General features: G+C 56.7%; 109 protein-coding genes and 2 pseudogenes (2 of these 111 only partly in view). 62 read left to right on the top strand and 49 right to left on the bottom strand.

Annotated features, from left to right (window positions below; all coding sequences use genetic code 11):
- On the top strand, positions 1 to 463 hold the 3' portion of the coding sequence (locus RUE5091_RS04770; protein WP_058280725.1) for an EamA family transporter. The gene continues 377 nt to the left of window position 1, outside the view; the window shows 463 of its 840 coding nt (coding positions 378–840); its start codon lies beyond the left edge, outside the window; the stop codon is at positions 461 to 463.
- A 64-nt stretch (positions 464 to 527) separates the two neighbouring features.
- Positions 528 to 1298, top strand: a complete 771-nt coding sequence (locus tag RUE5091_RS04765) for an alpha/beta hydrolase (protein ID WP_058280724.1) — start codon at positions 528 to 530, stop codon at positions 1296 to 1298.
- A gap of 18 nt (positions 1299 to 1316) precedes the next feature.
- Here the strand turns inward: RUE5091_RS04765 and RUE5091_RS04760 are convergent, their stop codons facing one another.
- The 5 genes from RUE5091_RS04760 to RUE5091_RS04745 form a co-directional block, all read right to left on the bottom strand.
- The gene (locus tag RUE5091_RS04760; RefSeq protein ID WP_058280723.1) at positions 1317 to 1598 is read right to left on the bottom strand and encodes a hypothetical protein; all 282 of its coding nucleotides are present in this window, start codon (positions 1596 to 1598) and stop codon (positions 1317 to 1319) included.
- Positions 1599 to 1935: 337 nt separating this feature from the next.
- Complete coding sequence (locus tag RUE5091_RS23045; protein ID WP_131726272.1) at positions 1936 to 2613, bottom strand: DUF2971 domain-containing protein; 678 nt, start codon at positions 2611 to 2613, stop codon at positions 1936 to 1938.
- A gap of 106 nt (positions 2614 to 2719) precedes the next feature.
- Positions 2720 to 3787: a serine hydrolase domain-containing protein gene (locus RUE5091_RS04755; RefSeq protein ID WP_058280722.1), complete on the bottom strand. Its 1068-nt coding sequence runs from the start codon at positions 3785 to 3787 to the stop codon at positions 2720 to 2722.
- Between the two features lie 67 nt (positions 3788 to 3854).
- The gene (parE, locus tag RUE5091_RS04750; protein ID WP_058280721.1) at positions 3855 to 5813 is read right to left on the bottom strand and encodes a DNA topoisomerase IV subunit B; all 1959 of its coding nucleotides are present in this window, start codon (positions 5811 to 5813) and stop codon (positions 3855 to 3857) included.
- Between the two features lie 128 nt (positions 5814 to 5941).
- Positions 5942 to 6775 (bottom strand): class I SAM-dependent methyltransferase, encoded by an 834-nt coding sequence (locus RUE5091_RS04745; protein WP_165590751.1) that lies wholly within the window; start codon positions 6773 to 6775, stop codon positions 5942 to 5944.
- A 135-nt stretch (positions 6776 to 6910) separates the two neighbouring features.
- Here RUE5091_RS04745 and RUE5091_RS04740 point away from each other — a divergent pair, with 135 nt between their 5' ends.
- From RUE5091_RS04740 to RUE5091_RS04730, 3 genes are all read left to right on the top strand, one after another.
- Complete coding sequence (locus RUE5091_RS04740; protein WP_058280719.1) at positions 6911 to 7519, top strand: peroxidase-related enzyme; 609 nt, start codon at positions 6911 to 6913, stop codon at positions 7517 to 7519.
- A 135-nt stretch (positions 7520 to 7654) separates the two neighbouring features.
- Positions 7655 to 8578: a polyphosphate kinase 2 gene (gene ppk2, locus RUE5091_RS04735; protein WP_058280718.1), complete on the top strand. Its 924-nt coding sequence runs from the start codon at positions 7655 to 7657 to the stop codon at positions 8576 to 8578.
- A 106-nt stretch (positions 8579 to 8684) separates the two neighbouring features.
- Positions 8685 to 10037, top strand: a complete 1353-nt coding sequence (locus tag RUE5091_RS04730; RefSeq protein WP_243470712.1) for an MATE family efflux transporter — start codon at positions 8685 to 8687, stop codon at positions 10035 to 10037.
- 6 nt (positions 10038 to 10043) lie between these two features.
- Here RUE5091_RS04730 and RUE5091_RS04725 read toward each other — a convergent pair whose 3' ends face one another.
- Together RUE5091_RS04725 and RUE5091_RS04720 are read right to left on the bottom strand one after the other, a co-directional pair.
- Entirely contained in the window at positions 10044 to 10445 is a 402-nt protein-coding gene (locus RUE5091_RS04725; protein ID WP_058280717.1) for a hypothetical protein, read from the bottom strand.
- 13 nt (positions 10446 to 10458) lie between these two features.
- The gene (locus RUE5091_RS04720) at positions 10459 to 11661 is read right to left on the bottom strand and encodes a pyridoxal phosphate-dependent aminotransferase (RefSeq protein ID WP_058280769.1); all 1203 of its coding nucleotides are present in this window, start codon (positions 11659 to 11661) and stop codon (positions 10459 to 10461) included.
- A 90-nt stretch (positions 11662 to 11751) separates the two neighbouring features.
- Between RUE5091_RS04720 and RUE5091_RS04715 the strand changes: the two genes are divergently transcribed.
- From RUE5091_RS04715 to RUE5091_RS04705, 3 genes are all read left to right on the top strand, one after another.
- The gene (locus RUE5091_RS04715; RefSeq protein ID WP_058280716.1) at positions 11752 to 12144 is read left to right on the top strand and encodes a helix-turn-helix domain-containing protein; all 393 of its coding nucleotides are present in this window, start codon (positions 11752 to 11754) and stop codon (positions 12142 to 12144) included.
- A complete protein-coding gene (locus RUE5091_RS04710; RefSeq protein ID WP_058280715.1) occupies positions 12141 to 12398 on the top strand; it encodes a succinate dehydrogenase assembly factor 2 in 258 nt (85 codons plus the stop codon). The genes RUE5091_RS04715 and RUE5091_RS04710 overlap by 4 nt, the downstream gene beginning before the upstream one ends.
- Before the next feature lie 77 nt (positions 12399 to 12475).
- A complete protein-coding gene (locus tag RUE5091_RS04705; RefSeq protein ID WP_370731918.1) occupies positions 12476 to 12973 on the top strand; it encodes a MarR family winged helix-turn-helix transcriptional regulator in 498 nt (165 codons plus the stop codon).
- Here the strand turns inward: RUE5091_RS04705 and RUE5091_RS04700 are convergent, their stop codons facing one another.
- From RUE5091_RS04700 to RUE5091_RS04690, 3 genes are read right to left on the bottom strand one after another with little or no spacing between them, the layout of a single operon-like run.
- Complete coding sequence (locus tag RUE5091_RS04700) at positions 12974 to 13696, bottom strand: DUF1194 domain-containing protein (RefSeq protein WP_058280714.1); 723 nt, start codon at positions 13694 to 13696, stop codon at positions 12974 to 12976. It abuts the gene before it with no gap.
- A complete protein-coding gene (locus RUE5091_RS04695) occupies positions 13693 to 14397 on the bottom strand; it encodes a DUF1194 domain-containing protein (RefSeq protein ID WP_058280713.1) in 705 nt (234 codons plus the stop codon). The genes RUE5091_RS04700 and RUE5091_RS04695 overlap by 4 nt, the downstream gene beginning before the upstream one ends.
- Positions 14394 to 14822 carry a VOC family protein gene (locus RUE5091_RS04690; RefSeq protein WP_058280712.1) on the bottom strand — a complete coding sequence of 143 codons (429 nt, stop codon included), beginning with the start codon at positions 14820 to 14822 and terminating at the stop codon, positions 14394 to 14396. Before RUE5091_RS04690 ends, RUE5091_RS04695 begins: the two co-directional genes overlap by 4 nt.
- A 175-nt stretch (positions 14823 to 14997) precedes the next feature.
- Between RUE5091_RS04690 and thyX the strand changes: the two genes are divergently transcribed.
- Positions 14998 to 15909 carry an FAD-dependent thymidylate synthase gene (thyX, locus tag RUE5091_RS04685; protein WP_058280711.1) on the top strand — a complete coding sequence of 304 codons (912 nt, stop codon included), beginning with the start codon at positions 14998 to 15000 and terminating at the stop codon, positions 15907 to 15909.
- Between the two features lie 158 nt (positions 15910 to 16067).
- On the opposite strand, the gene RUE5091_RS04680 is transcribed toward thyX, so the two are convergent.
- Positions 16068 to 16274, bottom strand: a complete 207-nt coding sequence (locus RUE5091_RS04680; RefSeq protein ID WP_010439113.1) for a cold-shock protein — start codon at positions 16272 to 16274, stop codon at positions 16068 to 16070.
- A gap of 215 nt (positions 16275 to 16489) precedes the next feature.
- Here RUE5091_RS04680 and RUE5091_RS04675 point away from each other — a divergent pair, with 215 nt between their 5' ends.
- Positions 16490 to 16807, top strand: coding sequence for an ArsC/Spx/MgsR family protein (locus RUE5091_RS04675; protein ID WP_058280710.1), 318 nt, complete (start codon positions 16490 to 16492; stop codon positions 16805 to 16807).
- Positions 16808 to 16848: 41 nt separating this feature from the next.
- Positions 16849 to 17217, top strand: coding sequence for a hypothetical protein (locus RUE5091_RS04670; protein ID WP_058280709.1), 369 nt, complete (start codon positions 16849 to 16851; stop codon positions 17215 to 17217).
- A gap of 1 nt (position 17218) precedes the next feature.
- Here the strand turns inward: RUE5091_RS04670 and RUE5091_RS04665 are convergent, their stop codons facing one another.
- The 5 genes from RUE5091_RS04665 to thrS all read right to left on the bottom strand — a co-directional run bounded on the left by RUE5091_RS04665 (position 17219) and on the right by thrS (position 21912).
- Positions 17219 to 17746: a DoxX family protein gene (locus RUE5091_RS04665; RefSeq protein WP_058280708.1), complete on the bottom strand. Its 528-nt coding sequence runs from the start codon at positions 17744 to 17746 to the stop codon at positions 17219 to 17221.
- Complete coding sequence (locus RUE5091_RS04660; RefSeq protein ID WP_058280707.1) at positions 17743 to 18504, bottom strand: HvfC/BufC family peptide modification chaperone; 762 nt, start codon at positions 18502 to 18504, stop codon at positions 17743 to 17745. Before RUE5091_RS04660 ends, RUE5091_RS04665 begins: the two co-directional genes overlap by 4 nt.
- Positions 18501 to 19358, bottom strand: coding sequence for an MNIO family bufferin maturase (gene bufB, locus RUE5091_RS04655; RefSeq protein WP_058280706.1), 858 nt, complete (start codon positions 19356 to 19358; stop codon positions 18501 to 18503). The genes RUE5091_RS04660 and bufB overlap by 4 nt, the downstream gene beginning before the upstream one ends.
- Positions 19359 to 19428: 70 nt before the next feature.
- The gene (locus RUE5091_RS04650; protein ID WP_058280705.1) at positions 19429 to 19731 is read right to left on the bottom strand and encodes a BufA1 family periplasmic bufferin-type metallophore; all 303 of its coding nucleotides are present in this window, start codon (positions 19729 to 19731) and stop codon (positions 19429 to 19431) included.
- Between the two features lie 222 nt (positions 19732 to 19953).
- The gene (gene thrS, locus RUE5091_RS04645; protein WP_058280704.1) at positions 19954 to 21912 is read right to left on the bottom strand and encodes a threonine--tRNA ligase; all 1959 of its coding nucleotides are present in this window, start codon (positions 21910 to 21912) and stop codon (positions 19954 to 19956) included.
- 194 nt (positions 21913 to 22106) lie between these two features.
- Between thrS and RUE5091_RS04640 the strand changes: the two genes are divergently transcribed.
- The 4 genes from RUE5091_RS04640 to RUE5091_RS04625 all read left to right on the top strand — a co-directional run bounded on the left by RUE5091_RS04640 (position 22107) and on the right by RUE5091_RS04625 (position 25285).
- Positions 22107 to 22856, top strand: a complete 750-nt coding sequence (locus RUE5091_RS04640) for an alpha/beta hydrolase (RefSeq protein ID WP_058280767.1) — start codon at positions 22107 to 22109, stop codon at positions 22854 to 22856.
- On the top strand, positions 22856 to 23848 hold the full coding sequence (locus tag RUE5091_RS04635; RefSeq protein WP_058280703.1) for an alpha/beta hydrolase: 993 nt from the start codon (positions 22856 to 22858) through the stop codon (positions 23846 to 23848). Before RUE5091_RS04640 ends, RUE5091_RS04635 begins: the two co-directional genes overlap by 1 nt.
- Positions 23849 to 23868: 20 nt before the next feature.
- A complete protein-coding gene (locus RUE5091_RS04630) occupies positions 23869 to 24483 on the top strand; it encodes a hypothetical protein (RefSeq protein ID WP_058280766.1) in 615 nt (204 codons plus the stop codon).
- A gap of 85 nt (positions 24484 to 24568) precedes the next feature.
- Positions 24569 to 25285: an alpha/beta fold hydrolase gene (locus RUE5091_RS04625; protein ID WP_058280702.1), complete on the top strand. Its 717-nt coding sequence runs from the start codon at positions 24569 to 24571 to the stop codon at positions 25283 to 25285.
- Here the strand turns inward: RUE5091_RS04625 and RUE5091_RS04620 are convergent.
- Both RUE5091_RS04620 and phaZ read right to left on the bottom strand, forming a co-directional pair.
- Complete coding sequence (locus tag RUE5091_RS04620; protein ID WP_058280701.1) at positions 25276 to 25860, bottom strand: DUF6151 family protein; 585 nt, start codon at positions 25858 to 25860, stop codon at positions 25276 to 25278. The two genes, RUE5091_RS04625 and RUE5091_RS04620, sit on opposite strands and share 10 nt — an antisense overlap.
- A 4-nt stretch (positions 25861 to 25864) precedes the next feature.
- Entirely contained in the window at positions 25865 to 27136 is a 1272-nt protein-coding gene (gene phaZ / locus RUE5091_RS04615; RefSeq protein WP_058280700.1) for a polyhydroxyalkanoate depolymerase, read from the bottom strand.
- Positions 27137 to 27248: 112 nt separating this feature from the next.
- On the opposite strand from phaZ, the gene RUE5091_RS04610 reads away from it, so the two are divergent.
- From RUE5091_RS04610 to RUE5091_RS04595, 4 genes are all read left to right on the top strand, one after another.
- Positions 27249 to 29051: a PHA/PHB synthase family protein gene (locus tag RUE5091_RS04610; RefSeq protein WP_058280699.1), complete on the top strand. Its 1803-nt coding sequence runs from the start codon at positions 27249 to 27251 to the stop codon at positions 29049 to 29051.
- Between the two features lie 132 nt (positions 29052 to 29183).
- Positions 29184 to 29630, top strand: coding sequence for a phasin family protein (locus tag RUE5091_RS04605; RefSeq protein WP_058280698.1), 447 nt, complete (start codon positions 29184 to 29186; stop codon positions 29628 to 29630).
- Between the two features lie 135 nt (positions 29631 to 29765).
- Positions 29766 to 30320 (top strand): polyhydroxyalkanoate synthesis repressor PhaR, encoded by a 555-nt coding sequence (phaR, locus tag RUE5091_RS04600; RefSeq protein WP_058280697.1) that lies wholly within the window; start codon positions 29766 to 29768, stop codon positions 30318 to 30320.
- An 11-nt stretch (positions 30321 to 30331) separates the two neighbouring features.
- Positions 30332 to 31090 (top strand): trypsin-like serine peptidase, encoded by a 759-nt coding sequence (locus tag RUE5091_RS04595; protein ID WP_058280696.1) that lies wholly within the window; start codon positions 30332 to 30334, stop codon positions 31088 to 31090.
- Between the two features lie 6 nt (positions 31091 to 31096).
- Here the strand turns inward: RUE5091_RS04595 and RUE5091_RS04590 are convergent, their stop codons facing one another.
- From RUE5091_RS04590 to RUE5091_RS04555, 7 genes and pseudogenes are all read right to left on the bottom strand, one after another.
- Positions 31097 to 32311 carry a DegT/DnrJ/EryC1/StrS family aminotransferase gene (locus RUE5091_RS04590; protein ID WP_058280695.1) on the bottom strand — a complete coding sequence of 405 codons (1215 nt, stop codon included), beginning with the start codon at positions 32309 to 32311 and terminating at the stop codon, positions 31097 to 31099.
- An 831-nt stretch (positions 32312 to 33142) separates the two neighbouring features.
- A pseudogene (locus tag RUE5091_RS04580) lies at positions 33143 to 34386 on the bottom strand (NAD(P)/FAD-dependent oxidoreductase).
- Positions 34346 to 35322 (bottom strand): annotated as a pseudogene (locus RUE5091_RS04575) (glutamine synthetase family protein); the annotation flags it as partial. The pseudogenes RUE5091_RS04575 and RUE5091_RS04580, both read right to left, overlap by 41 nt.
- A gap of 44 nt (positions 35323 to 35366) precedes the next feature.
- The gene (locus RUE5091_RS04570; RefSeq protein WP_058280693.1) at positions 35367 to 36047 is read right to left on the bottom strand and encodes a type 1 glutamine amidotransferase; all 681 of its coding nucleotides are present in this window, start codon (positions 36045 to 36047) and stop codon (positions 35367 to 35369) included.
- A gap of 58 nt (positions 36048 to 36105) precedes the next feature.
- Positions 36106 to 37425, bottom strand: coding sequence for a glutamine synthetase family protein (locus RUE5091_RS04565; protein WP_058280765.1), 1320 nt, complete (start codon positions 37423 to 37425; stop codon positions 36106 to 36108).
- A 136-nt stretch (positions 37426 to 37561) separates the two neighbouring features.
- The gene (locus RUE5091_RS04560; protein WP_058280692.1) at positions 37562 to 39748 is read right to left on the bottom strand and encodes a xanthine dehydrogenase family protein molybdopterin-binding subunit; all 2187 of its coding nucleotides are present in this window, start codon (positions 39746 to 39748) and stop codon (positions 37562 to 37564) included.
- A gap of 3 nt (positions 39749 to 39751) precedes the next feature.
- Positions 39752 to 40216: a (2Fe-2S)-binding protein gene (locus RUE5091_RS04555; protein ID WP_058280691.1), complete on the bottom strand. Its 465-nt coding sequence runs from the start codon at positions 40214 to 40216 to the stop codon at positions 39752 to 39754.
- Between the two features lie 139 nt (positions 40217 to 40355).
- Between RUE5091_RS04555 and RUE5091_RS04550 the strand changes: the two genes are divergently transcribed.
- The gene (locus RUE5091_RS04550; RefSeq protein WP_058280690.1) at positions 40356 to 40958 is read left to right on the top strand and encodes a TetR/AcrR family transcriptional regulator; all 603 of its coding nucleotides are present in this window, start codon (positions 40356 to 40358) and stop codon (positions 40956 to 40958) included.
- Between the two features lie 421 nt (positions 40959 to 41379).
- On the opposite strand, the gene RUE5091_RS04545 is transcribed toward RUE5091_RS04550, so the two are convergent.
- The 5 genes from RUE5091_RS04545 to RUE5091_RS04525 form a co-directional block, all read right to left on the bottom strand.
- Positions 41380 to 41796: a hypothetical protein gene (locus tag RUE5091_RS04545; RefSeq protein ID WP_058280689.1), complete on the bottom strand. Its 417-nt coding sequence runs from the start codon at positions 41794 to 41796 to the stop codon at positions 41380 to 41382.
- A gap of 103 nt (positions 41797 to 41899) precedes the next feature.
- On the bottom strand, positions 41900 to 42277 hold the full coding sequence (locus RUE5091_RS04540) for a hypothetical protein (protein ID WP_058280688.1): 378 nt from the start codon (positions 42275 to 42277) through the stop codon (positions 41900 to 41902).
- Positions 42278 to 42455: 178 nt separating this feature from the next.
- Complete coding sequence (locus RUE5091_RS04535) at positions 42456 to 43838, bottom strand: site-specific integrase (protein WP_058280687.1); 1383 nt, start codon at positions 43836 to 43838, stop codon at positions 42456 to 42458.
- Positions 43835 to 45598, bottom strand: a complete 1764-nt coding sequence (locus RUE5091_RS04530; protein WP_058280686.1) for a site-specific integrase — start codon at positions 45596 to 45598, stop codon at positions 43835 to 43837. Before RUE5091_RS04530 ends, RUE5091_RS04535 begins: the two co-directional genes overlap by 4 nt.
- 286 nt (positions 45599 to 45884) lie before the next feature.
- Complete coding sequence (locus RUE5091_RS04525) at positions 45885 to 46424, bottom strand: hypothetical protein (protein WP_131726271.1); 540 nt, start codon at positions 46422 to 46424, stop codon at positions 45885 to 45887.
- A gap of 244 nt (positions 46425 to 46668) precedes the next feature.
- Between RUE5091_RS04525 and RUE5091_RS04520 the strand changes: the two genes are divergently transcribed.
- The 4 genes from RUE5091_RS04520 to RUE5091_RS04505 are packed head-to-tail and all read left to right on the top strand — an operon-like array spanning position 46669 to position 53724.
- Positions 46669 to 48129, top strand: a complete 1461-nt coding sequence (locus tag RUE5091_RS04520) for a hypothetical protein (RefSeq protein WP_058280684.1) — start codon at positions 46669 to 46671, stop codon at positions 48127 to 48129.
- Positions 48126 to 49202 carry an OmpA family protein gene (locus tag RUE5091_RS04515; protein ID WP_058280683.1) on the top strand — a complete coding sequence of 359 codons (1077 nt, stop codon included), beginning with the start codon at positions 48126 to 48128 and terminating at the stop codon, positions 49200 to 49202. Before RUE5091_RS04520 ends, RUE5091_RS04515 begins: the two co-directional genes overlap by 4 nt.
- Positions 49199 to 50509, top strand: a complete 1311-nt coding sequence (locus RUE5091_RS04510) for an EH signature domain-containing protein (protein WP_058280682.1) — start codon at positions 49199 to 49201, stop codon at positions 50507 to 50509. The genes RUE5091_RS04515 and RUE5091_RS04510 overlap by 4 nt, the downstream gene beginning before the upstream one ends.
- Complete coding sequence (locus tag RUE5091_RS04505; RefSeq protein WP_058280681.1) at positions 50509 to 53724, top strand: DEAD/DEAH box helicase; 3216 nt, start codon at positions 50509 to 50511, stop codon at positions 53722 to 53724. The genes RUE5091_RS04510 and RUE5091_RS04505 overlap by 1 nt, the downstream gene beginning before the upstream one ends.
- Positions 53725 to 53820: 96 nt before the next feature.
- Here RUE5091_RS04505 and RUE5091_RS04500 read toward each other — a convergent pair whose 3' ends face one another.
- Positions 53821 to 55386 carry a DUF3987 domain-containing protein gene (locus tag RUE5091_RS04500; RefSeq protein ID WP_058280680.1) on the bottom strand — a complete coding sequence of 522 codons (1566 nt, stop codon included), beginning with the start codon at positions 55384 to 55386 and terminating at the stop codon, positions 53821 to 53823.
- A 332-nt stretch (positions 55387 to 55718) separates the two neighbouring features.
- On the opposite strand from RUE5091_RS04500, the gene RUE5091_RS04495 reads away from it, so the two are divergent.
- The 6 genes from RUE5091_RS04495 (at position 55719) to RUE5091_RS04470 (ending at position 63896) form a co-directional block, all read left to right on the top strand.
- Positions 55719 to 57239 carry a type I restriction-modification system subunit M gene (locus tag RUE5091_RS04495; RefSeq protein WP_058280679.1) on the top strand — a complete coding sequence of 507 codons (1521 nt, stop codon included), beginning with the start codon at positions 55719 to 55721 and terminating at the stop codon, positions 57237 to 57239.
- A complete protein-coding gene (locus RUE5091_RS04490) occupies positions 57236 to 58504 on the top strand; it encodes a restriction endonuclease subunit S (protein WP_058280678.1) in 1269 nt (422 codons plus the stop codon). Before RUE5091_RS04495 ends, RUE5091_RS04490 begins: the two co-directional genes overlap by 4 nt.
- Positions 58504 to 59247, top strand: a complete 744-nt coding sequence (locus RUE5091_RS04485) for a DUF6615 family protein (protein WP_131726270.1) — start codon at positions 58504 to 58506, stop codon at positions 59245 to 59247. The genes RUE5091_RS04490 and RUE5091_RS04485 overlap by 1 nt, the downstream gene beginning before the upstream one ends.
- Positions 59247 to 60383, top strand: coding sequence for a DUF4268 domain-containing protein (locus RUE5091_RS04480; protein WP_058280676.1), 1137 nt, complete (start codon positions 59247 to 59249; stop codon positions 60381 to 60383). Before RUE5091_RS04485 ends, RUE5091_RS04480 begins: the two co-directional genes overlap by 1 nt.
- Positions 60383 to 63466: a type I restriction endonuclease subunit R gene (locus RUE5091_RS04475; RefSeq protein WP_058280675.1), complete on the top strand. Its 3084-nt coding sequence runs from the start codon at positions 60383 to 60385 to the stop codon at positions 63464 to 63466. The genes RUE5091_RS04480 and RUE5091_RS04475 overlap by 1 nt, the downstream gene beginning before the upstream one ends.
- Positions 63467 to 63650: 184 nt before the next feature.
- Positions 63651 to 63896 (top strand): hypothetical protein, encoded by a 246-nt coding sequence (locus RUE5091_RS04470; protein ID WP_058280674.1) that lies wholly within the window; start codon positions 63651 to 63653, stop codon positions 63894 to 63896.
- Between the two features lie 254 nt (positions 63897 to 64150).
- Here the strand turns inward: RUE5091_RS04470 and RUE5091_RS04465 are convergent, their stop codons facing one another.
- A complete protein-coding gene (locus RUE5091_RS04465) occupies positions 64151 to 64435 on the bottom strand; it encodes a pyocin activator PrtN family protein (RefSeq protein WP_051371952.1) in 285 nt (94 codons plus the stop codon).
- A 109-nt stretch (positions 64436 to 64544) separates the two neighbouring features.
- On the bottom strand, positions 64545 to 65807 hold the full coding sequence (locus tag RUE5091_RS04460; RefSeq protein ID WP_243470711.1) for a tyrosine-type recombinase/integrase: 1263 nt from the start codon (positions 65805 to 65807) through the stop codon (positions 64545 to 64547).
- A gap of 277 nt (positions 65808 to 66084) precedes the next feature.
- Here RUE5091_RS04460 and dusA point away from each other — a divergent pair, with 277 nt between their 5' ends.
- From dusA to RUE5091_RS04440, 4 genes are read left to right on the top strand one after another with little or no spacing between them, the layout of a single operon-like run.
- A complete protein-coding gene (gene dusA, locus RUE5091_RS04455) occupies positions 66085 to 67080 on the top strand; it encodes a tRNA dihydrouridine(20/20a) synthase DusA (RefSeq protein ID WP_082643542.1) in 996 nt (331 codons plus the stop codon).
- A 39-nt stretch (positions 67081 to 67119) separates the two neighbouring features.
- Positions 67120 to 67944 (top strand): sulfite exporter TauE/SafE family protein, encoded by an 825-nt coding sequence (locus RUE5091_RS04450; RefSeq protein WP_058280673.1) that lies wholly within the window; start codon positions 67120 to 67122, stop codon positions 67942 to 67944.
- Positions 67941 to 68723: a hypothetical protein gene (locus tag RUE5091_RS04445; RefSeq protein WP_058280672.1), complete on the top strand. Its 783-nt coding sequence runs from the start codon at positions 67941 to 67943 to the stop codon at positions 68721 to 68723. Before RUE5091_RS04450 ends, RUE5091_RS04445 begins: the two co-directional genes overlap by 4 nt.
- Positions 68724 to 68757: 34 nt before the next feature.
- On the top strand, positions 68758 to 69486 hold the full coding sequence (locus tag RUE5091_RS04440) for a SpoIIAA family protein (RefSeq protein WP_058280671.1): 729 nt from the start codon (positions 68758 to 68760) through the stop codon (positions 69484 to 69486).
- A gap of 249 nt (positions 69487 to 69735) precedes the next feature.
- Here the strand turns inward: RUE5091_RS04440 and RUE5091_RS04435 are convergent, their stop codons facing one another.
- From RUE5091_RS04435 to ccmI, 3 genes are read right to left on the bottom strand one after another with little or no spacing between them, the layout of a single operon-like run.
- The gene (locus tag RUE5091_RS04435) at positions 69736 to 69969 is read right to left on the bottom strand and encodes a DUF1289 domain-containing protein (protein ID WP_058280670.1); all 234 of its coding nucleotides are present in this window, start codon (positions 69967 to 69969) and stop codon (positions 69736 to 69738) included.
- Between the two features lie 18 nt (positions 69970 to 69987).
- The gene (ruvX, locus tag RUE5091_RS04430) at positions 69988 to 70452 is read right to left on the bottom strand and encodes a Holliday junction resolvase RuvX (protein WP_058280669.1); all 465 of its coding nucleotides are present in this window, start codon (positions 70450 to 70452) and stop codon (positions 69988 to 69990) included.
- The gene (gene ccmI / locus RUE5091_RS04425) at positions 70449 to 71669 is read right to left on the bottom strand and encodes a c-type cytochrome biogenesis protein CcmI (RefSeq protein WP_058280668.1); all 1221 of its coding nucleotides are present in this window, start codon (positions 71667 to 71669) and stop codon (positions 70449 to 70451) included. The genes ruvX and ccmI overlap by 4 nt, the downstream gene beginning before the upstream one ends.
- 195 nt (positions 71670 to 71864) lie before the next feature.
- Between ccmI and RUE5091_RS04420 the strand changes: the two genes are divergently transcribed.
- From RUE5091_RS04420 to RUE5091_RS04400, 5 genes are all read left to right on the top strand, one after another.
- On the top strand, positions 71865 to 73109 hold the full coding sequence (locus RUE5091_RS04420; RefSeq protein WP_058280762.1) for a sarcosine oxidase subunit beta family protein: 1245 nt from the start codon (positions 71865 to 71867) through the stop codon (positions 73107 to 73109).
- A 76-nt stretch (positions 73110 to 73185) separates the two neighbouring features.
- A complete protein-coding gene (locus tag RUE5091_RS04415) occupies positions 73186 to 73515 on the top strand; it encodes a sarcosine oxidase subunit delta (protein ID WP_058280761.1) in 330 nt (109 codons plus the stop codon).
- 43 nt (positions 73516 to 73558) lie between these two features.
- Positions 73559 to 76573 carry a sarcosine oxidase subunit alpha family protein gene (locus tag RUE5091_RS04410; RefSeq protein WP_058280667.1) on the top strand — a complete coding sequence of 1005 codons (3015 nt, stop codon included), beginning with the start codon at positions 73559 to 73561 and terminating at the stop codon, positions 76571 to 76573.
- Positions 76566 to 77132, top strand: a complete 567-nt coding sequence (locus tag RUE5091_RS04405; RefSeq protein ID WP_058280666.1) for a sarcosine oxidase subunit gamma — start codon at positions 76566 to 76568, stop codon at positions 77130 to 77132. Before RUE5091_RS04410 ends, RUE5091_RS04405 begins: the two co-directional genes overlap by 8 nt.
- A gap of 203 nt (positions 77133 to 77335) precedes the next feature.
- The gene (locus RUE5091_RS04400) at positions 77336 to 77764 is read left to right on the top strand and encodes a hypothetical protein (RefSeq protein WP_058280665.1); all 429 of its coding nucleotides are present in this window, start codon (positions 77336 to 77338) and stop codon (positions 77762 to 77764) included.
- Positions 77765 to 77849: 85 nt separating this feature from the next.
- Here the strand turns inward: RUE5091_RS04400 and RUE5091_RS04395 are convergent, their stop codons facing one another.
- Both RUE5091_RS04395 and RUE5091_RS04390 read right to left on the bottom strand, forming a co-directional pair.
- The gene (locus tag RUE5091_RS04395; RefSeq protein ID WP_058280664.1) at positions 77850 to 78068 is read right to left on the bottom strand and encodes a hypothetical protein; all 219 of its coding nucleotides are present in this window, start codon (positions 78066 to 78068) and stop codon (positions 77850 to 77852) included.
- A 63-nt stretch (positions 78069 to 78131) separates the two neighbouring features.
- On the bottom strand, positions 78132 to 78893 hold the full coding sequence (locus RUE5091_RS04390) for an FkbM family methyltransferase (protein WP_058280663.1): 762 nt from the start codon (positions 78891 to 78893) through the stop codon (positions 78132 to 78134).
- Between the two features lie 101 nt (positions 78894 to 78994).
- On the opposite strand from RUE5091_RS04390, the gene RUE5091_RS04385 reads away from it, so the two are divergent.
- The 3 genes from RUE5091_RS04385 (at position 78995) to RUE5091_RS04375 (ending at position 81132) form a co-directional block, all read left to right on the top strand.
- The gene (locus tag RUE5091_RS04385; protein WP_058280662.1) at positions 78995 to 79594 is read left to right on the top strand and encodes a superoxide dismutase; all 600 of its coding nucleotides are present in this window, start codon (positions 78995 to 78997) and stop codon (positions 79592 to 79594) included.
- 3 nt (positions 79595 to 79597) lie between these two features.
- Positions 79598 to 80476, top strand: a complete 879-nt coding sequence (locus RUE5091_RS04380) for a metallophosphoesterase (protein WP_058280661.1) — start codon at positions 79598 to 79600, stop codon at positions 80474 to 80476.
- 206 nt (positions 80477 to 80682) lie between these two features.
- Complete coding sequence (locus RUE5091_RS04375; RefSeq protein WP_058280660.1) at positions 80683 to 81132, top strand: host attachment family protein; 450 nt, start codon at positions 80683 to 80685, stop codon at positions 81130 to 81132.
- A 44-nt stretch (positions 81133 to 81176) separates the two neighbouring features.
- Here the strand turns inward: RUE5091_RS04375 and RUE5091_RS04370 are convergent, their stop codons facing one another.
- Positions 81177 to 81728 (bottom strand): LOG family protein, encoded by a 552-nt coding sequence (locus RUE5091_RS04370; RefSeq protein WP_058280659.1) that lies wholly within the window; start codon positions 81726 to 81728, stop codon positions 81177 to 81179.
- Between the two features lie 126 nt (positions 81729 to 81854).
- Between RUE5091_RS04370 and RUE5091_RS04365 the strand changes: the two genes are divergently transcribed.
- From RUE5091_RS04365 to RUE5091_RS04350, 4 genes are all read left to right on the top strand, one after another.
- Positions 81855 to 83258, top strand: a complete 1404-nt coding sequence (locus RUE5091_RS04365) for a LysM peptidoglycan-binding domain-containing protein (RefSeq protein ID WP_058280658.1) — start codon at positions 81855 to 81857, stop codon at positions 83256 to 83258.
- Between the two features lie 79 nt (positions 83259 to 83337).
- Positions 83338 to 85143, top strand: a complete 1806-nt coding sequence (locus RUE5091_RS04360; RefSeq protein ID WP_058280657.1) for an ABCB family ABC transporter ATP-binding protein/permease — start codon at positions 83338 to 83340, stop codon at positions 85141 to 85143.
- Positions 85144 to 85193: 50 nt separating this feature from the next.
- Positions 85194 to 85598 carry a DUF2147 domain-containing protein gene (locus tag RUE5091_RS04355; protein WP_058280656.1) on the top strand — a complete coding sequence of 135 codons (405 nt, stop codon included), beginning with the start codon at positions 85194 to 85196 and terminating at the stop codon, positions 85596 to 85598.
- 153 nt (positions 85599 to 85751) lie between these two features.
- Positions 85752 to 86075, top strand: a complete 324-nt coding sequence (locus RUE5091_RS04350; RefSeq protein ID WP_058280760.1) for a hypothetical protein — start codon at positions 85752 to 85754, stop codon at positions 86073 to 86075.
- Positions 86076 to 86121: 46 nt separating this feature from the next.
- Here RUE5091_RS04350 and RUE5091_RS04345 read toward each other — a convergent pair whose 3' ends face one another.
- Positions 86122 to 89907, bottom strand: coding sequence for an efflux RND transporter permease subunit (locus tag RUE5091_RS04345; protein WP_058280655.1), 3786 nt, complete (start codon positions 89905 to 89907; stop codon positions 86122 to 86124).
- Complete coding sequence (locus RUE5091_RS04340; protein ID WP_058280654.1) at positions 89904 to 91136, bottom strand: efflux RND transporter periplasmic adaptor subunit; 1233 nt, start codon at positions 91134 to 91136, stop codon at positions 89904 to 89906. The genes RUE5091_RS04345 and RUE5091_RS04340 overlap by 4 nt, the downstream gene beginning before the upstream one ends.
- 224 nt (positions 91137 to 91360) lie before the next feature.
- Between RUE5091_RS04340 and RUE5091_RS04335 the strand changes: the two genes are divergently transcribed.
- The 5 genes from RUE5091_RS04335 (at position 91361) to RUE5091_RS04315 (ending at position 96733) form a co-directional block, all read left to right on the top strand.
- Positions 91361 to 92032: a tetratricopeptide repeat protein gene (locus tag RUE5091_RS04335; protein WP_058280653.1), complete on the top strand. Its 672-nt coding sequence runs from the start codon at positions 91361 to 91363 to the stop codon at positions 92030 to 92032.
- Positions 92033 to 92071: 39 nt separating this feature from the next.
- On the top strand, positions 92072 to 93394 hold the full coding sequence (locus RUE5091_RS04330; RefSeq protein WP_058280652.1) for a PQQ-like beta-propeller repeat protein: 1323 nt from the start codon (positions 92072 to 92074) through the stop codon (positions 93392 to 93394).
- Between the two features lie 48 nt (positions 93395 to 93442).
- Positions 93443 to 94906, top strand: coding sequence for a ribosome biogenesis GTPase Der (der, locus tag RUE5091_RS04325; protein ID WP_058280651.1), 1464 nt, complete (start codon positions 93443 to 93445; stop codon positions 94904 to 94906).
- Positions 94907 to 95071: 165 nt separating this feature from the next.
- Positions 95072 to 96058, top strand: a complete 987-nt coding sequence (locus tag RUE5091_RS04320; RefSeq protein WP_058280650.1) for a fatty acid desaturase — start codon at positions 95072 to 95074, stop codon at positions 96056 to 96058.
- A gap of 93 nt (positions 96059 to 96151) precedes the next feature.
- Positions 96152 to 96733 carry a helix-hairpin-helix domain-containing protein gene (locus tag RUE5091_RS04315; protein ID WP_058280649.1) on the top strand — a complete coding sequence of 194 codons (582 nt, stop codon included), beginning with the start codon at positions 96152 to 96154 and terminating at the stop codon, positions 96731 to 96733.
- Between the two features lie 58 nt (positions 96734 to 96791).
- On the opposite strand, the gene serS is transcribed toward RUE5091_RS04315, so the two are convergent.
- Positions 96792 to 98084 carry a serine--tRNA ligase gene (gene serS, locus RUE5091_RS04310; RefSeq protein ID WP_058280648.1) on the bottom strand — a complete coding sequence of 431 codons (1293 nt, stop codon included), beginning with the start codon at positions 98082 to 98084 and terminating at the stop codon, positions 96792 to 96794.
- A 71-nt stretch (positions 98085 to 98155) separates the two neighbouring features.
- Entirely contained in the window at positions 98156 to 99820 is a 1665-nt protein-coding gene (locus RUE5091_RS04305; protein WP_058280647.1) for a mechanosensitive ion channel family protein, read from the bottom strand.
- Positions 99821 to 100021: 201 nt separating this feature from the next.
- Here RUE5091_RS04305 and yajC point away from each other — a divergent pair, with 201 nt between their 5' ends.
- From yajC to RUE5091_RS04255, 10 genes are all read left to right on the top strand, one after another.
- Complete coding sequence (gene yajC / locus RUE5091_RS04300; RefSeq protein WP_058280646.1) at positions 100022 to 100309, top strand: preprotein translocase subunit YajC; 288 nt, start codon at positions 100022 to 100024, stop codon at positions 100307 to 100309.
- Between the two features lie 33 nt (positions 100310 to 100342).
- Positions 100343 to 102004, top strand: a complete 1662-nt coding sequence (gene secD, locus RUE5091_RS04295; RefSeq protein ID WP_058280645.1) for a protein translocase subunit SecD — start codon at positions 100343 to 100345, stop codon at positions 102002 to 102004.
- 1 nt (position 102005) lies between these two features.
- Complete coding sequence (gene secF / locus RUE5091_RS04290; protein WP_058280644.1) at positions 102006 to 102974, top strand: protein translocase subunit SecF; 969 nt, start codon at positions 102006 to 102008, stop codon at positions 102972 to 102974.
- Positions 102955 to 103713 carry a TSUP family transporter gene (locus RUE5091_RS04285; RefSeq protein ID WP_058280643.1) on the top strand — a complete coding sequence of 253 codons (759 nt, stop codon included), beginning with the start codon at positions 102955 to 102957 and terminating at the stop codon, positions 103711 to 103713. The genes secF and RUE5091_RS04285 overlap by 20 nt, the downstream gene beginning before the upstream one ends.
- 9 nt (positions 103714 to 103722) lie before the next feature.
- Positions 103723 to 104076 (top strand): Mth938-like domain-containing protein, encoded by a 354-nt coding sequence (locus tag RUE5091_RS04280; RefSeq protein WP_058280642.1) that lies wholly within the window; start codon positions 103723 to 103725, stop codon positions 104074 to 104076.
- Between the two features lie 66 nt (positions 104077 to 104142).
- The gene (gene ccmA / locus RUE5091_RS04275) at positions 104143 to 104757 is read left to right on the top strand and encodes a heme ABC exporter ATP-binding protein CcmA (RefSeq protein ID WP_058280641.1); all 615 of its coding nucleotides are present in this window, start codon (positions 104143 to 104145) and stop codon (positions 104755 to 104757) included.
- Entirely contained in the window at positions 104754 to 105410 is a 657-nt protein-coding gene (ccmB, locus tag RUE5091_RS04270) for a heme exporter protein CcmB (RefSeq protein WP_058280640.1), read from the top strand. The genes ccmA and ccmB overlap by 4 nt, the downstream gene beginning before the upstream one ends.
- 61 nt (positions 105411 to 105471) lie before the next feature.
- Positions 105472 to 106245 carry a heme ABC transporter permease gene (locus tag RUE5091_RS04265; RefSeq protein WP_058280639.1) on the top strand — a complete coding sequence of 258 codons (774 nt, stop codon included), beginning with the start codon at positions 105472 to 105474 and terminating at the stop codon, positions 106243 to 106245.
- The gene (ccmD, locus tag RUE5091_RS04260; protein ID WP_207383715.1) at positions 106242 to 106400 is read left to right on the top strand and encodes a heme exporter protein CcmD; all 159 of its coding nucleotides are present in this window, start codon (positions 106242 to 106244) and stop codon (positions 106398 to 106400) included. The genes RUE5091_RS04265 and ccmD overlap by 4 nt, the downstream gene beginning before the upstream one ends.
- Positions 106393 to 106932 carry a DsbE family thiol:disulfide interchange protein gene (locus tag RUE5091_RS04255; protein WP_058280638.1) on the top strand — a complete coding sequence of 180 codons (540 nt, stop codon included), beginning with the start codon at positions 106393 to 106395 and terminating at the stop codon, positions 106930 to 106932. The genes ccmD and RUE5091_RS04255 overlap by 8 nt, the downstream gene beginning before the upstream one ends.
- Positions 106933 to 107006: 74 nt before the next feature.
- Here RUE5091_RS04255 and acnA read toward each other — a convergent pair whose 3' ends face one another.
- Complete coding sequence (gene acnA, locus RUE5091_RS04250) at positions 107007 to 109697, bottom strand: aconitate hydratase AcnA (RefSeq protein WP_058280637.1); 2691 nt, start codon at positions 109695 to 109697, stop codon at positions 107007 to 107009.
- A 219-nt stretch (positions 109698 to 109916) separates the two neighbouring features.
- Here acnA and RUE5091_RS04245 point away from each other — a divergent pair, with 219 nt between their 5' ends.
- Complete coding sequence (locus tag RUE5091_RS04245; RefSeq protein ID WP_058280636.1) at positions 109917 to 110618, top strand: DUF1223 domain-containing protein; 702 nt, start codon at positions 109917 to 109919, stop codon at positions 110616 to 110618.
- On the opposite strand, the gene RUE5091_RS04240 is transcribed toward RUE5091_RS04245, so the two are convergent.
- The 5 genes from RUE5091_RS04240 to purB all read right to left on the bottom strand — a co-directional run.
- Entirely contained in the window at positions 110619 to 111542 is a 924-nt protein-coding gene (locus RUE5091_RS04240; RefSeq protein WP_058280635.1) for a lysophospholipid acyltransferase family protein, read from the bottom strand.
- Positions 111543 to 111639: 97 nt separating this feature from the next.
- On the bottom strand, positions 111640 to 112683 hold the full coding sequence (locus tag RUE5091_RS04235; protein WP_243470710.1) for a flagellar motor switch protein FliG: 1044 nt from the start codon (positions 112681 to 112683) through the stop codon (positions 111640 to 111642).
- Between the two features lie 116 nt (positions 112684 to 112799).
- Positions 112800 to 113345, bottom strand: coding sequence for a tetratricopeptide repeat protein (locus RUE5091_RS04230; RefSeq protein ID WP_058280634.1), 546 nt, complete (start codon positions 113343 to 113345; stop codon positions 112800 to 112802).
- Between the two features lie 105 nt (positions 113346 to 113450).
- On the bottom strand, positions 113451 to 113603 hold the full coding sequence (locus RUE5091_RS23225; protein ID WP_165590750.1) for a chitin-binding domain-containing protein: 153 nt from the start codon (positions 113601 to 113603) through the stop codon (positions 113451 to 113453).
- Positions 113604 to 113725: 122 nt separating this feature from the next.
- Positions 113726 to 114123: the 3' end of an adenylosuccinate lyase gene (gene purB, locus RUE5091_RS04225; protein ID WP_058280633.1), read on the bottom strand. 907 nt of this gene lie beyond the right edge of the window; the window shows 398 of its 1305 coding nt (coding positions 908–1305); the start codon falls outside the window, past its right edge; it ends in the stop codon at positions 113726 to 113728.

The following is a 114123-nucleotide window of genomic DNA, read 5'->3' as shown; positions in this document are numbered from 1 at the left end:
TATCCAGCTCAGCAGTTGGAAGGCATTGCGGTCGGGTGTAGGGCGTTGGGCCCTTGGATTTGCACTGGGCACGGGTTTCTGCATCTCGATATATTCGGTTGTAGACGGTATCGGCGTGCGCTTGTCCGGCAATACCCTAAGTTACTGGGCCTGGGGTGCGTTTCTGCATCTGTTTATCGCCGGTTTTGTCGGTATCCGGCGAAGGAAATCTCTGGCTGAACTTCCTGCCAAAGTGTGGGTGATCGGTATTCTGGGCGGGCTTGTTTCGATGACAGCGTATGGTCTGGTGCTCTATGCTAAGAACTTCGCACCGCTGGGCGCGGTATCAGCCCTGCGGGAAACCTCGGTCATTTTCGCCGCACTCATCGGGTTTGTTTTCCTGAAGGAGGGCAACTGGATGCGGCGGCTTGGTGCTGCGGTTCTTATGGCCTTTGGTGTCGCGCTGATCGGTCTTGCCGTCTGATACGCAACCTTGCTGATGGTGCCTATGATCTCTCATAGTGATCAGAGATAAGGGAGACGTTTTCGTGACCAAAGAGATTGTTCTGATCCACGGGGCCTTTGCCGGGCCGTGGTGCATGGAGGATTACGCAGAGTTGTTCCGCGCTAAGGGCTGGACGGTTCACACCCCCGCGCTGCGCTATCACGGTGGGGACCCCAAGGTCGAACCCGATCCGCGCCTGACGGACACCAGCGTGATGGACTATGTCAACGATATCGCAGACTTCGTGCAGGGGTTGGACAGTAAGCCGGTTCTGCTGGGGCACGCCATCGCCGGCGTGGTGGCGCAGCAGGTGGCCTCACGCGGGTTGGCCAGCGCCATCGTCCTGATCAACCCGAACGCACCGTGGGGCACCTTGCCTGAAACCGACGATGAACGCGCCATCCCCCGTGCGTTGATGGAGGGCGGGGCGTTCTGGAAACAGCCCATGCGGGTCGAGTTCGACCTGATGGCCCCCTTCGCGCTGAACAAAATGCCCGAGGCGCAGCAGCACGCAGTGTTCGACCGTTTGGGCGCTGAAAGCGGGCGGGTGATGTTTGAGATGTTTTTCTGGATGTTCGACGATCACCACGCGATGAAGGTTGATATCGACAAGGTCGACTGCCCGGTGCTGGTCGTCTCAGGCACCGAGGATCGAGCCGTGAACCCCAACACATGCCGCGCCTTGGCCAAGCTGTACGGAGACCGCGCCACCTTTTTGCCCGTCGAGAACCACGCGCATTTCCTGTTTATGGAGCCCGGCTGGGAACGGCCCGCCGCGCAGATCGCGGACTGGCTGGACGGGAAGGTGGGCTAGCGCGCCCAACTTATGGGTTCAGTTATTGGTCGAGAACGTACTCTGCGGTTTCCATTTCAGGGTACCATCGCTTTCGCGGTGACAGCGCAGCAGGCGCTCCTGAATCGTGCTGACCGTCTGAGTGACCGTGTTGTCGCCGACCAGCAGAACAAAAGCGTCCTGCGAATAGGCCATGCCGTTATAATAACAGAACCGCGTCTCGGCCCCGTCCGGAATGGGGGATGCTGTGCTCAAGGTCTGCTGCGCACTCGCTTGGCTGGCCAGCAGCGCAAAGGCCAGCCCAAGGGTTAGTGTTTTCATGTCGTCCTCCCGTTCGAAAATCTGTTCGTCAAATTGGGTCTTGGACGCTCGGAACCTCAAATGTCGTTCTTGAATGACGGTTTGAGAGTAAGTGTGAACGAGATCAACGGGTTAGGCAAGGGGTGTGTTTGTGGGACGCTTGTGGGGAGATCCTGCACCATCCACCCAATGCATTGTGCAAGGCATCACGCACACGCCCAACCCGCCCCTTTGGGCGGGCGGGTTCTGCGCCAGCCTACGGTCTGGACATGATGTTTGGTCGATTTCGTTTATGAGAAATACACCTAAATTTTTTCAAACATTTCAAATGATGAATGCAAATAGCATTCTTCGTTTGCTATTTCTGTAGTTTTTGGGATCTTTGTTTAACGATTTTAAAGTCGCGAAATGACGCTCTAGCGGTGCTTATTTCAACGCCATCATAGCCATTCAGTGCTTTTTGGAATTGAGAGGCAGTTAAATGCGATCTCGCACCGATGATAATTTCTCTAAGCCTTAGCCCATCGTTAAATGACTCGAAGAACAAATTTGCTCCTCGAGCCTTCAATTTCTTCTGATGGCACGTCAACTCGACGTAGCCTCTCCACTCATTTTCATATTGCCAATGTTTGCTTTTTGTCTTTTGAGAAAAATCCAGCAAAGTTTTCAGCTCGGCATCGTTTTCAAGAGCCCGCCGGTCGAAATTGACAAAACTATCGACATAATCAATTGGAACAACACCGCCCAAAACATCAAATCCGAAGCAAACACCTAAGTGATTGCTAGCGTAATGACCCCACATCGTTGGGTGATTCCACTCACTGCTAAGTGAGATAAAACCATGGCCCTGCGAAAACTGATCGATGGTATCACGCCATGCTTTTCGTATGTCTCGATTGTTACCGAAATCAAACGGCGTCATCTCGAATATATCATTCACTTCGTTGGGGAATGATAACTTCAATTGACGCCTTGCAACGATTTCTAGAGCAAAGTTTGGTCCCGTGTAATAGTAGAGACGTTTTGTTTCATTCAAACATCCAACTCCTCCACAAACCGCGCGTTCTCTTGAATGTATTGAAACCGCAGTTCGGACTTATTGTTCATTAGGTGCATGATCTTCAACGTGGTCAATCCTGACCTCACCTATTCAATTTATTAATTCTATACAATGCGTTATGCAGCGACGTAAACGCCTCACTGGGCTCAGCAGGAGAGGCGTTGAACAGGATGGCGACGGTCTCTCCGTCCGAAAACTGGAAGACAGCTGTAAACAAGCCCCGGACGCCGCCCCAGTGGGTCAGGTGCTGGCCGTTTTCTTCCGGCCACACATGCCAGCCCGACGCGTAGAAATCACTTTTGTCGTCCTCTAGGGCCGTCGTCTCGAAAACAGGTTGCGGGGTCGAGGCGAAAGTCCAGATTGCCTCGGCTGTGCCAATTGCCCCTCCGGCGATGCCGAGCCCCAAAATCCAGTTCTGAACCTCGTCAGAAAGCAGAACGCGGGTCCAGCCGTCGCTGCCGTATAACCAATTCGCCCCGGCAGGCCCCTCGAGATAAACGTCGGCGACCTGTTGCAGGCCGTCTTCGATGTCCGATCCAAGGGCACTGGTCAGCAGGTCGGTCAGAAGACAGAAGCCGACATTCGAGTACGCGGTCCTGGTGCCCGGCGCGTGATCCAACGGCATGGTTTGCCAAACGGTTTGGGCCACTTCGGCGCAGCTGGCCGACCAATCCAGGCCAAGCCGTTCGGGCGCAAAGATCGGATCGAAAGTGATATCTTTGTCGAACCCGCCGGTATGCGCCAAAAGCTGCCGCGCCGTTATCTGTGCAGCTTGCGGATCATGGGGTGGGGGCAACTCGGCAAGTTCGGCTATTAGCCGGTTCAGATCGATCTGGCCGCGTTTCTCGGCCTCGATCAAAGCTCGGGCAGCAATGGGTTTGGTGAGAGAGGCCAGGCGAAACGGCTGGTCCGGCGTCATGGGCGTGTTCAGTATCGGGTCAGACACGCCGAAAGGTACAATCTTGGGATCTGCACCCAAAGGGCCATAAGCCAGAACGGCCCCGGGAATATTATGACTCTGCAGAAAAGATTCGACGATGTCTTCGACAGTGGCTGGTTCACGGCTGCGTTCCACGAACATCACAATCACACCCGCAAGAACAAGAATACCTGCTGACCAGCGAAGCCTTGCCTTACGTGATCGGAACATTTGACCTCTGCGCTGATTGAAGAACTACAATATCGCTGTCTCGATGAACTTTTTGCGTTCAGCCGTCTTAAACGTCCAGTTCTTCAACAAAACGCGCGTTCTCTTGAATGTACTGGAAGCGCAGTTCGGGTTTTTTACCCATCAGGCGCTCGACCAGATCGCCTGTCTCGCCGGGTTCGTCCTCATCAATGGTGACGCGGATCAGTTTGCGGGACGCAGGGTCCATCGTGGTCTCTTTCAAGTCCTTGGCGTCCATCTCGCCCAGACCCTTGAAGCGCGAGACGTCGATTTTGCCCTTGCCGCCCAGACCTTTCTCTAGCCACTTGTCGCGTTCGGCTTCGTCCAGGCAATAGACGCGTTTGGCACCTTGGGTCAGTCGGTAGAGCGGCGGGCAGGCCAGGTACAGGTGGCCCGCGTCGATCATCGGGCGCATCTGGGTGAAGAAGAACGTCATCAGCAGCGCGGCGATATGCGCCCCGTCCACATCCGCGTCGGTCATGATGATGATCTTGTCGTAACGCAGGTCGTCAACGTTGAATTTGGTGCCTAGGCCCACACCCAATGCCTGTGTCAGGTCGTTGATCTCGGCATTGGTGCCCAGCTTGGAACTGGCCGCGCCCAGCACGTTTAGGATCTTGCCGCGCAGGGGCAGCAGGGCCTGTGTTTTGCGGTTGCGGCCCATCTTGGCGGAGCCACCGGCCGAGTCACCCTCGACGATGAATAATTCCGTGCCGTCGCGTGTTGAACTAGAGCAGTCCACCAGCTTGCCGGGAAGACGAAGTTTCTTAGTGGCGGACTTGCGTTGTGTTTCCTTCTCGGCCCGTCGGCGCAGGCGTTCCTCAGACCGCAGGATGAGGAAGTCCAGAATGGCGCCGGCGGATTTCGTGTCCGCGGCCAGCCAGTTGTCAAAATGGTCGCGGACCGAATTTTCGACCAGTCGCTGCGCCTCGACCGTGGCCAGACGGTCTTTGGTCTGACCGACGAATTCGGGTTCGCTGATGAAACACGATACTAGGGCGCAGCCACCGGTGATCAGGTCGTCACGAGTGATCTGCGCAGCCTTTTTGTTGTTGATCAACTCTCCATAAGCTTTGATTCCTTTCAGAACCGCAGCCCAGAATCCCGCCACATGGGTGCCACCTTCAGGCGTGGGGACGGTGTTACAATAGGACTGGATGAACCCGTCGCGCGACGGCGTCCAGTTGATGGCCCATTCGACCTTGCCGGGGGTGCCGAACTTCTCGTTAAAATCCACGGTTCCGGCAAATGGCTGCTCGGCATAGGTGGACGAGCCGTTCATCGTTTCCTTCAGGTAATCGGACAGGCCACCGGGGAAGTGGAAAGTCGCCTCGGTCGGGGTTTCCCCGTCGTCGATGGCGGATTTCCAACGGATTTCAACGCCCGAGAACAGGTAGGCCTTCGAACGGATGGATTTGAACAGTCGTGCCGGTTTGAATTTGTGATGGCCGAAGATCTCGACATCGGCGTGGAAAGTCACTGTGGTGCCGCGCCGGTTGGGGGCTGCGCCGACCTTTTCCACCGGGCCCAACGGGATACCGCGCGAGAAACGCTGTTCAAACAGCGTCTTGTCCCTCGCCACTTGCACGACCATCGAATCCGACAGCGCATTGACTACCGACGCCCCCACACCGTGCAGACCGCCCGAGGTCTGGTACGCCTTACCCGAAAATTTACCGCCCGCGTGCAGGGTGCAAAGGATCACCTCCAACGCCGATTTGTCGGGGAATTTGGGGTGCGGGTCGATCGGAATACCGCGCCCATTGTCGCGCACGGTCAGGGCGTAGTCTGCGTGCAATTCGACCTCGATCCGGTTGGCATGACCTGCCACTGCCTCGTCCATCGAGTTGTCGAGGATTTCGGCCACCATATGGTGCAGTGCACGCTCATCAGTGCCTCCGATATACATACCGGGGCGTTTTCGGACCGGTTCCAGACCTTCCAGGACCTCAATCGAAGAGGCGTCGTAGGTGGTGGTCGCACTGGGCGTCAACAGATCGTCGGGCATCGGGGCTGCTCTTGTTTTTGGGTTAGGCCCATTATGGCAGGTGATGTGGTCGGGGGGAAGAGGGGCGCGAGGTGTTGTGGATGTTTGGTTGCAATCTTGGTGGGTGACCCCCATGCACGAAGCCGAAGTTATTCCGGTTTTTCTGCCGTCAAGCGTACCCCGCCGATCCGCCTTTGCTTCACGTCGCTGACAAATTGCGCGTACATTTTTAGGAACGTATCGCCCTTGGATGGATTGCCGGCGCGCTCGGCCTCGGCATCCAGTGTTTGATACATGCTGAGCCGACGCGCCAGAATTTCACCCCAGGAGGCCGTTACATCGCCCGCCGAGACAACCATAAACCCCGCTTTTTCCAGCTGGGTTTCGTATTCGGGGATGCTCAGCAGGGACTGGCAGGCAAAACGTTGGTGGTACAGCTCCATCTCATCGGCGGGCAGGGGCGTGTGCATTACCCAGTCCGTAAAAGCAAATCGGCTGCCGGGGCGTAGAACGCGGAACACTTCGGATAGGGCTTTGATCTTGTCGGGGATATGCAGAAAAGATTCCTGACTGACGGCGGCATCGAATTGCGCACTGTCAAACGGCATGTCCATCGCGCTGCCCAGAATCGGGTGAACCTGATCCTGCAGTCCGACAAGGGCGTTCAGTTCCTTAGCGCCGTCAACGCGGTTGGGGCTGATATCAAGGCCGGTGACGTCAACGTCGCGTTCTGTGGCGTACCACCGCGCTGGCCCGCAAAGCCCGGCACACACATCCAGAACACGGTCGCCGGATTTCATCCGGGCCTTGTCCGCCAGCCGGGCGTTGGCATTCAAACCGTCATAGTGATCCTGATCATAGGGGTAGAGCTCTTGCGGAGTTACATCCTTCAGCGATCCGCGTATGCCTGTCAGCTTTGTTAGTATATGCGGCGCGGAAATTGGGTGGTTGGCATAGAACTCGGTAACAGTTTTCTCCGCCATTTCCATAAGAAGCTCCTTTACTTGCGCTGTGACAACTTAGCCTGACATGGTGGGGTGATCCAGTTTCGTATCAAAAAGACACAAAGGCGAAATTGGTTATGTGACGACACGATAGGACAAAAGGACAAGGACCCTATGAGCTGGATTAAGACTGTTCCCTTTGACGAAGCGACGGGCAAGCTGAGGAAACTGTACGAGCGTGTCACCGGGCCGGATAACAACGTGGACAACATCATGATGGCGCATTCTTTGCGACCCCATTCGATGGAAGGCCATATGGCACTTTACAAGAACGTCCTGCATCACTCGGCCAATAAAGTCCCGAAATGGTTTCTTGAGGTGCTGGGGGTTTGGGTTAGTTCCCTGAACCAATGCAGCTATTGTGTCGAGCATCACTTTAGCGGGTTGCAACGGTTGCTGGGGGACACAGATCGGGGCGATGCCATCCGCGCCGCGATTGAGGCCAGCACACCGAAAGCCGCACCGCTGGACAACGCCCAGATCGCTGCCATGTGTTATGCGCGCAAGCTGACCGAAGCGCCTGCGGAAATGGTTCAGGCTGATGTTCGCGCCCTGCAGGATGCCGGGTGGGACGATGGCGAGATTCTCGAGATCAATCAGGTCTGCGCATATTTCTCATATGCGAATAGAACGGTTCTTGGACTTGGATGCTCGACCACAGGCGATGTTCTGGGCCTGTCGCCCAACAACTCGGATAACCCGGCGGATTGGGGACATAGCTAGATATCTGCCGAAGCGTGTTGAACATCGTTAGTGGTAAATTTCCTACGGTGCGGGTCAAAAACTTGACCCGTATCAAAGCGAAAATCCGCGCCTTTTGCTAGACGTATCCGCAGATAGTGAAAAAGGAAAAATTGAATGGAAGCTGCGGCACAAATTGAACAAAATCAACGTTCTGTTAAAATTGTCCCAACACCCAATTCTGAGCCATCGCAACCCAGCCCCGAGCGTATCCGGCAAGCCTTCGAAAGCGGCAAATACCCCTATGACCGCAAGATGGCGCGCGGCAAGTACGAAGCGCAGAAAGCGCGGTTGCAGGCCGAATTGCTTAAAGTGCAGCTTTGGGCACAAGAGACAGGGCAGCGTTTTGTTCTGCTGTTCGAAGGGCGCGATGCGGCGGGTAAGGGCGGTACGATCAAGCGGTTCATGGAACATCTGAACCCCCGGCAAGCCCGCGTTGTCGCCTTGAACAAGCCGACCTGGGAAGAGAAGGGTCAGTGGTATTATCAGCGCTACATTCAAGAGTTGCCGACAGTTGGTGAAATGGTGTTCTACGACCGCTCTTGGTACAACCGTGCGGGCGTTGAGCGGGTTATGGGGTTTTGTTCGCCCAACGAGTATCTGGAATTCATGCGGCAGACGCCCGAGTTGGAACGGATGTTGGTGCGCTCAGGCATTCAGATGTACAAGTATTGGTTCTCGGTCACGCAGCCGGAACAGCAGCGCCGTTTCAAAAGCCGGGAAACCGACCCGCTGAAACAGTGGAAGCTGTCGCCCATCGACAAGGCGAGCCTCGACAAGTGGGACGATTACACTGAGGCCAAAGAGGCGATGTTCTTCTATACCGACACCGCAGACGCGCCTTGGACCATCGTTAAGTCGAACGACAAGAAACGTGCGCGTCTGAACTGTATGCGCCACTTTCTGTCGACGCTGGAATACCCGGACAAGGATCACGATATCGTAGGCCAGCCTGATCCTTTGATCGTTGGGCAGGCGCATCACGTTATTCATCAGTCGGAACATATTCTGGGTAATTCCCTGCATCCTGACGCACGATGAACCAAGCGGCGAGTTGCCGGCGTCATTAGTCTCACCTTGAAATTTCAATGATCCCCTCTTGTACCGGCCTCTGGGCGGGCATAAGGCTGATGAAATGAACAAGGTAATGACATATCGCGCCCACTTCCGGGCTATTGCAGTGCTAGGCCTGCCGCTGGTTGGCGGCCATCTGGCGCAGTTTGCCATTGGTTTGACCGACACGATCATGCTCGGCTGGTATGGGATCGAGGCGTTGGCCGCCGTGACGCTGGCCAGCAGCTTTTATTTCGTGCTGTTCCTGTTTGGCGGCGGTTTTGGTCTGGCGGTGATGCCCATGGTGGCGACTGCGGCCGCCGAAGAGGATGAGACCAGCATTCGCCGCTCGACCCGTATGGGGGTGTGGCTGTCCTTGCTGTATGCGGTGCTTGTCATGCCTTTGCTGTGGTGGTCCCACCCGATTTTGATTGCCGCAGGGCAAGATCCGCAAGTGGCTGAAACCGCATCGCAATATTTGCGCGTCGCGGGATGGGGTCTGTTCCCGGCGTTGGTGGTCATGGTGCTGAAATCCTATCTGGCGGCGTTGGAGCGGACACAGATCGTATTGTGGATCACCGTGACGGCTGCGGTCGTCAACGCGCTGACCAACTATGCGCTGATCTTCGGCAATTGGGGCGCACCCGAACTGGGTGTGATGGGGGCGGCGATTGCCTCGGTCGTGACGCAGATGGTGTCATTGATCGCGGTCGTGATCTACGCCGTGCGCGTATTGCCCGAACACAACCTGTTCCAACGGTTCTGGCGCCCGGATTGGGAGATGCTGTACAGCGTGCTGCGTCTAGGCATTCCCATAGGGTTTACATTGCTTGCCGAAGTATCGCTGTTCGCCATGTCCGCCTTCATGATGGGGTGGATCGGGCCGGTGCCGCTGGCGGCGCATGGGATTGCGCTGAACCTCGCCTCGGCCACGTTCATGGTGCATCTGGGGCTGTCCAACGCGGCCACGATCCGGGCCGGTAACGCGCTGGGGCGCAAAGATCGCCCGCATCTGGAAAAAGGCGCGAGGGCGGTGACCGTGATGTCTCTGCTGGTATCTGTTCTGACGATTATCTTGTTCGTGACCTGCGCCGAGCCACTGATTTCCATATTCGTGGAACCCGCCGATCCGCAGCGTCCTCAGATACTGGCCATCGGAACCGGCCTGCTGGCAATGGCCGCTCTGTTCCAGTTGGTCGACGGGGCGCAGGTGATTGCCCTGGGCCTGTTGCGCGGATTGCAGGATGCCAAGGTCCCAATGGTAATGGCCGGGCTCAGCTATTGGGTGGTTGGGATTCCGGCGTCGTACTACTTTGGCTTTATACAGGGGATGGAGGGTATCGGCATCTGGCTGGGCCTTGTGCTGGGGCTCGCCTGTGCGGCTGTCCTGCTGATGGCGCGATTCTGGACGCGTTCAGTCCAAACCGTTGGGGTGCCTGCAGAATAACCGCAATTAGCCATTACTTAGACGATCCGCTTTTTTGCGCACCAGTACAGTGCGCAGATCATGCATCGCCAGCAGCAACCGGTCGGTGACATCCTCAAGCTGTTCATCCGTCGCCTTGGACTGCGCCCATTGCGTGGTCAGGTTCAGGTGGTCGACCGCGCGATGAATATCGTCGATATCCCGTTGCGCCAACAGCGCTTTGCGCGCGTCCATCCAACGCGCGATTTCCGCCTGATCTTCAGTAGTTAGCGTGCGCTGACCCTGTGGCTTCACCTCGCCATTGCGGATGTTGATGACCGCGATCTGATCCATCTCGATCCGCCGTTGGCGGTTTTCGGTGTCGATCCGAAAAACCGTCGCGCCATTCTCACGGACACGAAAGTAATATTCGGGCAGTTCTGCGGTCATCAGGGCCTCCGGATCAGGTCAGGGACGCGCAAAAGCGCTGGATGCGGGTGCAGGCTTCGGTCAGAGCCTCGTCCGAGGTCGCGTAGCTGACACGGAAATTCGGCGACAGGCCAAAGGCCGCGCCGAACACAACGGCCACGTCGGCCTCTTCCAGCAGGGCGGTGGCGAAAACCTCATCCGAGTCGATCTTGGTACCCGCCGAAGTGGTCTTGCCGATCAGGCCCGCAATGGACGGATAGACATAGAACGCGCCTTCGGGCGTGGGGCAGGTGATGCCGTCGATCTGGTTCAGCATGTCGACCACCAGATTGCGGCGACGTTTGAACGTCTCGTTGTTGGGGGCCAGAAATGCCTGCGTTCCATTCAGCGCCTCGACCGCCGCCCATTGGCTGACCGAGCAGGGGTTCGAGGTCGATTGCGATTGTATCTTGCGCATCGCGGCGATGATCTCGACCGGCCCTGCCGCATAGCCAATCCGCCATCCGGTCATGGCATAGGCTTTGGATACGCCGTTGCACGTGAGCGTGCGGTCATACAGCCTCGGTTCGACCTCGGCCGGGGTGCAGAATTCGAACCCGTCGTAGGCCAGATGTTCGTACATGTCGTCGGACATGATCCAGACGTGCGGGTGGCGCATCAGCACATCGGTCAACGCCTTCAGTTCCGCACGGCTGTATCCTGCACCGGTTGGGTTCGAGGGTGAGTTGAAGATGAACCACTTGGTCTTTGGCGTGATCGCTGCCTCAAGCTGTTCGGCGGTCAGTTTGAAGTTGTTCTCCAACGTCGTCTCGACAACAACTGGTGTCCCACCGGCCAGCAGAACCATATCCGGGTAACTGACCCAGTAGGGAGCGGGGATGACCACCTCATCCCCGTCATTCATTGTTGCCATAAGCGCGTTATACAGCGTCTGCTTGCCTCCGGTCCCGACCGAGATCTGCGCGGGCGTGTAATCCAGCCCGTGATCGCGCTTCATCTTGGCGCAGGCGGCCTGTTTCAGCTCTGGAATGCCATCGGGCGCGGTGTATTTGGTCTTGCCGGCGGCGATGGCCGCGACGGCCGCGTCCTTGATGTTTTGCGGCGTGTCAAAATCGGGTTCACCCGCACTCAGGCCGATCACGTCCCGTCCGGCGGCTTTCAGGTCGGCCGCTTTGGCCGTCATCGCGATGGTTGGTGATGGTTTTACGCGTGACAGTGTCGCAGACAGGAAACTCATTGGGGCCTCGGTTTGTATGTTCAACCTGTCTGTCATAGGGTGCGCCCGAATGACGATCAAGCCGTATGAAAAATAGAATTGGAGACCCCGATGGACGACGAAAAAGACTGGTACAGCCCAGAGGCAGCGACATTCGGGGATCGGCTGGCGGGCGCGCGCGAAGCAGCGGGTATGACCCAGACTCAGCTGGCGCGGCGGCTGGGTGTCAAAAAGGCGACTATTGCGGCGTGGGAAAATGATCTCTCTGAACCGCGCGCCAACCGTTTGTCGATGATGGCGGGAATGATCAACGTTTCGATCATGTGGTTGCTGACCGGCGAGGGCGAAGGTATGGACGCACCCGTCGAAGACGGCGAAGCCAATATCGAGCTGGCGGATGCGGTGGCCGAGCTGCGCGCGATCCGGGGCGAGATGCGCGCCAGTGCTGAACGGGCCGCGCGGCTTGAGAAAAAACTGCGTTTGATGTCGGAGCAGGGCACGTGACCGAAACACGGGACGTCAGGATCAAGCGCATGCAGATGCGGTCGATGCGTCGCGGGATCAAAGAGATGGATTTGATCCTGTCGACCTATGCTGAACGCAATCTGGAAGCGATGGATACAACTAGTCTGGATCAGTTCGACGCGTTGCTGCACGAAAACGATCAGGACCTGTATCAATGGGTAGCGGGGCAGGTTCAACCGCCCGAGGGTTTCGCAAGTCTGATTGCTGATATCGCACAGACCTTTCAAAAATAAAGAAAATCCGGCTTAACCGATTCTTGGGATTTTCGATTCATTCTGCCTGAAACAGCGCGACTGAATCGGAGGATCGGATGAGTATGGAAATGCAGGTCTCCGCGCCGGAAACCAAGGGTTTCATGACCAGTTATCTTGAGGCGCTCGCCTTGGTCGAGCGGCTGCACCGGCTGTTGCTGGACGTCATCAAGGATGAGTTCGAGCGGGTGGGGGTGCTTGAGATCAACGCCGTTCAGGCCCTGTTGCTGTTCAATATCGGCGATCATGAAGTGACGGCGGGCGAGTTGAAAAGCCGTGGTTATTATCAGGGCAGCAATGTCAGCTACAACCTCAAGAAGCTGGTTGAAATGGGCTATATGCACCACCAGCGGTGTGAGATCGACAGGCGTTCGGTCCGGGTTCGGCTGACGCCGCGCGGCCGCGAGATTCGGGATATCGTGTCCGAGCTGTTCTCGCGCCATGCCGAAGGGCTGCAAACCCGAGGCGTGCTTGGGCTTGAGGGGATTGACGACATCACAACCTCTCTGCGCCGGGTTGAGCGGTACTGGACGGACCAGATCCGGTATATCTACTGATCAGGGGAGGACGAACGGGCCAGCGTCTGACAAGATCAGCCCTTCCAACTCTCGTATCAGCTTTCGGGTCATGGCGTCCTCGTAAGCGTCAAACCCCAGGGCGACCTCGACAAAGGCGTCTGGCCCCAGAATGACCCAGGCATTGTAATAAGCAGATAGCTCTCCAACCTGCACATAGCGTTTATCGCCATGGCTGGGATCATCCGCGCCGATAACAAGCCCATTGATGGTGATAGCTGTAGGTAGCAGCGCGGTCTTAGCCTCGCGCGGGTGGGTGCCGAGATTGTGTTTGCCATCTCCGGAAAGGTCGAGTGTACGTTTCCAACACTCTGTATGATCAGACAGCAGGTCGGCCCCGAATAGCATCGCTGAGCCAACAGCCGTGCCTCGCGGGGCTGCACTGCGTTTGGTTCTGTTCAACAGAGCGGCGATTTTTCTAAGATCGCTGACTGATCGTATGGCGGTCCAATCCAGCAACAGGCGTTGATGGCCGGGCTCGCTCCACTCGAAGATAGCCAGGCGCATTGGCGCCGAAGTGTCCGAAAGGATTATCTGCACCACTTCGGGTCGTTGCAACGCCGCAGCCAACCCGTCCAGTTGCAACCGGTACTCGCGGCTGTCTACGGACCCGGAAACATCCAGTCCCAGCGCCAAAGCCTGCCGACACTCTGCCGCGGCCGAACCGGAAGCCAAGGTGAGGATAATCGACAGAAGCCTTATCATTTGATGGACGGGTCCTGCAGAGAGCCGATTTGCAGCCCTGTAAGTTCGCGTTCTAACTTTCGTCGCATGGCGCGTTCGAAATCCTCGAACCCCTGCGCGACTTCTAGAAAAGCGCCGGGCCCGTGCAGAACGTTGTTTTCGAAATAGGGAATCAGAAGCAGCTCACCCTCGAAATCGGCGGCATTGATGACCAGGCCATTGACCACAATTCCCTCGAACGGAAAGTGGCGATAAGCGGATGCAGGCTGAAAACCGTCGTTATTTGCACCATCCCCGGACAGGTCGATGATCTGAAACAGACAAGGTGGTGCTCGCTGCATCAGGGTCGCGCCAAAAGCCAAAGCTTGCCCCATTGCCGTAGCCGAATTTTCGTCAGATCGAACCGATTGCTGAACGATCTCTGCCGCCGTTAGCAAATCAGCATGCGTGTTGATCATGGTCCAGTCCAGGATCATGCGCTGGGTTGAACGGCTGCCCCACTCGTACACAGCCAATGCCACCGGCATGGGAGAGGAAAAGAATGCTTTGGTCACCTCGGGTGCGATCAGGGCGGCCGCCAGGCCCTGCCGCTGCAGGGCATCCTCATTTGCATCCACCGAGCTTGATATATCCATAGCCAACGCTAGGGCCAGACGACAAGTTTCGGCCCGAAGCGGACTGGCCAGTCCGGCCAGTCCCAGTGCTGTCAGCCAGCGGATCACCAGTGCCCGGTGCTTTCCATGCTGGCCCAAGGCTCGACGGGTTCCAGCGCGTTGCCGTTTTGTAGCAGCTCGACCGAGATATTGTCGGGCGAGCGCACAAACGCCATCCGACCATCGCGGGGCGGGCGGTTGATCACCACACCATTGTCCTGCAAGTGGTGGCAGACCTCATAAATATTGTCGACGCCATAGGCCAAATGCCCGAAATGCCGACTGTCGCTAGGAAGCGCGTCGTCTCCATCCCAATTGTGGGTCAATTCGATCGGACGATCCTCTTGCCCCGGAGGTGCCATAAAGATCAGTGAAAACCGCCCAGAGTCACTGTCGTAGCGGCGGGTTTCCTTCAGGCCCAGCAACTCAAAAAAAGCCATCGACTTCTCCAGATCCTTCACGCGGATCATGGTGTGAAGATATGTCAGCCCCATTGTGGCTTCCTTTCTGTTCAGGTGATGGGCTGCAGCTTAGCGCGCCGAAATAGCGTGTCGAGGGGCAGGGCGGACACAATTTTAAAATTGAGCCGTTGGGTGCACATGTCGCGGTTCCGGTCAGGGAATTGCCGATATATAGTGGTGGGCGACTCATTGCTGGAAAGGAACTTTCATGCCGCTGTCCTCTGACCAACTGGCCGAGATCGAAGCGCAACGGGCGCAATCGCATCCAACACGCCGCGTTGTGGCCGCGGGTATGGAAGATCACCTCTATACCGCCCATCAGGTGCTGGACCACGGCTTTGTACGCGTGATCGACTATATGGGTGACGACGCGGCGATCTGTCAGGCGGCGCGGGTGTCATACGGCAAGGGCACCAAATCGGTTCAGAATGACGAAGGCCTGATCCGATATCTGATGCGCCATTGGCATTCGACCCCGTTCGAGATGTGTGAAATCAAACTGCACGTCAAACTGCCTGTCTTTGTTGCCCGGCAGTGGATTCGTCACCGGACGGCGAACGTGAACGAGTATTCCGCGCGCTATTCGATTCTGGATCGTGAGTTTTATATCCCCGCGCCCGATCACGTGGCAGCGCAGTCCGAGGTGAACAATCAGGGACGGGGCGACGCCCTGCAAGGGGAAGAAGCGGCCCGCGTTCTGGAAATGCTCAAAGCCGACAGCGCGCGGTGCTATGACAACTATGAGGCGATGATCAGCCAAGATGGTCAGCAGGGTCTGGCGCGCGAACTGGCGCGGATGAACCTGCCCGCGAATATCTATACGCAGTGGTATTGGAAGGTGGACCTGCACAACCTGTTCCACTTCTTGCGCTTGCGCGCGGATCCACATGCGCAGTACGAGATCCGGGTCTATGCGGATACCATGTGCAAGATCGTCGCTGACTGGGTGCCCTTCGCCTACAAAGCATTCGAGGATTACCGGCTTGGTGCGGTGAACCTTTCGGCTCAGATGGTCGACAGCCTGCGTCGGATGCTGGCAGGTGAAACTGTCACGCAGGAAAACTCGGGCATGACTGCACGGGAATGGCGCGAGTTCGAAGCGGTCATTCGCAAAAGCTGATCTCGCGAATTGCACAGTATTGTGATGGAAAAAAAACTAAAGCTCTCGCGCCTAAGTTGACCCGGCGCGAGGGTAAGGTTTCTAACCTTTGAGTATTGGTCAACGGCCGGAAATTGGCCGTTGGCCTGTTTTGATCACCCGCAGCATGCGGGACTGTTTTACAGTGGCTTTAAATCAGATGCCATTTGTCGGCCGTCGCGTCCGTCTTCCAACTCATACGAGACTTTCTGATTGTCAGCGAGCCCGGTCAGACCGGACCGTTCAACGGCCGAGATATGAACAAATACGTCCTTGCCGCCCTCATCAGGGGCAATAAACCCGTAGCCTTTCGTGGTATTAAACCATTTCACGGTGCCAGTTGGCATTTCCCGTGTCTCCTTCTACTTACGCGTTGTCCCACATAATTGGTGGGGGCAGTGATTGACGTCGCCGCAATTGATCACCGTATCGCCTTAACGATACAGCGCTAATTGCGAGTTTCGTCTTTTTCAACATTGCACGGTGAAGTAAAAAATCAAGAATTTCTGAAACGAGCAGGCAAATTTGCTGAAAATTGAACCAGATACAGGAGACACCTCAAATGCGTCTATATGGCTTGAAAAATTGTGATACGTGCCGCAAGGCATTGAAATCATTGTTAGATGTTGAGTTTGTCGACGTTCGGGCTGATGGTGTGCCCCAAGTTGTGCTGACGCAGGCGCTGGAGCGTTTCGGCGAGGCTTTGCTCAATACTCGTTCGACAACCTGGCGTGGAATGGACGATGCGCAACGCGCGCGACCTCCGCTGGAACTGCTGACAGATCACCCGACTCTGATGAAGCGACCCCTGATCGAGCAAGACGGGACCCTGTATCTGGGCTGGACCGCGGAAACGAAGGCAGGGCTTGGCGTTGCGTGACCGGATGCCTATCTGAAATGACGCAAGTTAGAGGGTTTTGAATGCGCAACGCAGCTATGATTTTGGGCGTCATCGCCGGTATGATCGGGATGATCGTGGGCTTTTTCGGCTATGGCTATGTCGAGCTGATCGACCGGTTTGGTGAGATCGACGGACTGGCCGAGCAAGTGGAAAACGCGCAACTCATACAGTTCGCATCGATTATCGCACCGCTGTTGGCCATTGCAGGTGGTGCAATGGCCCATGCACGGGCCCTAGTCGGAGGGGTGTTGTTGCTGATTTCAGCGGCCGGGATGTATTACGCCTTTGGCTTTAACGTATTCACCATGTTCCCGGTGGCGTTTGCGGCCGTGGCGGGCCTCCTTGGGCTGGCCGCGGGTAAACCAGACGAGCCCAAGGCGCATTTCTAGATCACTTAATGCGCAGGATGCGATCAACGGATAGCGGACCTGCGCCGTTGATCACGATGACCAGCAACAGGAAAGTCCACAGGGTCCGTTGATCAAGAATGTTCGGAGCGGCGGTAAACCAGTTGCCCAATGCTGCGCCGTGACCAGAGACATCCACGATGGTCTGCACCCAGATAAAACCGATCATCCCAATGGCCGCAAAGCGCGACAGCAGGCCGATCAGGATCAGAGCGGGCAGCAGGAATTCGGCCCAGGTACCGGCTACAGCGATGGCCCAGTGGAAAATGCCCAATTGCGAGCTGTCATAGCTGACGGCTTCCATGGCTTTGGGGAAGATTTGAACATAGGCGCCGTCGGACGGAGAGAGGAACCCGAAAAACCCGCTGCCCAGTTTGGTTTTGGCGGAATTCCAGTAGTACACCAGCAATGTTGCCGCAAAGACCAGCCGAGCCAGGGTTGGTGTCAACCAGCCAGAGGTCATCTCCAACCGTCCCAGGGTGTTGTTGTGCAATGAGATCAGGGCAGTCATGTTGCCAGCCTTTCGATAGTCACAGAGGTTATTGCGCCGCCCTGTAAAAGCAGCGCCAGAGTGGCCCCAAGGTCAAATTCGGGGAATTGTGCTGCCGTTTCTTCAAACGCGTCGCCTATGGTTTGCCCGGCCTGAAGGCCTGCGATCCAATGCGCGCCACCAGCGGGCAGCAGATGGGGAGCTGGGTCATACTCGACCCGGGTGATCAGAACGTCTTCGGCGCCAGGTCCGGGTTTGGGGGCGCCGTCTTCGGTGTTGAACCGCCAGATCGAATAAATCGGCCAGTCCGAGTGCAGAACCTGCATCGACGGGACAAAACCCAGACGGGCGCGCATGATGTCCTCTGGCGGGACGGCCAGAGCATCCGCCGAGGCCGGTTCGCTGTCAGCCGCGTGGTACGAACGACGCAACGCCAGCTCTAACCGCGCCACGTCTGGCAAGTAACCAATATGCGAAAGCTGTTCCATCCCGGCCATAAAACCGGGGAATTCCTCGCCATAAAACATCATCAAGGGTGAAGAAGGGGGATGTTGGCGCAGGAAAATACCTGACAAACCATCCATGTTTTGCGCCCCTAGCAGTTTGGTGATGACCGGAAAGGCTTGGTGCATCGCCTCAGTCAGCGATACTGCCACGTTGTTGCGATACACGCTGAACCGCCGTCCGGCGGGATGCGCATCAGCGTCCAGTAACCCTTCGGGAATGGCGGCTGTCGGATCCAGCAACGCAGTGTGAAAGATTGCTTGCGAAACGCTCATACCGGGACGCGGTCCAGGGCCGCCTGCGCTCGGTCCGCTTCGGCCCGCAGTATTGGCCAATCGGGCACGTCCGTGTCCCATTCGATCAAAACCGATTTCGGTCCGGACCGTTCCAGAACATAGTCTAACAAGGCCCAGACCGGATCGACGACTTCGCGCCCATGGCTGTCGATCAGCAAAGGATGGCCGTGGTCGTCTTCATCTTCATCATGTCCGCCGAGATGGATTTCCCCCACTTTCTCTAATGGATAGGCGTCGATATAGCCTTGCGGTGAGAAGTCCAAATTGGTCGCCGATACAAAAACGTTGTTGACGTCCAGCAGCAGGCCGCAGCCGGTACGGCGCGCAATTTCGCGCAGGAAATCGGGTTCGGACCAGGTGCTTTCTTCAAACGCCAGATAGCTGGACGGGTTTTCCAACAGCATTTGTCGACCGACGGTTTCCTGAACCTGATCTATATGCTCGCAGATACGCGCCAGCGTGGCGTTGGTATAAGGCAGCGGCAGAAGGTCGTTCAGAAAATGGCTGTCATGGGTCGACCACGCCAGATGTTCCGAGAAACTGGCCGGGTTCAGCCAGCCGATAAGGTGTTTCAGCCGTGCCAGATGATCAGGGTCCAATGGGCCTTCGCCACCGATAGACAGGCCAACGCCGTGAACCGAGATCGGAAATTGTTCAGAAAGGTGGCGTAACTGGGCCAGCGGGCGGCCACCGTCGCCCATATAGTTTTCGGCGTGAATTTCCAGCCATTCAACCGGCTGTGCGTGTTCAAGGATTTGTGCGAAATGCTGCGGTTTGTACCCTACGCCCGGTGCCGGAGGCAGGCGGTTTGACAGGAGTGTGTCATCCAACATTTGGCAGCTCCTCGTTCTAGAAATAAAGGGCGGGCAAAGCGGCCCGCCCCCTGACTGGTTTAGGCCAGACTTATGCCGGCAGGTCGCGGTCTTGGGCTTCCAGCGAGCCTTTGCGTGGCGAACCGTCTGCCTCGGCCGGCAGTTCGATATCGGCGCAGGTGCCTGCGTCAACCAGAGTCCATGCGTTGCCCTGATAGTCTACCGTCGAGGTGCCCGCGCAGGTTGTGCCGGGGCCAGCGGCGCAGTCGTTCTGACCGGCCAGTGAAATGCCATAGCATTTCTCTTTGGCTTGTGCGGTGGCAGTGGTGGCTGCACCCGAAACGGCGGCTGCGACTGCGGTTGCGATAACCAGTGACTTTGCTGTGTTCGACATCTCGGTAATCCCTTTTGATGACTGCGTATGTCTGCTTGTGACAATGACAAAGGTAGTGGCTTGGGGGCCAGAGTTGAATTCACGAGCCCGTGTCTCACAAGCCCGTCAGGGTGCACGATGCACTCTTGAAGGTTAACATACTGTTTTTGAATAAGAAAAGGGAAAATATTTCAATTCGGCCCCAAAAGCGGGGCCGAATTCATGGCTAAAAGATGCCTAATGTTACAGCAAGTCTGGCGGTGTCGCGTCCCGCGAAAGCTCAATTGTTACAGCCTCAAGCGATTGAACCTGCGTTTGTTTTTCGCCCAGACGGCGAACACTGACGGTGCGCTCATCGACCTCGCGGTGACCGACAGCCAGAATGACCGGAACTTTGCCGACAGAATGTTCGCGGACTTTATAATTGATCTTCTCGTTGCGGATATCGGCTTCAGCACGGACACCGGCGGCTTTGAGCGTCTCAACCACTTCGGCCACGTATTCATCCGCGTCGGATGTGATCGAGGCGACGACGACCTGACGCGGGGCCAGCCAGAACGGCAGCTTGCCTGCGTGTTCCTCGATCAGGATGCCGATGAAGCGTTCGAACGAACCCAGCGTTGCCCGGTGCAGCATGAACGGACGGTGTTTGGCTCCGTCGGCACCGACAAAGCTGGCATCCAGCCGCTCGGGCAGGTTGGGGTCGACCTGCAGTGTGCCGCATTGCCATGTCCGGCCGATCGCGTCGGTCAGAGTGAATTCCAGCTTGGGCCCGTAAAACGCGCCTTCGCCTTCGAGAAGCTCATAGTCATAACCGGCGGCTTTACACGCATCGCCCAGCGCCTTTTCGACCAGATCCCAACTTTCATCCGACCCAATCCGTTTTTCCGGGCGGGTGGACAGTTTGATCGTCCAATCGTGGAAGCCGAGGTCAGCATAGACCTTGGACAGGAAGGCGATGAACTTGGCGGTCTCGGATTCGATCTGATCCTCGGCACAGAATATGTGGCCATCATCCTGCGTGAAACCGCGTACCCGCATGATGCCATGCAAGGCACCCGAGGGCTCATACCGCGCACACGATCCAAACTCGGCCATGCGCAAAGGCAGGTCGCGATAGGACTTCAGGCCCTGATTGAACACCTGTACGTGGCAGGGGCAGTTCATTGGCTTCAGCGCGTTGATCGCCTTTTCGCGAGCATGCTCCTCGTCCACTTCGACGATGAACATGTTTTCCTGATACTTGTCCCAGTGGCCCGAGGCCTCCCACAGTTTGCGGTCGACGACTTGCGGCGTGTTGACCTCGACATAGCCGTCCCTCTCCTGCATCCGACGCATATAGTCCTGCAAGGTGGTGTAGATTCTCCAGCCGTTCGGATGCCAGAATATCTGGCCGGGGGCCTCTTCCTGCATGTGGAACAGGTTCATCTCGCGGCCCAGCTTGCGGTGGTCGCGCTTGGCGGCCTCTTCCAGCATGTGCAGGTGGGCTTTCAGTTTTTCCTTGCCGGTGAAGGCAACGCCATAGATACGCTGCAGCATTGCGCGGTCGCTGTCGCCGCGCCAATAGGCACCGGCGATGGACATTAGCTTGAACGCATCGCCCGGAACCTGACCGGTGTGCTGCAGGTGCGGCCCGCGGCACAGGTCCTGCCAGTCGCCGTGCCAGTACATGCGCAGCGGTTCGTCACCGGGGATGGCTTCGATCAGTTCGACCTTATAGGGCTCGTTATTCTGCGTGTAGAAATCGATCGCGCGCTGACGGTCCCAGACCTGCGTTGTCACGGGATCGCGCTTGTTTATGATTTCCTTCATCTTTTTCTCGATAAGGCCCAAATCTTCGGGCGTGAACGGTTCCGCCCGGTCAAAATCGTAATACCAGCCGTTTTCGATGACGGGGCCGATGGTGACTTTGGTATCGGGCCAGATCTCCTGCACCGCGCGGGCCATGATGTGCGCCAGATCGTGGCGGATAAGCTCATTGGCCTGAACCTCATCCTTCATGGTGTGAATGGCAATGTCGGAATCGTCTTCGATGGGCCACTGCAAATCCCAGTGCTGGCCGTTCACCGTGGCCGAGATGGCCTTTTTTGCCAGTGAGGTCGAGATATCGGCAGCCACCTGCGCGGGCGTTACGCCTGCGTCATAAGAACGTGCATTGCCATCGGGAAAAGTGAGTGAGACGGATTTTGCATCCAGGGCCATATCGGCTCTCCTCGTCGGTTTGGCGCCCACTGAACGCCCGGTTGCGGGTTATGTGTGTCTGGCCCATGTGGCAGGCGCAGCAAAACCTGTCAAGTGTCGATGGGCGTAAGGTCGACGCTGCGGTATGGTGGAAATCGGGAATTGCGACCTCCGGTCTGCCGTGCATGATGTCACCCAAAAGGAAAGAGGGTTTCATGGCAGCTACGGAATTTCTGATCACGGCAAAAGACCGGCGGTTAGCCTATAACAAAAGCGAGGGCCATGGCCCAACCATCGTTTTTCTGGGCGGGCTCAAATCGGACATGGAAGGCACCAAGGCAGTGCATCTTGAAGACTGGGCGCAAACGCGCGGGCAGGCGTTTTTGCGGTTCGATTATTCTGGGCATGGTGAAAGCTCCGAGGATTTCACAGATGGCTGCATCGGTGATTGGCATGAAGATACAATTGAGGCCGTGACAGCCCTGACCGAGGGGCCACTGATTGTTATCGGCTCATCCATGGGCGGGTGGCAGGCGCTGTTGCTTGCCAAGAGGATGCCCGAACGGATCGCTGGCATGGTCACCATCGCCGCCGCGCCGGATTTCACCGAGGATGGATATTGGGCGTCATTCAGTGATGAACAGAAGGCCGCGCTGGACAGTGTGGGGCATGTGGAACTGCCCTCGGACTATATGGAGCCTTACATTATCACCAAACGTATGATCGAAGACGGGCGACAACGGTTGGTGCTGCGCGAGGTGCTGGACTTGCCATTTCCGGTACGTTTTCTGCAAGGAACAGCAGACACGGCGGTGTCCACCGAAACGGCCGTGCGGCTGCTGGAGCACGCGACCGGGCCAGATATGCGACTGTTGCTGGTCAAGGACGCAGACCACCGGTTCTCGGACGGCCCCTGTCTGGGGCTGATCGAAAACGCGGTGCTTGAGGTGACGGGGGGCGGTTGATGCAGCGCTTTGGGTGGTTTCTAGGGCGTTTGCTGCTGGCGCTGATTGTTGTCGGTGGGCTGATCTATTGGTTTGGGCCACGCGAACAGGTCGAATTGCATCCCCGCTTTGACTCGCGCAAATTCGGTGAAGGGGTTCAGGTCTACTTTGAAAGCATCGAATCCGCCTATGACGACATCGTGCCGGGCGTAGAAAAACGCGTGATCTGGCAGGACGGGTTCAAAGAACAACGCACGCCTATCTCGGTTCTCTACATGCATGGCTTTTCGGCATCGTCCGAAGAAATCCGTCCGGTGCCGGATCGGGTGGCTGACGCGCTGGGGGCCAATCTGGTCTATACGCGCCTGCAGGGTCATGGCCGGGATAGCGCCGCGATGGCCGAAGGGACGGCAACTGGCTGGATGCAGGACATGGCCGAGGGGCTGGCAGCCGCGCGGGCCGTGGGTGATAAGGTTATTGTCATCTCAACCTCGACCGGTGGAACGCTGACTGCAGCTGCCGCGCTGGATGTTGAGCTAAGCCAAGGCGTCGCGGCGTTGGTCTTTGTCTCGCCAAACTTTGGGGTGAACACGCCTGGCGCGCGGCTTCCGGGCCTGCCTTGGGCACGGGAGTGGCTGCCATTGGTGATGGGCGAAGAACGGGATGTCTCTGGCCCGGACCCGGAAGTAAACACCTATTGGACGTCGGTTTACCCGTGGACGGCCGTGGTTCCAATGACCGTATTGGTCGAAACCGTTTATGCATTGGATTTCTCGGGTGCGCAGGTGCCTGCTCTGTTCTGGTTCTCGGATGACGATCAAGTCGTGCGGCCTGATCTGACACATAAAGTAGCCGAAGCTTGGGGTGGATCGGCAACGGTTAATTTGGTGACGATGGGGCCGGGGGATGATCCGTCGTCGCATGTGATCGCGGGACGCCTGATGTCGCCGGGGCAAACTGACACGACTGTGGCGGGTATTCTGGACTGGCTTAAAACGATAGGGGTGGAATAAGAATGCGCAAGCCTGGCAGCATGTGGAGCCTTGAAACGCTTGGCCGCGTGCGCCTTTCCCGGTTTTTCTTCATGCGAGATTTTCTGTATTCCGAGATTGGAAATTTTCATGAAAAGCAGAACCTTCCCGACAATCCTGATCTTGCCATAGAAACCGGGCGCGCCTTTTGTCAGACCCTGCTGGACCCGCTTGAGGAGACCTTTGGGCGCATCGCGGTCCGGTCCGGATACCGGTCCCCCTCGCTAAACCAGTACGGAAACGAAAACCGCCTGAACTGCGCCCGTAACGACAACCCGTTGGAGTGCCATATCTGGGACCGGGGTACAGGTGCTGCCCGGATCGCCGGGGCGTCTATCGTCATTCCATGGTTTGCTGATCAATACGATGCAGGACGTGACTGGCGCGATCTGGCGTGGTGGATGCACGATCATCTGGACTATTCCGAGATCTGGTTCTTTCCTAAGTTGTGCGCCTTTAATCTGGTCTGGCGGCCCAACCCTCATCGTCGGATCGATAGCTATATTGCACCGCGCGGTTGTTTACTGCGCCCCGGGGCCGCACCGAGCGAAGACCTGACAGCTCGCCGCAATCGCTATGCGGATTTTCCGACCTTTCGGAGCATCAACTATCCCTGAAGTTTAACTTGCCCGAACTCGCAAAACCTCTCATCCTGTTGGCAAGAGACATCGCTCATAAGGTTGAAGTGTTGCGAGGCCCCGCGTGATCGAGCCGCTGGTTTTACTGCCTGAAATGATGTGCGACGCACGGCTTTTTGGACCCCAGATCAACAGCCTGTCGCGGCAGCGCGTAGTTACGGTTGCGCCGATTTCTCTGGGCGAGCGGATCGAAGAGATTGCGTCAACCTTGTTGGACCAGTTGCCACGGCGGTTCGCGCTGGGCGGGTCGGGCATGGGCGGTGTGGTTGCGCTGGAACTGATCCGACGCGCGCCTGATCGGGTGACGCGTCTGTGTTTGATGGCGACAGATGCCCAGGCGGATACCCCTCAGATGGCGGCGGCGCGCGAAGAGTTGTTGATTGGGGCCATGATGGGACGGCTGGAAGAAGTGATGCACCGGATCATTGGTTCGGACACGCTGGCGCCGGGTCCACGGCGTATTCCCATTTTGAACGAAGTGGTTTCGATGGCGCTGGATCAGGGTCCCGAGGTGTTCGAACGCCAGATCCGCGCCTTGCAGCGCCGCCCCGATCAGCAAGGCGAGTTGCGGCACATCACTGTGCCAACGCTGGTTCTGTGTGGCGCGCATGACACCCTGACGCCGCAGCGCAAGCACGAATTTATGTCAGAGATGATACCGGGCGCAGAACTGAAAGTGTTGGACGAGGCAGGACATCTGCCGTCACTCGAAGCGCCTCAAACTGTAATTGATGCGCTGGCCGAATGGCTGAACGTGCCCGCCCGCGCGGCTTATGTGTAAAGCTTTGCGCGCTCACTCTTGCTGATGATTGTAGGTGCGGCCACGGGCTTTCCACTGTCCACGTCAAAGAAAGGTGTGTTCTTCCAGCTTCCCGACAGCCACGATTTGCTGAGGCGTGTCAGCATCCCAATCGCTGCATAGCGAAGTTTTTCATGCGATTGCTTGCCGTTTGGCTGCGGAACAAACCCTCGGGTCGTCATTGGACCAAGCCCGCTGGGGTCGGAAACCCTTTTGACATCCAACCCGGCAAAAGGAAATTTCGCGGTTCGCGCCGTCGTCGCCAACGGCGCATTGCAGCAACTGGCGTACCAGCGAAGCATGCCCTTGGGGCTCAGCTGCATCAATGCCAGATGCTCCAAACCGCCGTCGATGCGAATTTCTTCCGGGCTCATCTGCAGGATATTCACAGGTCCGGGGGCAGGATCGGGTTGTCCGAAATACAGCTGCGCAGCGCGGCAGTCACGGCAGAAGCAGCCTACATGAGTGCCCGACCGCACTCCGGCCGCTGTAATATGCCCGTGTAAAGCACCGCAATCGCAGGAGAATGGCGCTTGCTGGGACGCTCTCCTGCTCATTAGGTCAAGCGACCTTGTTGCTGTTGGCGGCCCGCCGGCGCGGTTTGCGCGTGTTGGAGTTCATGAAGTCGATCACCAGCGGCCGGATGTTGTCGCGCCAGCTGCGTCCGGCGAAAATGCCATAGTGTCCGGCACCGGGCTCAACATGGCTGGCCTTTTTCGCATCGGGCAGACCCGTACACATATCCAGCGCCGCGATGCATTGGCCCGGGGCGGATATATCGTCATTCGCGCCTTCGACCGTTTTGACGGCAACATCGGTGATCTTGCCGATATCTACCTTATGGCCCGCGACAATGAATTCGTTCCGGGCAATTTCGCGGTTCTTGAACACGCGCTCGACCGTCGACAGGTAGAATTCGGCGGTCATGTCCATAACGGCCAGATATTCATCGTAGAACCGGTTATGCGCGTCGTGATCCGAGGCTTCATCCCGCATGACGCGCTGAATCTGTTCGGAAAACGCCTTGGAATGACGCTCGGCATTCATCGACATGAAGGATGCCAGCTGCAGCAGGCCCGGGTAGACCATGCGGCCAACGCCTTTGTATTTGAAACCGACACGCTGGATCATGGTTTCTTCCAGTTGCCCCATGGTGACGCGGCGGCCAAAATCGGTCACGTCGGTGGGTGTGGCATCGGGATCAACCGGCCCCCCGATCAGGGTCAGGGTGCTGGGCTGGGCCTTGGGCTCGACCTCGGCCAGATAGGCGGTGGCAGCCAGAGTAAGTGGTGCAGGTTGGCAAACGGCCACAACATGAGTGTCGGGACCAAGTTCTTTCATGAAATCGACAAGATAGAGTGTATAGTCCTCTACATCGAACTTGCCTTCGGACACAGGGATGTCGCGCGCATTATGCCAATCGGTGATATAGACTTCGCAATTGACCAGCAGGCTTTTCACGGTCGACCGCAGCAGCGTGGCATAGTGGCCGGACATCGGCGCAACCAGCAATACCTTGCGGGGCTGTTCTTCGCGCCCGTTCACCCGGAAATGAATCAGATCGCCAAAGGGGCGTTCGACAACGGTGGTGATGTCGACCAGATGGTCTTTGCCATCCTCGCAAGTAAAGGTGCGAATGCCCCAGTCCGGCTTGACGACCATGCGCTGGAATGTGCGTTCCGTCACCTCGCCCCATGCAGCCATCATGCTGAACGCAGGGTTGGGGACCATGGAAAACGCAGGATAAGATGCGATTGCACTGGCAGTTGCACCCATCCACTGGTTGGTGTTGCGCATTGTCTCCATCAGGTCGTAAGTCATCATGTAGCGCATGGAAAGGGGCCTCCTAAATGTCAGCCAATAAGTTCGGACCATTCGCCGCTTTGCCCCCCGACACCCACGACGTTATTCTGCGTAGCAGCGAGGTTAGGGGGGAATTGTTAAAATGACAACAAGTGAAGATCAGATGCCAGAACCGACCGAAGAAAACATTGAACGCCTTAAAGAAAATATGGAAAAGGTCGAGGCGCTGTCGAAGCGACTGATCGAAGTCATGTCGACCAAAAAGTCTCATACCCCCGCTTTGGACGGTCCGAATCAAGAGCTTTTCGCACGAGCAGCAACGGCCTATTGGGCCGAAGCGTGGCAGAATCCCGCCAAGTTGCTGGAACAGCAAATAGAATACTGGGGTAAGTCGGTTCTGAACTTCGCCGAAGCCCAAAAGGCGATGACCACAGGCGATGCTGAGGACGAAGAACCCAAACCCAGCGACAAACGTTTTGCCAACCCCTTGTGGGAAACCAACCCCTATTTTCGCCTGATCCGCCAGCAATATCAGACCAATTCGGACGCCATCGCACAGGCTGTTGCCTCGGTCGATGATCTGGATACCAAGGATAAACGCCGCCTGCGCTATTTCTCGCAGCAGATTGTCGACATGATGTCACCCACGAATTTTCTGGCGACCAATCCGGATGCACTGCAAAAGGCGGTTGAGACCGAGGGGCAGTCGCTGATCAAAGGGCTTGAAAACCTCGTTTCGGATCTTGAGGCCAACGACGGCGAACTGGTGGTTAAACTGGCCGATGAAAGCGCGTTCGAGGTGGGGGGCAATCTTGCGACCACTCCGGGCGACGTTATCTATCGCAATCGCATGATGGAACTGATCCAGTACAAACCTGCAACCGAGACGGTGCATGAAACACCCATCGTGCTGTTCCCGCCCTGGATCAACAAGTTCTATATTCTCGACCTCAAGGCGCAGAACAGCATGATCAAATGGATCACAGAACAGGGCTATACCCTGTTTGTGGTCAGCTGGGTCAATCCAGATGAAAGCTATGCGGATGTCGGGATGGAGGACTATATCCAAGACGGCTTCCTGACCGCCGTCGAAGAGGCCAAGAAAATTTGCAAGGTCAAGCAGGTGAACGCGATCGGCTATTGCATCGCTGGTACAACGCTAAGCCTGACCCTATCGCTGATGAAACAGCGCGGCGATAAGTCGATCAAATCGGCCACCCTGTTTACCGCGCTAACAGATTTCTCTGAACAGGGTGAATTCACGCCCTTCCTGCAGAATGATTTCATCGACGGTGTCGAGGAAGAAGTAAATAAAGAGGGCGTTCTGCGGTCGTGGATCATGGCGCGCACCATGTCTTTCCTGCGGTCGCGTGACTTGATCTACGGTCCGGCCATCCGCAGTTATATGCTGGGCGAGGTGCCGCCGGCCTTTGATCTGCTATTCTGGAACGGCGATGGGGCCAATCTGCCTGCCAAGATGACGGTGCAATATTTGCGCGGGCTGTGTCAGCGCAACGAGTTCGCGGCCGATGGGTTCGAACTGTTCGGGCAAAAGCTGCGCGTCAGTGACGTGGATGTGCCGCTGATGGCGATCACCTGCGAGACGGACCATATCGCGGCCTGGAAAGATTGCTATCGTGGGGTGCAGAAGATGGGGTCAAAGTCCAAGACTTTTGTGGTCTCGGAATCCGGCCACATTGCCGGCATTGTAAACCCGCCTAGTAAGAAGAAATACGGTCACTATACCAATCCGGATATGACGGCGGATGCGGACACATGGATGAAAAAGGCCGACTTCCACGAAGGCTCGTGGTGGCCCTTGTGGGAGGCCTGGCTGAAGAAGCGATCCGGCAAGCAGGTTCCTGCCCGTGATACCGGCGATTCGGATCACCCGCGGCTTGCCCCGGCGCCCGGCACCTATGTCGTGGCCGATCCAAACAGCTGATTTCATTCTGAAACTAGAATTTTTCTGCATTGCAGCAAGAAAAAAACTTGCAATGCTGCATTGCAGCAATCATATTGCCTTCAAGCTGATGAAAGCCGGGGTGGGCCCGGTTAGGCAAAAAGGATTAGGACAATGGCAAAGACTCAAGACTTTACCGCGACCCTGAAAGACATGATGGGTGCATTCCCCGTTGACACCACCGCTCTGGAAGGTGCCTTCAAATCGACCGCAACTCTGAACGAAAAACTGTCGGGTGTTGCTCTGGAAGCAGCAGAAAAATCGGCTGAAATCTCCAGCAAATGGACCAAAGACACCCTGTCCAAGCTGACCGAGATGTCGAAAGCAAAGGCCGAGCCTGCTGACTACGCAAAAGCGGCCACCGATTTCGCAAGCGCGTCGGCCGAAGTTGCTGCTGAAAACATGGCTGCCTTCGCTGAAATCGCGAAGAAGCTGCAGACCGAAACCGTCGAGCTGCTGATGGCTGCTGGCAAAGAAGCTGCTGAAGACGCAACTGCTGTCGTTCAGAAAGCAACCAACGACGTGACAGCTGCCGCTAAAAAAGCCGCAACTACCAAGTAAGAGAAGGGCGCGAAGCGCACCCACTCCTCCCATCTGGTGCATTCGCGCAGGGCAGGTCTTAGGACCTGCCCTTTCTTTTTGTTCTGCGCTCGCATAATCTCTGCTGCAACGCATCATCCTTAGGGAGGGCAAACGGTGCCAGAACAAGAAAAACCGCTGTTGATCAAACGCTATGCCAGCCGCCGGCTGTATAACACTGAGACCAGCGACTATGTCACGCTCGAAGATATCGCGACTTTTATTCGCGACGGGCGCGAAGTGCAGATTATTGACTTGAAAAGCGGGGATGATCTGACCCGGCAATATCTGCTGCAGATCATTGCCGAACACGAAAGCCGGGGTGAAAACGTGCTGCCGGTTAACGTACTGAACGATCTGGTGCGCAGCTACATGATTCCGGGCGGTGGGATGATGCCGCAATTTCTGCAAAGCTCGTTCGAAATGTTGCGCGAAAGCCAGAACAAGATGATGGAGAACATGAACGCCATGAACCCGATGTCGCAGGTGCCGGGGTTCGAGGCGATGCAGGCGCAGCAACAGGCGTTCCTCAAGGCGATGACGGGTGGTCTGTCTGGCGGCTGGTCCGGGCCCGACAAGGACGACGACGACAAACCGGAATCGAAAGAAGATCTGGACGACATCAAAAAGCAACTGGCCGAGTTGCAGCAAAAGCTCTCAAAGCTGAACTGACGTCTGCGGTGATGCGCTGGTTGGTCCTGAGTGTTGCATTGCTTTGGACCCAACCGGCGTTGTCGCAGGGTGTTTTCTCGGAAAACTGGTCCCCGATCTGTACCATAGGCACGCAATCCGACGAAGGCTGCGACGCCATTCGAGCGCGCGAGATTCTGAATGCGGATCAAGCTCCGTGGCGTGCCATCGGGCGGATCAACTTCGCCAGTCGGGATCGGCGGTCACATTGCACCGGTGTTTTGGTTGCGGATCGGCTGGTTCTGACTGCCGCCCATTGTCTTTACAACGCACCACGCAAACGCTGGATTCCACCGTCCAGCATCCGGTTTGCTGCTGGTTATCAGCGCGGAGAGGCCGCCGCTGTTTCTGACGTAAACGAATACAGGATGCATTCCGAGCAGGGCGCTGGCGGAGCATTTGATGATCGCGCCGAGCTGGATTGGGCGGTTCTGGAGCTGACTGAACCCATTGGTCAGACAGTCGGTTATTTACCGCTGGCCACTGAAATTACGTCTTCGGCTTTTGTCGCGGGGTATCCGGGTCTCCGGCCTCATGTGCTCAGCAGGACCTTGGCTTGCGCGCCGCGTCTCCACGAGGGTGGGATCATCTTGTCGCTATGCCCGGTCATGATGGGTGATTCCGGCGCGCCGCTCTTGGTGGATACGCTGACCGGCCCTCAGGTCGCGGCGATCCTGTCGCGTGTGGGCGCAACCCCCGAAGGGATTACAGCCTTGTTTCTGTCGGTCGAGGCGTTTGACCTCGTCCCTTAACGATTTTCAGGTGCCGTAGACGGGAACCGGGCCGGTCACTTCGCCGACCGATGCCAGCAGAATATCGGCGATCACATCCAGTTCTTCTTGTGTCAGGCGCACAGGAAGGCGCACGTCACATGCCTTCATCAGCATGTCCCGCGTCTGCGGCAGGTCGACCTTCTCGGGCAAGAATTGCCAGTTCCAAAAGGCGCGGGCGTTGTCCTCGCTCAGGCCGAAAACCTGAACTTTTACTCCGCGCGTCTCAGAGGCGTCGGCAAAGGCGCGGATTTCGGCCTCATCCATTCCGACCAAATTGAACTGGATTGAATCCGGCGCGCGACGCTCGGGTGCCAGGGGAGCAGGGACGTCGATATGAGGCGAGGTGTTCAGCCGCTCGGCCACGTAGTCGTGGTTTGACAAGCCATCCCGTACGCGGCGCGCCAGTTCAGGGATTTGCGGGCGGATCACGGCCGCGCTCAGGTTGCTCATTCGCAGGTTATACAGGGGCAACTGGTTCTGCCAGCGGGCAAAGGCCTGCTCTAGTTCAGGCGAGTTGTCGCCATGCGGGGTTTTGTGCTTTTTCCAGTTATGTTCATAAGCGCCGGACATGATCACCGCCTGTGCGACCAGATCGGCGTCGTCCGTGATCAGGATACCACCTTCACCCGCGTTGATCATCTTGTAGGACTGGAACGAGAAACACCCCACCTTGCCGATGGTGCCAATGTTCTGCCCGTGCCAGGTGGTGCCCAGCGAATGGGCCGCGTCCTCGATCACCGGGATGTTGCGTTCGTTGCACAGCGCCATGATCGCGTCCATGTCAGAGGTATGGCCGCGCATATGGCTGATAATCACGGCCTGCACGCTTTCCAGCTTGGCGGCGAAATCCTCCATGTCGATGCGATAGTTCTGGCCGACCTCACACAGCACCGGAATGCAATCCGCATGTACGACCGAGGATGGCACGGCGGCGAAGGTAAAACCGGGGATCAGTACTCGCGCATCACGTGGCAGGCCCAACGCCTTCAGTGACAGGAACAAAGCAGCCGAACAGGAAGATACGGCCAGCGCGTATTTCGTGCCCAGTAAGGCGGCGAATTCCGCCTCGAGCAGAGCCACCGGCGCATCCTGCGGCGCGGTATAGCGGAACAGATCGCCCGACTGCATCAGGGCGTCGATGGCGTCTTTTGCGGTTGCGGGGATGGGTTCGGCGGCATGGACGTTTGGAGGAAGCGTCATATTTGATTTTCCCAAATTCTAACTTTGGGAAATATAAATCCAAATATGAGGCAATCCAAGCCCTCAATCGTCGAGTGGGCGAAATTTCACCAATCCGTCACAATCAAGGGTTCACTGGTTGGCATGCAACACGCCCCGAAAATTTGATTTCAACTTGCAACTTTGGGCAACGTAAGATGGCAATGATCCAACTTATACGTTGCGAGTATTGACGGGTTCGGTCGCTGTTTTGATGATCAAGCACTTTGCATGCCTTTGGGCGTTTTTAACATTCGCTTCACCGGTACATGCCGGCTATGTTCTTGTGGATGGCACTGAAGTGGCTCCTCTTGAGATGTTTCAGGAATGCGACGTTTGTCCTGAGATGATTGCCTTGCCTTTGGGTGAGTTTATGATGCGCGGCCCTCCGGTTGAATCATAACAGAACGTCAAATTTGACGAGGTTGGCAATTGGTTACCCGTTACCCCGGAAGACCCTTATATAGCGTTTCATGAAGGGCCAGTTCATAAGGTGACAATTGATTTGCCCGTGGCGATGGGCCGAAACGAAATCACATATGATCAGTGGATGTCCTGCTGGACTGATAGGTATGCCAGTTGGAAAACACCCAGCATTTACCTTCAAATGGCACTGAATTCACGTTGTGAAAGATACGTCGCGCGAGTCGGGGCGTAACCTGCCGCAATGGACCGATCACGTGTCGCTGGTCGCGGCAGTGGTTTGGAAGACACCCGTTCACGCGTGGCGAGGTTCCGTGTCTTAAGAGGGTTTAAGTAAGAAACTCTGGATGACCTACAATCACAGGCCAACCGATTCCGCAGCGCAAACCATTACATCGCCAGCATCAGCAATGGGCTGCGCAGGGCGGGGACGCGGGTCATAGTGTCAAAGCCTTCGGCTTGTCCCTAAATCGCAAGGGCCATCAATTGTCCGGCATGGGTGGCCGTGCCGACACCGTGGCCGGAATAGCCGAGGCGGGCAGGACATTTGGCGATACCCGCGCCAGGTAGGGCGTGCGGCGCATGGTGATGGCCAACGTGCCGCCCCAGGCGTAGTCGATCTTAACACTCTGCAGATGCGGGAATTTCGGTCATCGGCTTGCGCACCTTGGCCGCGATGTCGGCTGGAAAGCGATAACCATAGCTTTCGTCGCCACCAAACAACAGGCGACCATCAACGCCGAGGCGGAAATAATTCACCGCAAATTTAGTGTCCGCGACGGCAACGTCCGGGTCAGGACACGGGCGGTATCATCGCCCAATGGTTCGGTCGCCGCGATGAAGTTGCTGATCAGCATGACCCTTGAGGCCACCTTACGGTTCAGATCACCCAGATAACTGTTGCAGACCAGAATAACGTGGTTGGCGCTGACCGTTCCGTTCGCCGTTAGCACTTTGGCGGATCGATCCTCCTCAATTCCGGTGACTTCGGTGCCTTCAAAGATGCGCACCCCGGCCTTTGCAGTCGCTTGCGCCAGACCCAAGGCAAAGTTCGGCGGGTGCAGATGTGCCGCGCCCATGTCCAGATACCCGCCTTTGTAAGTGGGTGATGGGCACGGCGCGTGACCAGCGGCCTCATCCAGCATTTCGATCTGATCGTACCCGTTTCGGTCGGACAGATGCGCGGCATGTTCATGCAGGTCTTGCTGCTCGCTGGTGCTCAGGCCCAAAACGGCCACGCCGGGTTTCAGGTCGCAGTCGATCTGGTGCTTTGCGATCAGCGATTTGACCAGTTCTTATGCGTCCTCAGCCAGATCCCAAAGCTCGGCTGCATCGTCGTCCCCGACCAGCCGCTCAAGGTCTTCTTGATCCATGCGTTGGGCACTGCCCAACTGGCAACTATTGCGACCGGATGCGCCGAACCCCACGCGGTGCGCCTCAAGCAGCACTGCACTGAACCCGGCTTCGGTCAGATGTAGCGCAGCGGACGGGTCGGTGTAGCCTGCGCTGACCGCACAGACTTCGGCTGTCTCACTCCCCGAAAGTGCAGGAAACCGATCCACCGGGTTGGCCTTAGCCGCATACCAACTGGCCGGGTACTCGGCCTTGCGTTCGTTGGAATAGAGCAAGTTCATTGCGCGCCCATTCCAGATTGATTGGCGCGGCATGATCTTTCACAAACCGCCGGTATGAATTCACATAGGATGCCATGACCGCCAACCCAGCGGGCAGGTGGTTCTGCAGTCCGGCGATGAAGTTGCATAACGCATCTGTCTCACCACCCTGCGGGCCGGAAAAGATGTTCTGGCCGGTCTCCATATCCGTGATCGAATGATGGATGTGCATCGCCGATCCGGGTTCATCCTCGATCGGTTTGGCCATGAAGGTGGCAAAGCAATTGTGGCGTAGAGCGGCTTCGCGGATTAGCTGTTTGAAGTAGAACACCTCATCCGCCAGTTTGACCGGATCGCCGTGGCGCAGATTGATCTCCAGCTGACCGGCTCCGCCTTCTTGCGTGATGCAGTCGATCTCGTAACCCTGATGTGCAGCGAAGTCCTAGATGTCGTCGATCACCGGGCCGAATTCGTCTACAGCCGTCATCGATTAGGCCTGATGCGCCGCTGCCGGGCGGCCCATCATTGGCTTGATCTCCTGCGCCGGACCGACATTGCGGGCGACCAGATAGAACTCCATCTCGGGTGCGACAATCGGTTTCCAGCCCTTGTCGTGTTACAACTTCACCACGCGCTTCAGCACGTTGCGCGGACTGAAGGGGATCGGCTCGCCCTCTCGATCATAGGCGTCGTGAATCACCTGCAGCGTCCAGTCGCCGGTCCAGGGCGCGGCTGAGACTGTCGAAAAGTCGGGTTTGAGGATCATGTCGATCAATAAACCCATCCTCGCCCGCGGCCTCGCCCCAGTCACCGTTAATTGGTCTGGTAGAAAATGTTGTCGGGCAGGTGAAAATAGGCCTGCTTTGAAATTTTAGACGCTGGTACAGCTTTACTGCGGGCAATGCCGGGCAGGTCCGTGATGATGCATTCGACCTCATCCAAGCGCTGGCCTTCGATGTTGGTTTAGGCTGCCTGTGGCAGCTGATCTTTCCAGTCGGCCATCAAGCCCTCTCTTTCTTCAGGAACTCGGCCATCAGCTGTCCGATCTTCGGATTGTCGTCCGGGGCGGGCAGGCGGTTGGCAGCCGCCTCCATCACTGCGTCGGGCACAACGCCCTTACCGCGCGTGTTCATCAGGCCCTGAATAAAGGCATCGCCGTACTCCGGGTGGGCCTGCACCGTCCAGACGTTGTCGCCATAGGCCACCATCGCGTTGCGGCAGAATGTGTTTGTGCCTAACACGCGAGCGTCTTCGGGCAACTCAACCACCTGATCCTGATGCCAGGCGTTTAGTGAAATGGACTGGCCGTTATAGTCATAGTCAGTGCGCCCGACGGCCCAGCCGCCTTTGAATTTCTCAACCTTCCCGCCCAGTGCCTGTGCGATGATCTGGTGGCCGAAACAAACACCGATCAGAGGCCGTCCACTTTGGCGGATGGCGCGGATCAGATCTTCGAGCGGCGGAATCCACGGGTGGCCTTCATACGCGCCATGGCGCGAGCCGGTGATGATCCAGCCATCGGCCTGAAATTCATCTTTGGGGAACTGGCCGTCCACAACGGCGAAGGTTTCATAAGTAAAGCCATTGCCGTCCAGAAGCGCGCGAAACATCACGTCATATTCGTCGAACTGGTCTCGCAATACGTCAGGAGGGTGGCCGGTCAGAAGGATGCCGATTTTCATGGGTCACCAAATTTGATCAAATTTATTCTAGCCCACCGGGTTCACGCGGGCAAGAGGGTCATACCGCTTCGAGATAGCTTAGCCAGTGCTCTTCCGCCGGGCGCTCGGCAAAGCGGCGCATTTCCTGCCGCTTGGTCATGGCGAAAAAGCGGACCAGATCGACGGGAAAGATGCGCGCCACATTCGGGTCGGTTTCGAACGCGGTAATGGCTGCACCCCAATCTGCCGCCAGTTGCGGCAGGCCGTCGATCTCATAGGCATTGCCCGAAATTGGTGCGGGCGGTTCGGTCTCATCCTCTATCCCATTCAGTGCGGCGCCCAGAACCGCAGCCAGCATCAGATAAGGGTTGATGTCACCGCCCGCGACGCGATGTTCGATCCGCCGCGCGGCAGGGGCCCCGCCGGGAATGCGTAGGGCGGCGGTGCGGTTTTCATAGGCCCAGCTTGCGTCGGTCGGGGCGTGCGCGCCGGGTATAAGGCGCGTGTATGAGTTGCCATGAGGCGCAAAAATCAGCGTGCATCCTGGCATCGCCGACAGACATCCGGCGACAGCCCAACGCAGCAGATCTGTGCCTTCCGGCCCGCCATTGTCGAACACGTTCCGGCCTTTTTCATCCACGACCGAGAAATGCACGTGCATCCCGTTGCCCGCGTCATCGGCGTACGGTTTCGACATGAATGTGGCCGTAAACCCATGTTTGCGGGCAAGGCCACGCGTCAAGGTCTTGAAAAGCCACGTATCATCGGCGCAACGCATTGCATCCTGATGGTTCAGGTTGATCTCGAACTGACCAACCCCGCTTTCGGATATCGCTGTCTGGGCGGGAATGCCCATCGCAGCGCACCCGTCGTAAAGGTCGGTGAAAAACGCATCGAATGCGTCCATCTCGGCCATGGACAGCACCGCCTCATCCACCAGTCTCCGATCTGTGACTGGATTGATTGGCGGTTGCGGTTGCGGGCCGGACGCGTCCAGCAGGGTGAACTCCAGTTCGGTCGCTGCGATGACGGACCAGCCGCGCTGGGCATAGCGATCCAGCACCGCAGCCAGAGCGTGGCGAGGATCCCCAGCAAAGGGCACACCTGCGTCATCATGAAGGCACATCGGGACCAGCGCCGTGTCTGCACCCAGCCAGGGCATCGGCACCGGCCCACGATCTGTCGGCAGCAGCATCCCATCCGCGTCACCGGATTCAAAGACCAGAGGGCTGTTGTCGATATCCGCGCCCCACAGGTCGACGTTCAGCGCGGAAAAGGGCATGCGGACCGCGCCCTTGGTCAGTTTGTCGGCATATGAGGGTGGCACTCGTTTGCCGCGCATCTGACCGTTAAGGTCACAGGCAGCAACGCGAAAACTGTGCAGGGCGCTCAGGTCCATCGGGGTCTCCATCCTTCGAGTTACCCGAGATGTAATGGGTTACGCGCGCGTTGTCACTAAATTTGATCAAAAAATATCTGAAGCGGGCGGCTGTAAGTTGCTCCGCGCCCAAGGGGGACGGCGCGGAGCGTGGGCTTTAAACGAAGCTGATGCCGTTTTCAGCCATTGGCAGTTCGGCCACATGCGTGCCCGAAAGTGCGTTGATCGCATTCGCCAGCGCCGGGGCCGAGGGCGGTGTGCCCGGCTCGCCGACACCCGTAGGTGCCTCGGCAGATGGGACGATGTGCACGTCAATCGCGGCGATGTCGCCGATCCGCAGCGGCTCGTAATCAGGGAAGTTGAATTGATCCACGGTGCCGTCTGTCAGCGTGATCTGGTCACGCATGACATGCCCGATGCCGTAACCGACACCGCCTTCCATCTGCGCACGCACCACGTCGGGGTTCACGGCAATCCCGCAGTCTATGGCACAGGTGACCTTTTCGATCTTGATGCCATCTTCCGGATCGCCCGAAACCTCGACAACCTCTGCCGCATAGCTTCCAAAGGACTTGTGCACCGCGATGCCTTGAGCCCGCCCTGCCGGAGCATTGCCCCAACCGGCTTTTTCGGCGGCCAGTTTCAGAACCGCAGCTTTGCGAATCTGATCCGCGTTGCTGCTGTCGCTCAGATGCGCCAGACGGAATTCCACCGGGTCGCGGCCTGCGGCTTCGGCGACGAGGTCCATCATGGTTTCCATAGTGTAGGCCGTGTGCGTATGCCCCACTGACCGCCACCACAGTACCGTCGTCGCCTTGGGCGTATCTGTCAGCCCAAGCGCCATACCGGGGATTGCGTAAGGACTGTCCGCGATACCCTCGATCGAGCTGTGGTCGATTCCGTCATGCACCAGAACGGATTCGAACGGGGTGCCCTTGATGACGGATTGGCCAGCCACCTGATGCTGCCAGCCGACGATGTTGCCATCGGCATCCAGACCTACGCGGACCTTGTGCCCGAAGGCCGGGCGGTAATAGCCGCTGCGAATGTCATCCTCGCGTGTCCAGACCAATTTGACTGGCCGGGATCGGTCGGTCACCACAAAGGCCAGCGCAGCCTCGACCTGATAATCCGCATCCGGTGTTGCTCGACGTCCGAACGACCCACCGGCCAACATGGTCTTGATGTGGATCTTTTCAGGCGGCAGTTGGAAGATTTGCTGATAGGCCATATGCGGGCCGGTCGGCATCTGTGCGCCGTCATGCAGAACGATATCGCCCTCGGCGGTTTGCTCGATAGTGCAGTTTAGTGGCTCCATCGGGGCATGTGCCAGTAGGGGGAAATAAAAGGTCTTTTCGATGACCTTGTCCGCCTCGTCGATTGCTGCCGCAACCGCTGCAACTTCCGCTTTGTTCACGTTATATGCCGGTTCCGCATCCAGTGCGGCCATAATCTCGGCCTTGATCTGATCCGAGTGGCGAGTTTCGGCCCCCGACATATCCCAATCGACCTCAAGCGCGTCGCGTGCCTGAATCGCGGCCCAGGTGTTTTCGGCATAAACCGCCACACCCGCCTGATTGGGCAGAACGGCGGCTGAGATATAGCCTTTGATCTCTTTCGACGCGCTGTCGTCAAAGCCGTTGGCGATACCGCCTTTCGATTCAGGGCGCTTGATCATGGTGACCATCTGATTTGCCAGATGAACGTCCATCGCATACATCGCCTGACCGTTACCTTTGATTGCGGAATCCTTGCGGCGCACGGATTCGTTGCCAATCAGACGGAATTCCGACGGGTCCTTCAGGCGCGGCTCGGCAGGCGCATCAAGCTGGGATGCTGCGGCCACGAAATCGGCAATCGGGGCGGACTGGTTGCCCGCTTTGACGATGCCTTCCTCGATGGTGATGCCCGCGGCATCCACACCCCAGTTTTGGGCAGCAGCAGCGATCAGCATCTCGCGCGCGGCGGCCCCCGCCTGACGGTATTGCATCCATGAGTTCGCCATCGCAGTCGATCCGCCCGTGCCCTGGAAGGGGCCGAATAGCAGGTTGTTGTAGACCTGCGGGTTGGACGGCGCGAATTCGTATTCGATCTGATCCATGCGCAAGCCGATTTCCTCGGCGATCAGCGTCGGCAAACCGGTTGCGGGCCCTTGCCCCTTTTCAAAGTGTTTGACGATGGCGGTCACGGTGCCGTCGGCGTCAATTTTGACAAAAGGGTTGAACTGCGTGGTTTCGGACGACGCCACTGCCAACGCACCATCCGGGCGCGCACCAACCAGCAGAACTGCACCGGCAGCGGCGGCACCTTTCAGAAACCCACGGCGAGAGGTATTGATGGTCATGGATCAGGCCTCCAGAATTTCGGATGCGCGCTGAATGCCGGCGCGGATGCGTTGATAGGTGGCGCAACGGCAGGCATTGCCGTGCATGTAGTCGTCAATCTCTTCGGTGCTGGGCTTGGGGTTTTCGGACAGCAAGCCAACTGCCGACATCACCTGACCCGACTGGCAATAGCCGCACTGGACCACATCCAGCTCGACCCAGGCCTGTTGTACGGCAGAGCCGATCTTGTCCGCGCCGACGGCCTCGATTGTGGTGATCTCGGCATCTTCGACGTCTTCGATATAGGTCTGGCACGAGCGTACGGGCTCACCATTCAGATGCACGGTGCACGCACCGCACGAGGCGACGCCGCAGCCGAATTTGGTTCCGGTCAGCTTCAGTTCATCCCGGATCACCCACAGCAGGGGCGTGCCGGGTTCGGCGTCAACCGTGTGGGTTTCGCCGTTCAGTTTCAATGTCAGTGCCATGAGGGGACCTTCCGTGTTGGGCTGGTTGCCTGAGTCGGTAAACTGGCGCGTTTACTAGTGGCACAGAACTTCACTCTTGTAAACTCTGGCGTTTACCTAGGATTTGACCGTCCCCTGTCAATAGGTCTATAGCTCTGACATGACCGAATGCAGCGCACCGAATGCGACCAAATACGCGCAGATCATCGAAGCCGCTGTGGCCGAGTTCCAGGATAAGGGCTTTGCCGCGGCCAGTATGGATCGCATCTCGGCGCAGGCCGAGGTGTCTAAGCGTACACTGTATAAGTATTTCGAAAGCAAGGAAAACCTGTTTCGGTCGATCGTGATCGAACTGTCCAGCCGTTTTGCCGAAGTGGTCGAGATTCGGTATGAAAAAGGGCGTGATATTCGCGCGCAACTGACCGAATTGGCCTGGGCCGAGGGGCGCATCCTGATGATGCCGGATGTGATAGCGATGTCGCGGATGATTATCAGCGAAACCTTGCGCAGCCCGGAACTGGCAGCGGCGGCTCAGGGTAAGCTGGACAAGACAGCTGCCTTCATTGGAATGATGCGGGATGCGACCGAGGACGGCCAATTGCGAATCGACGATCCTGAACAAGCCGGACGTGAATTCATCGGTCTGATCAAGGCGCGCGCGTTCTGGCCCTTGTTGTTCACCGGATCTGTGATGAGCGAGTCCGAAATGGCCGAAACCATCAACAGCAGCGTTGAAATGATGATCAGCCGCTATGCGGTTTAACGGCTAGTATACCTTACATTTTGTATGTTCTCGTTGCGGCTGGCTGCTTTGGCATTCCGAGTGGCGTTCAATCCCGAAATAATGCTACAGGGCTGTACTGAAATTGCCCCCTCAGCAACAGGCCCATGACGGACACGGAAAACATGTCGGATTCAGCTCAAACCACAAAGCCGGAAAAAGCCAAACTTTGGCGCGCGGCCCGGCTGTCCGTCGCTCCGATGATGGATTTGTGCGACTGAAGGTAAGGTATTGTTCTATAGGTGTTTTTAAGGGGTGATTTCGGCGCGTAGCACATATGTAGCAATCGTCCCCTTCTGACAGTGAAGCTGTGCTCTACCTTCCTGAGGATGCAATATTTCTGTTTGGTCTTCAAATGAATGTGCCGGGACCTCACGAAGCGCCCGGCCATCCCATTGAGGTTTCAAACGACGGTCGCAAGAAGGGTGTCCGTATCCCGGATTGCTGCCAGCTTATCGTCGAGCGCTACCTTGGCTTTTTTGAACTGCTTCCAGCGATATGCGAGATTCACATACTCGACGACTTTCTGATCTTGTTCCCAGACCAGATCCACGTCCTGCGTTATTGCAGTATCACCTTTGCCCTCACGAATTTCATTCAGGGTTCTGCGGATCTGTTCACCCATGACGTCGATTAGATCCTGGTCGATCTGCTGAAGCCCCTGGCGCTCTCGGAGGGATTGAAGGCTATCCAGGATAGTTGATCTAATGGATCCTTTGGGGGTCAGGCTGCCTGCGAGCCATTCTTCGGCCAACAATCGCCCCAGAACGATTGCGTCGAGTGTCAACTTGTGTACGTCGCGTTCGATTTCGATGTCCAATGTGGTCTCCTTCGGTTTGAGCGGTCATCTGTCAGTGGTGAGCCGGCATTGCGCTGGCTCTCAAGCCGCCAACCCCAGATTGACAGGGGGTGACGCTGCGCCGTTATGCGACAAGATCTGTTTCGATCAATGCGATCAGATCCGGGTCCTGGTGCTGACAGATTGCTTCTTTCAATCCTTCGGTGAGTAGACAGAGCTCCTCCATGATGGGCGATGCCGGGTCGATTTCGGCGAAGTATGCCGCTTCGAGTGTCTCGATGTCATGCACATTGCTCAGAGACAGAAGACCATGGAGTGCAGCAATCCTGTATCTCAGTCTTCGTGTCAGACTGCGTGCGCTCATGATGTCGCCGAGAAGAGCCTGCGTCCGGCGAAGGGCGGGCTGGCCACCTAACAGAACGGAAGCATTTTGCAGTGCTTCGTTATGAGACGACATGAAATCCCGAAGGTCTTTCAGTGCATCCTGGTGAAAGTCGAACATTTTGTTCTCCTATGCAGCGCCAAAGCATGATGCCGTGGCTTCAAGGCGACTGAATTTCCTTTCGAATGCGCGGTTGTCGTGTGAGAGGCTGCTTTTCTCTCGGTTGATGGCTGGGCTGGTTGTTTCTTCGGGGTTCATGCCGAAATCCCGAAGAAACACCTGCCGCTGCCAGTTCATCCTATTTGAATTCAAACATCTCGAGTTCTCCCTGGTTGGCTATCTCGCGGAGCTCGGCCTGTCCTTTCATGCGTTGGGCCATCGCCAGAGCTTCACCCTGGTATGCCGTAGCTGTCGCATGGTTACGTTGTCCGCAGGATGCCATCGCCATGTCTGTTCCTGCCTGTCCCATTTCTATTCCCATGAATGTGTGCAAAACCGTACGAGCGATGTGCTCTCCGGTTCCCACTTCTCGCCGCCAGCAATCCGAAACATATCCATAGGCGACAGGAGTTCCGTCGTTGTTGATAAACAGGGAGCGTTTCTCTGCGAGGCAGGTCTGGCGCATGTGATCGAGCCAAGCTGGATTGGCACCACGCAGGATGAGAGCGTCGATCAGGACATTGAGCCGTGGATCAATGTCTGTTGTCCACGCATAGCCGCTCTTGGAGAGTTCGGTTTCAATGGTGTATTGGGTGCCGGTCCAGAACAGGTTTTCGCCAAAGACAAATCGCGTGTCAGCAAGGCGGACCGGCATGACGGAAAACAACGCCAATGCTGCCGCGCGGTTGCGCTGCGCATGGCGGCTTCTTGGGCAGTCGTGTTCTTCAGCACCCTGCAGAATGTCACGAGCTTGCTCGATCAACGCCACCGGCGAGTATCCGGTTTTCTGCAGGTGGTTGAATTTCTTGCCTTTCGTCTTGCGGGCTTGAGCTTCGTAAATTCGAACGAGATCGGCCAGCAGATCGAGTGTTTCTGTACCAGCCGCCACGTATCGAGCGAACTTTTGCACCGCTGCGAACGAAGACCGGAGGGTTCCTGGGGCCACTCCTCGATTTCGAAGATCGCGTGCATATGCGCGCACTGCCTCGGTGGACAGAGCATCCGGTAGTCCAGCTGCGCGGGCCGAAAAAAGGAACTGACGCATTTTCATTTTGTGGGTATCCATCATTCCTTCTGCAGGGGGTAATTCTCCGTTTTGATCGAAACCAGCATCCATGTCTTGGAATGCTTTTCGCCAGGCCGGCGGCAATTGGTTGAACTCCACAGATTTGGACAGCCGGCGCGACTTGGGTTTCGACTTCTTCTTGCGTTTTGCTTCGCGCGATCGGATGGCTTCCTCCAGGGCCAAAACCGAAGGGTGGCTCGGGAAAATCGCCATGATCGCATGTTTGAGACGACGAAGCCGGCTCTCCGATCCATTCCTGGCATCAAACTTCAGGAATTCCTGTGCAGACAGGGCTTCCATCGACGAAATTCCGCGTGTTTCGAGAAAAGCCAGAAGATCATCGACCAACCTCAATTCCTGAACCGTGGCCGCGGCCATATTGGGATCTCCAATCAGGAGATCCCAGCGTTGAAGCCTAAGAATTTCGTTTTTTGAGCGGTAGTCTGGGGTTTTCATCGGCTGAGGCTCGACAGGTCCAGAATGAATTTTTGAACTTCCGTGCGTTTGGCGCGTTCATTCACCCAGGCATAATTCTTGCGAACGGTTGCGGGCGTGTCGTCGAGCAATCTCTCGAGGAGGTCCCATCTGCCTGGGTTGTGTTGCAACAGAAGCGAGGCGAGGCCATGCCTGAATTTATGCGGTGTCATTGGCAATCCGGCGCTTCGGGTTTGGCGCTTGAACCAGCCCAGGAAGGTTCTGTATTCCAGTGCTTCTCCGTATTTGAAACCAGGAAACAGGTGAACGCTTTCTTCGTGGTTGGGAAAGAGGGGGCGAATTTTTTCGAGATACCAGAGGATGACTTCGAGGCCATTCAAATGGTTGGGCTGTATCGGGGCCCAGATCTCCACATCGTTCTTGGTGTGCTCGGGCCCGAGATCGATTGTGGCATGCTTGGTTTTTCGTGACGGGAGATGGAAGGTTCTGCCCGGGCCGCGAAATATCAACTCCAAAGCACTTTCGATTCTTATGGGAGCCCCGCGTGTTTCGAGGGCGCAGATGGCAGCGACCGTTCCGATCTGTCGGATCCGCGTAATCTCCTGCGATTTCGGGTTGAATTCAACGCCAGTAAGCCGGTCGAGCAGTTCATTGACCTGATTGCGCAAATGAACATGCATCGACAGGAATTTCATGGTCTGCTGTGGTGATGCCAATAGATGCTCACAGAATTTGCGTGAAGTGGGTGACATGTCGTTGCTGGCCTTCTTCCCATTTTTCAGGAACCGGTTGGCTCTGAGATGGCTTTTCATGAGGGAAGGATCGACGTCATTTCTGGCCATGACGACATAGTTGGATTTGAGGTAGTCATACGCGGTTCTTGCCGAGATATGCCCCTTTTGATCTTCATGTTGGCTCCAAAACCGAACGACATCGGTCGCATACTCAGGCGTCATGAGGTCCTGTAGACCCAATTTTGTATGTGGCTGTAGCCGACCACTGCGAAAAAGTGTGCTGACGAATTTCCGCATCGCTGCCAGCTTGAAATTTACGCTCGAGACCGAAGCGGTATTCACATGTTCCTGCTCAACAGGATCGAACTCGGTCAGCGTGGCGTTGCGCACCCAATCATCGATTTCATCAGCGATATGAGGAGGAATGAGATGAAGGTTTTCCTGGCGGCGAGGTTCAGGGGAAGGAAAGGGAGCAACGGGAAGATAGCGGCATACATTGTCGTCGTGGCGAAATTTGTTCAGCGTCTTGAATGCGCGCTGAAGAGTTTTCCACTCGTTGGTTTCCAGGGTTGGCGAAACGGTGTCCAACCAGTCCTGACACACCTGGCTGGGTTTGATATCGCTTGCCCGCGCTACGTCAGCCAGCTTCCTGACAGGGATGAGAATCTGTTTGGCACGGTGTTTCCGTTCGCCTTCTGTGACGGCGTGAGGTTCCAGGGCGGTCAGAAGTTCCGCCCATTCGTCGACCCGGGCACGGCGTTCTCTGGCTGCTTCAGCTTCGCCTGTCGCGTTTTTGACCGCTGCAATGATCTTTCGCCTCGTTGCTTTGTAGGCCTTCTCTGATTTGCTGAGAGAGGGATCGAACCCATGGAGTGGCAGTCGCTGTTTTATCAACGTCAGATCTGCGGGGATTTGATTGAGAACTGCACCATCAGTCAGGTGCGGGTAGCGACCAACAGCATTGGCGTAGTCGTTATTGCCTGCCGCCACCTCTCGGTCTTGGACGTCTTGCAGGGTCATTGCGGTGAGTGGTTTATGAAAGCTCATTTGGGCCTCTTTTTTTGTCCGCTAAATGACAAATTGGCCGTTATCGCTGAAACCAAAGCGGAAAATGACAAAAACCTGCGGATACTCCGGAACCGAATATTCGGCGGTGTTTGTCATTTTGTCCGCTATCGGTGTCATTGACCGATAATCATCCAATTCCGCGCCGGAGAGTCATTTGGCGAACGGAATATTGTTCAACCTTTTGGCGCCTGGCGTCGCAAAGGAGTACTTCAACGACAGGATGGAATTGGGTCCAAATGACGGTTTGCGGAAATTTGGGGGAGATCTATTTTGCCGCTTTCGGAGGGAGAAAAATGGCTGTGGCCGATGAGCGTGTGCCTGCGGGAGCAGGCTCATGCCTGGGGTTGTCCGTCTGGTGCGTTGGTGGCATCTCTCCGCGAAGAAAGGGATGCATAAGCTCATTCTTCCGGACAAATTTGGGTTGGGTGCCTGAGAGCCAAGCCTCAACTTCAAAAGGAAAGATCATCCGTTTGCGGGGGCCGAAACGTAAGAAGTTGGTGAAGCTTTTGTCTTTGTGGGCGCCTTCGTACATGCGCCCGATTGTTTTCTCACTTTCCCCTGTCTCCTTCGCTGCTGCTGGAGCATCAAGCAGGGTGCTCCAAATGCCCGGAGCATGGATCGGGTACGGTTTTTCGAATCCTAATGCTGCGAATATGCGAAGCCTGGGATAACCTTTCCCACGCTTTGGAATGTCGAGGTTTTTCATGAGGTTTCGAGCAAACCCTTCCGAAGTATTTAGAAATTCAGAAAGATCCTTGGTGCTGATTAGCAGTGCATGATCCTTTGCTGATTGATCTGAACACATTTCGATCTCCCTGACGTCTCGTCGGGAAGATGGGTGCATTGGCGTCAAACGAAAAACTTCTTCGGGCCTCAGATGGATTGACAGTGCTTTGGTTCAAACAGTTGGGCAGCATGCCTTTGTGGCTTTAGGGGATTCTGGTGAACAATTAGCGCACTCGATGGTTGAGTTGCATCAATGAAAGTGGAAAAACTGTGTGCAACAAGAGGGTTGCCAGAAAGACGATACCCTCAGATTTGGAGACGAAATGGATTTTGAAAGCGTAGGCGTCTGGGTTCGGGACTTTATCCTGTCGGCGGCCAACATGATCGTTGACGAGCACTGGCCCGGCATCATCAGCGCGGGTCTTTTTGCAGCTATGATGCTATTCGTCATTTGGATCTCCCTCATTTCGTGGTCGCGCAGGCAAGCGCTTGCTGCCGCGCTGAGAGACGCAGAACGCGCTTCCGACAGTTCGGGCCATGGCCTGGATGCAGAAGCCCTGAGAGCGGCACTCAAACGCCGGAAGGGCGCAGCCGACCGTACATTGTCGACTGGATTTTCGGAATATTGTGAAACGCTTACAGTTGTCGGCAGGGGCGACGAGGCGCGGATTCACAACTCAATTCGCCCATCAGCATTCTTGAACGTGGATGATCTTGGATTTTCTTTGAAATCTTTGCGATGGGTTCCGGGAGTTTTCGTTTCTCTTGGTCTGTTGTTAACCTTCCTTGGTTTGGTGGCAGTGCTTCAACAGACCCAGGGTTTATTGAATGGCAACGATGCCGCAACAGTAAGTGCGTTGCGTGAACTTCTGGGGCAAGCTTCAGCCAAATTCACTATGTCTTTGAGTGGGCTGGCCTGTTCCATCATAATCAATTTTTGTCTGCGGTACTGGTCGACCAGAGTTGAAAAGGGGGCCGATTCCTTCGCCGCTTCACTTGAGAAAAATATGGCGTTCATCAGCTTGGAGGATCTCGCAGGGAAGCAGCTGAGGGCAATCGAGGACCAAACAGTACAACAGGCTGAACTGAATACACATTTGGTTGCGAAGCTGAGCGAGCCATTGAACAGGGTGGTGGAACAGTCGGTGCAGAATGTAGGCACCATGGTCGATCAACTGGGAAAAGACATTACCTCGGGGATTGGCGGTTCGTTGGACTCTGTTTCAGAGAGGATGGAAGCTGCTGCAAATGCCTTGTCTTCAATCGGAGACGACCTGAACCTGGCGGGTAAACAATTTGATGAGGCTCTTTCTTCTTCCACGAAGTCCCTGATTTCCGCACTCTCGCGTCTTGAGGAAGTGTCCGAAAAGCTGACAAGCGCAAGTGGAATGGTTGGCGACTTGGCCCCAACGGTCATGGAAACAGTCAAAGAAGGAAATGCGGCAAACTTGCGGGTAGCCGAAGGCGCAACCGAAATGGTTCACGCCGCCAAGACTGCGATCTCGGAGGAGAAACAGGTCGTTTTGGAGGCGATGCTGTCTATCAAAGGCCTGATTGAAGCCTTCGAGAGCCGAGCAGCCGCCTATGATGGGCAGCTTGAGAAAGCCTTTCAGACCTACCAGGTCGAAGTGGGTAAGACGATCGACAAGCTCGAAGATCACGGAAACGGCGTACAGGAGAGGTTCGCCGATGCGTTGTCTACTCTCCAGGCGGTCATTGAAAACGCGAAGGCGTTCGAGCCGGAAAGCCAGCCCAAGTCGTCGGTTGAGGCGATTGCAGAATGAGGCATGCGTTTCGCCAGAGGTTGTCGGAAGAGGAGGAAGAATCCGTCTTCGTTTCGATGACGGACATGACAGTGAGCTTTTTGTTCATCGTGATGATTTTGCTCGCCTTTTTCGCCACCCAGATTACGCCAGGGGAAACAGTCCCGAAACATATGCTCGATGAAGCAGAAAGCATCATCGAGCAGCGGGATCTTCAGGTCAGACAGCTGCTTGAGGAGTTGGAAAGCTATCGTTCAGGAGAACCAAGCATCATCTCTAAGTTGCAGGCTGAAAAAGCGCAGCTTGAGGCCAGAGTGCGTGCGCTGGAAGAAGATATCGACGCAATTCATGCAGAGTTGGAACTGGCGGATGGGGACACCGCCGTGGCACGTATTTCACTGCTCCGAAACGAACTGCAACGCTTGCATGCGCTCTTAGCTGCCAGTTCAGACGAGAACTTGATCGAAAGATACAATACCGTTGTCTCTTTGCAGAGGGCCAGGATCCTTCACGTTTTGCGAGAAAGGATCGTTGCGGTTGATCCCTCGATCGATGTCAGCATTTCGCGCAACCAGGATGCACTCCAATTCAGAGGTGATGGGCTTTTTGCGTCAAATTCAACGACACCATCGCGCCAAGGTCGGGCCAAAATGCGGCTCATTGCTGGTATCCTCCAGGAAGTCATAGCTTGTTTCTCTCTGGGAGAACCATCGACGCTGGGCAGTACTTGCAACGAAGATATTGCTGTAATCGATGCGTTGCAGATTGAAGGTCACGCGGACAGTGTTGGAAGTGATAATCACAACATGGATCTGAGTGCCCGGCGTGGTGCGGCAATCTATGGCGAAATGATTGCGGCCAACCCGCAGTTGCTTGGGTTTATGAACCTGCGTGCACAGCCTGTGCTTTCCGTGTCAGGCTACGGCGAAGGCCGACCAATTGCTGATGAAGCCTTACCTGGTGGCCGGGATGCAAACCGGCGTATCGACATTCGTTTCATAATGTTCTCGCCGGTGGATGAAGCTTCGATACCGTCTGGTCTGGATGATCTGGCGCGCATTCAAAAACTTCTCCAGGGAGGAGAACTCGAATGAGCCTGGCCGATCGACTTGTCCTCAAACCTGACTTCAGTGTTCGCGTCAAAGGTGGAGCCTTGGATAAGGCCGCAGAACGGATCGCAGAAGCCTTTCCTGGGCTCGAGAAACGCGCGCCAGAGGATGTCCCGATCATTCTTCGTAAAGTAGAGGAGGCATATAAGGCGGGAATTTGGCAAGGTGTGACGTCCGGCGATGTTGGTATCGCGGTTTATGAGCATCTTCGAGAAAAGATCGAACTCCCACAGGAATTGCGCCTTTTCCTGGATCAGGAAATGAAGGTTGCAACGAACCCGACCCTGATCGATGCCATGTGCCGGGGATACTTTGTGAGTTGGTCAAAACGAGCGGCCAAGACACGTGTTCTTTCAAACCTTTTGCTTGAAAAGGCCTCCGTACTGCCGACGCGTTGGAAGACAATATTCGCAAAGCACCCGGCCTTTCTTGATATTGAAGATGGCGCAGAGAAGATGGCTGCACGAATGGTCGAAGCCACGACACCTTACCAGTGGCTCAAGTCTGAAGGTTTACCTGCCCCTCACGAAGAAGGCTTGATGAGAGAAACCCATCTCGCATTTCTCAGGCAAACCCCCATGCCACAGACTGAGATGGCCGTAGACAAGCTTCTGGGATGGGTAACACCGCCAAACCGTCCGAAACTTTTTGACCCTTGGGCTGCTGAGACTGTCGAAAAAATTCTATCCCCCTGGGTTTCCACCGACTGCCCTCAGAAGCTCCGCGAATTCAACCTGGAAAGGCTCGTGAATAGGTTCGGCGACCCTCGGACTGATCGCCCAGCTTTTTGGTCCATGGTAGGGCAGCCTTATCGACGGATCCTGCTGAAATGGTTGGCTCGCAAGAGCATGGAAGCGATTTTCGATATTGTGACCAGGGCAGAAGGAGGATCGGAACAGGGGCACCAATGGGCAAATCGAAAACGGTTCTGGATGGGAGTCTATGACAAGGGCCGTATTGAGGAAGCGTGGGTCGCACTCGGCAGCAAAGCCGTGCCCCATGCAAAGGAACTTTATGCTCGTACGGGTGATCCATCCTACATGAGCTTTGGCCACCAAGGCACTCGAAGTGATACCTGTCTGCTCATGATGAAGATCGGATCGAAGACGGTTGTCGAAGGCTCGCATAGTTTTCGGGTGCATATTTTTCCGACACCAACTCGAGCAACTCCTGAGCTTTATCTCAGCAACTACGATCTTGACGATATCTTGCTGCCAGTGGGCCACCAGGATGCCAGAAGGCATGATCCACCTGGCCATTGGATGGAGTGGGTGCAAAGGCGGGTTTTGTAATGCATGAGTTTCAGTTCGATATTGAAGAAAATGGCCTTCGAGTACGAATTTCACAACAAAAGACAGGATTGTTTGCACGCTTTCGGAAACGGGAACCTGTAGATCTAAAAACACTTGCAGGCGCTGAAAGAACCCTTGCTGTTGCCTTTTCGAGCATCCGTGCTTTGGATCGTGACTCCGATCACCATGAACTTTCGGCTGATTACTTGTGGCTGGATCACTGGATGGTGTCACGGCTGGATGACATGTCAGCTTCCGTGCTTGGGATACCCCGGAAACTTTCTGGTGTAGTGTTCCATGCGGAAATGCGAGGATCCCTTGGGAGCGAGAGCTTTGCTCTGCAGTGGTGGTGGGAGCGTGACAAGCGGCAAATTCGGCTCAATCGTACGGGTGCGATAGTAGAATCTGGCGGCGTTTTCATGCGATTGCCTGCGCAGATCTATGACGCAATCTTCTTGTCTGAAGCCTTCGACGGCGGCAGGCCTCTGCCAGAACACTGGCGCGCGCTCTCGGAGTTTCGTGCGGCATTGGGTGACCTTGAAGATGACGGGTTAACGCGGCCAGAACGTTATCTGGAAAAGGTGGAAATTGTCGCGTGTGACAAGGTGGGGTTGGCTGTCGATCCCGAGGATCCATTGGGATTTGCGCCGCTACCATTTGTATCTCAGCAAATCCGACAAGGAGAAATGGCGTCCGAGGTTTCCGCCGCGCTCCAGGGCGATGAGCTTTCTGCCTTCAAAGACGATTCCAACCGCCGAGGCGCTCAACCAGCATATCGGGTAGGAGAGAACAGGTTCCTGATCCTGGACAAGTCTGTTGTGCCGGTTGTCGATGTGATTTCGCGCCATGCGAGAGGAACAGACCAGGAGAAGAGGAATTTCCTCGAAAATGCAGATCGCTTGGTTGCAGAAGCGATTGAGCAAGCTCTGATAGATGAGGGTCGGCTGAACGAACTGATGCCGTCTGCCGATCTGGTAGATGCGGTTGAAACAGAGTTCGAAAAAGCTTGGGCTGAAACGCGGGAGTGGACTGATCGCGTTATCGAGATCAGGAAGTGGACCAAGCCCGAGATCGAAATTCTTGAAGGATCTGGCACGTCGTGGTTGCCTGATGACATTGAAGCTGTCGTTGGTGAGATCCTGGGTACCATTCCAGAAGAGGATCTGGATACCGTGTTGAAGGCTCTCCTTGCTGCGCAGGAGAGCGGGGATCTGGAGGTCCTGCTTGAACAAGGAGTTCTTCCTGTCACGGAGTTGGTTATCCAGGCAGTGAGACGGCGTCTGGAACTGTATCTCAATCGAATCAGCCAGGATCAGGCAGAAGAAGGCGAGGTCACGGCCATTTTGCCGGTGACACATGACAATTTCTGGGAACTCGAATTCCGCGAAAGGTTGCGCGACAGACCTTCAGCAACGGAGCGAGGGTTGCCCAGTTCGCTAAAGAAATCTTTGTACGTACATCAGAGAAACGCCTTTGATTGGCAATTGTCTGCATGGGAGGCCGGTCTCCCTGGAATCCTGAATGCTGATGAACAAGGTCTTGGAAAGACCGTTCAAACGCTCTCTTTCCTGGCATGGTTGAATGAGAGGATGACGAAAGGTGAATTGCCTACCAAACCGTTTCTCATTGTCGCCCCCACATCCTTGCTTAGGAATTGGGAAGATGAAACCAGGAAGCACCTTCTGCCGGGTATTTTCGATGAGCCGGTTCGTCTCTATGGCCGCGAACTCAAGGCGTGGCGCGTTCAGGGTGAACGGGGCAGGGACATTCAGGATGGTCGCGCGAAACTTGACCTCTCCAGTCTTGTTGATTGCTCCGAGCCGCGACTCGTAATTACCACTTACCAAACTTTGGCAAATTACGCGGTGACCTTTGCCCAAACTCCTTTCGAAGTCGCCGTGTTTGATGAAATCCAGAATCTCAAGAACCCATCAACGTTGCGTTCGAATGCGGCGAAGGCTGTCAACGCTGACTTTCGAATTGGTTTGACTGGAACTCCCGTTGAGAATGCTACCCGCGACATTTGGGCTATCATGGATCAGCTGATTCCCGGGGCTCTGGGTGCGCTCAACGATTTTCGTATCGCCTTTGACATTCCAAAGCAGGGTAACATGCAAGAGTTGCACCGTGCCGTGTTCTCATCGATCAACGGGTACCCGGCATTGGGCATTCGACGCACAAAAGAGAAAGCTGCATCGGATCTGCCACCCAAAGTGAGGGTGCTGCATCCACGCATCATGCCAGAGATCCAAGCGCTCAGATATGATGAGGCTCGTAAACCCGGGCAATCCCTGTTTGGCCTCCTGCACCACATCAGGAGAACATCCTTGCATCCGGGTTTGTTGGAAGGTGAAGCGCCTGAAACTTTTATCCACGCTTCAGCCCGTATTGAGGCTGCCATAGATGTCCTTCGAGCGATCCAGGCAAAGGGGGAAAAGGCGCTCGTGTTTGTCGAGAACAGGGATGTTCAAGCCTGGTTTGCTGAACTGGTCAAAATCGAATTCGGCTTGCCACGCGTCGAAATCATCAATGGATCAACACCGGTGTCGCATCGAAAGGAAATCACAGACCATTTTCAACGCCATATGCAGCATGATGAAGGTTTCGATGTCCTTGTATTGGGGCCGCGTGCGGCAGGTACGGGGTTGACCCTGACAGCGGCAAACCACGTGATCCATTTGACTCGCTGGTGGAATCCCGCGGTCGAAGAACAATGCAACGACCGAACTCACCGCATTGGACAGACCCGCCCGGTTACTGTGCATATCCCCTTGGCTATACACCCGCGCCTCCAGCGCGGTTCTTTTGATTGCCTGTTGCAGAACTTGATGAAGAACAAAAGATCCCTGGCAGACAGCGTACTATGGCCTCCTGAAAGTGATGAAAGCGAGGTCCGCGCGCTTTACGACGCAATCGTTTCCGCTGAGGAGGAGGATGGTCTCGCAGCAGATGAGGGGCTTGTTCTCTCAGGCCGCCCGGACTTGGAAACGCAGGAGCTTGGCGAGAACATACTTCGGGTGTGCCTGAAGGGGGGAGGAGCCTCGGTCGTAGTAGCCCTGGATGGTGCAGACCTTCAGCGGGTTATCTTAAGGCCAGAGACGGATGCTGCGGCAATCGTCCTTTCTGACTTCGACAATCTTCCTGAAGGCACGAATGTTCCAACGTCAATTCTGGGTGGGTCAGCGCTCTGGCCAGAATTCGTATTGCCGGATTGATGATTTGAAGTCAGTTGCTTTCCTTCCGCCCGTCCTTTCGGATCAACACGCATTCTCGTTGATCCGAAAGGCAGGGCGAATCTGGGCACAGTCTCTTCAACTTGCGGCTTCGAATATAGGGTCTTCATCCTCGCCAAGCGGCAGTTGGAAGTTCAGTACGTTGGAGGACGTCGATGAAATATGCAAATCTGCCGACCGGTAGGCCTCAAGCACCCTTGCAAGACGCTTCTTGTTTCTCCAGTTTTCCTGGGTGTCTTCGTGCTTCTTGTTTGCCATGTGCTCTGAGTGCAAACGATCTGCAATCGTTTGATTCTCCTGATTGAACAATGGTTGGTTATTCGGTTTTTCGAGGCTTGCAAGCAGCTCCATGATTTCCTTGATCTGGGCCGAATTCAGGATCTGACGAGCTTTGGAACTTAGGTTTTTCTGGATTTCTCGAGCAGTTGGCTCTTTGCCGGTTCTTTCGCGGTGACGCTCCCGCCGCTCAGCTACAATGCGAACCGGGTCTGACCAACCGGTGTCGTATTCCCGGATCATTATCAATGCACATTCCATGTGGTACTCTGCATAGCGCGTAGCGATCCGTGCCGTTTCAACGTCGATTTCCTTCTGCGATCTTCCGAGCAGGAAGTGAATGACCACCAAATACGACAGGACGGAAAAACCAATCCGGCGAATGAAGGATCCTGGCAGGAGGCTGTTGCCCCAAGTAGGGCGAAGCTCCTGCCACCACGCTTCAATGAAAGGCAGTGTCTCAGGGGCCAGCGTATAGTCGCCGCAGGAGTTCTTCTGCGCACAAAGTGCATGCCACATTTCACGAAGGCCTTCCTGTTCTATCTTGTTCTTTTCTCCCTGGAAGAAAAGAAAGTGATCGAACATATCGGTATCGGTCCGATTTTCGGCTATGACATAGTTGAAACGCTGGCAAAGGCCGTCGAGCATGCTCGGGAGATCAATGTTCATCTTCCACGTTTCGCGTACTGTTAGGCCCAGAAATGTGAAGTGTGGGTCGGTAACAGTGAGCTTGTTTTCCTCGCTCTTTAGCCGGTTGGCGATTTCCTCATGAGAGTACGCGTCGAGAATCCATGGTTTGATCCGTGCGTAATTTGAATGAGTTAGAACCAATTTGAAGAATTGGCCCACCTCGTCCTGGAACCAATAGGACCCGTTGTTCTCTTTCAGGTCGATAATCCATTGTGCGTCGCTGCTATATTTCGGGAACATCCGAACAGGGGTGGTCTGGTCCTCGCCAAACAGAGTGTCCTTAACCCGGTTTGTGGCCAGGGTTTTGGAACTTGCTGAAGAAGCCATGGCGATAGTCCAGAGGATCGGCCGATGTGGCTTCATTCCTGGGATCATCAACGAGGCACCACTTTGTGTCAGCCAGGAAGACGCGATCATGATCAACTGGAACAAGGGGAGGGCGTAGCTGGTGTCCGTGGCATCGAAGTGCTTGAGCATGCGTTGGATGTAGGAGCCACGAGGCACGAGTGGCAGGATGTCCAATGCCTCCGGGCGTTCCTTGACCGTGAGCATGGCGACAAGGTCGCTTTTCTCCTTCTCGGTCAGCGCTCGTTTGCGCTTGCCATCGTTTACCCGAAGATCATTGAACAGGCTCGGCTTGGTCTTACGGTTTGTTGAGGTCTTGGATTTCTGTGCCATCTGCACGCCTTTCTACTTTTCTGCGTGCACGGGACGTGTTGTCATGAACCCTGATCAGGTAACTGGGTTTGATAGGGTGTCGAACTTCGGAAAATGCCAGGGGGCGCCGACAACCGACAGTTTTTGTAAGTGACTGCTATTAAATTGAAAAACCTGTAATTGCATCGCCGACAAGCCGCCGACAAAATGCTACTCAACGAGTTGCAGGCAGGACGTTCCAACTTTTTTCTTTTCGATCCAGATCATTGAACCAACGACAAAAATCGGCCAAAACTCATCGCAAGGTTGTTCCGCCTCCAAGGCAGACCAGGAAGTATTTTCAAGGACAGATCATGAGCATCGAAAAGACGTTATTTGCCGCCGCCGACAAGATGCGCGGCTCAATGGATGCGGGCGAGTACAAACACATAGCCCTGGGTCTGCTGTTCCTGCGCCACGTCTCGATGTCCTTTGAACGCCTGCACGATCAGCTCTCCAAGGAAGAATACTCCGACCCGGAGGATCCGGATGAATACCTGGCCGAGAGCATCTTCTGGGTGCCGGAAAAGGCGCGATGGTCGACACTGGCCAAGCAATCCAAGGATCCCAAGATCGGGATCATGATCGACGATGCCATGCGGGCGATCGAGGCAGACAATGAAAGCCTCAAGGGCGCGCTGCCCAAGGTCTTCGGCAAGGAGAGCATCGACCGCACGATGCTCACTGGCCTGATCGACCTGTTCACCAACCTCAAGATGGAAGGTAGCAAAGCTGACTTCGACCTCATCGGACGCATCTACGAATACTGTATCGGCGAATTTGCCAGTTCCGAAGGCAAGCGCGGCGGCGAATTCTATACGCCCAAATCCGTCGTCGACACGCTGATTGAGATGATTGAGCCCACCAAGGGGCGTGTCTATGACCCATGTTGCGGCACCGGGGGATTCTTCGTTCAGTCCGAAAAATTCATCGACGCCCACTCAGGCCAGCGCAATGACATCGCCATCTATGGTCAGGAGCGTAACCACACCACCTTTGGCCTCGCGCGCATGAACCTGGCGATCCGTGGTATCTTTGGCGACATCCGCTGGAATTCCGAGGGTACCCTGGTCAAGGACGCCTTTGCGGACGAACGGTTCGACTATGTCCTGGCAAATCCGCCCTTCAACATTTCAGACTGGTCGGGCGAGTTGCTGCGCGAAGATGCGCGCTGGAAATATGGTGCGCCGCCGGTGGGCAATGCCAACTTTGCCTGGATCCAGCATATCCATCACCACTTGTCCGCATCAGGCATCGGCGGGGTGGTCATGGCCAACGGTTCCATGTCGTCGATGTCCGGGGGCGAGGGCGACATTCGCCGAGCGCTGGTCGAGGGCGACGCAGTGGATGCCATGGTGGCTCTGCCGGGGCAGCTGTTCTATGGCACCCAGATCCCAGCCTGCCTGTGGATCATGGCCAAAGACAAATCCAACGGCATTGCGAAGGAGGCCAAGCTGCGCGACCGGAGGGGTGAGGTGCTGTTCATCGACGCCCGCAAGATGGGCGCGCTGGTACCGGGCAGCCGCAAGCAGAAAGAACTGTCTGAGGACGAGATCACCCGCATCGCCACCGCCTATCACGCTTGGCGGGGGGAGCCGGATGTGGGCGAATACGAAGACGTGCCTGGCTTCTGCAAATCCGCGGACAAGGACGAGATCGCCAAACACAACTTCGTCCTGACCCCGGGCCGCTATGTCGGGGCCGGGGCCGCCGAGGAAGACGACGAACCCTTCGAAGAGAAATTTTCCCGTCTGATGGGGGAACTCCGTGGCCAGTTTGCCGAGGGGCGGCGGCTTGAGAAGGAAATCGAGGACCGGCTGGGGGCGTTGGGATGATCGAATGGCCAACGTACACGGTTGAGGAACTGGTGGCGGAATCTGTTTTGGCTAAGCCAATGGACGGAAACCACGGTTCAATACATCCGAAATCAGCCGATTATGTCCCTTCTGGCATTCCCTTTGTGATGGCTTCGGACTTAGAGCACGGCCGCGTCAACACTAATTCCTGCAGCTTCATTTCCGAAGCGCAAGCCAACTCGTTGCGTAAAGGCTTTGCCAAAGAAGGTGATGTTCTCATTTCGCACAAGGCAACGATTGGCCGCGTGGCTATGGTGGGCAAAATCGAATCGTCCTTCCTGATGTTGACTCCGCAAGTCACGTATTATCGGGTTCTGAAAACGGATATCTTGGATAGGCGATTCCTATTCTACTATTTCCAATCGAGGCCCTTCCTTGAGGTTTTGGGGCAATGGGCCGGTGATGGGTCAACTCGGGCGTATCTCGGCATAACTGGTCAGCTCAAGTTGCCAATTATGATGCCACCCATCAACGAACAACACGAAATCGCCGCGATTCTTGGAGCGCTGGATGACAAGATCGAGCTGAACCGCAAGACGGCGGCGACCTTGGAAGAGATGGCGCGGGTGCTGTATCGGTCGTGGTTCGTCGATTTTGACCCCGTCCACGCCAAATCCGCAGGCCTCGCCCCGGCCCACATGGACATCCAAACCGCCGATCTATTCCCCGACAGTTTCGGTGAGGATGGCCTGCCGGAGGGGTGGGTGCCAGAAACAATTGGGGACCTGTTCACCCTTCAAAGGGGCTTTGATCTGCCAAAGAAGAATCGTGCGGACGGGCCTTACCCGGTGCTCGCGGCCGGAGGTCACCATGGGACACACAAAGAATTCAAGGTGAAGGGGCCAGGGGTCACCACCGGCCGAAGCGGGGTGATCGGGGAAGTGTTCCTGGTTCTGGAAGATTTTTGGCCGCTGAACACATCTCTTTGGGTAAAAGAATTTAAGAAATGCTCGCCATTTTTTGCATACTTCTTCCTGCAAACTCTGGATTTGAAGGCTTTGAATTCAGGCTCGGCAGTGCCTTCCTTGAACCGAAATAACGTCCACAACTTGGCCGTTGGCACACCTCCTTTCGAGGTCATTTCGTCTTTCGACAACTTGGTCTCTCCTATGTTTGAACGCATACAGACGGCAACCAACGAAAACCAAACCCTCGCCACCCTCCGCGACACGCTCCTGCCGCGCCTGATGTCCGGCGCATTGCGTGTCGGAGAGGTGAAAGAGCAGGTGGAGGACGCCGTCTGATGCCTTCCGCGATTTCCTTGCGAGACTACCTTCGCCAGCGTGCAGCTTGGGTCTGGAATGAACAGGGCCACGCTTTCAATAACGGCTTGGCACTCCAGGAGGAAACACTCACTGAGATGCTTCTTCTCCGCATGGCCCGAGATCACGCGAAGCATGGGCTCAATGTGACCATGTTTAACAAGACTGAGGAGGGGATCAACGGTGCAGACTGGGAGTGGATCATCCGTACCAGGTTTTGTGAGTTGGGATTACGAGTGCAGGCTAAACGACTATATCACAAGGACAAATCGAAGGACTACGGCGGGCTGGATCCGTCATCACCTCAAGCAGGGAAATTGATCAAGAGAGCAGGATCGAACATCCCGCTGTATGTTTTCTTCAATCATGATCATGGCGTGAATTCCAAGCTTCTGCATGGAGGCGGGGAACACCCTTATCGCGGTCGAAGCTATTGGGGGTGTTCTATCGCTTGTGCTAAAAAGGTGAAAGCCGCGGGCACCAACAAGCTTAGTGACTTGAAGAAGCATATGAAGCCCTGGCATCGCTTGGTTACCATGTCCGGAAAGTGTGATGCGAAGAATGCGCTTGGTATCACTCAGGATGAGATGAACGCTTCCATGCCGGTTTCGCGGCGAGTTGTGCTTGAAAACATCAGAAACCGCGATTTCATGTCTCAGTATATTCAAACGGAAGAATTGGCTGGTGTGGCTATTTTGGATTTTTCCGATTTTCGAGGGGAATAATGTTTCAAGTCGATTTATCCCAAAACCGTATTCAAAAGCTTGAAGAAAAGAGATTTTCCGACCTCAACCTGCGAGAGCGGGAGCACCTTCAGGAATGGCTGGCCGGGCAGCCGGATGCCCTGGGCGAGGAGCTGTTGATCATCCAGAAGGAATTCGACGGTTTCGCCGACACGCGCGAACGGCTCGACCTGCTGGCGCTCGACAAGGACGGGCAGTTGGTGGTGATCGAAAACAAGCTCGACGACAGCGGCCGGGATGTAACCTGGCAGGCGCTGAAATACACCGCCTATGTGTCTGGGCTCACCAAGACGCAGATCATCGACATCTACCAGCAGTACCTGGACCGGTATTGCGGGGGCGGAAATGCTGCGGCGCAGATCTGCGAATTCCTGGATGTTGAAGAGCTTGGAGAGGTCATCCTGAATCCGGGGAATGACCAGCGTCTGATCTTCATCGCTGCCAACTTCAGGAAGGAAGTCACATCGACCGTCCTCTGGCTGCGAGAGCATCGCATTGATGCGCGGTGCTTCAAGGTCGTGCCGTATGTGTTTGGAGAAGAACTCTTTGTTGATATCCAGCCGGTGATCCCCACGCCTGAAGCAGCGGATTTCATGATTGGAATGGCCGAGAAAGAGACCGAGGCGCGCGGTGCACAGGGCGAACAGAAGAACCGACACAAATTGCGCCGTGACTATTGGGAAATGGCCCTGGAGGCTTTGAAGGAAGCGGGGGACACGCTTTATCAGAATATCAGTCCCAGCAAGGATCACTGGTTGAGTGCTGGGTCAGGCGTGCGCTCCTGCCATTATGCCATGATTTTCGGCAAGGCGCTGCTTCGTGTGGAATTTTCCTTTGCTCGCGCTTCCGCTGAAGAAAATAAATGGTTGTTTGACCGACTAATTCAGAAGCGGGAACAAATCGAGGCCGACTTTGGGAACAAAATCGAATGGCTGAGGCTGGATGACAAAAAGGCTTGCAGACTTCAGTATGAGATCCCCTGTGACGGGTTCAATCGAGATGAATGGCCTAAACATATCGCCTGGCATGTAGAGCACATCCAGAAGTGGGAGAGAGCGTTGAGAGGGCCACTGGCTGAGGTCAACCAGGCCCTGAAAGCAAACGGTGGTGTTTCCTGATGGCCTGGGCGAGCGAAGCGGACCTTGAAGCTGTCTTCATGGAAGACCTTGGGGCGCTGGGGTACTCCGTCCACCACGGTTCTGAGATTTCGCCTGAAATGCGCAATCCGATGCGAACGAGTTTCCGAGAGACCTTTCTTCTGCCGGTGTTCTTCGATGCGTTGAAACGACTGAACCCTGAGCTGCCGGTCACTGCGGTGCAGGAGGCCGCGACGCGGGTACATGATGTCGTGTACGCCACTGACGTTGTCCAGGAAAACCGGCGTCTGCATGACCTTCTCGTCAATGGTGTGGCTCTGACCTATTTCGCCGATGGTGAAGAACGCAATGCGCGTGTTCAGATTGTTGATTGGGAAAACCAGAAGAATGACTGGCGTGCCGTCAATCAGGTGGATGTAGTCGGAAAGAACCCTCGGATACCAGATGTGGTACTATTCCTGAACGGCCTGCCACTGGTCGTTGTTGAGCTGAAGGGGACGGAAGGGGCCGGAATTGACGCCGCCTATCGGCAGATTGACACATACAAAGAAGATATCCCTGATCTGTTTCGCACATCGCTTCTTACCGTGATTTCAGATGGGTTGAATGCCCGCTATGGCTCGTTGTCGGCCGGACTGGATCGTTTCATGCGATGGCGTACCATCGACGGCGAAACTATAGTCGAAGAAAATACGTCTCTTGCCCTCCAAACTCTGACCCAAGGGCTTTTGGATCCACAGACGCTTCTGGACCTGATGCGCTGGTTTGTAGTGTTCGAGGATGAGGGTAGAGGACCGGTCAAGAAGATTGCCGGCTACCATCAATTCCATGCAGTACGGAAGGCGATCCAGACGATTCTGATGGCTCAGGGGGGGGATGGCAAAGGCGGTGTCATCTGGCACACACAAGGGTCTGGTAAGTCTCTGCTGATGACCTTCCTTGCCGGGCGCGTTATGCGGCACCCTGGCCTTGAAAATCCGACCCTGGTGGTTCTGACTGACCGTAATGATCTGGATAATCAGCTTTTTGCGACCTTCGGTCGGTGCAAGGATCTGTTTGGCGAAGATCCAGTCCAGGCCGACAGCATCAGTGACCTGAAAGACCTACTTAATCGTGAAGTGGGTGGTGTTGTCTTTTCCACGATACAGAAATTCCGTCCGGAAACAGGTGAAGTTTTCCCAGAACTGACGGACCGATCCAACGTGATCGTCATGGTCGACGAGGCGCACCGCACTCAATATGGGTTCGAGGCGAAGATTAAGAAGGAGACTGGGGAAGTCCGTCATGGCCTTGCATACCAACTTCGTCAGGCGCTCCCCAATGCTGTTTACATCGCCTTCACAGGAACTCCTGTTGAGTTGGTCGGAGCTAACACAAGGAGTGTATTTGGCGAATACATTGATGTGTATGACATCGCCCAAGCCGTAGAGGATGGAGCGACGGTTCCAATCTACTATGAAGCACGAGTTGCCAAGGTCGAGCTGGACGAGGAGTTTTCCAGGGAACTCGACGAGAAATTCGACGAAGCCACCGAAATAATGGAAGATACCGAGGCGGCGGCGATCGCTCGAAAATGGTCGCGTGTCGAAGCACTGGTTGGAGCCAACAAGCGCCTGGATACGGTGGTCGAAGACATCCTGGAGCATTTCGACGCGCGGCTTGAGGCGATGGACGGCAAGGCGATGATTGTGTGCATGAGCCGACGCATATGCGTGGAAGTGTACAATAGGATCGTGGAACTGAGGCCTGAATGGCATGGGGACACTGACGAAACTGGTCAGGTCAAAGTCATCATGACTGGCAGCGCAACAGATCCCGCAGAATTTCGGCCCCATATTCGCTCGAAGTCCCGCCAGGAAGCGATCAGGAACCGAACAAAGGATCCCACGGATCCATTGAAGCTCGTCATCGTCCGTGACATGTGGTTGACCGGATTTGATGCACCCTGCATGCATACACTTTATGTCGACAAGCCGATGCGAGGGCATGGCCTCATGCAAGCTATCGCCCGGGTGAACCGTGTATTTCAGGACAAACCTGCAGGGCTTGTCGTTGATTACATTGGTATCGCTGCGGAATTGAAAAGTGCGCTTGCCCACTACAGTCAGTCCGACCAGCAACAGACAGGGATCAGTGAAGCCGAGGCCGTCGCGGCTTTCCTGGATGCGCTTGACGTGGCGCGCACCCAGTTCCATGGGTTTGACTACTCTCAAGCTTTGGGAGGGACGCCTGCGGAACGGCTTCGCGTACTACCGAGTGCTCTCGATCACATTTTGCAAAGCGACAGACTGGGTGAAGGCGGGGCAGTGAAGCGCTTCAACGATGCCACTGCGGCCCTGGTAAAGGCCTTCAAACTCGCCTCAGGCAGTCCTCAAGCCACCGACCACACGGAAGAAGTAGCCTTTTTCTCTGCCGTCAGATCAGGCCTGGAAAAAGTTGGGGCGGCGCCGGTTGGGCGGTCATCCCGGAATCCGGATTTTGCAATTCAGCAGCTTGTGAATCGTGCAGTTGCGTCAACAGAGGTTGTTGATATCCTTGAAGCTTGCGGCTTCGATCGTCCTGATATCAGCGTTCTGTCTGATGCCTTCATGATCGAAATCCAAAATATGAAGTACAAGAACCTGGCGGTGGAAGCTCTCAAGAAGCTTCTCAACGGAGAGATCTCTGCGAAGACCAGAACGAATATCGTCCAGAAAGAGGAGTTTTCCTCTCGTCTGGAGCAAGCGATTTCTAAATATCACAATAGAAGTGTCGACGCCCTTCAGATCCTTCAGGAACTGATCGAAATTGCGAAGGACCTTCGGGATCAACCTGACGACGGTTTGTCTGCGGAAGAACGCGCATTTTATGATGCCCTGTCGCAAAATGACAGCGCGGTTGAGATCATGGACAATGATAAGTTGCGTGTAATAGCCGCGGAACTGGTGAATACGGTACGAAAGAATTCAGGTACGGATTGGTGGCGCCGGGATAATGTGCGAGCGAGGATGCGCATTGCAGTGAAGAAAATTCTTCAGCGGCATGGATACCCACCTGATCTTGCATCTGAGGCTGTGAAGACCGTTCTTCGTCAAGCCGAAGCCCTGGCAGTCGAGCTACGTTGAGCGACACGTTGAACCAAGGAGAGAGGCCCCACGGTCGTTTGGTGTCTCTTCAACTGTGTCAGTTTCTTCTGTCGAGCGGTGAGCACTCTGTAATCCCGGCCTACGCGTGCCGGTGCAAATCTCATTCCCCAGAGTTTTCCTGATGATATAGTTTGAGTGTTATTTTAATGGAAAGAGATGAGCCATGGATGATAGAGCGCTGATTTCCGAAATTAGCAGAATTTTGGACATGCATGGTCTTGAGCATGGCAAGCGAGACGCGGCGTTGGGTGTGCTTTGGATCGTATTGCATCCAAATTCCACGCCGACCTCAAAAAAGAATATTTGCGACGATGGAAGTATCCTCAATAGTCAGCGCTGGACTCTATTCAACAATCAACGTGAGACCGAAATGAAAGTCGAACTCCACTATAATACTGACATAAAGTAGGCTTGCGGTGATTGGACACCGCCCCTTTCTCAGCAAGCTGAAATTGGGACGGCGCATCTCATGACGGAGAAAGTGAGGATCCTTCAACCATTCGAAAATGGGGTTCGCATTGGCTGCATATCGCTGCGCCACCAGTGCCACTGAAATCCCCTGCGTCGTTGCCTACGCTCAACTCTCGTGCTCTTCTTCGTCCGATTAAAACCCCTTCTTCCGCCCGCCCATAAATCACTCGTCAAGGCGCCGTCAGGTCAGGTTCAACGGGCGCTTGCGTCGAACGCGGCGTCTTCCCAGATAGAAGCGAATTTCTCCTGCGCAGCTGTGAACTGAACGTCAATCAGTCGAGCGAGATCCGTGAGCTGTATGAATTTCTGAGCCTTCTGGCTGTTGTTCTCTACTCCAGTGTATGGCAAGCGGATGTCGCCGCCGTCGATTTTTTGCTTCAGCGTATCCGGCTTGTAGTTCAAATACTGCGCTACGTGTTCCAGCGGGATAATCGGATTTCCGCCGAAATGGGCGAGCAGCATGTCGATGGTTTTCATCTTGGTCTCCTTTGCTTGTGGAGAGGAAATGCGTTTCTGCTTCAAAAGGCGGAAAACTGGTTTGATAGGAGTTTGATGGCCGATGCATGGAACCCGGCCATCGGGGTTATCAGTGAAGTGACTTGCATCTCTCCAGGATCAGTTGATGCCAGTCCCAGTTGGCGAATTTGTCGCCTTCTTCTTCAACGTGTTCGTAGCGGTACAGACATCCACCATTCTTGTGACCTGAGATTTTTCTGACGAATGAAGCAGACTTTCCCATCTCGAATTGCCGACTGATGGCTTCGTGCCGAAAGTCATGGAAGCGCAGATCGACGACTCCGACCTTGTCCCGGTGGCGGCGGTATGCTGTCCCAACCGAGCGCGGATTGTAAGGGAAGATGAACTCAGACGTCCTGGGCATTGCCAGGATAATCTCCAACGCTTCACTCGGAAGAGTGCACCAAACGTTGTTTCCCTTTTTTTGCCTGGGATGTTTCATGTCGCGCACGAGGATCGTGCCACTATTCACGCGCAGATCATCCCACCTCAGTCTGCAGATTTCGCTCAGACGACGCGCCGAATAGATTGCAAAGACCGCCAGGATGTCTGCAGGTATCTTCTGCCGAGGATTTTCCGAGATAGCAGTCAGGATTTTGTTCAGCTCACAGAGTTCCGGTCGGCGATCGCGCTCTTCGGATCGAGCCAGAACCTCATCTTCCCAAAGAGTTCGCATGGCCAGGCTGACCACTTCGATGGGGATCAAAGCTCCTCGGTCCTTGGCCCAGGAGAGTGTCCTCGCCAGGTGAGTCATGTATCCCGCGACAGTCTGCGGCATTCTTTCACCAGCCGACAATAGATCTGCATAGTCGTATAGCTGTTGCTGGGTCAGCGTTGATACCTTGGTCTTTCCGAACTCGTCGGCCTTGATGAACGTCAGCACTTGAAGGGCAGATCGGCCAAGGGTTTTTCCGCGCTTCAATCGATCGTCGATGACATCTGAGATTGTAGTTTCCGTCACGATTTGAATTGGAAACCCGTTTAGCTCGATGTCGCGGAGTTGGTTGTTTCGCCATTTTTTTGCGTTTGGCAGGTGCTTGAAGGTTTTCGTGAGGCTGTGCTGTTTGCCATCGACACGCTTTCGGATTTGTACCCGGTAGGAGAACTTTCCATTCTTGCCTTCAAACCGAGTGATGTTCTGTTCCTCGAATTTTTTCCCAGGAATCTCCTTGCGAGGTTTCTTTTCTTTCTGCTCGGTCGTCGAGATCGGCATGGTGCTTTCTGAAACCCCGGCAGCAGTCACAGCGGTTGCTTGAGAAGGGGAGCGGTGGAAGAGGTTCTGGGCAGTAATCGCTGCGAGCACATCCGTTGTGCTTTTGTTGATAGTGGTCATGGAATTCGTCCCATCTTGATTTAGATGACAGGGAATTCGGTTCGTCCGCACGAAAAAAGATTCCGGGGTTTGATAGCCAAATTCCGAGGGAAGAAGGGAAGATGGAACCGGTGGTGCCCGGGCCAGGAACCAGCTGCATTTGGGCCGCTGTTTGTAGGCTTTGGATGTGCTACACCGTAGCACGCTCGAATCGAGAACCTCCGAAAATCCCCGGAAATACGGTGAAATCAGGGGAAATCGTGCTACGCGAAGTTTGGAGCTGAATGGAGTTAACGCTTTGAAAAATAACGCACAAAAAGCAGCGCGTTTAAGCGTGGCACCCATGATGGATTGGACAGATCGGCATTGTCGTTATCTGCATCGGCTGCTCAGCGGGCAGACGTTGCTGTATACCGAAATGGTGACCGCCCCGGCGTTGGTGCGGGGTCGGGCGATGCATCTGCTGGCTTTCAACCCCGAAGAACACCCTGTTGCGTTACAATTGGGTGGGTCCGACCCGCAGGAACTGGCGCAGGCAGCGCAGTTTGGGGCCGAGGCGGGCTATGATGAGATCAACCTGAACTGCGGCTGCCCCTCGGATAGGGTGCAGTCCGGCACGTTCGGGGCGGTGCTGATGAAAGACCCGGGCCGGGTTGCAGACTGTGTGTCCGCAATGCGTGAGGCGGTCGATGTTGAAGTAACCGTGAAATGCCGCATCGGGGTGGATGAGCAAAACCCCGAAGAGGTTTTACCCACGTTTCTGGATCAAATCCGTGCAGTGGGTTGTGAGCGGGTGACGATCCATGCACGTAAGGCCTGGTTACAGGGGCTTAGCCCCAAGGAAAACCGTGATATCCCGCCTTTGGACTATGATCTGGTTCACCGAATGAAGGCGGCATTTCCCGATCTGCATATCTCGATCAACGGCGGCATTACCTCTCTGGATCAGGCGCGCACCCATCTTGAGGCCGGGTTGGACGGTGTCATGATTGGGCGTGCGGCCTATCATCAGCCAGCCGACATTCTGGCCGAAGCTGACCCGTTGATTTACGGCACCGGACAAACGGCTGATCCTATCGAGGTCGTTCACAAAATGGTTCCATATATCGAGGCTCATCTTGCCGAGGGGGGACGGTTGCACCAAATCTCCCGTCATATGCTGGGCTTGTTCGCTGGACGCCCTGGCGCGCGGGCATGGCGGCGGGCCTTGTCCGAGGGTGCGGTGCATGAGGGCGCAGGCCCCGAGGTAATGTTGCAGGCACTAGAGCGCGTGGCGCCTCTGGTCGAGGTGTGAGCGGAACAAGATACGGTCATTGGCCGTTATGGGGGGAAGATGCCCGAGACGATGTTGCTGGCCCAGATGCTGGGCCTTTTGCTTGTAATCGGGGCGCTGGCCGGCGTGCTGGCCGGATTGCTGGGCGTTGGCGGGGGTATCGTGTTAGTGCCCGCCTTTTTTTATGCCTTTCAGACGCTTGGTTATGGCGGCCCGCAGTTGATGCAGCTGTGTTTGGCGACTTCTTTGGCGACAATCATCGTGACCTCAGTGCGATCCGTGTTGTCGCATAACAAAAAAGGCGCTGTGGATTGGGAAATTCTGCGCGGCTGGGGGCCCGGAATCGCGGTCGGGGCGATCATTGGCGTTCTGGTGGCCTCGGCGCTGCGGACCGAGGTCCTGCAGATATTGTTCGGGGTGCTGGGGATGGTTATCGGAGCCTATCTTGGGCTGGGCAAATCTGAATGGCGATTGGGTGACGCCATGCCCAAGGGGATCAAACGTGCGATACTGTCGCCTCCGGTTGGCTTTCTTTCGGTGTTGATGGGGATCGGAGGTGGCAGTTTCGGCGTACCGCTGATGAGCCTTTACAACACACCCATCCACCGCGCCGTCGCAACTGCTGCCGGTTTTGGCGTGATCATCGCGGTGCCTTCGGTATTGGGCTTTCTATTTCTGGACGTTCCGTCGGAACACCGCCCGCCATTGACCATTGGGGCGGTCAATCTGATTGCTTTTGGTATCGTTGTCACTATGACGACAATCACCGCGCCTTGGGGGGTAAAGCTGGCTCATGCCATGGACCCCAAACCCCTCAGACGTGTGTTTGCGGTATTTTTGACACTGGTGGCTCTGAACATGCTGCGCAAGGCACTGGGGCTGTGAGTGATTTTCACGAAAAAGGTTGGATCAGGTTCCCCTTCGATCCAGCGCTGGCCGAATGGGTTGGGCATGCGCTGCCCGCTGCTCGCGCGTCTGTCACTGACCCGGCCTATGCCCAATGGCTGGATTGTGAAGAAACATGGTTTATTGGTGTTGACGCGCTGGACAACGACCCGCAAGGCAGGGTTGGGCAATCGGAGGTGTTGTCTGGCCAAGCCATGGACTTCATCACCGAACAATACGGAGAACTGCCGCTGCACAAAGGGCAGGTCTCGGTCATTTATCCCGGCTATCCACGCCCGCGGCAGGGTGAAAGCACCAGCGCCGGGCAGTATAGGTTAAAGCGGGACGCGGCACATGTGGACGGGTTGCGACCGATGGGACCGGATCGTCGGCGGCGAGTGGATGAACCGCATGCGTGGATATTGGGCGTTCCTCTGAACGATGCCAGCATTGATGCGGCCCCCATGGTGCTGTGGGAAGGCAGTCATAAAATCCTGCGCGCCGCCTTCAGACGCGCACTGGATGGGCACCCACGCGATAGTCTGCGTCAGGTGGATGTCACAGATATCTATCAGGCTGCTCGCCGCGAGGTATTCGACACCTGCCCACGCATCGAATTGCCCGCCAAACCGGGTGAGGCTTACCTGTTGCACCGTCATTGCCTGCATGGGGTGGCCCCTTGGGGAGGCAATGCCTCGGCCGGGGTGGACGGACGTATGATCGCCTATTTCCGCCCCGAGTGTGCCGGGGGAGTAGCCGAATGGATCGAATCCGCCTAACCTCCTGCCATTATTCGGATTTGGAGGTTATTGGATGATTACGGTCCACAGAAATTCGGACGGGGCCTTGCTGGAGGTCGAACTGTCCGGCGAGGTGACCAGCACTGATTACAGCGAGGTTCTGGTGCCCGCGATCGAGGCCGCGCTGACCGAACATGACAATGTGCGTCTGCTGGCTGTCGTGCAGCCGGAATTCAAGGGTTACGATCTAGGTGCCGCCTGGGCTGACACAAAGCTGGGACTGAGCCATTGGCGCGGATTTGATCGCATTGGCGTGGCAGCGGATCAGGGTTGGGTAAAGACCAGTATCCGCCTGGCTGCCCCGATCCTGCCATGCCCGGTGCAGGTCTTTGAACTATCCGAACTTGAAGCCGCCCGTCGTTGGATGCGCGAATCTCTGGGCTCCATTCACGTGATTGATCTGGGCGGCCCCTGCATTCAAATCCGCCTGTTGGGCAAACTGGACCCCGATGAATTCAGCCGGGCCGAACTGGACCTCGATAATTTATTGCAGGGCAAGGAGGGGTTCCGTCTGTTGATTGATCTGAGGGAATTTGATGGTTGGCAAGGGCTGTCCGCCCTGGCATCACATTTCAAACTGGTGAGAAATCACGCCGGAATGCTGGATCGCGCGGCCATTATTGGCGACAAGACGTGGCAGCATATGGCGCAACGGGCGGCCAGTCATGTTCTGGGCACGAGAACTCAGTTCTTTGCATCCGAAGACATTGAAAACGCCAAATCCTGGCTGGCTGCGGGGTAGGCCAAGATAAAAAGTAACGCTTACGTCAGGTCACGTTAAGTCAGGCTTTGTTTTACTTGATTGAACGGTCAAGAAACGATTAGCAATGCCCTGTTCTTCCGCGTAACCACTTCGGAAGAACCTAATAACTGAAGCGCGTCGCTGTGGGTTGCCACTCACTCACCACAAGTGTTCGAACTTGATCCCCCTCGAAGTTCAGACCAGCCTGCAGCGGCGCAGATTCAGTCAATACCCTCGATTTGAGTTGGACTAAGACTCTTTCAGTCGTGCAGCGCGACCGCCCCGACGTTTGGTCAGCTGGGGCTTGCGTGAGGGCAGATTTTCCATGATCTCGGCGCGCTCACTGCTGTCCATTTTGGACCAGCGTGAGATTTCGTCGATGGTGCGATAGCAGCCGGTGCAGATACGTTCGGTCGGGTGCACGACACAGATCTGGACGCAAGGGCTTTCGACCTCGTTCCTTTTCCAAACCATGTTCGTCATTGCCGTATCCCGTCGCAACTAAAGAAAGCGTAGCCTGTCCAAGGCTCCTTGCAGAATATAGCCAGCGGCGACGTGATCGATAACCTGTCCGCGACGTTTTCGTGTCGTATCCGCCTCAAGAAGCGCCTTTTCGGCCGCAACCGTGCTGAGTCGTTCGTCCCAGAACCCGATGGAAAGTTCGGTCAGACGCGACAGATTCCGGGCGAAAGCACGGGTGGATTGGCAGCGAGGGCCTTCGGTTCCGTCCATGTTTTTCGGCAGACCCAGAATGATACCGCCAATCTCACGGTCGGCGATCAGCTCAAGCAACCGCGCGGAATCCAGTGTGAATTTCTTGCGCCGCACGGTTTCCAAAGGGCTGGCTACGCCGCGCATCCGGTCCGAGACCGCGACGCCGATGGTTTTTTCGCCCAAATCCAAGCCCATCAATGCGGTCATCGGGCGTAGGGCGGCTGCAAACTCTTCGAACGCGTCGTGAATCATTGTGCGATCCCGGCTTGCAGTGCGGCGGCGTCGATCAATTCTATGGCATCGGCATTTCCGGCAAAGACTTCCATCGCTTCATTCTTGATGTCGATGGCGCGCTGACCTTCACCCAGAACGCCTAGGGCCGCGATCAGACGCGCCCATTCCTCGGGCGAGCCTCCCTCGGTGGCAAGACGTTCAGACAATTGGTTGACCATGCCCTTGATCATCTCCTGCCGTTCTTCCGGTGTCAGTTCGGCGGCAGCGTCGACGTCACCCTGGCTGGGGCCGGGGGCGGCAGGTATTTCTGGCGCGTTGAATACCCCGGCGCGGAAAGCCAGCTCATCCAATTGCGCCAGAATGGCATCGGCCCACGGAGCGCCCGCAGGGGCATCGCCCAAAGCATCGACCCAGACCCGGTATCCAACATCGGGGCGCCCAATCTGCACCATCATCTGCCCCAGATAATATTGTGCCGGCCCATGGCGCGGGTCACGCTGTAAGGCTTGCCGCAATGCCTCTTCTGCCTCGGGTGAGACATAGCCACTGACGGACAAGATCATCATCTCGGCCAGATGCGAAAAGGCATCCGCCGGGATATCGTCACCTGACAGCTCGATCACACGTTGCTGGGCTGCGTACGCGGCGGGAAAGTTGCCTGCATTCGCCTCGTGCTGAGCCAGCAAAATGTGGCCCTGCAGATCATCAGGGCGCGCTGCAACAGTGTCGCGCAACTGATTCAGAAGATTGGCATAGCTCTCATCAAGCGGTGGCAATTGCGCGGGCGGGGCGGCAGCCTCGGCTTCGGTCTGACTGGGGCGTTCGGCGCGCAGGATTTCGGCTTGCTCCAGCCGCTGCGACAAGGGCTGATCTGGCAGCCCGGCAGCCCCCATCTGGCGATACATCCAGACCGCACCACCGACGACGACAAGCGCAATGACAGCAAAGGCTGTAACGGAGGCCCAGAGGGGCGGTCCGGTGCGATCAACCCTTGCCTGCACTTGCGCGTCAGCGGCCAGAATGCGGCGTGAGATTTCCGTGCGCACCCGGTCTGCGTCGGCCTCACCGATCACTCCTCGGGCTAAATCCTTGTCCACACCCGCCAGCTGTTCGCGATAAACGCGCAGATCATAAGCCGCCGCAGGCTCGCGCGTTTTGCGGCTGCGCAGCAGCGAAAAGCCCAGGAACACCGCAATCATCAAAGCGGTAAGAATGGTGACGACCAGGAACGACATGGTTTCTCCGATATGGCTGCCCTGACTTAGACTTGTCTGCGGGGCGAAAAAAGAGACAAATGGCCGCGAGAGGACGTCATGTCGCAATAATGGGGCGGATGTCGCAATAGTTCGATATTGTGGCGCTGTGCGGCAGGGGTAAACTGTTTGCGCACGGCATATCTGCGCCAATCACCGAACCGGATGGATTCGCTTATGAAACACTACTCAGCCTTTGCTGTGGCGCGGGAGGCCCTGCGCTATCACACCGGATGGGAGCGCGCGTGGCGCTCGCCTGAACCGAAAAAGCGGTACGACGTGATCATCGTCGGAGCAGGGGGGCATGGTCTGGCGACCGCCTATTATCTTGGCAAGAATTACGGCATCCAGAACGTCGCCGTGATCGAAAAAGGCTGGCTGGGCGGTGGCAACACTGGGCGCAACACGACCATCATCCGGTCGAACTATCTGCAGGACCCGTCGGCGGCGATCTATGAAAAGGCGCGTGGCCTCTATGAGGACCTGAGCCAGGACCTGAACTATAACATCATGTTCAGCCCCCGAGGCGTGATGATGCTGGCGCAAACGCAGCATGAAATCCGCGGCTATCAGCGCACAGCTCACGCCAATGCGCTGCAGGGCGTGCAGACCGAATGGATCGGACCTGAACGTGTCAAACAACTGGTGCCGATCATCAATATCGACGGTCCGCGCTATCCGGTTTTGGGGGCTCTTTGGCAGGAACGCGGCGGCACCGCACGGCACGATGCTGTGGCCTGGGGCTATGCCCGCGCGTGTTCGGCAATGGGGATGGATATCATCCAGCAATGCGAAGTCACAGGTGTCCGGTCCGAGAATGGCCGCGTCATTGGCGTCGACACCACCAAGGGCGCGATCGATTGCGAAAAGCTGGGCATCGTGGTCGCGGGCCATTCCGGTCAACTGGCCGAGATGGCGGGTTTCCGTCTGCCGCTTGAGGCGATTGCCCTCCAGGCGCTGGTCTCCGAGCCGATCAAGCCCTGCATGGATGTGGTCGTGATGGCCAATACCGTCCACGGTTACATGTCGCAATCCGACAAGGGTGAGATGGTGATTGGTGGCGGCACTGATGCCTATAACAACTACACCCAACGCGGGTCGTTCCACCACATTGAGGAAACCGTGCGCGCGTTGGTCGAGACTTTCCCGATGATCTCGCGCCTGAAGATGCTGCGCCAGTGGGGCGGTATCGTGGACATGACCGGCGACCGCTCACCCATCCTGTCGAAGACGCCACTACAAGGCTGCTTCATCAACGGTGGTTGGGGAACGGGTGGCTTTAAGGCGATCCCGGGGTCCGGCTGGGGAATGGCACAGTTGATGGCCACGGGTCATTCGCCGCTGACCGAGGCGTTCTCGTTGGATCGTTTCAAAGAGGGCCGCTTCATCGACGAAAGCGTCGCCGCCGGGGTGGCGCACTAAGGGCGTTGTCCAAAGTTGCTCACTAACAGAATTCAGGTCGGCCATTGTGTCGACCGACCGCCAAAAGGATGAACACATGCTGATCCTGAATTGCCCGTATTGCGGCGTCGACGCCGAAGAAACCGAACTGGCCGCTGGTGGCGAGGCGCATCTGAAGCGTTTTGGTCCCGGCTCGTCTGAAGACGAGTTCCATGACTATCTGTTCATGCGCGAAAACCCCAAAGGCGTTCATTTCGAGCGCTGGCGCCACAGCAATGGCTGCGGCAAGTGGTTCCACGCCGCGCGTTGTACTCAGACGCTTGAGGTGTTCGGGACCTATTCGGCCCAAACCACCGAGCCGCCGAAAGAAATCCGCGAAGCGATCTCTGCCAAGCGCCCCGGCTGGGCGTGGAGAGAGTACGAATGATCCGCGCCGCCACACGTAATTCCGCCTGCGAAAGGTCCGCAACATGAGCACCCGTCTCGCAAAACAAGGCCGGCTGATTGATCGGTCAAAACAGGTCACCTTTACCTTCAACGGCACCTCGATGCAGGGGTACGAAGGCGATACGCTCGCCTCGGCTCTGCTGGCCAATGATCAGATGATGATGGGCCGGTCGTTCAAGTACCACCGTCCGCGCGGTGTAGTCGCCAGCGGTGCGGAAGAGCCGAACGCACTGGTCGGTCTGGGGCAGGGCAACCGTTTTGAGCCGAACCAGCGCGCCACCACGACCGAGTTGTTCAACGGTCTGACGGCAGTTTCACAGAACCACTGGCCGAACCTCGAATTCGACATCGGGGCGGTGAACACCCATCTGTCGCGTTTTCTGCCGGCGGGCTTCTATTACAAGATGTTCATCCATCCCAAGCCGTTCTGGAAACACGTCTATGAGCCGTTCATCCGCCAGTCGGCCGGTCTGGGCAAAGCGCCGGACAAAGACAATCGCGATGCGGACACCTATGAACACTTCTATGCCTTCACCGATGTTTTGGTGATCGGTGGCGGTGTGGCTGGTTTGCAGGCCGCCAAAGTAGCCGCTGCGTCCGGTGCGAAGGTGTTGCTAATCGAACAGACTGCACACTGGGGCGGGCGTGCTCCGGTCGATGGGGGCACTGTTGATGGTGCGCCTGTGGATAAGTTCGTGGATCAATTGGTTTCCGAATTGGAAACAATGGACAACGTCACCATGCGATTGCGTTGCATGGGCGCGGGTGTTTATGACCACGGTTACGTGCTGGGGTATGAGCGTTTGACCGACCATACTCCGGGCATCCAGGGGCCACGCCACCGCCTGTGGCGCATCCGCGCCAAGCAGGTCGTGACGGCAACTGGTGCGATCGAACGCCCTCTGTCTTTCGCGGGTAACGATGTGCCAGGTGTGATGCTGGCCTCGGCCATGCGTGACTATGTGGTGAACTGGGGCGTAACCCCGGGCGAGCGTGTGATCGTTGCCACCAACAATGACGACGGGTATCGCACCGCGATCCTCCTGAAACAGGCCGGAGTGGACGTCCTGCGCGTGGTTGATGCGCGCGCCGCTGCTGGCCCGATGGCAGAAGAGGCGCGTCAGCTCGGCATCCGCGTTGACCCCGGCAAAGCCGTCGCCAAAGTCAAAGGCGGTAAGCGCGTTAAGAAGGTTGCGATTTGCAATCAGGAAGGTATCGGCGGTGCTCGCGAGGAAGTTGAGTGCGATGCTGTTGCCATGTCGGGCGGTTGGTCTCCGGTCGTCCATCTGTGGTCGCATTGCGGTGGCAAGCTGATTTGGGACGACGCGAACGCTCATTTCCGCCCTGACCCCGAACGTCCGCCGCTGGGCGCGAACGGAGAAGGATTTGTCGTGGCCGCCGGTTCCGCAAACGGTCCACTTGCGTTGGGCGACGTATTGGCCGATGCGCAGACCGCAGGCGAAGCCGCCGCCAATGGCGCGGGCTTCAAACCTAAAACGGCCGATGCGCCGAAGGGTGAAACCACGGTCGAGGCCGCGATGGAGCCGGTCTGGCTGATGCCCGCCAATGCCGAGGTTCAGTTGCGTATGAAATCTTGGCTCGATTTCCAGAACGACGTCAAAGTGTCCGACGTCCAACTGGCCGCGCGCGAAGGCTATGAAAGCGTAGAACACACCAAGCGTTACACCACGCTGGGCATGGCAACGGATCAGGGCAAGTTGAGCAACATCAATGGCTTGGCGATCCTTGCTGATGCGCTGGATTCTGAGATCCCGAAGGTCGGTACAACCACATTCCGCCCGCCTTACACTCCTATCTCGATGGGGTCGATTGGCGGCGAAGCGCGGGGCGACGTATTCCAACCGATCCGTCAAACTCCGATGCACGATTGGCACGACAAGAACGGCGCCGATTGGGAGCCGGTCGGCCACTGGCGCCGGACCTATGCCTATGTGCGCCCCGGTGAATCGGTGCATGACGCGGTGAATCGCGAGGTCAAGAACACCCGCGATAACCTCGGCCTGCTGGACGCGTCGACGTTGGGTAAGTTGATCGTCAAAGGCCCGGATGCTGGTAAGTTCCTGGACATGATGTACACCAACATGATGTCCACGCTGAAGGTCGGCAAATGCCGCTATGGCCTGATGTGTTCGGAAAACGGTTTCTTGATCGACGACGGCGTTGTTGCCCGTATCGACGAGGATACCTGGCTGTGTCACACAACCACCGGCGGAGCGGAACGTATCCATGGTCATATGGAAGAATGGCTGCAAACCGAGTGGTGGGACTGGAAAGTCTACGTCGCCAATGTGACCGAGCAGTACGCTCAGGTGGCAGTTGTTGGCCCCAACGCCCGCAAGGTGTTGGAGAATCTGGGCGGCATGGATGTGTCCAAAGAGGCGCTGCCCTTCATGGAATGGCGCGATGGCAAGATCGGTGACTTCGATTGCCGCGCCTATCGTATCTCGTTTTCGGGTGAGCTGTCTTATGAGATCGCGGTTCCTGCCTCGCAGGGGCAGGCGTTCTGGGATGCGCTGGTTGAGGCCGGACAGGAGTTCGGGGTGATGCCTTACGGCACCGAATGTCTACACATCCTGCGGGCCGAGAAGGGCTTTATCATGATCGGGGATGAAACCGACGGCACCGTGATCCCACAGGATCTGGGGTTGCATTGGGCACTGTCCAAAAAGAAAGAGGATTACCTTGGGAAGCGTGCCCATTCGCGCAGCCATATGGCCGATCCTGACCGCTGGAAACTAGTGGGACTTGAGACTGTGGATGGTTCTGTCATCCCGGATGGAGCTTACGCAGTTGGCGAGGGCGTCAACGCCAATGGTCAGCGCAACATGATCGGGCGCGTGACCTCGACCTATTACTCGGCCAATCTGGACCGCGGCATCGCCATGGGTCTGATCAAGCATGGCCCTGACCGGATGGGCGAGATTGTCGAGTTCCCAGGCACCGACGGCAAAACCTATAAAGCCAAGATCGTTGACCCGGTCTTCTATGACAAAGACGGGGAGAAGCAGAATGTCTGAACCCATCAGCGCACTGAACCACGCCAGCTATGAAGGTATCGTCAAAGTCGAGGAATGTGGCCTGCAGGGTATGATCACTCTGCGCGGCGACCTGTCCGACAAGGTGCTGGCCAAGGCGGTCAAGGATGCCACAAGCCAGAAAGTGCCAGGCCAGCGCGAAGCTCTGGTCAACGGCGATACCGGCGTCTGCTGGATGTCCACCGACGAATTGCTGGTGCTGGTGCCGTATGCCGAGGTGGAGGCCAAGCTGGCTGCAATGGCAAACGCGCTCAGCGGCACACACGCGTTGGCGGTCAATGTGTCGGACGCGCGAGCTGTGTTCCGTATCTCGGGTGCCAGTGCGCGCGAAGCGGTTGGCAAGCTGGCACCAGTTGAACTTTCGACCGAGGCGTTCCAACCCGGCCAGATCCGCCGTTCGCGCCTGGCGCAGGTGGCTGGGGCGTTCTGGATGGATGATGCCGAAACCTTCCGGGTCGTCTGTTTCCGGTCGGCTGCGGATTATGTTTTTAAGTTGCTCAAGGTTGCTGCACAGCCGGGCAGTGAGGTTGGGTTTTACTGACCCTGTAGTACACGCAGAAAAGTCACAAATGGCGGCCGTCTTACTGAAAAAGGCGGCCGCTATTGTTTTGGAGTTGCACTGCTTTTTGATGGTCTTCTATTGGAGAAATGCAAAGACGGTCTCTGCTTAAGATTGTATTGAGTTTTAAATGGGATAAGGCCGCAAACGTTAGTGTTATTGGTAAAACTTGAAAGCCTGAGAAGATGAAGAAAGTACTAGCCGCCTTGGCTTTGACCTTGGCCGCGAGCACAGCAAATGCTGAAGTCCTCACCTATGACTGCTCCCTGCACCGGATGGAACAAGGATGGATTGCTGAGCGCGTGATCCTGAGCGTTGATGCGGAAAACAAGCGCGCGCGCGCCTATGATGCCTATATCCACGAATATGACGGTCAGCAGCCCAAGGATGTCAAGTTCAAGGAAACGCGCAAGGGTGCGTACAGACTGACTTGGAAAATGAATATTCCAGCCAGCAATGGTGGGTTAATCTATGTAAGTTATTCTGCGAAGCTGGATCCGGAAAAACAGCGCCTGGACCTCACTGCAAGTTTCCCGCAAGTCAACGCGCTTAACCGACCATCTGGGTACGGTGGCTGCTCTGTAAACTCAACCGGGTCTCTCTACGCTTCCTGAGTTCAGTCAAGCGATTTATTTTTCTGGTTAAGATTTTGAAAGCCCCGGATTTCCGGGGCTTTTCTTGTTCACTAACGTGACAGGTTCAAGCACCTTTGGGTTTGTTCGAGAAATTCCCATGAACAAAGGCCATACGAATATCAATGGTATTTTGGTTTGGGTTCCAATTGGCCTGGTATCGTACGCGGACATTGCCGCCAGCTGCCATTCTTTCGGTCCGGTTCCAAATGATGCGATAAGCACTTGCGCTGCGATCCAGCCAAGGTTGTCCTTTTTTGTCTTGATTTTCGGCGCGGTCACTCAACCTGATACATCTTCGGGGGAAAGCAAAGGTTTGTGCATTTGGTAAATTTTGCAGCGTTGAGTGTTACCTGTGCAACAGGATCGTCCGGTACTGGTTCAATCCACTGGGTTTCAACATATCCGAAACCTCAAGCGGCTGAAGTTTTTCGTCCAGTATGGTCGTATAGAATTTCAGGCTTTCCAACAGCGACCTGGTTTGGTCCAGGCGATCTTGGTCCGAAAGCAGCGGTGCATGAAGCGACAACAGCAGAGTCGGGCGCAGGTTCTTGAGCCAAGCAATCAGCGCGGGCAAAACGAAATACTCGGCCCCTTCGATATCCATCTTGACCAGCGATACGTCAGACAGATCATTCGCGGCCTCAAATTGGTCCCATGCGATTGTCAGGGCGTCACTTCCATGTGTGCCGTCATGCAGTAGGGAGCTGGTGGAATCGCCCGGCTCTCCGCGTACCGAGGCCATGCGGGCCACGCCGAACCGATCCGACAGCGCCACCCCAAAGGCCGAGACGTTGTTGATCTCGTTCAGGGCAAGGTTCCACGCCAGATACCGGAATGCGGTAGGGTCGGGTTCGAAACACCACACGTGTCTTGCCCGGCGGGCACCGTAAAGGACCGTGGGGCCGATCCAGGCACCGATATCAAGATAATCGCTGTCGGGTGACAGGTATTCGTCCAGCACAGCGAAAGTTTCAGGCTCCCACGCGCCGGCTGAGGCCTTGCGCCAGAATTTCGAGTGATAGGGGTCCAGGCGAAACGGCTCGCCATTCAGACTGCCTGCATAATACCCGCGAGCGCGGTAAAACATCTTGCGCGCCTTTGTCAGCATCGCGGACCTCCGGGTTTTATTGTCACGGGCCTTGACCTACGGCGGCTGTCAAAGCATTTAACCTTGGGAACCGCAACTTACATTTATTACAGGGGGCCGAGATGGCTTTTGAACTTCCTGATCTTCCTTATGCACATGACGCGCTGGCAGCCAAGGGTATGTCCGCGGAAACACTGGAATATCACCACGACCTGCACCACAAGGCCTATGTCGACAACGGCAACAAGCTGATTGCCGGAACCGAATGGGACGGCAAGTCGCTGGAAGAGATCATCGTTGGCACCTATGACGCGAACGCTGTGGCGCAGAATGGCATCTTCAACAACATCAGCCAGCTGTGGAACCACAACCAGTTCTGGGAAATGATGGGCCCCGGCGGCAACGCCATGCCCGGTGAACTGGAAAAAGCTCTGGTTGAAAGCTTTGGCTCGGTCGACGAGTTCAAATCGCAGTTCAGTGCGGCTGGCGCTGGTCAGTTCGGCTCGGGTTGGGCGTGGCTGGTCAAGAATTCTGACGGCTCACTGGCAGTGACCAAGACCGAAAACGGCGTGAACCCGCTGTGCTTTGGTCAGACCGCTCTGCTGGGTTGTGACGTGTGGGAACACTCGTACTACATCGATTTCCGCAACAAGCGCCCGGCTTACCTGTCGAACTTCCTCGACAATCTGGTGAACTGGGAAAACGTTGCATCGCGGATGTAATCCTTGACCCGCAGAGGGTTCATACAGGGCCTGCTGGCGACCACGCTGGCAGGCCTGTTTGTTGCGGCCTATGGGTTCTTTGTAGAGCCCTCGCTGCGGTTGCGCGTACGCAAATGGCGCGTACGGCGTAAGGATTGGACTGCCCAGCCCTTGCGGATCGCTGTCCTGTCCGATCTGCACGTTGGAGAGCCCTATGTCGGGCTTGATCGTGTACGGCAGGTCGTCCGGCGCACAAATGCACTGGCGCCCGATCTGATCTTGTTGTTGGGTGACTATGCCGGGCACCACAAAGTCATCTCCGATAGAATAGAAGCAGACGAACTGGCTCCGGTCCTGGCTGGGCTAGAAGCGAAAAATGGCGTCTACGCTGTTCTTGGCAATCACGACTGGTGGGATGACCGCGATGCTCAGAGCCGGGGCGCAGGGCCGAACAAATTTGCAGCGGCGTTTGGGGAACATGGAATCAGGGTTCTGTCCAATGAGGCTATTCGCCTTGATGGGCCAGAAATTTGGTTGGCAGGTTTGGAAGATCAGCTTGCGTTCAGGCGCAATGGAAAGCTGGTGGGGCTGGACGATCTGCCGGGTACATTGGCACAAGTGACAGATGATGCGCCGGTGGTGATGATGGCACATGAGCCTGACATCTTCCCAAAAATTCCGAATCGCGTGGCACTGACCCTTTCGGGCCACACCCATGGCGGACAGGTGCGGCTGTTTGGTTGGTCTCCGATGGTGCCGTCCAAATATGGCAATCGTTATGCCTATGGGCATGTACGCGAAGATGGGCGCGATCTGGTTGTGTCCGGCGGGATTGGGTGCTCGATCCTGCCAGTGCGCTTTGGTGTGACGCCCGAGATTACGGTGATCGAACTGTCGGCCTGACAGGTGAAAACCCGCCTATGAATAAAGTTTCATGCTGAGACGGGTTTGCACGCAACCTCGCAATGCTTACCTTTGGTGAGGCGGAGGGAGAGAACCGCTAACCATATGAAAATGCACAGGCAACGCGCCGGAATCCTTTGGGTGCGTCAGGGTAACCTATGCCTGGAAATTGAGGGATAGCCGTAGAAACATGACAGGAGATCACAATGGTCGCACTTGAACAGGGAACCTGGGTTGTCATTGCCGATGGGGAAAAGGCGTTGTTCGTCGAGAATATCACCGATGCCGAAGACCCCAATCTGGTTGTTGTCTCGGTAGAAGAACAGGACGGGGCCAGCCGACCCACCGACCGGGCCGGACGGCGCTATGATACCGGGCCGAACCAGAAATCGGCGGTTGAAGAACCAAACTGGAAGACCCACGCGAAATCTCTGTTCGTGCAGGATGTCGCCAATCTATTGAACCGTAAGGGGCTAAAAGGGGCCTTTAACCGGCTGGTTCTGGTCGCCAGTCCGCATGTTCTGGGCCTGCTGCGCCGCCGTCTGCACAGCGAGGTTCTGGCCAAGGTGGTGGCTGAGGTGGACAAGACACTGACCAACCATCCGATGCACAAGGTTGAAAAGCTGCTGACCAGCCGTCTGAAACCAGCAGTTTAGGTGATTTATCCCCCGGTGGGCGGTCCCAGCCGTCCGTCCACCGGTCAGGTCAGGAATCCGCGCAGCGTCGACATTGCCGAGGCCGGATCATCAACCCAAGTGATGTAATCCGCCAACGACTCGTCCGCGAAGCCCTGACCGATGACGCGCTGCACCAAGTCGTGCAGCGCGTCCCAGTAGCCATCCACATTCATCACCAGAATGGGTTTGTCATGCAGACCCAGCTGTCGCCATGTCAGCGCCTCGAACAGCTCATCCAGCGACCCCGGGCCGCCCGGAAGCACGACCACGGCATCCGCATTCATGATCATGACCTTTTTCCGCTCGTGCATCGTTTCGGTGACAACAAAACGGGTCAGGTCGGTTTTGCCGACCTCGCGTTTCAGCAGGTGAACCGGGATCACGCCGAATGTGTCGCCACCGGCGGATTGCGCGGCGCGGGCAACTTCGCCCATCAAGCCGACATCCCCGGCACCATAGACCAAGCGCCAGCCTTCTTGCGCGAGCATTGCTCCGAATGCTTTTGCGGCTTCGGAATAGGCGGAATTTGCGCCATTGCGTGACCCGCAATACACACAAACAGATTTCTGAGACATCGTGAACGCTCTCCGGGGTTGTGCCTGGGCTTTTGACCCCTGATAGCGGGATTGATAGATTGGCTCAACCGCCGGGCAGAATGTGTTTTAGCCAAGACACTTGCGCCGCGGAGTGAAAGGAAAAGAATGAACGCCGAGTCGGGAAGCGGAAGCTCTGGCACGTTCACCTGGGGGGTGATCGCCGGTATCGCAGTTTTAATCGGGGCAGGTGGATTGTACCTGTCTGGCATCTTCGGCGGAGGCCCAGAAGAAACCGCGCCGGATGCCGAGGTCGCAGTTCAGACCCAGGAAGACAGCGCTAAGCCCGCTGAGCTGCCTGCCGAGGGTTCTTCAACACCCACCGCTGAAGAAGAGCAAGGCGCCAAAGCACCCGCCGCTCCTCCTGCTACTGAGGAGGCCGAGCCTGAAGCGCCGGCTGAGGAGGAGACAGCCGAAGCTGAGTCGCCAGTAAAGCCGTTGTTGGATCAGATTTTTATTGAGCCGGACGGCAATACGGTTCTGTCCGGTACTGCCGCGCCGGGTTCTCGGGTCAACGTATTACTGGATGGTGAGCCGGTGCACAGTTTCACGGTTGATCCCAGCGGTCAGTTTGCCGCGTTCCTTTCGGTCCCCTTTGCCGATACCGCGCGCGGCCTGACGCTGGAAACGGAGGGCGATCAGTCGGTGCGTTCGGACGATTATGTGATCGCGGCCTTGCCCAAACCGAAAGCCGCGGATGATGCTGTTTCCGCCACGGATACAGCTGAGGGTGCAACGCATGAGCCCGAGGTTGCGGACGCTGCCGACTCGGATGAACCCGCAGCATCTGACACTGTCAATGCGGGTGCGCAGCCGATCGAAACGACTGACGCAGAAGTGCCATCGACCGACACCATAGATGTCGCGCAAACCGAGACGGTCGGCACGGACGCACCGTCGATCGACGAGGACGCTGAACCGGTGGCAGAGGATTTGGCCGAGGAAACGCAGGACCAGCAGGTCGCCATCCTTAGATCAGGTGAGGACGGGGTTGAACTGGTGCAAGGGTCTACAGATCAACCAGAGGCGGCGGATCAGGTCGCGTTGGATACAATTGGGTATTCAGATGCCGGCGAAGTTGAGTTGACGGGCCGGGTGCCGGATGGGTCAGCGGTGCGTCTGTATTTGGACAACCGGCTGGTCGATGATTTGTCCCCCGCCGATGACGGCAAATGGCGCAGTGAATTGGATGGGGTTGAACCCGGCGTCTACACATTGCGAGTGGACGAGATCGCGCCAGATGGTACCGTGGTCAGCCGCCTTGAAACGCCATTCAAGCGCGAGGCTACCGAAGTGTTGCGCGCGGTCGAGGCGGCGGATACCACCGAAGCAGCTTCGGATGCTCCGCCGATCCGTTCGGTCACGGTACAGAAGGGCGATACCCTGTGGGCCATTTCCCGCGAGCGGTTCGGTGACGGTATCCTGTATGTAAAGCTGTTCGAAGCCAATCGAACTGCGATCCGCGATCCGGATTTGATCTATCCCGGGCAGATCTTCACGATCCCCGAATAAGTTTTTGCCTCTGGCCCCTGCGGGGGCGGGGGGGTATCTCTGACCGCAGATTAGGTACGTGATGAGACGATCAGCCCCGATGCAATCAAACGACATGCCAGAGACGAACGAGCGCCGTTCGGGCTGGCGCACGATCCGAAAGGTATCCCCTTACCTCTGGCCCGAGGATGAACCCTGGGTCAAACGCCGCGTCGTTTTGGCCATGGGGATGTTGGTGATTGCCAAGCTGATCGCGGTTTACACGCCGATTTTGTACAAAGGTGCAGTCGACGGTCTGGCGGGCGAGGGCGTGCCGCCATTGGCACTGGGTGCTGTGGGTCTGACCGTGGCCTATGGCGTTGCCCGGATGATGACCGTGGGTTTTCAGCAGTTGCGGGATGCATCTTTTGCGCCAGTCGGGCAGCGGGCATTGCGGGCGCTGGCATTGGAAACGTTTCAGCATATCCATCAATTGTCGATGCGCTATCACGTGACGCGTCGCACCGGAGGCCTCAGCCGGATCATCGAGCGCGGCGTGAAAGGCGTGGAGTTCCTGCTGCGGTTCTTGCTGTTTTCCATCGGGCCGCTGATTCTGGAACTGCTGCTGGTCGCGATCATTCTGATGTGGCTGTTTGATGTGTGGTATCTGGTCGTCGTCGCAGTGACCATCGCGCTATATATCTGGTTCACTTTCGCAGTGACCGAATGGCGCGTGAAGCTCCGGCGCGAGATGAACGATCAGGATACCGAGGCCAATCAACGCGCCATTGACAGCTTGCTGAATTTCGAAACTGTCAAATATTTCAACGCCGAACAGCGCGAAGCTGAGCGTTATGATGTGTCAATGAAAGCCTATGCCGGCGCGGCGCTCAAGACGGCCTATTCGCTGGCCTTTCTGAATTTCGGGCAATCCTTCCTGATCACCTGCGGCCTGATCGGGGTGATGGTTCTGGCGGCCATCGGTGTGCAGAATGGTACCCTGACCGTAGGCGATTTTGTCATGGTCAACGCCTACATGATCCAGATTACCGTGCCGCTGAACTTTCTGGGCACGGTATATCGAGAAATCCGCCAGTCGCTGGTCGATATGGGGCAGATGTTCGATCTGTTGGATCAACCCACCGAGGTGACCGACAAGCCCGGCGCGCCGAACCTCGCGATCAACGGCGGCGAGGTGACACTGGACAATGTGCGGTTTGGTTATGATGCGGATCGCGAAATCCTCAAGGGTGTCTCACTGACCGTTCCGGCGGGTCAGACCGTGGCAATTGTCGGGGCAACCGGTTCAGGTAAATCCACCATCGGACGGTTGCTGTTCCGGTTCTATGATGTGACTGGCGGGGCTCTGAAGATCGACGGACAGGATGTGCGTAACGTGACCCTGAACAGCTTGCACGCCGCCATCGGCGTGGTGCCGCAGGATACGGTGCTGTTCAACGACACCATTCGCTACAACATCGCCTATGGTCGTGACGGTGCCACGCAGGAAGAGGTTGAGGCCGCAGCCAAAGCGGCTCAGATTCACGAATTCATCATCACGCTGCCCGAAGGGTATGACACCAAGGTAGGTGAGCGTGGACTGAAACTGTCTGGTGGCGAAAAACAGCGCGTCGGTATTGCGCGCACGCTGTTGAAGAACCCGCCGATCCTGCTGTTGGACGAGGCGACCTCGGCCTTGGACACTGACACCGAACAGGACATCAAGGATGCGCTGGCCCGGGCCGGGGAGGGGCGCACCGTTCTGACCATCGCGCATCGCCTCAGTACCATCGCTGAGGCCGACCGTATCGTGGTGCTGGAGCAAGGCGAGATACTGGAACAGGGCACCCATGACGAGTTGCTGCAGCGCGAAGGTCGTTATGCCCAGCTGTGGAACCGTCAGCAATCGGACGCTCAGGCCGCCTGAACCGATCCGATTATGTGATATACTGACTGGGTTTCGGAGGAGTTGGTTTGATGCGCAGATTGAAAAGAAACGTCTTAATTTCGGTCGTGATTTCTCTGCTTGTGCCTGCGATGGCAGCGGCGGATCCGATTGTGGGCGTTTGGGAAACTGAACCGGATCGTAAGAACCTGATCTCGCATATCAAGATATCGGCCTGCGGCGACAAGTTCTGCGGCCAAATTCAGTCCGCCTATGACAAGTCGGGCAAAGAGGTGAAGACCCCCAATATTGGCAAAAAGCTGTTCTGGGACGTGGCCAGTGAAGGGGGCGGCAAGTACGGCGGCGGCGATTTCTGGATTCCCATGGTCAACGTGGATGTTGTGCCCCAAATGACGCTGAACGGAGACAGTCTGACCGTGCGCGGATGCGAGCATGTTGTATGCGGACATCAGAAATGGACCCGGCTGTCCAAGTGACATGGTTGCTTTGAGTGGCACTGTTGCAGGAAAGTACTGCGCTTCGATCATCCGTCTTTTCGTGGATGATAGTCATTTGATCGATGTATTTGCTCCGATATGACGGACCGTACCAACCGTTTGGCGTTGGAAAATAAATCAGGGAAACACTTAATGAAGAAATTCTTTGCTGCGCCGATCATTCTGGCGTCGCTTATCGCGTCGACCGCATCCGCCGAGGACTTGGTATTCCTGCTGGGCAATGAAAGCAGCGTCGACCTGGTCGAATTCAACGTCTCGGTAAGTGAGTCGGATAATTGGGAATCAAACTTGCTGCAGGGCGATTACATCGCCCCTGGATATGAGGCGGACGTTTTGATTGCGGACGGCCTGACCACCTGTGTCTATGACGTTCGCGGTGGGTTCTCTGACGGGTCCAGCGCAGAAGAGTATGGCGTGGACCTTTGCGATCTGGGTGAATACGTCTTTACTGACTAATCCGGTCTGAAACCAAAAATGGCGAGCCATCGGGCTCGCCATTTTTTTATTCTGCCGCTTTCAGGGGCGGACCCGGCGGATGTTCTGGCGTTTGGGCATCCTTGGGAGCAGGGGATGTTTCGTCTCCCCAGACCACTTCGGTTGCCTGTGCCTGACGGACCGCTTTGCCGATCGCCATGTCCTGCGCGATCTGGCTGGATTTGCCGGATGTCGCGCGGGCCAATGCCCGGCCCAACCAAACCGTATAGGTCGAAACCCACACGCGCAGCGCCAGCAGAGACGGCGTCACAATCAGCGTCAGAACCGTCGCAATTCCCAACCCGAACACCACCGCAGTAGCCAGCTGTTTCCACCACAACGCGGTGGGGCTGTTGATCGAATAGCCACCATTGATGAAATCCAGCGACAGACCGAACATCATTGGCGTCAAACCAGCCATCGTGGTCAGCGTGGTCAGCAGAACCGGGCGGATACGTGCCTCGGCCGTGCGCACGATGGCCTCGATCCGGGGCATATAGCGGCTGTATTCCTGATAGGTGTCGATCAGAACAATATTGTTGTTCACCACGATCCCAGCCAGCGCCACGATGCCCGTACCGGTCATTATGATCGAGAACGGTTGGTTCATCGCAATCATCCCGATCAGAACCCCGGTGGTCGACAGAATGACCGCCAGCAGCACCAGGACCGAGTTGTAGAACGAGTTGAACTGCGCCAGCAGGATTACGAACATCAGGCCCAATGCGCCCAAGAAGGCGTTCTGTAGGAAGGCTCCGGATTCGGCCTGATCCTCCTGATCACCGGTCCATTCCCAACTGATGGTGTTCGAGAACGGGTTGGTGTTCAGCCATTCTGTAAGCACTGCGATCCGTTCGTTTGGGTTGACCAAAGCAAACCGGGCGTTCTCTTCTTCGATCGCGGTGCGCAGGTCCTCGACAGATTCAGCTCCGGTCAACTGAAACAGCTCAAACACTGTGCCATCCGGGCTGGTGATGGTTGTCTCGCTGGGCTCCACGCCTTCTTCGACGGCACGCACAACGGCCAGCCGTTGCTCGGTTCCGTCGGGGCCATCGACCACAACCTTGAACAAGCCGGGCTCGACATCTGCCTTGACGTCATAATAGCGCTGCTGATCGATCCGGTTGATCTCGGCCAATTTGGCCACCGGTTGGCGAGTGACAAAGTTGGACAGTGGCACCAGCCCGTCAGGGGTGCGAACCTTGAGCGTATCCAGCGTCGACAAAACACGATCATGTTCAGGTAGGCGTACGCGAATCTCGACCTCTTCATCCGTGTTGTCCGGGCGCATTTCGCCCAACAGGATGCCGCGCGTGACAAGCTGAACCATCGCGCCCACCGTGGCGACATCTGCCCCAAAGCGACCCGCCTTGGCGACGTCCACGTCAATCTGCCAGTCGATGCCGGGCAGGGGCATGGTGTCTTCGATCTTGATCAGACCTGGCGTTTCGTCAAACACGGCCCGCGCGTCCTGGGCCGAAGCAGTCAATTCCTCCCAACTATCGCCCTTGATGCGCAGGTGCACGGGTTTGGCAGAGGCCGGGCCCTGTTCCAGCGGCAGGATTTCCACGATGAAACCGGGCAGCTTGGCAAGCTCTGCGTTCAACTCATCCAGCACGAAATTACCGTCATATTCGGGGGCGATAACCTCGCGCTCGAACAGACCGAAGAACGCGGGTTCGGTCAACGTTGGGCGATCTTCCCACGGGGTAATTTCGAACTGAACACGACCCACCGTATCCGCAGGCGCAGACACTCCACCGTCGTTCTGGGTCAAACCGCCTTCGCCTGCAAAGGCGAACACGTTGGTCACAGCCGGATGTTGTCCGATCACCTCTTCGGCGGCCAGCACCATTGCATCTTTTTCCTGCAGCGACAGGTTGCCCCGCGCACGGACATAAGCAGTGGCCTGTTCCGGCTCGGTTTCGACAAAGAATTCAACGCCCCGATTGTTGGCCATGTAATACGACATCACGGACATGACGCCGAAGATGACAACCGCAATAGACACGATTGGCATGATCGGATTACCAACTAGAAACTTTACCACATAGCCAAACCGCGAATGCTCGCGTGCTGTGTGCACGCGCTCTTCTTGGTGGCGCTCGATCTTGGCCGCGCTCAGCGTTACCGACCCGGCAAAGGCGCCGAAGATGAATAGCGCAGCACCCAGGACGACTGCCCAAAAACCTCCCTCTGTGGTAAGATATGTCGGATTGATCAGCTGCATCGCACCCAGGAAGATCATGTACAGAGATGGCGGCACTAGAACCGCACGGACCCACCATGGGGCCACGCCGCGCAACCAGTTGGATGTTCGATCGAACGTGCGGCTCATACGGCCAGAAACACCGCCCACGACCGGCAGGTAGATCAGCGCCACAATCAGCGAGGAGGATAGTACGAAGATCAGCGTGATCGGCAGCATCTTCATGAACTCGCCGGGCACACCGGGCCAGAATAGCATCGGCAGGAAGGCACACAGTGTCGTAGCCGTTGAGGATACGATGGGCCAGAACATCCGCTGCGCCGCCTCGACATAGGCGTGCATCGGGCCAATGCCCTCTTTGATGCGTTTGTCGGCGTATTCCACCACCACGATGGCGCCGTCGACCAGCATACCCACGGCAAGGATCAACCCGAACATCACCATGTTCGAGATGCTGACCCCCATAACCGCCAGAAAGGCGAAGCTCAGCAGGAATGAGGTCGGGATCGCAAAACCCACCAACAACGCAGCGCGTGTCCCCAGCGAGGCCAGAACTACGATCATCACCAGTGCGATGGCGGTCAGGACCGAGCCCTCGAGCTGGCGAACCATCGAATCGACGATCCGGCTTTGGTCGTTTGAGGTGCCGACATCGACTGCGGCCTGCAGTTCGGCGGGCCATTTCTCTTGCGCGGTGGCCAAAGTAGTTTTGACGTCCGCCACCGTGTCGATCAGGTTGAAGCCTTTGCGTTTGACCACCTGCAGGGCCACGGTGGATTCATTGTCAAAGCGGGCCGTGCCTTCGCGGTCTTCGAATGTGTAGTTGATCTGCGCCAACTCTCCCATCGTCACGACGCGGTCGCCGTTGACCTTGACTGGCAGGCTATAGACATCCTCGGCGGTTTTGAACGACGAAGGGATTTTGACCGAGAAAGTGCCCTGCGCGCTGTCGACTTCTCCGGCCGCGATTAGCTGGTTGTTGTTTTGAACAACAGTAATTAGCTCGTCGGCGGAAACGTTGTAGGCCTCAAGCCTCAAGGGGTCGATGACAACCTCAAGCAACTCGTCGCGATTGCCGGCGATCCCGGCCTCAAGCACCGAATCCAGCGCCTCAAGCTCGTCCTGCAAGTCCTTGGCGATGCGCGCCATTGTACGTTCGGGGACGGCACCGGTCAGGTTGACGATAACGATGGGGAATTCGGACAAGTTGATTTCGGTCAGCGAATACTGCTCGGCCCCTTCGGGGAAATCAGCCTGTGCGGTATTCATCGCATCGCGGACATCTGCCATGATCGCGGTCTTGTCCCAGCCAAAGTCGAACTCCAGCGCGATACCGGCATAGCCTTCGGCGGCGGTGGCGGACATTTCCTTGAGACCGTCCAAATCCGCCAGTTCGGTCTCCATCGGCTTGATCAGCAGGTTCTCGGAATCCTCGGCGGAAATGCCTGGAAACTGGACTGAGACGAACAGTGCCGGGATTTCAATATCGGGCTCACCTTCCTTGGGCAGGCCGACATAGGCGAACCCACCGACAATCAGCGAGATCGCGATAAAGGCTAATACCATTCGGGCCCTGTGGGCGGCCCATGCGACCAATCCTGTCATTGTGCAGCTTCCCGATAGGTTGGTTCTACCTTAACGCCTTGCGTCACGAATTCCTGGCCGATCACGATAACATCAGAGGTTTCGGGCAGCCCGTCCACCCAAACGCCTTCGGCTGTGTCGCGCAGCAGAAGAATCGGCATGAATTCAACAATATTGTCAGAGCCGACCGTGCGCACGCCGATCTGTCCTTCGTTATTCAGGGTCAGAGCGGATTGCGGCAGCAAATGTGCCTTGGCCCCTTCGGCCGCAATACGGATATCGGCGGTTTGTCCGTCGCGAATGGCCAGTTCCGGGTTTGGTACTGTGATCTCAACCTCAAAGGTTCTTGTCGTTTCATCCGCCGACCGACTCAAGAAGGTCACGCGACCCGCGACCTCAAGACCCGTAATCAGCCGCGCCGAGGCTTCTGATCCGACAATGATCTTGTTTACCTCTGTTTCGGGGACGAACCCCACCAGCTTAATCGGGTCCAACTGAATGACAGTCGCGCACAGCGAACCCGGTTGCATCAGACTGCCCAATTCAGCGGTATCGCTTTCCAGCAGGCCCTTGAACGGTGCTTCGATGGTCTGGCGATCAATCTCGCGCTGGGCGGCCTCGACCTCGGCGCTGGCGGCTTCGATCCCGGCGCGGGTGGCTTCCAGACCAGCCTCGGCGGTTTTGACACCTGCTTCAGCCGAGCGCATGGAAGCCTCGCTGGAAATGCGCCGTGTTTCCGACCCGAATCCAGTTTCAGACAACCTCTGTGCCGCAGTCAAGTTAATCTGTGCCTCGGCCACCAGGGCATGTGCTTCCTCTAGGCGGGCTTCGGCCTCGGGGATACGGCTTTCGGCTTCAAGCTTGGCGGCCACTGCTTCGGCCAGACTAGCAGGGCGGGTGCCGGGGTCCAGTTCGCACAGCAGGTCACCGGCCTCGACAAACGCGCCCTTGCGCTTGGGTTCCGAAATCACGGTCGAGGTCGTTTCGGCCAGAACTTCGACCTGACGGTTGGCTCTGGTCTGGCCGCGCACTGACACGGCGCTGTCAATTTCTCGTGCGGCTGAGCGCTGGACAACCACGCCAATTGCATTCTGGGCCGTCTGGAGATCTGGCGCAGAATCTGTTTCAGATGCGGTTTCTGTTTCAGAGTCGCCGCGACCTGCAAATGCGAACAACGCATCACGTTCAAAGACCAAAAGGAATAATGCGGCAATAACCAAAATCGCATTCACGAATGAAATCAAACGCATACGGGGCCTCTCTAAGAATTTTTCGCCGATTGTCCTTCGGCGTGTACGTCTAAAAATGGGTTCAGGCGTACATAATTTCCACACTAAACTGAATAGTTCGGTTCACTTTTTTTCGCAAGGGTAGCGTGACGCCGCGAAATTGTGCGAAAACCGGCTCTTGGCTTGGCACGGACGCCGGGGTATGACATGGCGCCATAGAAAATGTGACAGCCCGGGGAGCAGGGATGAGCGACACCGACAGTTTTATTGATGAGGTGACCGAAGAGGTTCGCCGGGATCGCCTGTTTCTGCTGCTGCGCCGTTGGGGTTGGATTGGCGTACTGGCCGTGGTTCTGATCGTCGGTGGGGCCGCGTTCAACGAATTTCGCAAGGCCCGCACGACCGGTCAGGCCGAAAAACTGGGTGATGAGATTCTCAGCGCACTTGCACAGAATGACTCGGCCGAACGTGCAGCTGATCTGGCCAGTATTGAATCCGCCACACCGGGCGGTGATGCGGTTCTGAACTTGTTGCTGTCGTCATCGCAGGTCGACGCCGGATCGCGGCAAGAGGCTGTGGACAGCCTGAACGTCGTCGCTGTGCAGGGCGATCTACCAGAAATCTATCGTGCAATTGCCGCCTTTAAAGCGTTGCTGTTGCAAAGCGACACGCTGCCCGTGGCAGATCGGCGCCAGCAATTCGAAGCGTTGGCTGCGCCGGGCGCTCCGTTGCGGTTGTTGGCTGAAGAACAACTGGCACTGATTGATGTCGCCGAGGGGAATGTCGCCGCGGCCATCGACCGCCTGCAGGCAATGCGACAGGATGCCGAGATCGGTGTGGACCTTCAGCAGCGTGCTGCTCAGCTGATTGTCGCACTGGGCGGCGAACCGGAACCGCTTGTGGCCCGGCAGGGCTGATCCGGCGGCAGAAAGAATGACAGGCGAGTTCGGAGTATCATGGTGACAAGTCTTTTCTCCCGCATTGGATTGCCGGCTGCGGCCTTATCGCTGACTGTGCTTGCCGCCTGTGAGGAACCCGAGGTTATTCTACCCGGTGCCCGCGAAGATATCCGCCCCACCACTGACAATGTCGCGGCAGAGGTCCAAGGCTCGAAACCGATCAGCCTGCCAACGCAAAGCGCGAATACCAATTGGCCGCAAAGTGCTGGTACACCGGCATATCGTACCGCCAACGCTGCATTGCGCGCAACGCCGCAGCGCATCTGGTCGACCTCAATCGGAGAAGGGGATTCGCGTAAGCAGCGCATCACCGCAGAACCCGTGGTCGGTGGTGGTTTGATCTATGCTCTGGACGCAGGTGCGACGGCTTCGGCGGTGACGCCGCAAGGTCAACTGGCCTGGAGCACAAACCTGATTCCGACCAATGATGGCGACTCGGACGCGACGGGCGGTGGGTTGGCCTATGCCAACGGTGTTCTTTACGTGTCGTCCGGGTTTGGGCGTCTGACGGCGCTGGATGCAAAAACCGGCGCAGTCAAATGGCAAAAGCGCCTGAACGCCACTGGCAGCGGTGCGCCTTTGGTCAATGACGGCTTACTTTACTTGGTAGCGGGCGATGAAACCGGCTGGGCTGTGAACACCAAGGATGGGCGCATAGCGTGGCAGGTGCAGGGCACGCCGAGTGTCGGAAACGTTCTGGGTGCTCCGGCCCCAGTTATTGCGTCGGAATTTGCGGTCTTTGCCTTCGGCTCGGGTGATATTGCCGCAGCCTTTCGCCGGGGCGGGATTGGCCGCTGGAATTCGTCGGTCGCCGGTGGACGCCGGGGACGTGCAGCTGCACAGATCGTGGACGTGACCGGCGGGCCGATGGTTGTTGGCGATACGATCTATATCGGCAACCATTCAGGCCGTACGGTGGCCTTCGATGCCGGCACAGGCGAACGGATATGGACCGCTGGTGAGGGCGCTGTTGATACGGTCTGGCCTGCGGGTGATAGCCTGTTCTTGATTAGCGATCGCAGTCAGCTGGTCCGGCTGAACCGTGCAGACGGCTCGGTCATCTGGGCGCGGGACCTGCCGGGCTTTATCAAGGACAAGCCGGGGCGTCGGGGCCCGATCGTTGCGCATTACGGTCCGATTTTGGCCGGGGGACGCATCGTAATTGCCTCGAACGACGGCTACCTGCGGTTCTTCAATCCGGTTGACGGAACGCTGGTGAGCAGCGTCGAAGTTCCCGGTGGTGCCACCACAGCCCCGGTCGTGGCCGGGCAGACCCTGTACGCCGTGTCGTCTAAAGGTGAACTGCACGCTTTCCGTTGACGGCAAGATGCGCTAAAGGGCGCGTCTGAGTCTTGAAAGTTGAGTATCATGTCGCTGACCCTCGCCATCGTGGGGCGCCCGAATGTGGGCAAATCCACCCTGTTCAACCGCCTTGTGGGCAAACGTCTGGCTCTGGTCGACGACCAGCCCGGCGTGACGCGTGACCTGCGCGAAGGCGAAGGGCGTCTGGGCGATCTGCGGTTTACCGTAATCGACACGGCGGGGCTTGAAGACGCAACTGACGACAGCCTGCAGGGCCGGATGCGTCGCCTGACCGAGCGTGCGGTGGATATGGCCGATGTCTGCCTGTTCATGATCGACGCGCGCGTAGGGTTGACCCCAACGGATGAGATGTTCGCCGAGATCCTGCGCAAACGCTCAAAACATGTGATCCTCGCCGCCAACAAGGCCGAAGGCAATGCAGCGGATGCCGGTGTCCTTGAGGCCTATAATCTGGGGCTGGGTGAGCCTGTGCGCCTTTCGGGTGAGCATGGAGAGGGGATGACAGACCTTTATGCTCAGTTGATGCCGCTGGCTGATGCAGCCGATGAACAGGCTGTGGACGATGCCCCGCAGACCGATATTGAACTTGACGAAGACGGTGAGGGTGAAACACCTCTGATCACCGATGCCAAACCGCTGCAGGTTGCGGTTGTAGGGCGGCCGAATGCCGGTAAGTCTACGCTGATCAACAAGATCATCGGCGATGATCGATTGCTGACAGGCCCCGAGGCCGGCATCACTCGTGATGCGATCAGCCTACGGGTCGATTGGGCGGACCCCGACGGTGAAAGTACGCCGATGCGGATATTCGACACTGCCGGGATGCGCAAAAAGGCCAAAGTGCAGGAAAAGCTGGAAAAGCTTTCGGTATCCGATGGCCTGCGCGCCGTGAAATTTGCCGAGGTTGTGGTGGTTCTTTTGGACGCGGCCATTCCATTCGAACAGCAGGACCTTCGCATCGCCGATCTGGCCGAGCGTGAAGGTCGTGCCGTCGTAGTCGCCGTGAACAAATGGGACATCGAAGAGGACAAGCAGGAAAAGCTGCGCGATCTGAAAGAATCTTTTGAACGTCTGCTGCCGCAACTTCGAGGAGCACCGCTGATCACCGTATCGGCCAAGACGGGTCGTGGGCTGGAACGTCTGCGCGCGGCTATCCTGCGTGCCCATGATGTCTGGAACCGCCGCGTGCCCACAGCGGCACTGAACCGCTGGCTAACTGCCATGCTGGAACAGCACCCGCCGCCAGCGCCGCAGGGTCGCCGGATCAAGCTGCGCTATATGACACAGGCCAAAACGCGTCCGCCGGGATTCGTGGTGATGTGCTCGCACCCCGATAAGATGCCAGAAAGCTATAAGCGGTATCTGGTCAACGGTCTGCGCGAAGATTTCGACATGCCCGGATCGCCAATCCGCCTGACTTTGCGCGGGCAGGGCGACAAGAACCCCTATAAGGGGCGGCGCAAGAAAAACGCGGGCGCTCTGGCGAAACATCTCAAAGGCCGCGCATAACCGCGCCAATTTGCAGCATTTTCATCTGTGGGGCGTGACAGCCCCGCTGCCGCAGGCTAGCATTCGCCGGTGTGCATTTGTTTTTTGTGCGGGCTGCTTGAATGCAAGCAAAACGCAAATAGTTTCGTGGTGATATTTACAGGGCCAATCGTGGGGACAGGCTGAATGAATTTGCGGGAGTATACACGCCAATACGCGGTGCAGGACAATAGGCTGGCGGCGCTGAGCTACTTTGGCACCTTTGCTGTGTATTTCACGTCTCTGGCGCTGGCGATCACTTATGTCGACCGCTGGTATATCATGATCCCTGCCGGGGTTGTCTTCGCCTTTTCAGCTGTGCGCCTTTATGTTTTGCAGCACGACTGTGGCCACCATTCCCTTTTTGAAACGCGCGAACAGAACGAATGGGCCGGGCATGGATTGTCACCCTTCACATTTGCTCCGTTCGAGGTGATGAAACAGAACCACAACCTGCACCATGCGGGGATCGGCAATCTTGAGCACCGTGAAACCGGTGAAATCCACACCATGACCCTGCGGGAATGGAACGCAGCAAACTGGAAAACCCGTTTGTTCTACCGCCTTTACCGCAACCCTTTCATCCTGGTTCCGGTTGGTGCGCTATTTACCTATTTCATCCGCTATCGCTGGCCAAAGAACACCGTGCGGTTCGGTGTAACGGGTGTTCTGCTGCACAATCTGTCGATCGTGGTTTTCCTTGGGTTGCTATACCTGATCGCGGGTATGACCGGAATTCTGGTGTGGCTGGTTTTTTCGCTGCTTGGGGGCATGCTGGGCGTGTTCCTTGTCTATTTGCAGCATAACTTCGAAGATACCTATTGGGACCGCCGCCCGGATCTTGATCCGCAACTTGCGGCTTTGCAGGGGTCTTCTGCTCTGGATTTCGGTTGGTGGTTTGACAATGCGGTAGCGTGTATCACTTTGCACGACATCCACCATTTCAACGCACGCATCCCGTCCTACCGGCTGCGGGCGTGCCACTATAATCTGCCGCCCGAAGTCACGCCGCGACGGATCAAGTTCCCCGAAGCTGTGGCAGCACTTAAATTGAAGCTCTGGGACGAGGAGGCCAAGCGCCTCGTGCCATTTCCCAAAAAGGACAGAACCGGCACTCTGGCTCATAGCAGCTGACGTAATGGCATGGCCGAAAAGGCTTGTCGCTTTGCCGGCATGCCTTTTCAGTATAGATGCAGAAAAATCAGGGAGAGAAAGGAAGGTTTAGCAATGATCGCAGTGACCGATTTAAAGGGTGTGGGAAAGGCGCTTGGGCAGGCGCTGATGGCCAATGGGTACAAGACCGCCGCAGCCCTTGCCAAGGCTGACCCTGCCGACCTCGTCAAAATCCCCCGAATTGGTACGTCAAACGCTTCGCGGCTGATCGCTGCCGCGAAAGAGGCCATAGCGGTCAAGTCGGCGGCCAAAGTTACATCCGCGAAACCTGCAACGAAAACAGCCAGCCGCCGCGCACCTGTACGCAAAACCGCAGCTCGCAAGCCTGCGGCCCGGAAAACTGTCGCGGCCGCCGCAGCCGAAAAGCGCGCCGAAGAGGCAGCGCGCAAAGCTGCCGAGGAAAAAGCGGCAGCAGAGGCTAAGGCCCGCAAAAAGGCCAAAGCCAAGGCCAAGGCCGAGAAAGCCGCCAAAAAGCTGCAAGAGATGGAAGCAGCGATATCGAAGGCCAAGGACAAGGTGAAGTCCAAGTCCAAGAAAGACAAAAAATCCAAGAAGGACGGCAAGAAAAAAGACAAGCCCAAGAAGGACAAAAAGAAGAAAGACAAGAAAAAGGATAAGAAAAAGGCGAAGAAGTAATCCTCCTTCGCCTTGCGTTCTTTCTGACCGGCAACGCGCCCGTGCGGGGGGCGGTGTTTTATGCCAGCTTGCCGTCCAGTTGCAGCGTCAGCTTGCCGCCCAGATACGGGGACAGCACCTCGGGCAGGGTCACAGTGCCATCTGCGTTCTGACCGTTTTCAAGCACCGCAATCAGGCAACGCCCGACCGCCAGGCCCGAACCGTTCAACGTGTGGACATATTCCGGCTTACCGCCGCCTTCGGGGCGGAAGCGGGCGTTCATGCGGCGGGCCTGGAATTCACCGCAGGTCGAGACCGAGCTGATCTCGCGATATGTATCCTGACCGGGCAGCCATGCCTCGATATCAAAGGTACGCCGCGCGCCAAAACCCATGTCGCCGGTGCACAGGATAACGGTCCGATAGGGGATACCCAGTTCTTCCAGAATCCCTTCGGCGCAACGCAACATGCGCATTTGTTCCTCATCCGACTTGTCGGGATGGGTGACCGAGACCATTTCGACCTTTTCGAACTGGTGCTGACGCAGCATCCCGCGCGTGTCTTTACCTGCCGAGCCGGCCTCGGACCGGAAACACAGCGAATGCGCGGTGTAGCGGCGTGGCAGATTGCTTTCCTCGATCAGCGTATCGTTGGCGATATTGGTCAGAGAGACCTCGGACGTTGGGATCAGCCACCACCCTTCGCGGGTCTGATAGCTGTCCTCGCCGAATTTCGGCAGTTGTCCGGTGCCTTGCATCATCTCGGACAGAACCAGAACCGGGCCGTTGACCTCGGTCAGCTCGTTCTCGTTGATATGCGTGTCCAGCATGAATTGCGCGAGCGCGCGGTGAATACGGGCAACACCGCCGGACAGCAGCACAAAACGCGAGCCAGAGAGCTTGGCAGCTGTCTCAAAATCCATGCCGTGCTGGACGGCTTCGATTTCAAAATGCTCTTTCGGTGCAAAATCTAACTCAGGTGGGGTGCCCCAACGGTTTATCTCCACGTTGTCGTTCTCGTCCGCACCTCGGGGCACGTCTTCGGCGGGCAGGTTGGCGATGCGGATCAACTGGTCGGTCAACAGAGCGTCAAGGTCTTTGGCCTCGGTCTGCATGCGGGCGATTTCGGCCTTTTTCTCGGCCACCAATGCGCGCAAGCGTTGGAACTCGTCCTCATCGCCGCGCCCTTTGGCGGCGCCGACCTCTTTGCTGGCCTTGTTCTGTTCTGCTTGCGCCGTTTCAGCCGCCAGAATCTTGGCCCGCCGGCTTTCGTCCAGCCTCAACAAATCTGACGACACCGGCGCATCCCCACGGCGCGCCAGGGCGGCGTCGAAGGCGTCAGGGTTTTCGCGAATGGCGCGGATGTCGTGCATGGTTCAGATCCTTAATGCGTGAATCACTAGGATCGCTTATGCACCATCTGAAAGGCAGGGTGTAGCACCGGTTACGGCTTATTGGCGTCCTCGTGTGTTTCGTGTGCCAAATGGCCATCCCATTCTTCTGCCGGGATCTTCGGCTCGGGCGGATCGGCCATGTAAGATGGGGTCATGATCTGCACGTTGTTTTCGTTGAACACGGCCACAATATTGCGGTGCAGATCCGATCTGATCTTCGGAATGATGCTGCCACGCGTGGTATATCCGTTAATCTGATAATTGATCGCGTAATCGGCCAGAGCGGTCCACAATACGAACGGTTCGGGCTTGGCCTTGATTCCCTTGGTGCGTCTGGCGGCCTCGATCAGCATCGCTTCGACTTTTTCGGGCGGCTCTTCATAGCCGATGCCAACCGTGGTGTGCAGCAACAACCCGCTGCCATCAGTTTTCTTCGAGAAATTCACCACATCCGAGTTCATAAGCTGCGCATTCGGGATCGAGATCAGCTCGTTTTTTATGGACTTCAGATGTGTCTCCATCAGCTTGATCTGCACCACATCACCGATGTGATCCCCGATCTGGATGCGGTCCCCGATCGAGGTTGAGCGGCGATAGATTACAAACAGGCCCGCCAGCATGTTGGACACGACGGAATTCGCCCCCAACGACAGCATGGCCCCGACCAAAAGTGTGAGGCCCTGAAAGGCTGCGGAATCCGACCCTGGAATATAGGGAACAGCAAAAACCAATGCGATCAGAACAACGACGACACGGGCGATGTTGAATGTCGGGTTGACCCAGTGCTTCTCGAAATCGCCCATATCGAACGAGCCCGCCTCAACGGCGTCAAAAAACACGCGCATGCCTTTGATGATGTACATTGCGACCCAGGTGATCAGGGCCAGCATGATCAAGTTGGGAATATAGCTGATGACGCCCTTGAAAATCAGCAGAACCGGCTCAGTCAGATAAGTCAGCAGCAGTTGCGCGAAGTATCGCGTTTCAGCAAAGGCCAGTAGTACAAAGGAAAGATAGTAGTAGAAGCCCAGAAAGAAGATGATCAGTAATACGAAATTCAGACCGTATCGGACGAGGGCGGCAATCGCCTCGGCCTGAACGCTTTTGGCCGTGGCCGTTTCCACATCTCGCAAATGGCGTTTGACGAATTTAAGGGTGCGCCGCCTGATCCGGCGGTGCAGCCAAAGGATCGCGACGATGAAGACAACAAACCCAAACGTCCACGCGGCGGCCTCAATCGCGCCGGATACGCGAGCCTGCTCGGTACGATTCGCGCGATAGGCAAGGATGGCTTCTTCGATAGCCTGACCGTGAAGGAAGCTGAGAACATCTAACTCCATCTGGTCCAACTCAGCATCTGCCACCGTCACGATGGATACGATCACACCGTCAGCGCGAATTCGGATGCCAAGTTCGGTGTCTTCGAACGAAATGTTGACCGTGGGCTCTTCCGAGGCTTCGGCGACCTCGATGATCTTGTTCTGAACACTTTCGGCGCGTTCCGGTGCCGGCAGCGCGCTGGAGCCGCGCAGGAAGAACAGCATATCGCCATCCACGATGACTGGGGCTTTGAAACTGTCTGTTTCCTCAACCTCAGGTTCGGTTGCCTCAGAGGGTGTTTCCTGTGCCCAAAGCGGTGTCGCCAAACACATAATCACTGCCAGCAATGACAGTAAAAGCGTCAACGATTGGAATGGTTTGCAGCGAGCAGTCATTGTTCCTCCTTATGCCTGAATATAGCTGAGTTGAAGCCTCTGCCTAGGACATATCTGCAACGCTTTGGTGCGACTTCTTGCGTTGGGATCAGGTTCAGGTGGGTCACAGGGCCGCCTTTGCTTGCAAAGGCGCATCTCAGGGCATAGGTTCCCGCCAAATTTGCGGAACGGTGCCGCAATACAAAGCAAAAGGAATATCCCATGGAAGGTGGCGCATTCGCCCAGTTTCTCCCGCTGATCCTGATCTTCGCGATTATGTATTTCCTGCTGATCCGGCCGCAGCAGAAGAAAATGAAGCAACATCAGGCCATGGTCGAAGCCGTGCGCCGGGGCGATCAGGTCGTTACCCAGGGTGGTCTGATCGGCAAGGTGTCGAAGGTCAAGGAAGGCGAGAATGAGGTCGAGGTTGAGCTGGCCGAAAACGTCAAGGTTCGCGTGGTCAAATCGACCATCGCGCAGGTTTTGAACAAGACCGAGCCGGCGAAGTAACTTCGCGCGATAATTCCTTGAAAAGGCAGGGTAATGCTGCAAATTGATACCTGGAAGCGGGTTCTGATCTGGTCGGTCTGCGTGATCGGTCTGCTGATGGCCCTGCCGAATGCGTTCTATACGCGTGTTGAGCAATCCAACGATGCCAAGGCCTCGATTGAGCTTGGCATCGATACCCCCGAAATGCAGGCTCAGGCGGCGCAATGGCCCAACTGGCTGCCGTCGTCGCTGGTCAATCTGGGCCTTGATCTGAGGGGCGGTGCGCATCTGCTGGCCGAAGTAAAGGTCGAAGATGTCTACGAATCCCGAATGGAGGCGATGTGGCCAGAAATCCGTGACGCGCTGCGCGATGAGCGCGCGACTGTGGGTACGATCCGCAAACAGGAATCAGCCCCGGATGAGATTCGCGTCCTCATAAGCCAGCCGGAAGGAATGTCCCGCGCGCTTGAGGTTGTGCGTGGTCTGGCCCGTCAGGTGCAAACGCTGACCGGCGTAGGGGCCACCGATATCGAAGCTCGTGCAGACGGTAACACGATTGTCGTGCAACTGTCTGAGGCTGAGAAACTGGCCTCGGATGACCGCACTGTGCGTCAGGCACTGGAAATCATTCGCCGTCGGATCGACGAGGTCGGAACGCGGGAACCCACTATTCAGCGGCAGGGCGCGGACCGTATCCTGATCCAGGTGCCCGGTATTGGCAGTGCAGGTGAGCTGAAAGAGATCATTGGCACTACCGCTCAGCTGACCTTCAACTCGGTTGTCAATCGCGGCACCGACCCGGACGCCGTACCCGGTATCGGCCAAGAAGTCGTACCGTCTATTGATGAAAATGGCGTTTACTACATCATCGAGTCCGCGCCCGTTGTGACCGGTGAAGAACTAGTGGACGCGCAGCCCTCGTTTGATCAGAACGGCCGCCCGGCGGTCAGCTTCCGGTTCAACACATCTGGCGCGCGTAAATTCGGCGACTACACGCTGGAAAACATCGGCGCGCCCTTTGCGATTGTGCTGGATGACGAGGTGATCTCGGCCCCGGTGATCCAAAGCCACATTCCGGGTGGATCGGGTATCATCACCGGTAACTTCACCGTCGAGGAAAGCACAAATCTGGCCGTCCTGCTGCGTGCCGGCGCACTGCCTGCCGGGATGGAGTTCCTCGAAGAACGTACCATCGGCCCCGAGCTGGGGCAGGACAGCATCGACGCCGGTAAAGTGGCCACCATCGTGGCCTTTGTCGCGGTGCTGACCTTCATGGCGCTCAGCTATGGTCTGTTCGGGATATTCGCCAACATTGCGCTGATCATCAACGTGGGACTGTTGTTCGGCTTGCTGTCGCTGATCGGAGCCACGCTGACCCTGCCGGGTATTGCGGGGATCGTTCTGACGGTTGGTATGGCCGTGGACGCCAACGTGCTGATCTTTGAACGTATTCGCGAAGAACTGAAATCTGCCAGAGGCCCGGCGCGTGCCATTGAGCTGGGTTATGAAAAGGCGCTGTCGGCCATTCTGGATGCCAACGTCACCACCTTCATCACCGCCGTGATCCTGTTTGCCATGGGCAGCGGGCCGGTGCGTGGGTTCGCGATTACACTGGGTCTGGGTATTCTGACCTCGGTCTTCACCGCGATCTTCGTGACGCGCCTGATGATCGTGATGTGGTTTGAACGCCGCCGTCCGAAAATGATCGAGGTTTGACATGAGACTAAAACTCGTACCCCAAAACACCTCGTTCGATTTCTTCAGCAGCTGGAAGGTCTGGCTGGGTATCTCGGCCCTGATGATGGTCGTGGCTTTCACGTCCTTCATGCTGCAGGGTCTGAACTTTGGTATCGATTTCCGCGGTGGGACCACGATCCGGACCCAATCTGCGCAGGAAATCGACGTCGGTGCCTATCGTGACGCGCTTACACCGCTGGAACTGGGCGATGTGACCATCACCGAAATCTTCGACCCCACTTTTGGCGATGATGAAAACGTCGCCATGATCCGCATTCAGGCGCAGGCCGATGCCGAGGCCGTCTCGGCCGCCACGGTAATCGCCGTTGAAGAGGCGTTGAAAGTCGCTGCACCGGATATCGAGTTTGTGTCCGTCGAATCCGTAGGTCCCAAAGTGTCAGGCGAATTGATCCAGACCGCCGTGATCGCGGTGGTTTTGGCGATCGGGGCGGTGTTGGTCTATATCTGGCTGCGGTTCGAATGGCAATTCGCGCTGGGGGCTGTGGCGGCGCTGGTGCATGACGTGATCCTGACCATCGGTATCTTCTCCGAGCTACAGATTCGGTTCGATCTGGCCATTATCGCGGCGCTTTTGACCATCGTGGGCTATTCGCTGAACGATACCGTGGTCGTGTTTGACCGCGTGCGCGAGAACCTGCGGAAATACAAGAAGAAAGACCTGAAAGAGGTTCTGAACATCTCGATCAACGAAACGCTCAGCCGGACAGTAATGACCTCGGTGACCACGTTGCTGGCGCTGATCTCGCTTTATGTGCTGGGCGGGGATGTGATCCGCGGTTTCGTTTTTGCGATGATCTGGGGCGTGATCGTGGGTACCTATTCGTCGGTCTTCGTGGCCTCGACCATTCTGCTGTGGTTGGGGGTCAAGCGCGACTGGTCCAAACCGTCGAATACGGCGGGCAATCAGTTTGCCAACATCGACGCCTGATATATTCGGCCAGTCCCCAACGGGGCTGGCCGTTATCTTTTTTGCGGCTTTCCTAGGCGGCATTGTTCGCGGGTTTTCCGGTTTCGGCACCGCGCTGATATTCCTGCCGCTTTCCACCCCATATCTCGGCCCGTTCGGAGCGCTGATCGGGTTGACCATCATGGATATCTTCGGTCCGTTGCCCAACCTGCGCCGCGCATGGCACGTCGTGCATCGCAAGGATCTGGTGCGGCTGTTGGTGGGCTGTGCGCTGCTTCTTCCTGTTGGGTTGTGGCTGCTGACCAAGGTCGAGCCCGAGGTTTTCCGTTATGCTGTCAGTCTGTTGGCGCTTTTCATGCTGGCGGTGCTGATCCTTGGATTGCGATATCACGGCCATGTCGGTCGGGGGATGGTCGCGGGCATCGGCGCAGCAGCCGGGTTTCTGGGCGGAGTGGCGGGCTTGCCTGGTCCGGCGGTGATTCTGTTCTATATGTCGCGCCCCGTGCCCGTTGAAGTGATCCGCGCCACGATTTTGTTGTTTCTGTTTGGGTTCGATTTCCTCCTCCTTGGGTTTCTGACCGGGATGGAGCGGATCACATGGGCGGCAGCGGCACTGGGCCTTGTATTGGCTGTGCCGAATTTGCTGGGCAATTGGTTGGGCGGTTGGTTGTTTCGGCCCGGTTTTGAAAAACTCTATCGCGCCACGGCTTATCTGGCGATTGCGGTTGCGGCCTTGTTTGGCCTACCCCTTTGGGGCTAGAACACGGCCATGCGCCTGAATGAGATTTCATATACCAACGCAGTCCCAGTTGACGGATATGGACCTGGCTTTTTCCGGATCGGTGGGCAGGTTTACCAAGGGGCTGTACTGACAGGCCCCACCGGAACGGCGACCTGGGGCGGGTATCAGGACACAACGCCGCTGTTGGAGCTGTCCGACTCGGTGGATGTTTTGTTCATCGGCACGGGTAACGAAGTGAATCACATCTCCGCTGATCTGCGCGCTGCCTTGGAAAATGCCGGGATCGGGGTTGAGATCATGAACTCCCCGGCGGCGTGCCGTACCTACAATGTGCTGTTGTCCGAAGGGCGGCGCGTTGCGCTGGCCTTAATGCCTGTCTGAGCAGTCGGCAAGGCCTGCGTCAAATCTCGCCTTTTGCCTCTGACGGCAATGAGATAAGCGGGACCCATGACATTGACTGTGACCGATCTGGCCATCGCCCGTGGTGGCGTTCCTGTGCTTGAAGGGCTGAGCTTTGCTTTGCAACCGGGCAAAGCGCTGATTCTGCGCGGGCCGAACGGGATCGGAAAGACGACCTTGCTGCGCACGCTGACCGGGTTGCAGCCACCGCTGGCGGGGCAGATTACCGGGGCCGAGGATCAGATCGCCTACGCCTCGCATTCCGATGGGTTGAAGCCGACCCTGACGGTGGTGGAAAACCTGACCTTTTGGGCCTCGGTCTTTGGCACCTATGAAATCCAACCCGCGCTGGACGCCTATGCACTGAACGATCTGTCGGATCGCCATGCGGGTAACTTGTCAGCGGGGCAGAAACGACGATTGGGTTTGGCGCGAATGCTGGTCACGGGGCGGCCAATCTGGATGCTGGACGAACCGACCGTGTCGCTGGACCGCAACGCGGTGCAGATGTTTGCCGATGCCGTTCGTACGCATTTGGGGCAGGGCGGCTCGGCTCTGATCGCCACCCATATCGACCTTGGCCTGGACGGAGAGGTTCTGGACGTTGGCCCCAACAAGGCCAAGCCCAAGCCCATCGACGATTTCGACGGAGGTTTCCTGTGATCGCCCTGTTGCTGCGAGATCTGAAACTGGCCTTCCGCGCGGGCGGGGGGTTCGGCCTCGGTCTGGCATTTTTCCTGATCGTGACAGTTCTGGTGCCGTTTTCAGTGGGGCCGCAATCGTCGCTGCTGTCGACCATCGCACCGGGAGTTTTGTGGCTGGGCGCGTTGTTGGCCTGCCTGCTGTCGCTGGACCGCCTGCTGGCACTGGATTGGGAAGATGGCTCGCTTGATCTGCTGGCCACTGCGCCGCTGCCGTTGGAATCGGTCGTGACAATCAAGGCGCTGGCCCATTGGCTGACCACCGGTCTGCCTCTGGTTCTGGCCGCACCGTTTCTGGGCGTGTTGCTGAACCTGCCAGTGCCGGGGTTCTTCTGGCTGGTCGTATCCCTGCTGATCGGCACCCCGGCCATGAGTGTCATCGGCACCTTTGGCGCAGCCCTGACCGTGGGCTTGAAGCGCGGCGGGTTGCTGTTATCGCTGCTGGTGCTACCGCTGTACGTACCGACGCTTATATTCGGGGCCGAGGTCGCGCGCCGCGGGGCTACGGGGATGGAAACGCAAACCCCGCTGCTGATGCTGGCCGGGATCACCGCCGCGACAATTGCCCTTTTGCCCTTTGCCAGCGCCGCGGTGCTGCGCATTAACCTTCGCTGACATGGTCAAACTTTGACTGATGTCAATTGAGAACGAACCCGACTCGGACTAGATAAAGCCTATGTCTATCGCAGCCAAAGCCAACGCCCTCTGGGAATACGCCAATCCGCGCAAGTTCCTTGCCACCAGTGAACGGGTGATGCCGTTTTTCTGGGTGTCATCGCTTGCCTGTATCGTGGTGGGGTTGGTGTGGGGGTTCTTCTTCACACCGGATGACTACAAGCAGGGATCAACCGTAAAGATTATCTACCTGCATGTGCCTGCTGCGCTGATGGCGATCAACTGCTGGCTGATGATGTTGGCGACTTCGCTGGTTTGGCTCGTACGCCGTCACCATGTCAGCGCGCTGGCAGCGCGGGCGGCGGCCCCTGTGGGTATTGTGATGACGCTGATCGCCCTGGCAACGGGGGCAATCTGGGGCCAGCCGATGTGGGGCACCTGGTGGGCCTGGGATCCGCGTCTGACCTCGTTCCTGATCCTGTTCCTGTTCTACCTGGGCTATGTCGCGCTGTGGGAAGCCATCGAAGACCCCGATACGGCGGCTGACCTGACCTCGGTCCTGTGTCTGGTGGGATCTGTCTTTGCGATCCTCAGCCGTTATGCGGTGAACTTCTGGAACCAAGGCCTGCATCAGGGTGCGTCAGTGATGCGTGCCGCTGCGGTAACCGGTGCGGATACCGAAGAGAAGGTTAGCAACATCTATTTCTACCCGCTGCTGCTTTGCATCATCGGGTTCGTGCTGCTGTTTATTGCGCTGGTTCTGTACCGCACGGGCACGGAAATTCGCGCGCGCCGGGTCAAAGCGCTGCTGGCGCGGGAAAGGGTGAACGGATGATGCCCGATCTGGGAAAATATGCGGACACAGTTCTGTGGTCCTATGCGGCCTCGATCGGGTTGCTGGCGCTGCTGATCGTGTTCAGCATCGCGCGCGGCCGCAAGATCCGGGCAGAGATGGAGAAGGTCGAGCAAAGGATGACACGCAATGGCTAAGATCTCGCCTTTGATGATTGCGCCGCCGCTGATTTTCGGTGCCTTTGCCGTTTTGGCGGGTATCGGCATGTTCCGCGATGACCCCAACGCATTGCCCTCGGCCCGCGAGGGCCAACCCGCGCCGCCGGTGGTTCTGACAGAATTCGCGGGCAAGCCGGGGTTTGATGACGCCACGCTGCGGGACGGAGAGGTCAAGTTGGTCAACTACTGGGCCAGTTGGTGCGCGCCGTGCAGGGTTGAACATCCCAACCTGCAGGCCCTGTCAGATGAAGGCATCCCTGTTTATGGCATTAACTATAAGGACCAGCTGGCCAACGCCGAAGCGTTCCTGACCGAACTGGGCGATCCATATACCGGGATCGGACGGGACGAGCGGGGACGTATGGGTTTGGATTGGGGTGTCTACGGCGTACCTGAGACCTATGTGATTGACGGCGAGGGCACGATCATTCTGCGCTTTGCCGGGCCAGTTACCCAGCGGGTGATCGAAAGCACGATCCGTCCAGCATTGGAAAAGGCGGCAGGCAACTAAAGCCGCGATAGTTTAACCAAACGAGAAAAGAAAAGGGCGCCCAATCGGACGCCCATAATTTTTTGCGTTCAGGCTTAATCCGCTTTCGCCAAGTTCCGCAGCACATATTGCAGCACGCCGCCGTTTTCGACGTATTCGATCTCGGGCGCGGTATCTATGCGGCACTTGAGGGTGATGGTTTTTGTGGTGCCGTCGCCATAGGTGATGGTGCAGGGCACCTCTTGCAATGGTTCAATCTTATCCAGACCGTCAATCGAGACCGTCTCATCCCCTTTCAGCCCCAGCGAATTCCGGGTGTCTCCGCCGGTGAACTCGAACGGAATCACCCCCATGCCAACCAGGTTTGAACGGTGGATGCGCTCAAAGCTTTCGGCGATCACAGCCTTGATGCCCAACAACGCAGTGCCCTTTGCCGCCCAATCGCGCGAGGATCCGGCGCCGTACTGCTGACCTCCGAACACGACAAGCGGAACACCCTGTTCCTGATAGGCCATCGACGCATCGTAGATCGAGGTCTGCTGACCATCCGGGCCTTTGGTATAGCCACCCTCGACGCCATCCAGCATCTCGTTCTTGATGCGGATATTAGCGAACGTGCCGCGCATCATGACCTCGTGATTGCCTCGGCGTGAGCCATACGAGTTGAATTCGCGCGGTTGCACCTGACGCTCAGTCAGGTATTTGCCCGCAGGTGAGGTTGCTGCAAAGGACCCCGCAGGCGAGATGTGGTCGGTGGTGACCATGTCGCCCAGAATGGCCAGAACCTTGGCTCCGTCGATGTTCGAGATGGTGCCCGGTTCGGGGCTCATACCCTGGAAATAAGGTGGGTTCTGGATATAAGTCGAGGTCGGTGGCCAGTCATAGGTTTCCTGTTGTGGGACTTCGACCGCCTGCCATTTCTCGTCGCCTTTGAACACGTCGGCGTATTTCGACTGAAACGCCTCGCGCGTGACGGTTTCCTGCACCAGATCAGCGATTTCTTTCTGGTCCGGCCAGATGTCTTTCATGAACACATCATTGCCGTCCTTGTCCTGACCAATCGGTTCCGATGTCAGGTCGATATCCATGGTGCCCGCCAGCGCATAGACCACCACCAGCGGCGGTGAGGCCAGATAGTTGGCGCGCACGTCCGGTGAAATACGACCCTCGAAGTTGCGGTTGCCCGACAGAACCGAAGTGGCCACCAGATCGCCCTCGGCAATCGCCTCACTGATTTCCTTCTGGATCGGGCCCGAGTTGCCGATGCAGGTGGTGCAGCCATAGCCGACAAGGTTGAACCCGATGGCGTCCAGATGCTGTTGCAGCCCGGCGGCCTCAAGATATTCGGTTACAACCTGCGATCCGGGGGCCAGCGAGGTTTTAACCCATGGCTGGCGGTTCAGGCCCAGCTCGTGCGCCTTTTTCGCGACCAGACCGGCCCCGATCATCACGTAAGGGTTCGATGTGTTGGTGCATGAGGTGATCGAGGCGATCACCACCTTGCCGGATTCCATGGTGTAGTCTTCGCCTTTGACGGTGACTTCTTTATCCATCGGACGCTTGAACGTCTCGGCCATTTCCTTGGTGAAAGCGGCTTTGGCAGCAGTCAGCGCGACATAGTCCTGTGGACGTTTCGGGCCCGATATGGCCGGAACGATGGTGCCCATGTCGAGCGACAGGGTGTCCGTGTAGATCGGGGCGTAGTTCTCATCCCGCCACAGGCCGTTTTCCTTGGCGTAGGCCTCAACCAACGCAAGGCGATCCTCGTCGCGTCCGGTATTGCGCATGTAGCGCAGGGTTTCGCCGTCAATCGGGAAGAACCCGCAGGTCGCGCCGTATTCGGGCGCCATGTTGGCAATGGTCGCGCGGTCAGCCAGTGGCAGGCGATCCAGACCGCTGCCGTAGAATTCGACGAATTTGCCGACCACGCCTTTTTCGCGCAGCATCTCGACGACTTTCAGAACCAGATCGGTGCCGGTGGTACCTTCGACCATCGCACCGGTCAGTTCAAAACCGATGACCTCGGGGATCAGCATCGAGATCGGCTGACCCAGCATCGCGGCCTCGGCCTCGATCCCGCCGACGCCCCAACCCAGAACGGCCATGCCGTTGATCATTGTGGTATGGCTGTCGGTGCCGACCAGCGTATCGGGATAAGCGATCTCTTCGCCATTCTGATCTTTGTCGCTCCAGACGGTCTGGCCCAGGTATTCAAGGTTTACCTGATGACAGATACCGGTGCCGGGGGGCACGACACGGAAATTGTCAAACGCCGACTGGCCCCATTTCAGGAATTGGTAGCGCTCCATGTTCCGCTCATATTCGCGATCCACGTTCATCTGGAACGCGCGGGGATTGCCAAACGCGTCAATCATGACCGAGTGGTCGATGACCAGATCCACCGGGTTCAACGGATTGATCTTTTGCGCGTCACCACCCAGCGCTTTGATCCCATCCCGCATCGCGGCCAGATCGACCACGGCCGGAACGCCGGTAAAATCCTGCATCAATACGCGGGCAGGGCGATAGGCGATCTCGCGCGGGTTCTTGCCGCCATTGGCACCCCATTCGGCAAAGGCTTTGATATCGTCAACCGAAACAGAAAACCCGTCATCCTCAAACCTAAGGATGTTTTCCAACACCACTTTCAGCGCCGCGGGGAGCTTGGAAAAATCACCCAGACCGGCCTCTTGCGCGGCGCGAATCGAGTAATAGGCAATGGACTTGCCGTTCACGCTCAGGTTGCGCCTTGTGTTGGCGGTATCCTGTCCGACGGTAATGGGCATCTGTTGGCCTCCCTTTTAGAAAATTGGGTTTTGGGATTTGCTGATTGTTTTCTGTAACATGCTTTTGGAGCGATCAAGGCTTAGTTGCCTTGGCTCAAAATTGTATGCGGACGCATACAAAGCAAGAGCGATTGGACAAAAATCTCAAGAAACCTTGATTGGTGGTTGAGCACCGATCCGTTTAAACCGGATAAGCACCCCAAAAGCCCGAGATTTCAAATGTTCAGAATTGCTCCTGCCACCGTGTTTGTTTCCCTGTTTCTGGCCACCATGGCTGTGGCCGAGAGTGATCCGGTTGTGGTCGAATTGTTCACATCGCAGGGGTGTTCGTCCTGCCCGCCAGCTGATGAGTTGATGCACGATCTGGCGCAGCGCGATGATGTGATCGGCCTGGCCCTGCATGTGGATTATTGGGACTATATCGGGTGGGAGGATGAATTTGCGGATCCCGATCACACCGTACGTCAGCGCGCCTATGCACGTCTGGGTGGACGGTCGATGATCTATACGCCGCAGATGATCATCAACGGCCAGCAAGATGTGGTAGGCGCGAAAACGTACGAGCTGGAGGAGCTGATCGCCGCCCATCTCAAAGCCGCACCCGAGGCCGAGGTCGTGGCGGTCCGTACCGGCAAAGACGTGACCGTCGATGTCACGCCGGTCGAATTGCCTGAGGGTGAGCTTTATGACGTGCGTGTGGTGCAATACTCTCCGATGCTTCACGCCTCGATCCGTCGGGGAGAGTTGGCGGGGCATGAGCTGGACTATGCCAATGTTGTGGAATCCTGGCAGGTGGTCGGGCAGTGGGACGGGGTGACGCCGCAGCAGTTCTCTGCGGCGTTGTCCTCGGACCTCCCGGCGGTCGTGCTGGTGCAGAAGGTCGGGCATGGTCCGATCGTTGCCGCTACCAAGGTCAAGTGATCAAGGCATATCCTCGGGGGCGACACCCAGTCCATTCCAGGCCTTCCAGCGCCGGTGAATCCAGAACCACTGTCCCATGTGCTGCCGCACCATGGCCTCGAGATCATCATTGGTGAACTGGGTCATGGTTTTGGCATCGGTATGCGGGACTGGTTCGTGCAGCACGATTTCGAAATCAATGCCGTTGGGCTGACGTACGGCATAGCAAGGGATCAGCTCGGCCTTGTATTTTATTGCCAGTTCGGCGTTTAAAACCGATGTCACAGCCGGTTTGCCGAAAAAGGTCAGCTCTTCCCCGCCCTGTGCATGCAGATCCGAGACGATGGCAATGATTCCACTGTTCTTGAGCGTGCGCACCATCTCGACCATCCCGCGACGACCCTGTTCGAACATGGGCGCGCCGGTTTTATAGAACGCGTCGACATACATGTCGTTGAAATAGGGGTTTGCCATGCGGCGATAGAGGCATCCGATGGGCTGGCCACTGCGGGTTTGCAGGGCGATCCGCGCGGCCAAATAGTGGCCGAAATGCGCGGTGATCATCATGACAGGACGCCCCTCGGCCACGGCCGCATCAAAAGCAGCAATGCCAGGACCGGAAATCTTGGCTGTGGCTTGCCGCTCCGTAAATCCCTCGGGCGAGAAATGTTCCATGATCGCGCGGCCAGCGTTGTCAGGAACAGCGCGGCAGATGCGCTTCACCTCGGCGTCCGGCAGGTCGGGTCGGGTGAGTTTTAGGTTGCTGCGCACTCGCTCGGTGAACCCGACCAGAGGGGCAAGCCCGCGTACAATGGCCCCCATCGTTGCGATACGCCGTTCATAGGGCAGCAGCCGCATCGTCCCGATCACACCTTTTAGAAACAGACCGGTGACATAGTATTTTCGAAGCGCCCCGCGGCTTAGTTCCGACTTTTCGACGGGCATGTTCTGGTCTCACCGGCTGTTGCATTTTGCCGGGCCAGACATACTAGGCGCGTTCCGCGACCACAAGCGTTCCTGTATTATAAGTCGCAGCGCTGACCTATTCCTCACTTTCTTCTTCGATCAGCATGATTGTTCCTTCGTCGGCAAGGGTACGGATGGCGCCGACAATCTGCGTCATGGCGTCTTCGGCATCGGATTGCTTGACCTTGCCGCGCTCACCGATTTCTTCGCGCAGATTGTCGGCCATTCGTGACGACATGTTGGACAGCAGAAACTCGACCGTTTTTTGATCCTCATCCGTTGAGGCTCCGGCCAGTGCGGTGACCAGAACGGCCTGATCCACGCCGCGAAGAACCGCCGGGACGTCTCGCGGAAGAATGCGGGTCGGAATATGCGCAAAGGTAAAGATCGAGTGACGCACGACGCTGGCGAAATCCGCATCCTCTTCGTCCAGTGCGGTTAGCAATCCGTCGCGTGTTGAGGCAGTGGATTGGTTAAGAATGGCCCCAACCCGGGCCCCAGGGCCGTCCGCAAATGCCTGCGACGGTTTTTGGTCCAGCTGTGCAGCCAGTGACCAACCGATACGTTCGACAGCCTCGGGTGTGACATTGGCGGTTTTGGAAACCGCATAGGTGATCCGGCGGGCAATAGGGCCGGGCAGTTGCCCCAAAAGTTGCGCAGCCTTGGCAGTTTCCAGTTTTGACAACATCACGGCGGCAATTTCAGTGCTTTCTGCCTGTGCCATTTCGGCCAGTTCTTCGGCTGGGATTTCACGCAGACGTTGCCACGGATCGCCGATTTGGCGCACGCCAGCGACCTTGCGCAGACGCGCCGCAGCAGCCGGGGCAATCTTACCGTCCACCGCATCCAAGGCGCTGGCAAGACCGTGTGGGAAGGACAGGCCAACGCCATCCAGCGCTTCGGCAAATTCCTGCGCCACGGCATCCAGTGTCACCCGATCTACCAATCCCATCTCTCCTAACTGATGGGTCAGTTTTTCCTGCAGATCATCAGGAAGGTCTTCCAACGGGATATCCGCACCATCATTCAGCAGCAGCCGCACGACCACGGCGGCCTTCTGCCGGTTGCTGAGCGCGCGGGGAATGACGCGGGGGGCGTCATTGTTCGTCTGATCTGTCACCGGAGCCGCCCCCGGTGCCACCTGTATCAAAGTGTTCGTTTCCTGCATCTGCCTGCGGTGCCAAAGTTGCGTTCCACAGGCAGAATACGGAGAGTTGGGTAAAGAAAGGCTGAAGCTTAGTAGTTATAGGTCAGTCCGGTGCGGATTGCCTCGCGCAGCGACGCCTCGGCCCAGCTGCCTTCACCACCGCGCGCCTTAATTTCGCGCCACTGGGCAATTGCCAAATCGGTTTTCCCTTCGGCCACAAAGCCCTGACCCATATAGCTGCGTGCCAGAATATTGTCGGGGTTGGTTTCGATGGCATTGGAGTAAAATACGTTGGCCAGCTCAAGCTCACCCATTTTACGGTAAGTAAAGCCCCAGTAGGTCAGCACACGATCATCGTTTTGATCCATAACTCGAAGAATATTCTGAGCGTTTTCAAACTGCCCGTCATACGCCAGTTCACGCACGGCTTCATACAGCTCATCCTGGGTGAAGTTGGTCTTGTCTGGCTTGACGCAGCGCCCAGCATCCTTGTCGTAGACGCGGCCGAACAGGCACTTTTTTGTCGTATTGGTCGGTTTCGGTGGGGTGGTGGCGCCGCCACCGCCGGCCGCATATAGGGCCGGAGCGAAGGCAAATGCCTGAAGGGCAATAGCTGAAACTAATACAAGGCGCATTTTCCTACTCCGTTTTTTTGGGCTGCTCTCATCAAGCATAGCGCGATCTGATAAAAAGCTAACAACCGCGGTCTCGCTTTTATTCACAAGTAGGAAATAAAATTCTCAGCTGTTTACGATTTTCGCGCAGGTTTGGGTTTCGGAATCCCAGTATGTCCCGTCTGCACAGGACTGGGTTTGCTTGGAATGACCGGTGCAGGCCAAAGCGACCGAAGCTGAAAACGTAAGGGTCAAGGCGCAGAGAATGGTGCGGATCATGTTATTTCTCCCGATCGGAAATACACGCGTAGCATAGCTGATTTTGACCCGTCTGGCAAAATAACAGGGCCCGGATCGCGTTTTGCGAACCGGGCCCTTTGAACTGACTGAACGGTCAGGATTTATTCGCCAAACACGCGGGCGAAGATCGTGTCGACGTGTTTGGTGTGATAGCCAAGATCGAACTTCTCTTCGATTTCTTCAGGGCTCAGCGCGGCGGTGACATCGGCGTCAGCAAGCAGTTCTTCTTTGAAGTCGGTGCGATGTTCCCATACTTTCAGCGCGTTGCGCTGAACCATGGCATAGGCATCTTCGCGGCTGACCCCTGCTTGTGTCAGCGCCAGCAGAACCCGCTGGCTCATCACCAGGCCGGGGAATTTGTTCATGTTTTCCATCATGTTCTCGGGGAAGATCAGCATCTTGTCGATCACACCTGTCAGGCGGGCCAGTGCAAAATCAAGGGTGATTGTGGCATCCGGGCCGATCATGCGTTCGACCGAGGAATGCGAGATGTCGCGTT

The sequence above is a fragment of the Ruegeria denitrificans genome, from assembly GCF_001458295.1.
GTDB classification, from domain to species: domain Bacteria; phylum Pseudomonadota; class Alphaproteobacteria; order Rhodobacterales; family Rhodobacteraceae; genus Ruegeria; species Ruegeria denitrificans.
Note: the sequence above shows the minus strand (reverse complement) of the source record. Positions and strands in the feature narration are given on the sequence as shown.

Bases quoted from the DNA above. Each gene is read 5' to 3' on its own strand.
- RUE5091_RS04760 (WP_058280723.1), bottom strand. From the start codon at position 1,598: ATGAAAACACTAACCCTTGGGCTGGCCTTTGCGCTGCTGGCCAGCCAA.
- RUE5091_RS04755 (WP_058280722.1), bottom strand. From the start codon at position 3,787: ATGTTCCGATCACGTAAGGCAAGGCTTCGCTGGTCAGCAGGTATTCTT.
- parE (WP_058280721.1), bottom strand. From the start codon at position 5,813: ATGCCCGACGATCTGTTGACGCCCAGTGCGACCACCACCTACGACGCC.
- RUE5091_RS04745 (WP_165590751.1), bottom strand. From the start codon at position 6,775: ATGGCGGAGAAAACTGTTACCGAGTTCTATGCCAACCACCCAATTTCC.
- RUE5091_RS04740 (WP_058280719.1), top strand. From the start codon at position 6,911: ATGAGCTGGATTAAGACTGTTCCCTTTGACGAAGCGACGGGCAAGCTG.
- ppk2 (WP_058280718.1), top strand. From the start codon at position 7,655: ATGGAAGCTGCGGCACAAATTGAACAAAATCAACGTTCTGTTAAAATT.
- RUE5091_RS04730 (WP_243470712.1), top strand. From the start codon at position 8,685: ATGACATATCGCGCCCACTTCCGGGCTATTGCAGTGCTAGGCCTGCCG.
- RUE5091_RS04725 (WP_058280717.1), bottom strand. From the start codon at position 10,445: ATGACCGCAGAACTGCCCGAATATTACTTTCGTGTCCGTGAGAATGGC.
- RUE5091_RS04720 (WP_058280769.1), bottom strand. From the start codon at position 11,661: ATGAGTTTCCTGTCTGCGACACTGTCACGCGTAAAACCATCACCAACC.
- RUE5091_RS04715 (WP_058280716.1), top strand. From the start codon at position 11,752: ATGGACGACGAAAAAGACTGGTACAGCCCAGAGGCAGCGACATTCGGG.
- RUE5091_RS04705 (WP_370731918.1), top strand. From the start codon at position 12,476: ATGAGTATGGAAATGCAGGTCTCCGCGCCGGAAACCAAGGGTTTCATG.
- RUE5091_RS04700 (WP_058280714.1), bottom strand. From the start codon at position 13,696: ATGATAAGGCTTCTGTCGATTATCCTCACCTTGGCTTCCGGTTCGGCC.
- RUE5091_RS04690 (WP_058280712.1), bottom strand. From the start codon at position 14,822: ATGGGGCTGACATATCTTCACACCATGATCCGCGTGAAGGATCTGGAG.
- thyX (WP_058280711.1), top strand. From the start codon at position 14,998: ATGCCGCTGTCCTCTGACCAACTGGCCGAGATCGAAGCGCAACGGGCG.
- RUE5091_RS04680 (WP_010439113.1), bottom strand. From the start codon at position 16,274: ATGCCAACTGGCACCGTGAAATGGTTTAATACCACGAAAGGCTACGGG.
- RUE5091_RS04675 (WP_058280710.1), top strand. From the start codon at position 16,490: ATGCGTCTATATGGCTTGAAAAATTGTGATACGTGCCGCAAGGCATTG.
- RUE5091_RS04670 (WP_058280709.1), top strand. From the start codon at position 16,849: ATGCGCAACGCAGCTATGATTTTGGGCGTCATCGCCGGTATGATCGGG.
- RUE5091_RS04665 (WP_058280708.1), bottom strand. From the start codon at position 17,746: ATGACTGCCCTGATCTCATTGCACAACAACACCCTGGGACGGTTGGAG.
- RUE5091_RS04660 (WP_058280707.1), bottom strand. From the start codon at position 18,504: ATGAGCGTTTCGCAAGCAATCTTTCACACTGCGTTGCTGGATCCGACA.
- bufB (WP_058280706.1), bottom strand. From the start codon at position 19,358: ATGTTGGATGACACACTCCTGTCAAACCGCCTGCCTCCGGCACCGGGC.
- RUE5091_RS04650 (WP_058280705.1), bottom strand. From the start codon at position 19,731: ATGTCGAACACAGCAAAGTCACTGGTTATCGCAACCGCAGTCGCAGCC.
- thrS (WP_058280704.1), bottom strand. From the start codon at position 21,912: ATGGCCCTGGATGCAAAATCCGTCTCACTCACTTTTCCCGATGGCAAT.
- RUE5091_RS04640 (WP_058280767.1), top strand. From the start codon at position 22,107: ATGGCAGCTACGGAATTTCTGATCACGGCAAAAGACCGGCGGTTAGCC.
- RUE5091_RS04635 (WP_058280703.1), top strand. From the start codon at position 22,856: ATGCAGCGCTTTGGGTGGTTTCTAGGGCGTTTGCTGCTGGCGCTGATT.
- RUE5091_RS04630 (WP_058280766.1), top strand. From the start codon at position 23,869: ATGTGGAGCCTTGAAACGCTTGGCCGCGTGCGCCTTTCCCGGTTTTTC.
- RUE5091_RS04620 (WP_058280701.1), bottom strand. From the start codon at position 25,860: ATGAGCAGGAGAGCGTCCCAGCAAGCGCCATTCTCCTGCGATTGCGGT.
- phaZ (WP_058280700.1), bottom strand. From the start codon at position 27,136: ATGCGCTACATGATGACTTACGACCTGATGGAGACAATGCGCAACACC.
- RUE5091_RS04610 (WP_058280699.1), top strand. From the start codon at position 27,249: ATGACAACAAGTGAAGATCAGATGCCAGAACCGACCGAAGAAAACATT.
- RUE5091_RS04605 (WP_058280698.1), top strand. From the start codon at position 29,184: ATGGCAAAGACTCAAGACTTTACCGCGACCCTGAAAGACATGATGGGT.
- RUE5091_RS04595 (WP_058280696.1), top strand. From the start codon at position 30,332: ATGCGCTGGTTGGTCCTGAGTGTTGCATTGCTTTGGACCCAACCGGCG.
- RUE5091_RS04590 (WP_058280695.1), bottom strand. From the start codon at position 32,311: ATGACGCTTCCTCCAAACGTCCATGCCGCCGAACCCATCCCCGCAACC.
- RUE5091_RS04570 (WP_058280693.1), bottom strand. From the start codon at position 36,047: ATGAAAATCGGCATCCTTCTGACCGGCCACCCTCCTGACGTATTGCGA.
- RUE5091_RS04565 (WP_058280765.1), bottom strand. From the start codon at position 37,425: ATGGACCTGAGCGCCCTGCACAGTTTTCGCGTTGCTGCCTGTGACCTT.
- RUE5091_RS04560 (WP_058280692.1), bottom strand. From the start codon at position 39,748: ATGACCATCAATACCTCTCGCCGTGGGTTTCTGAAAGGTGCCGCCGCT.
- RUE5091_RS04555 (WP_058280691.1), bottom strand. From the start codon at position 40,216: ATGGCACTGACATTGAAACTGAACGGCGAAACCCACACGGTTGACGCC.
- RUE5091_RS04550 (WP_058280690.1), top strand. From the start codon at position 40,356: ATGACCGAATGCAGCGCACCGAATGCGACCAAATACGCGCAGATCATC.
- RUE5091_RS04540 (WP_058280688.1), bottom strand. From the start codon at position 42,277: ATGTTCGACTTTCACCAGGATGCACTGAAAGACCTTCGGGATTTCATG.
- RUE5091_RS04535 (WP_058280687.1), bottom strand. From the start codon at position 43,838: ATGAAAACCCCAGACTACCGCTCAAAAAACGAAATTCTTAGGCTTCAA.
- RUE5091_RS04530 (WP_058280686.1), bottom strand. From the start codon at position 45,598: ATGAGCTTTCATAAACCACTCACCGCAATGACCCTGCAAGACGTCCAA.
- RUE5091_RS04525 (WP_131726271.1), bottom strand. From the start codon at position 46,424: ATGTGTTCAGATCAATCAGCAAAGGATCATGCACTGCTAATCAGCACC.
- RUE5091_RS04520 (WP_058280684.1), top strand. From the start codon at position 46,669: ATGGATTTTGAAAGCGTAGGCGTCTGGGTTCGGGACTTTATCCTGTCG.
- RUE5091_RS04515 (WP_058280683.1), top strand. From the start codon at position 48,126: ATGAGGCATGCGTTTCGCCAGAGGTTGTCGGAAGAGGAGGAAGAATCC.
- RUE5091_RS04510 (WP_058280682.1), top strand. From the start codon at position 49,199: ATGAGCCTGGCCGATCGACTTGTCCTCAAACCTGACTTCAGTGTTCGC.
- RUE5091_RS04505 (WP_058280681.1), top strand. From the start codon at position 50,509: ATGCATGAGTTTCAGTTCGATATTGAAGAAAATGGCCTTCGAGTACGA.
- RUE5091_RS04500 (WP_058280680.1), bottom strand. From the start codon at position 55,386: ATGGCACAGAAATCCAAGACCTCAACAAACCGTAAGACCAAGCCGAGC.
- RUE5091_RS04495 (WP_058280679.1), top strand. From the start codon at position 55,719: ATGAGCATCGAAAAGACGTTATTTGCCGCCGCCGACAAGATGCGCGGC.
- RUE5091_RS04490 (WP_058280678.1), top strand. From the start codon at position 57,236: ATGATCGAATGGCCAACGTACACGGTTGAGGAACTGGTGGCGGAATCT.
- RUE5091_RS04485 (WP_131726270.1), top strand. From the start codon at position 58,504: ATGCCTTCCGCGATTTCCTTGCGAGACTACCTTCGCCAGCGTGCAGCT.
- RUE5091_RS04480 (WP_058280676.1), top strand. From the start codon at position 59,247: ATGTTTCAAGTCGATTTATCCCAAAACCGTATTCAAAAGCTTGAAGAA.
- RUE5091_RS04475 (WP_058280675.1), top strand. From the start codon at position 60,383: ATGGCCTGGGCGAGCGAAGCGGACCTTGAAGCTGTCTTCATGGAAGAC.
- RUE5091_RS04470 (WP_058280674.1), top strand. From the start codon at position 63,651: ATGGATGATAGAGCGCTGATTTCCGAAATTAGCAGAATTTTGGACATG.
- RUE5091_RS04465 (WP_051371952.1), bottom strand. From the start codon at position 64,435: ATGAAAACCATCGACATGCTGCTCGCCCATTTCGGCGGAAATCCGATT.
- RUE5091_RS04460 (WP_243470711.1), bottom strand. From the start codon at position 65,807: ATGACCACTATCAACAAAAGCACAACGGATGTGCTCGCAGCGATTACT.
- RUE5091_RS04450 (WP_058280673.1), top strand. From the start codon at position 67,120: ATGCCCGAGACGATGTTGCTGGCCCAGATGCTGGGCCTTTTGCTTGTA.
- RUE5091_RS04440 (WP_058280671.1), top strand. From the start codon at position 68,758: ATGATTACGGTCCACAGAAATTCGGACGGGGCCTTGCTGGAGGTCGAA.
- RUE5091_RS04435 (WP_058280670.1), bottom strand. From the start codon at position 69,969: ATGACGAACATGGTTTGGAAAAGGAACGAGGTCGAAAGCCCTTGCGTC.
- ruvX (WP_058280669.1), bottom strand. From the start codon at position 70,452: ATGATTCACGACGCGTTCGAAGAGTTTGCAGCCGCCCTACGCCCGATG.
- ccmI (WP_058280668.1), bottom strand. From the start codon at position 71,669: ATGTCGTTCCTGGTCGTCACCATTCTTACCGCTTTGATGATTGCGGTG.
- RUE5091_RS04420 (WP_058280762.1), top strand. From the start codon at position 71,865: ATGAAACACTACTCAGCCTTTGCTGTGGCGCGGGAGGCCCTGCGCTAT.
- RUE5091_RS04415 (WP_058280761.1), top strand. From the start codon at position 73,186: ATGCTGATCCTGAATTGCCCGTATTGCGGCGTCGACGCCGAAGAAACC.
- RUE5091_RS04410 (WP_058280667.1), top strand. From the start codon at position 73,559: ATGAGCACCCGTCTCGCAAAACAAGGCCGGCTGATTGATCGGTCAAAA.
- RUE5091_RS04405 (WP_058280666.1), top strand. From the start codon at position 76,566: ATGTCTGAACCCATCAGCGCACTGAACCACGCCAGCTATGAAGGTATC.
- RUE5091_RS04400 (WP_058280665.1), top strand. From the start codon at position 77,336: ATGAAGAAAGTACTAGCCGCCTTGGCTTTGACCTTGGCCGCGAGCACA.
- RUE5091_RS04390 (WP_058280663.1), bottom strand. From the start codon at position 78,893: ATGCTGACAAAGGCGCGCAAGATGTTTTACCGCGCTCGCGGGTATTAT.
- RUE5091_RS04385 (WP_058280662.1), top strand. From the start codon at position 78,995: ATGGCTTTTGAACTTCCTGATCTTCCTTATGCACATGACGCGCTGGCA.
- RUE5091_RS04375 (WP_058280660.1), top strand. From the start codon at position 80,683: ATGGTCGCACTTGAACAGGGAACCTGGGTTGTCATTGCCGATGGGGAA.
- RUE5091_RS04370 (WP_058280659.1), bottom strand. From the start codon at position 81,728: ATGTCTCAGAAATCTGTTTGTGTGTATTGCGGGTCACGCAATGGCGCA.
- RUE5091_RS04365 (WP_058280658.1), top strand. From the start codon at position 81,855: ATGAACGCCGAGTCGGGAAGCGGAAGCTCTGGCACGTTCACCTGGGGG.
- RUE5091_RS04360 (WP_058280657.1), top strand. From the start codon at position 83,338: ATGCAATCAAACGACATGCCAGAGACGAACGAGCGCCGTTCGGGCTGG.
- RUE5091_RS04355 (WP_058280656.1), top strand. From the start codon at position 85,194: ATGCGCAGATTGAAAAGAAACGTCTTAATTTCGGTCGTGATTTCTCTG.
- RUE5091_RS04350 (WP_058280760.1), top strand. From the start codon at position 85,752: ATGAAGAAATTCTTTGCTGCGCCGATCATTCTGGCGTCGCTTATCGCG.
- RUE5091_RS04345 (WP_058280655.1), bottom strand. From the start codon at position 89,907: ATGACAGGATTGGTCGCATGGGCCGCCCACAGGGCCCGAATGGTATTA.
- RUE5091_RS04340 (WP_058280654.1), bottom strand. From the start codon at position 91,136: ATGCGTTTGATTTCATTCGTGAATGCGATTTTGGTTATTGCCGCATTA.
- RUE5091_RS04335 (WP_058280653.1), top strand. From the start codon at position 91,361: ATGAGCGACACCGACAGTTTTATTGATGAGGTGACCGAAGAGGTTCGC.
- RUE5091_RS04330 (WP_058280652.1), top strand. From the start codon at position 92,072: ATGGTGACAAGTCTTTTCTCCCGCATTGGATTGCCGGCTGCGGCCTTA.
- der (WP_058280651.1), top strand. From the start codon at position 93,443: ATGTCGCTGACCCTCGCCATCGTGGGGCGCCCGAATGTGGGCAAATCC.
- RUE5091_RS04320 (WP_058280650.1), top strand. From the start codon at position 95,072: ATGAATTTGCGGGAGTATACACGCCAATACGCGGTGCAGGACAATAGG.
- RUE5091_RS04315 (WP_058280649.1), top strand. From the start codon at position 96,152: ATGATCGCAGTGACCGATTTAAAGGGTGTGGGAAAGGCGCTTGGGCAG.
- serS (WP_058280648.1), bottom strand. From the start codon at position 98,084: ATGCACGACATCCGCGCCATTCGCGAAAACCCTGACGCCTTCGACGCC.
- RUE5091_RS04305 (WP_058280647.1), bottom strand. From the start codon at position 99,820: ATGACTGCTCGCTGCAAACCATTCCAATCGTTGACGCTTTTACTGTCA.
- yajC (WP_058280646.1), top strand. From the start codon at position 100,022: ATGGAAGGTGGCGCATTCGCCCAGTTTCTCCCGCTGATCCTGATCTTC.
- secD (WP_058280645.1), top strand. From the start codon at position 100,343: ATGCTGCAAATTGATACCTGGAAGCGGGTTCTGATCTGGTCGGTCTGC.
- secF (WP_058280644.1), top strand. From the start codon at position 102,006: ATGAGACTAAAACTCGTACCCCAAAACACCTCGTTCGATTTCTTCAGC.
- RUE5091_RS04280 (WP_058280642.1), top strand. From the start codon at position 103,723: ATGCGCCTGAATGAGATTTCATATACCAACGCAGTCCCAGTTGACGGA.
- ccmA (WP_058280641.1), top strand. From the start codon at position 104,143: ATGACATTGACTGTGACCGATCTGGCCATCGCCCGTGGTGGCGTTCCT.
- RUE5091_RS04265 (WP_058280639.1), top strand. From the start codon at position 105,472: ATGTCTATCGCAGCCAAAGCCAACGCCCTCTGGGAATACGCCAATCCG.
- ccmD (WP_207383715.1), top strand. From the start codon at position 106,242: ATGATGCCCGATCTGGGAAAATATGCGGACACAGTTCTGTGGTCCTAT.
- RUE5091_RS04255 (WP_058280638.1), top strand. From the start codon at position 106,393: ATGGCTAAGATCTCGCCTTTGATGATTGCGCCGCCGCTGATTTTCGGT.
- acnA (WP_058280637.1), bottom strand. From the start codon at position 109,697: ATGCCCATTACCGTCGGACAGGATACCGCCAACACAAGGCGCAACCTG.
- RUE5091_RS04245 (WP_058280636.1), top strand. From the start codon at position 109,917: ATGTTCAGAATTGCTCCTGCCACCGTGTTTGTTTCCCTGTTTCTGGCC.
- RUE5091_RS04240 (WP_058280635.1), bottom strand. From the start codon at position 111,542: ATGCCCGTCGAAAAGTCGGAACTAAGCCGCGGGGCGCTTCGAAAATAC.
- RUE5091_RS04230 (WP_058280634.1), bottom strand. From the start codon at position 113,345: ATGCGCCTTGTATTAGTTTCAGCTATTGCCCTTCAGGCATTTGCCTTC.
- RUE5091_RS23225 (WP_165590750.1), bottom strand. From the start codon at position 113,603: ATGATCCGCACCATTCTCTGCGCCTTGACCCTTACGTTTTCAGCTTCG.